94 protein-coding genes (2 of these 94 running past the window's edge) are annotated in these 115343 nt (G+C 42.2%); 56 read left to right on the top strand and 38 right to left on the bottom strand.

The features are described 5' to 3' along the window. The 6 genes from radA to A587_RS0112715 all read left to right on the top strand — a co-directional run. Window positions 1-954 carry the 3' portion of a DNA repair protein RadA gene (gene radA / locus A587_RS0112740; protein WP_010370516.1) on the top strand. 417 nt of this gene lie to the left of the window's left edge, so the window shows 954 of its 1371 coding nt (coding positions 418-1371); its start codon lies off the left edge, out of view; the stop codon is at window positions 952-954. A gap of 15 nt (window positions 955-969) precedes the next feature. Further along, window positions 970-1893 (top strand): DUF945 family protein, encoded by a 924-nt coding sequence (locus A587_RS0112735; RefSeq protein WP_017217921.1) that lies wholly within the window; start codon window positions 970-972, stop codon window positions 1891-1893. Between the two features lie 196 nt (window positions 1894-2089). Then, window positions 2090-2653, top strand: a complete 564-nt coding sequence (locus A587_RS0112730) for a UPF0149 family protein (RefSeq protein ID WP_026000986.1) — start codon at window positions 2090-2092, stop codon at window positions 2651-2653. A 2-nt stretch (window positions 2654-2655) separates the two neighbouring features. Then, window positions 2656-3966 (top strand): Xaa-Pro aminopeptidase, encoded by a 1311-nt coding sequence (gene pepP / locus A587_RS0112725; protein ID WP_017217919.1) that lies wholly within the window; start codon window positions 2656-2658, stop codon window positions 3964-3966. A gap of 12 nt (window positions 3967-3978) precedes the next feature. After that, complete coding sequence (ubiH, locus tag A587_RS0112720; protein WP_017217918.1) at window positions 3979-5151, top strand: 2-octaprenyl-6-methoxyphenyl hydroxylase; 1173 nt, start codon at window positions 3979-3981, stop codon at window positions 5149-5151. 10 nt (window positions 5152-5161) lie between these two features. Then, a complete protein-coding gene (locus A587_RS0112715; protein ID WP_017217917.1) occupies window positions 5162-6331 on the top strand; it encodes an FAD-dependent monooxygenase in 1170 nt (389 codons plus the stop codon). Between the two features lie 392 nt (window positions 6332-6723). Here A587_RS0112715 and A587_RS0112710 read toward each other — a convergent pair whose 3' ends face one another. Continuing rightward, window positions 6724-7569 (bottom strand): LysR family transcriptional regulator, encoded by an 846-nt coding sequence (locus A587_RS0112710; protein ID WP_010370532.1) that lies wholly within the window; start codon window positions 7567-7569, stop codon window positions 6724-6726. Between the two features lie 129 nt (window positions 7570-7698). On the opposite strand from A587_RS0112710, the gene A587_RS0112705 reads away from it, so the two are divergent. From A587_RS0112705 to A587_RS0112575, 26 genes are all read left to right on the top strand, one after another. Beyond that, window positions 7699-8274 (top strand): hypothetical protein, encoded by a 576-nt coding sequence (locus A587_RS0112705; protein ID WP_017217916.1) that lies wholly within the window; start codon window positions 7699-7701, stop codon window positions 8272-8274. 85 nt (window positions 8275-8359) lie between these two features. Then, window positions 8360-9442, top strand: coding sequence for a glycine cleavage system aminomethyltransferase GcvT (gene gcvT, locus A587_RS0112700; protein ID WP_010370538.1), 1083 nt, complete (start codon window positions 8360-8362; stop codon window positions 9440-9442). A gap of 76 nt (window positions 9443-9518) precedes the next feature. After that, on the top strand, window positions 9519-9908 hold the full coding sequence (gcvH, locus tag A587_RS0112695) for a glycine cleavage system protein GcvH (protein WP_010370541.1): 390 nt from the start codon (window positions 9519-9521) through the stop codon (window positions 9906-9908). A gap of 182 nt (window positions 9909-10090) precedes the next feature. Further along, complete coding sequence (gene gcvP, locus A587_RS0112690; protein WP_017217915.1) at window positions 10091-12991, top strand: aminomethyl-transferring glycine dehydrogenase; 2901 nt, start codon at window positions 10091-10093, stop codon at window positions 12989-12991. Window positions 12992-13183: 192 nt separating this feature from the next. Beyond that, the gene (locus tag A587_RS0112685) at window positions 13184-14707 is read left to right on the top strand and encodes a sigma-54 interaction domain-containing protein (protein WP_017217914.1); all 1524 of its coding nucleotides are present in this window, start codon (window positions 13184-13186) and stop codon (window positions 14705-14707) included. 117 nt (window positions 14708-14824) lie between these two features. After that, window positions 14825-15022 carry a helix-turn-helix domain-containing protein gene (locus A587_RS0112680; RefSeq protein WP_010607323.1) on the top strand — a complete coding sequence of 66 codons (198 nt, stop codon included), beginning with the start codon at window positions 14825-14827 and terminating at the stop codon, window positions 15020-15022. Then, the gene (locus tag A587_RS0112675; RefSeq protein ID WP_017217913.1) at window positions 15019-15600 is read left to right on the top strand and encodes a DUF1819 family protein; all 582 of its coding nucleotides are present in this window, start codon (window positions 15019-15021) and stop codon (window positions 15598-15600) included. The genes A587_RS0112680 and A587_RS0112675 overlap by 4 nt, the downstream gene beginning before the upstream one ends. Before the next feature lies 1 nt (window position 15601). Continuing rightward, window positions 15602-16225, top strand: a complete 624-nt coding sequence (locus A587_RS0112670) for a DUF1788 domain-containing protein (protein WP_010607321.1) — start codon at window positions 15602-15604, stop codon at window positions 16223-16225. A 15-nt stretch (window positions 16226-16240) separates the two neighbouring features. Then, a complete protein-coding gene (brxC, locus tag A587_RS0112665) occupies window positions 16241-19807 on the top strand; it encodes a BREX system P-loop protein BrxC (RefSeq protein ID WP_010607320.1) in 3567 nt (1188 codons plus the stop codon). A gap of 50 nt (window positions 19808-19857) precedes the next feature. Further along, a complete protein-coding gene (gene pglX, locus A587_RS0112660) occupies window positions 19858-23379 on the top strand; it encodes a BREX-1 system adenine-specific DNA-methyltransferase PglX (RefSeq protein WP_017217912.1) in 3522 nt (1173 codons plus the stop codon). An 8-nt stretch (window positions 23380-23387) separates the two neighbouring features. Next, complete coding sequence (locus A587_RS0112655; RefSeq protein ID WP_017217911.1) at window positions 23388-25256, top strand: DUF262 domain-containing protein; 1869 nt, start codon at window positions 23388-23390, stop codon at window positions 25254-25256. Further along, a complete protein-coding gene (gene pglZ / locus A587_RS0112650) occupies window positions 25253-27835 on the top strand; it encodes a BREX-1 system phosphatase PglZ type A (protein ID WP_010607317.1) in 2583 nt (860 codons plus the stop codon). Before A587_RS0112655 ends, pglZ begins: the two co-directional genes overlap by 4 nt. Window positions 27836-27897: 62 nt before the next feature. Continuing rightward, window positions 27898-29961: a BREX system Lon protease-like protein BrxL gene (brxL, locus tag A587_RS0112645; protein WP_010607316.1), complete on the top strand. Its 2064-nt coding sequence runs from the start codon at window positions 27898-27900 to the stop codon at window positions 29959-29961. A gap of 207 nt (window positions 29962-30168) precedes the next feature. Beyond that, window positions 30169-31434, top strand: a complete 1266-nt coding sequence (locus A587_RS0112640; protein ID WP_017217910.1) for a DUF2130 domain-containing protein — start codon at window positions 30169-30171, stop codon at window positions 31432-31434. Window positions 31435-31792: 358 nt separating this feature from the next. After that, window positions 31793-32662: a TnsA endonuclease N-terminal domain-containing protein gene (locus tag A587_RS0112635; RefSeq protein WP_010607314.1), complete on the top strand. Its 870-nt coding sequence runs from the start codon at window positions 31793-31795 to the stop codon at window positions 32660-32662. Further along, on the top strand, window positions 32652-34841 hold the full coding sequence (locus A587_RS0112630; protein ID WP_017217909.1) for a Mu transposase C-terminal domain-containing protein: 2190 nt from the start codon (window positions 32652-32654) through the stop codon (window positions 34839-34841). The genes A587_RS0112635 and A587_RS0112630 overlap by 11 nt, the downstream gene beginning before the upstream one ends. Before the next feature lie 10 nt (window positions 34842-34851). Further along, on the top strand, window positions 34852-36414 hold the full coding sequence (locus A587_RS0112625; RefSeq protein ID WP_017217908.1) for an ATP-binding protein: 1563 nt from the start codon (window positions 34852-34854) through the stop codon (window positions 36412-36414). Further along, entirely contained in the window at window positions 36414-37343 is a 930-nt protein-coding gene (locus tag A587_RS0112620) for a TniQ family protein (protein ID WP_017217907.1), read from the top strand. The genes A587_RS0112625 and A587_RS0112620 overlap by 1 nt, the downstream gene beginning before the upstream one ends. Beyond that, window positions 37312-38946: a TnsD family Tn7-like transposition protein gene (locus A587_RS0112615; RefSeq protein ID WP_017217906.1), complete on the top strand. Its 1635-nt coding sequence runs from the start codon at window positions 37312-37314 to the stop codon at window positions 38944-38946. The genes A587_RS0112620 and A587_RS0112615 overlap by 32 nt, the downstream gene beginning before the upstream one ends. A gap of 84 nt (window positions 38947-39030) precedes the next feature. Then, complete coding sequence (locus A587_RS0112610) at window positions 39031-39348, top strand: hypothetical protein (protein WP_017217905.1); 318 nt, start codon at window positions 39031-39033, stop codon at window positions 39346-39348. Window positions 39349-39516: 168 nt separating this feature from the next. Next, on the top strand, window positions 39517-39750 hold the full coding sequence (locus A587_RS0112605; RefSeq protein ID WP_017217904.1) for a hypothetical protein: 234 nt from the start codon (window positions 39517-39519) through the stop codon (window positions 39748-39750). A gap of 222 nt (window positions 39751-39972) precedes the next feature. Next, on the top strand, window positions 39973-42657 hold the full coding sequence (locus tag A587_RS0112600) for an ATP-binding domain-containing protein (RefSeq protein WP_017217903.1): 2685 nt from the start codon (window positions 39973-39975) through the stop codon (window positions 42655-42657). A 392-nt stretch (window positions 42658-43049) separates the two neighbouring features. Further along, window positions 43050-46556 carry a DEAD/DEAH box helicase family protein gene (locus A587_RS0112590; RefSeq protein WP_017217901.1) on the top strand — a complete coding sequence of 1169 codons (3507 nt, stop codon included), beginning with the start codon at window positions 43050-43052 and terminating at the stop codon, window positions 46554-46556. After that, on the top strand, window positions 46553-48514 hold the full coding sequence (locus tag A587_RS0112585; RefSeq protein WP_017217900.1) for a hypothetical protein: 1962 nt from the start codon (window positions 46553-46555) through the stop codon (window positions 48512-48514). Before A587_RS0112590 ends, A587_RS0112585 begins: the two co-directional genes overlap by 4 nt. Window positions 48515-48519: 5 nt before the next feature. Beyond that, on the top strand, window positions 48520-49176 hold the full coding sequence (locus A587_RS0112580; protein WP_010607304.1) for a hypothetical protein: 657 nt from the start codon (window positions 48520-48522) through the stop codon (window positions 49174-49176). Between the two features lie 106 nt (window positions 49177-49282). Continuing rightward, window positions 49283-50452 (top strand): hypothetical protein, encoded by a 1170-nt coding sequence (locus A587_RS0112575; RefSeq protein ID WP_017217899.1) that lies wholly within the window; start codon window positions 49283-49285, stop codon window positions 50450-50452. A gap of 629 nt (window positions 50453-51081) precedes the next feature. Here A587_RS0112575 and A587_RS0112565 read toward each other — a convergent pair. Next, the gene (locus A587_RS0112565; protein ID WP_017217897.1) at window positions 51082-51396 is read right to left on the bottom strand and encodes a hypothetical protein; all 315 of its coding nucleotides are present in this window, start codon (window positions 51394-51396) and stop codon (window positions 51082-51084) included. 536 nt (window positions 51397-51932) lie between these two features. Here A587_RS0112565 and A587_RS0112555 point away from each other — a divergent pair. Beyond that, window positions 51933-52370 (top strand): acyl-CoA thioesterase, encoded by a 438-nt coding sequence (locus A587_RS0112555; RefSeq protein ID WP_017217895.1) that lies wholly within the window; start codon window positions 51933-51935, stop codon window positions 52368-52370. A 411-nt stretch (window positions 52371-52781) separates the two neighbouring features. Then, complete coding sequence (locus A587_RS0112550; RefSeq protein WP_017217894.1) at window positions 52782-53789, top strand: fatty acid desaturase; 1008 nt, start codon at window positions 52782-52784, stop codon at window positions 53787-53789. A 21-nt stretch (window positions 53790-53810) separates the two neighbouring features. On the opposite strand, the gene A587_RS0112545 is transcribed toward A587_RS0112550, so the two are convergent. Further along, window positions 53811-54314, bottom strand: coding sequence for an RNA methyltransferase (locus A587_RS0112545; protein ID WP_017217893.1), 504 nt, complete (start codon window positions 54312-54314; stop codon window positions 53811-53813). Window positions 54315-54375: 61 nt separating this feature from the next. Here A587_RS0112545 and A587_RS0112540 point away from each other — a divergent pair, with 61 nt between their 5' ends. The 3 genes from A587_RS0112540 to A587_RS0112530 all read left to right on the top strand — a co-directional run bounded on the left by A587_RS0112540 (window position 54376) and on the right by A587_RS0112530 (window position 57622). Next, a complete protein-coding gene (locus A587_RS0112540) occupies window positions 54376-54597 on the top strand; it encodes a hypothetical protein (protein ID WP_017217892.1) in 222 nt (73 codons plus the stop codon). A 376-nt stretch (window positions 54598-54973) separates the two neighbouring features. Next, window positions 54974-56143: an AraC family transcriptional regulator gene (locus A587_RS24510; protein WP_017217891.1), complete on the top strand. Its 1170-nt coding sequence runs from the start codon at window positions 54974-54976 to the stop codon at window positions 56141-56143. A 129-nt stretch (window positions 56144-56272) separates the two neighbouring features. Further along, window positions 56273-57622 carry a serine hydrolase domain-containing protein gene (locus A587_RS0112530; RefSeq protein WP_017217890.1) on the top strand — a complete coding sequence of 450 codons (1350 nt, stop codon included), beginning with the start codon at window positions 56273-56275 and terminating at the stop codon, window positions 57620-57622. A gap of 274 nt (window positions 57623-57896) precedes the next feature. Here the strand turns inward: A587_RS0112530 and A587_RS0112525 are convergent, their stop codons facing one another. The 9 genes from A587_RS0112525 to A587_RS0112485 all read right to left on the bottom strand — a co-directional run bounded on the left by A587_RS0112525 (window position 57897) and on the right by A587_RS0112485 (window position 66834). Next, a complete protein-coding gene (locus A587_RS0112525; RefSeq protein WP_010370561.1) occupies window positions 57897-58211 on the bottom strand; it encodes a DUF6172 family protein in 315 nt (104 codons plus the stop codon). Between the two features lie 238 nt (window positions 58212-58449). Beyond that, window positions 58450-59223, bottom strand: coding sequence for a hypothetical protein (locus A587_RS0112520; RefSeq protein ID WP_017217889.1), 774 nt, complete (start codon window positions 59221-59223; stop codon window positions 58450-58452). A gap of 149 nt (window positions 59224-59372) precedes the next feature. Then, on the bottom strand, window positions 59373-59876 hold the full coding sequence (locus A587_RS0112515; RefSeq protein ID WP_017217888.1) for a hypothetical protein: 504 nt from the start codon (window positions 59874-59876) through the stop codon (window positions 59373-59375). Window positions 59877-60096: 220 nt separating this feature from the next. Further along, on the bottom strand, window positions 60097-60597 hold the full coding sequence (locus A587_RS0112510; protein ID WP_017217887.1) for a hypothetical protein: 501 nt from the start codon (window positions 60595-60597) through the stop codon (window positions 60097-60099). Between the two features lie 139 nt (window positions 60598-60736). Continuing rightward, on the bottom strand, window positions 60737-61600 hold the full coding sequence (locus A587_RS0112505; RefSeq protein WP_017217886.1) for a hypothetical protein: 864 nt from the start codon (window positions 61598-61600) through the stop codon (window positions 60737-60739). Further along, entirely contained in the window at window positions 61597-63951 is a 2355-nt protein-coding gene (locus A587_RS0112500; protein WP_232288063.1) for a fimbria/pilus outer membrane usher protein, read from the bottom strand. The genes A587_RS0112505 and A587_RS0112500 overlap by 4 nt, the downstream gene beginning before the upstream one ends. A 116-nt stretch (window positions 63952-64067) precedes the next feature. Further along, window positions 64068-64763, bottom strand: coding sequence for a fimbrial biogenesis chaperone (locus A587_RS0112495; protein WP_017217884.1), 696 nt, complete (start codon window positions 64761-64763; stop codon window positions 64068-64070). Between the two features lie 162 nt (window positions 64764-64925). Continuing rightward, window positions 64926-65234, bottom strand: coding sequence for a hypothetical protein (locus A587_RS0112490; protein WP_010370578.1), 309 nt, complete (start codon window positions 65232-65234; stop codon window positions 64926-64928). A 127-nt stretch (window positions 65235-65361) separates the two neighbouring features. Continuing rightward, window positions 65362-66834 (bottom strand): alpha/beta hydrolase, encoded by a 1473-nt coding sequence (locus A587_RS0112485; RefSeq protein ID WP_017217883.1) that lies wholly within the window; start codon window positions 66832-66834, stop codon window positions 65362-65364. 146 nt (window positions 66835-66980) lie between these two features. Here A587_RS0112485 and A587_RS0112480 point away from each other — a divergent pair, with 146 nt between their 5' ends. After that, a complete protein-coding gene (locus tag A587_RS0112480) occupies window positions 66981-68504 on the top strand; it encodes a LytR/AlgR family response regulator transcription factor (protein ID WP_017217882.1) in 1524 nt (507 codons plus the stop codon). 14 nt (window positions 68505-68518) lie between these two features. Here A587_RS0112480 and A587_RS0112475 read toward each other — a convergent pair whose 3' ends face one another. After that, window positions 68519-68950, bottom strand: a complete 432-nt coding sequence (locus A587_RS0112475) for a hypothetical protein (RefSeq protein WP_017217881.1) — start codon at window positions 68948-68950, stop codon at window positions 68519-68521. 105 nt (window positions 68951-69055) lie between these two features. Then, window positions 69056-69961 (bottom strand): LysR family transcriptional regulator, encoded by a 906-nt coding sequence (locus A587_RS0112470; protein ID WP_017217880.1) that lies wholly within the window; start codon window positions 69959-69961, stop codon window positions 69056-69058. 158 nt (window positions 69962-70119) lie between these two features. Here A587_RS0112470 and A587_RS0112465 point away from each other — a divergent pair, with 158 nt between their 5' ends. The 3 genes from A587_RS0112465 to A587_RS0112455 are packed head-to-tail and all read left to right on the top strand — an operon-like array spanning window position 70120 to window position 72530. After that, window positions 70120-70812 carry a type 1 glutamine amidotransferase domain-containing protein gene (locus A587_RS0112465; RefSeq protein ID WP_017217879.1) on the top strand — a complete coding sequence of 231 codons (693 nt, stop codon included), beginning with the start codon at window positions 70120-70122 and terminating at the stop codon, window positions 70810-70812. A gap of 24 nt (window positions 70813-70836) precedes the next feature. Then, entirely contained in the window at window positions 70837-71898 is a 1062-nt protein-coding gene (locus tag A587_RS0112460) for an NADP-dependent oxidoreductase (protein WP_017217878.1), read from the top strand. 23 nt (window positions 71899-71921) lie between these two features. Then, window positions 71922-72530, top strand: coding sequence for a glutathione S-transferase family protein (locus A587_RS0112455; RefSeq protein WP_017217877.1), 609 nt, complete (start codon window positions 71922-71924; stop codon window positions 72528-72530). 60 nt (window positions 72531-72590) lie between these two features. On the opposite strand, the gene A587_RS0112450 is transcribed toward A587_RS0112455, so the two are convergent. After that, complete coding sequence (locus tag A587_RS0112450) at window positions 72591-73769, bottom strand: acyltransferase family protein (protein ID WP_017217876.1); 1179 nt, start codon at window positions 73767-73769, stop codon at window positions 72591-72593. A gap of 201 nt (window positions 73770-73970) precedes the next feature. Between A587_RS0112450 and A587_RS0112445 the strand changes: the two genes are divergently transcribed. After that, the gene (locus tag A587_RS0112445; RefSeq protein ID WP_017217875.1) at window positions 73971-74645 is read left to right on the top strand and encodes a DUF5034 domain-containing protein; all 675 of its coding nucleotides are present in this window, start codon (window positions 73971-73973) and stop codon (window positions 74643-74645) included. Window positions 74646-74669: 24 nt separating this feature from the next. Here the strand turns inward: A587_RS0112445 and A587_RS0112440 are convergent, their stop codons facing one another. The 5 genes from A587_RS0112440 to A587_RS0112420 all read right to left on the bottom strand — a co-directional run bounded on the left by A587_RS0112440 (window position 74670) and on the right by A587_RS0112420 (window position 82011). Next, the gene (locus A587_RS0112440; protein WP_017217874.1) at window positions 74670-76325 is read right to left on the bottom strand and encodes a Na/Pi cotransporter family protein; all 1656 of its coding nucleotides are present in this window, start codon (window positions 76323-76325) and stop codon (window positions 74670-74672) included. Window positions 76326-76373: 48 nt separating this feature from the next. Beyond that, the gene (locus tag A587_RS0112435; RefSeq protein WP_017217873.1) at window positions 76374-77426 is read right to left on the bottom strand and encodes a helix-turn-helix domain-containing protein; all 1053 of its coding nucleotides are present in this window, start codon (window positions 77424-77426) and stop codon (window positions 76374-76376) included. A gap of 110 nt (window positions 77427-77536) precedes the next feature. Then, window positions 77537-78778: an esterase/lipase family protein gene (locus A587_RS0112430; RefSeq protein ID WP_017217872.1), complete on the bottom strand. Its 1242-nt coding sequence runs from the start codon at window positions 78776-78778 to the stop codon at window positions 77537-77539. A 9-nt stretch (window positions 78779-78787) separates the two neighbouring features. Then, the gene (locus A587_RS0112425) at window positions 78788-79738 is read right to left on the bottom strand and encodes an alpha/beta hydrolase (protein ID WP_017217871.1); all 951 of its coding nucleotides are present in this window, start codon (window positions 79736-79738) and stop codon (window positions 78788-78790) included. A 2-nt stretch (window positions 79739-79740) separates the two neighbouring features. Continuing rightward, window positions 79741-82011 (bottom strand): TonB-dependent receptor, encoded by a 2271-nt coding sequence (locus tag A587_RS0112420; RefSeq protein WP_017217870.1) that lies wholly within the window; start codon window positions 82009-82011, stop codon window positions 79741-79743. Between the two features lie 189 nt (window positions 82012-82200). Between A587_RS0112420 and A587_RS0112415 the strand changes: the two genes are divergently transcribed. The 3 genes from A587_RS0112415 to A587_RS0112405 all read left to right on the top strand — a co-directional run bounded on the left by A587_RS0112415 (window position 82201) and on the right by A587_RS0112405 (window position 85598). Beyond that, on the top strand, window positions 82201-83907 hold the full coding sequence (locus tag A587_RS0112415) for a hypothetical protein (protein ID WP_017217869.1): 1707 nt from the start codon (window positions 82201-82203) through the stop codon (window positions 83905-83907). 747 nt (window positions 83908-84654) lie between these two features. Then, entirely contained in the window at window positions 84655-84903 is a 249-nt protein-coding gene (locus A587_RS0112410) for a hypothetical protein (protein WP_010370628.1), read from the top strand. Between the two features lie 128 nt (window positions 84904-85031). Then, on the top strand, window positions 85032-85598 hold the full coding sequence (locus tag A587_RS0112405; RefSeq protein WP_017217868.1) for a hypothetical protein: 567 nt from the start codon (window positions 85032-85034) through the stop codon (window positions 85596-85598). A 129-nt stretch (window positions 85599-85727) separates the two neighbouring features. On the opposite strand, the gene A587_RS0112400 is transcribed toward A587_RS0112405, so the two are convergent. Continuing rightward, window positions 85728-86276, bottom strand: coding sequence for a carbohydrate binding domain-containing protein (locus A587_RS0112400; RefSeq protein WP_017217867.1), 549 nt, complete (start codon window positions 86274-86276; stop codon window positions 85728-85730). Window positions 86277-86518: 242 nt separating this feature from the next. Between A587_RS0112400 and A587_RS0112395 the strand changes: the two genes are divergently transcribed. Further along, window positions 86519-89194: a DUF2339 domain-containing protein gene (locus A587_RS0112395; protein ID WP_017217866.1), complete on the top strand. Its 2676-nt coding sequence runs from the start codon at window positions 86519-86521 to the stop codon at window positions 89192-89194. Window positions 89195-89204: 10 nt separating this feature from the next. Here A587_RS0112395 and A587_RS0112390 read toward each other — a convergent pair whose 3' ends face one another. Beyond that, a complete protein-coding gene (locus tag A587_RS0112390; protein WP_017217865.1) occupies window positions 89205-89939 on the bottom strand; it encodes an SDR family oxidoreductase in 735 nt (244 codons plus the stop codon). A 129-nt stretch (window positions 89940-90068) separates the two neighbouring features. Here A587_RS0112390 and A587_RS0112385 point away from each other — a divergent pair, with 129 nt between their 5' ends. Further along, window positions 90069-90974 carry a LysR family transcriptional regulator gene (locus A587_RS0112385; RefSeq protein WP_017217864.1) on the top strand — a complete coding sequence of 302 codons (906 nt, stop codon included), beginning with the start codon at window positions 90069-90071 and terminating at the stop codon, window positions 90972-90974. A gap of 74 nt (window positions 90975-91048) precedes the next feature. Continuing rightward, window positions 91049-91297, top strand: a complete 249-nt coding sequence (locus A587_RS0112380; protein WP_010370646.1) for a hypothetical protein — start codon at window positions 91049-91051, stop codon at window positions 91295-91297. Window positions 91298-91397: 100 nt separating this feature from the next. Here the strand turns inward: A587_RS0112380 and A587_RS0112375 are convergent, their stop codons facing one another. After that, window positions 91398-92783, bottom strand: a complete 1386-nt coding sequence (locus A587_RS0112375) for a hypothetical protein (RefSeq protein ID WP_017217863.1) — start codon at window positions 92781-92783, stop codon at window positions 91398-91400. A gap of 250 nt (window positions 92784-93033) precedes the next feature. Here A587_RS0112375 and A587_RS0112370 point away from each other — a divergent pair, with 250 nt between their 5' ends. Next, window positions 93034-94377 carry a hypothetical protein gene (locus tag A587_RS0112370; RefSeq protein ID WP_017217862.1) on the top strand — a complete coding sequence of 448 codons (1344 nt, stop codon included), beginning with the start codon at window positions 93034-93036 and terminating at the stop codon, window positions 94375-94377. Between the two features lie 104 nt (window positions 94378-94481). On the opposite strand, the gene A587_RS0112365 is transcribed toward A587_RS0112370, so the two are convergent. The 7 genes from A587_RS0112365 to A587_RS0112335 form a co-directional block, all read right to left on the bottom strand. After that, a complete protein-coding gene (locus A587_RS0112365; protein ID WP_017217861.1) occupies window positions 94482-95564 on the bottom strand; it encodes an MBL fold metallo-hydrolase in 1083 nt (360 codons plus the stop codon). 130 nt (window positions 95565-95694) lie between these two features. Beyond that, a complete protein-coding gene (locus A587_RS0112360; protein ID WP_017217860.1) occupies window positions 95695-96393 on the bottom strand; it encodes a response regulator in 699 nt (232 codons plus the stop codon). Window positions 96394-96405: 12 nt separating this feature from the next. Further along, window positions 96406-97878 carry an ATP-binding protein gene (locus A587_RS0112355; RefSeq protein ID WP_017217859.1) on the bottom strand — a complete coding sequence of 491 codons (1473 nt, stop codon included), beginning with the start codon at window positions 97876-97878 and terminating at the stop codon, window positions 96406-96408. A gap of 20 nt (window positions 97879-97898) precedes the next feature. After that, window positions 97899-99395 carry a cytochrome-c peroxidase gene (locus A587_RS0112350; protein WP_017217858.1) on the bottom strand — a complete coding sequence of 499 codons (1497 nt, stop codon included), beginning with the start codon at window positions 99393-99395 and terminating at the stop codon, window positions 97899-97901. A gap of 245 nt (window positions 99396-99640) precedes the next feature. Next, window positions 99641-100273, bottom strand: a complete 633-nt coding sequence (locus A587_RS0112345; RefSeq protein WP_017217857.1) for a hypothetical protein — start codon at window positions 100271-100273, stop codon at window positions 99641-99643. A gap of 155 nt (window positions 100274-100428) precedes the next feature. After that, a complete protein-coding gene (locus A587_RS0112340) occupies window positions 100429-101349 on the bottom strand; it encodes a hypothetical protein (RefSeq protein ID WP_017217856.1) in 921 nt (306 codons plus the stop codon). Then, complete coding sequence (locus A587_RS0112335) at window positions 101349-102491, bottom strand: hypothetical protein (protein WP_017217855.1); 1143 nt, start codon at window positions 102489-102491, stop codon at window positions 101349-101351. Before A587_RS0112335 ends, A587_RS0112340 begins: the two co-directional genes overlap by 1 nt. A 285-nt stretch (window positions 102492-102776) precedes the next feature. Between A587_RS0112335 and A587_RS0112330 the strand changes: the two genes are divergently transcribed. Both A587_RS0112330 and A587_RS0112325 read left to right on the top strand, forming a co-directional pair. Continuing rightward, window positions 102777-103889, top strand: a complete 1113-nt coding sequence (locus tag A587_RS0112330; protein ID WP_017217854.1) for a TRAP transporter substrate-binding protein — start codon at window positions 102777-102779, stop codon at window positions 103887-103889. A 149-nt stretch (window positions 103890-104038) separates the two neighbouring features. Then, window positions 104039-104452 (top strand): GNAT family N-acetyltransferase, encoded by a 414-nt coding sequence (locus A587_RS0112325; RefSeq protein WP_017217853.1) that lies wholly within the window; start codon window positions 104039-104041, stop codon window positions 104450-104452. Window positions 104453-104491: 39 nt separating this feature from the next. Here the strand turns inward: A587_RS0112325 and A587_RS0112320 are convergent, their stop codons facing one another. Then, window positions 104492-104677, bottom strand: coding sequence for a hypothetical protein (locus A587_RS0112320; protein WP_010607259.1), 186 nt, complete (start codon window positions 104675-104677; stop codon window positions 104492-104494). A gap of 204 nt (window positions 104678-104881) precedes the next feature. Here A587_RS0112320 and acuR point away from each other — a divergent pair, with 204 nt between their 5' ends. From acuR to A587_RS0112300, 3 genes are all read left to right on the top strand, one after another. Next, window positions 104882-105520 (top strand): acrylate utilization transcriptional regulator AcuR, encoded by a 639-nt coding sequence (acuR, locus tag A587_RS0112310; RefSeq protein ID WP_017217852.1) that lies wholly within the window; start codon window positions 104882-104884, stop codon window positions 105518-105520. Between the two features lie 78 nt (window positions 105521-105598). Then, window positions 105599-106585 (top strand): acrylyl-CoA reductase (NADPH), encoded by a 987-nt coding sequence (gene acuI / locus A587_RS0112305; RefSeq protein WP_017217851.1) that lies wholly within the window; start codon window positions 105599-105601, stop codon window positions 106583-106585. Window positions 106586-106676: 91 nt separating this feature from the next. Then, on the top strand, window positions 106677-106925 hold the full coding sequence (locus tag A587_RS0112300) for a DUF3297 family protein (protein ID WP_017217850.1): 249 nt from the start codon (window positions 106677-106679) through the stop codon (window positions 106923-106925). A 55-nt stretch (window positions 106926-106980) separates the two neighbouring features. On the opposite strand, the gene A587_RS0112295 is transcribed toward A587_RS0112300, so the two are convergent. Both A587_RS0112295 and A587_RS0112290 read right to left on the bottom strand, forming a co-directional pair. Then, window positions 106981-107622, bottom strand: coding sequence for a response regulator (locus A587_RS0112295; RefSeq protein ID WP_017217849.1), 642 nt, complete (start codon window positions 107620-107622; stop codon window positions 106981-106983). Between the two features lie 11 nt (window positions 107623-107633). Next, window positions 107634-108767: a sensor histidine kinase gene (locus tag A587_RS0112290; RefSeq protein WP_017217848.1), complete on the bottom strand. Its 1134-nt coding sequence runs from the start codon at window positions 108765-108767 to the stop codon at window positions 107634-107636. A 229-nt stretch (window positions 108768-108996) separates the two neighbouring features. Between A587_RS0112290 and A587_RS0112285 the strand changes: the two genes are divergently transcribed. Then, the gene (locus A587_RS0112285; RefSeq protein WP_017217847.1) at window positions 108997-109743 is read left to right on the top strand and encodes a hypothetical protein; all 747 of its coding nucleotides are present in this window, start codon (window positions 108997-108999) and stop codon (window positions 109741-109743) included. Continuing rightward, window positions 109743-110729, top strand: coding sequence for a tetratricopeptide repeat protein (locus A587_RS0112280; RefSeq protein WP_017217846.1), 987 nt, complete (start codon window positions 109743-109745; stop codon window positions 110727-110729). Before A587_RS0112285 ends, A587_RS0112280 begins: the two co-directional genes overlap by 1 nt. A 61-nt stretch (window positions 110730-110790) precedes the next feature. Here the strand turns inward: A587_RS0112280 and A587_RS25185 are convergent, their stop codons facing one another. The 5 genes from A587_RS25185 to A587_RS0112255 all read right to left on the bottom strand — a co-directional run. Then, window positions 110791-110961: a hypothetical protein gene (locus A587_RS25185; RefSeq protein ID WP_010370673.1), complete on the bottom strand. Its 171-nt coding sequence runs from the start codon at window positions 110959-110961 to the stop codon at window positions 110791-110793. A 397-nt stretch (window positions 110962-111358) separates the two neighbouring features. Continuing rightward, complete coding sequence (locus A587_RS0112270; protein ID WP_017217845.1) at window positions 111359-111988, bottom strand: SDR family oxidoreductase; 630 nt, start codon at window positions 111986-111988, stop codon at window positions 111359-111361. 169 nt (window positions 111989-112157) lie between these two features. Next, the gene (gene dbpA / locus A587_RS0112265) at window positions 112158-113546 is read right to left on the bottom strand and encodes an ATP-dependent RNA helicase DbpA (protein WP_026000983.1); all 1389 of its coding nucleotides are present in this window, start codon (window positions 113544-113546) and stop codon (window positions 112158-112160) included. Window positions 113547-113645: 99 nt separating this feature from the next. Further along, on the bottom strand, window positions 113646-114455 hold the full coding sequence (locus A587_RS0112260; RefSeq protein ID WP_017217843.1) for a fascin domain-containing protein: 810 nt from the start codon (window positions 114453-114455) through the stop codon (window positions 113646-113648). A 95-nt stretch (window positions 114456-114550) separates the two neighbouring features. Continuing rightward, on the bottom strand, window positions 114551-115343 hold the 3' portion of the coding sequence (locus A587_RS0112255) for a DEAD/DEAH box helicase (RefSeq protein WP_017217842.1). The gene runs 629 nt beyond the window's last position; 793 of the gene's 1422 nt are visible here — the last part of the coding sequence; its start codon lies off the right edge, out of view; its stop codon occupies window positions 114551-114553.

Genomic DNA, 115343 nt, shown 5'->3' with positions numbered 1-115343 from the left:
ACACGATTGGGGCTGCCTACAAATAAGCTTAAAACACTCGCAGAAACCAATGTTGAGACGATTTGCCAGCTCGCGCTTCGTGAAAAGCCAAGTATTATGGTTATCGACTCAATTCAAGTAATGCATATGAGTGATATCCAATCGGCTCCCGGGTCGGTTTCTCAAGTACGTGAAAGCGCGGCCTATTTGACGCGTTTTGCCAAAACCAATCAGGTCGCCATTATCATGGTGGGACACGTAACTAAAGATGGCACACTTGCCGGCCCTAAGGTGCTGGAGCATTGTATTGACTGCTCTATTTTACTGGAAGGCAGTGCCGACAGCCGCTTTAGAACATTGCGTGGCAATAAAAACCGTTTTGGTGCCGTAAACGAGTTAGGTGTGTTTGCTATGACAAGCCAAGGTCTAAAGGAAGTAAACAATCCTTCGGCCATTTTCTTAAATCGTGGTGAAGCGCAAACACCAGGCTCATTAGTTATGGTTATTTGGGAAGGCACGCGGCCACTCCTTGTGGAAGTTCAAGCGCTAGTCGACTATTCACAGCTCGCCAACCCGCGTCGCGTCACTGTTGGTTTGGAACAAAATCGCTTAGCCATGCTACTTGCGGTACTGCATCGTCACGGTGGTTTGCAGGTGTCGGATCAAGATGTGTTTGTAAACGTAGTAGGCGGTGTCAAAGTGACCGAAACCAGTGCTGATTTAGCCTTGATAGCCGCACTGGTTTCAAGCTTTAAAAACCAAACCTTAGACAGGCAGCTGGTGGTATTTGGTGAGGTGGGGTTAGGAGGTGAGATCCGCCCTGTGCCAAGTGGGCAAGAGCGGTTGCGTGAGGCATCTAAGCATGGATTTACAAGAGCAATTGTACCAAAAGCAAATAAACCAAAAGAAAATATTGAAGGGATGGAAATTGTTGCCGTCTCCAGCCTTAGCGAAGCGCTTGAGGCACTTTTTTAAATAATGGAGTGAAATATGAATAAGTCCACATTAGCAGTTGCCGTTGTGGTGTTAGCAGGCGCAGGGTATGTTGGCGCAAACTATTATGTCAATGAGCAAGTGAAACAAGAGATCACCAAGCAAATCTCAAGTTTTGAACAGCAAAGTGGCCTTACGGTGAGTTTTGCAAATAGCTCAGTTGATTTATTTTCTCGCGGTGTAGAAATTGCCGATTTAACGATCTCACAGCCCGATGAAAAAATAACATTATTTACCATCGATAAGCTCAATATTGTCGGTTACGAGCAAGACAAAATCAGTCCTTATACCGAACTTGACCTGGTTGGTTTAAAATTAGCAAAAGAAGCAGCGGAGTTTACCCAAGGGATGTCGCCGGAGCTGGTCAATGCAACTTATCATTTAAAAACAAGTCTTGCCTATGACGATGCATCTGGCGCCAGCGAGGTGAAATTCGCAACGTCGGCAGAAGGTATTGTAAAAACCTCTTTTAATGCTGCGTTTGGAAATAGTAAGGCCTTTATGGATGCTTCATTAGCGGCGTCAAAAATTCAAGGTGATACACCAAATCTTGAGCAAGAGCTTCAAGTACAGTCGCAAATGATGACAGCAATGCAATCGCTCGAATTAAAATCGCTGGCTGTTAATATTGACAATGCAGGCACCTTGCCTCAATTCATAGAAGCAGAACTTGCACAGCAAGGAATGACCAAAGATGACTTTGAAGCGGTGACAGCACAACAGTTAATGTATTCACCGATGCCGCAAGAATTAAAAGATGCAATCACGGGTTTTGTATCTGGAATGGAGTCGTTGTCAATTTCTGTGACCGTACCACAAAGTCAAAGTATGATGGCGCTTGGGCAACAGCTATCTTTGGCTATGGCGCAAAATCCAGAAACGCTGTCTGAACTTATCGAAATCAAGGCAAGCGGTAAATAAAGCCAATCCAGCTAGTTTAATGGGATTGTGGACTTGCTCTGCAATCCCTTCACCTCTCATAAACCCATTCATTCGTCATATTAGTTTTACCAAATTGGTGAAATCTAAAGCAGCCTTGAGGTTGATCATACAATTCGTTGGAGTTGCAAAGGCTGCGGTGGTAGCATTGGAGTATCAATTGCTTGGGAATGTATTTATGAGCGAATTCAAAGACTACCAGCAAGCTCAATTGCTATTAGAAAAACACGAACTGTTTATTGCCCCTGCCGAAGTTCACGGCACCATTTCTGGGCTATTGGCCTGTGGTCTGAATATCGAAGATTCAGAGTATTTAGGACTATTGAGCGACGTATTTAACGACGGTCAAAAGTTTTCGGCGCCAATTAGAGAATTTTGCATCGACTTATATAAGCAAGTTGCCGAGCACTTTAACGACGGTGAGTTCCAGTTTGAACTATATTTACCGCCAGAAGATGAGTCATTACATGACCAAGCTAACGCACTGATTGCTTGGGTATCAGGCTTTTTACTAGGCTTTGGTTTAAAGCAAAAAGATTACGGTAAGTTATCTGCAGATGTTAAAGAAGTGATTAACGACTTTAGCGAAATAACTAAGCTTGATACTGGTTTTGAAGACAGCAACGACGATAAAGAAGCACTGCTCGAAGTGGTAGAATATGTGCGTGTTTCTACACTGTTATGCTTTGCCGAAATGGGTAAAGAGCCCCAGTCCGTTAGCACATCAAAGACGATACATTAATTATGATAAAAAACAGCGAGTTTGTAGCACGCCGTGCGCGTCTTATTGCGGCATTAGATAACAACGCCGTAGCGATTATTCCTGCGGCCGTCGAGTTAACCCGTAGCCGCGATACTGAATTTCCGTTTCGCCAAGATAGCGACTTTTTTTACCTGACGGGATTTAAGGAGCCGGATGCGGTTTTGGTGCTCACGAAAGACAGAGACGGCAGCGCGAAGTCTACGCTGTTTTGTCGTAATAAAGATAAGGTTGCTGAGATTTGGCATGGTCGCCGTATGGGCTATGAGCAAGCTAAATCGCAACTTGAACTTGACCAAACCTTTGCGCTGAGTGACTTAGACGACGAGCTATTAAATCTCGTGAATGGTCGCAAGGTATTATTCTACGGACAAGGCACATATAGCGCCTTTGATGATAAGGTTTGGCAGTTACTAAGTACATTGCGTGGCGCACCGAAAAAGGGCTATCGCGCCCCTGAGATCATCAAAGATATTCGCCCACTCGTCCATGAAATGCGCTTATTTAAGTCGGATGCTGAAATTGCCATCATGCGTGAAGCGGGCAGAATTAGTGCTGAGGCGCACAAACGCGCCATGCAGTTTGCGAAGCCGGGCGCAACGGAATACCAGCTTGAAGCCGAAATTCATCATCATTACGCAATGAACGGTGCGCGCCACCCAGCCTATGGCACTATTGTTGGCAGCGGCATCAATGCGACGATTTTACACTATACCGACAACTGTGATGCGCTACAGGACGGCGACTTAGTACTGATTGATTCGGGTTGTGAACTTGAAGGCTATGCGGCTGATATAACTCGTACTTTCCCAGTAAACGGCCAGTTTACTGATGCGCAGCGTAAGATTTATGAGTTGGTATTGGCGGCGCAAAATGCGGCCTTTGGTGAAGTAAAACCGGGTGGTACATTAGTCAAAGCCAATCAAGTGGCGATGACCGTATTGACTCAAGGGCTAGTAGATTTAGGCATTCTTGCGGGCGACGTGAATGAGCTCGTAGAAGCGCAGGCATGCAAAGCATTTTACATGCATGGTTTAGGTCATTGGCTGGGCCTTGATGTTCACGATGTCGGTGAATACAAGTTAGATGAAGCGGATCGTCCGTTTGAAGCTGGCATGGTACTTACCATTGAGCCAGGCCTGTATTTTGACGAAGATGCGCAAGTTCCTGATGAGTATAAAGGAATTGGCATTCGTATCGAAGATGATTTGTTGGTCACCGAGTCAGGTTATGAAAACTTAACCGCACTGGTGCCAAAAACCATCGCAGAAATAGAAGCATTAATGAATAACTAGTGGACACTTTGCGTGCAACAGTTTGATGTCGTCGTGGTTGGTGGTGGTATGGCAGGAGCCAGTGCCGCCATCGCCATAAAAAAAGTCTCTCCGCAGGCAAAGATTGCGGTTATTGAAGCCTTTGCGCCAAAAGGTAAACAGCATCCAAGTTTTGACGACCGTAGTATTGCGCTTGCTGCGCAGTCGGTCGCATTTTTGGGCGAGCTAAATCTATTTAATCCCGAGTGGCAGTACGTTGAGCCAATTACACAAGTGAATGTTTCTGACAGAGGTCACTTTGGTAAAGCGTGGATCAAACCTGAAGACTACAACCAAAAAGCGTTGGGCTATGTGGTTGAAGTCAATCCCTATGGCAGCTTTTTACACGAGCAGCTGAGCAATCTTGATATTGCACTGTTTTGCCCAAACCAAGTGGCGCATATACATCAACAACCAGAGCAGGTTGAACTGACGCTCGATAATGGCGAGCAATTACAAAGTCGATTACTGGTTGTTGCGGATGGCGCGCAATCTCCCACGCGGGCTAAGCTCAATATTGGCTTTGATAGCATAGGCTACGAGCAAGGTGCATTGATTGCCAATGTGCAAATCGACACGACACATCGTGGTCAGGCATTTGAGCGTTTTACCGAACATGGCCCGATGGCACTGTTGCCAATGAGTGATAATCGCTATTCACTGGTGTGGTGTATGCCAAATGAGCAACTCAGCGAGTTTGAAGCGATGACAGCACACGAGTTTTTAGCTGCATTGCAGCAAGCCTTTGGTTATCGCGCCGGGCGCTTTGTGCAAGTGGGCATGAGAGCAAGCTATCCGCTGGTGCTTGGGCGAGTAGAGCAACTCACTCATCATCGCGTGGTGGTGATTGGCAATGCGGCGCATGCCATTCATCCCATTGCAGGGCAGGGCTTTAATTTAGGTCTACGAGATATTCAAGTACTAACCTCACAATGTCAGGCGATTGCGCCCGAAGAGTGGGGAAGCTTTCATTTTACGCGTGCTTATCAACTGGCGCGAGCGCATGATATTAATACGGTGATGACATTAACCGATGCGCTCGTTCGACTATTTTCAAACTCATCAAGAGTCTTAGCCTTAGGCCGTAGTTTAGGTCTACTCACTATGGCGCTGTCCAAAACAGCAAGAGCGCCGCTGGCCAAGCAATTGATGGGATATAAAGGATAAAGGAGTTGGCATGCAACAAGTTCAAGTTTGTATTGTTGGTGGTGGATGTGTTGGGTTAACGCTGGCGCTGGGGCTTGCGCAGCAAAATATCTCGGTATTAGTGCTAGACAGTGGTGAAAAGCCAACACCATTGGCACAAGAATACAGCGCACGCGTGAGCGCAATAAGCGCTGCAAGCCAGGCTCTATTTGAGCGCTTGGGCGTGTGGCCAGATATTAAAGCGCAGCGCGCCGCAGCATATACTCGTATGGATGTACGAGATAAAGACAGCTTTGGTAAAATCGCCTTTGATAATGTATCGCTAGACTTACCTGAGCTTGGTCATATCATTGAAAATGACGCCATTCGTTTTGCGCTGTTAACAGCACTTGAAGCACAGCAATCGGCCAAGCTGATGTGGAGCACAAAATACCAAAGCTTGCACCAAACAGACACCGATGTGCTGTTAACCTTAGCCACTGGTGAGCCGGTGATGGCAAAGCTTGTGGTGGCGGCTGATGGCGCACGTTCGGCTATTCGCCAGCAGTTTAATATGCCAATCACCTATTGGGATTATGACCACCATGCGCTGGTTGCAACGATAAAAACCGCAGCGCCACATGATGCAACGGCAAGACAAGTTTTCTTGCCTGACGGGCCTTTAGCATTTTTACCGCTTGATGACCCACATACTCATTCAATTGTATGGTCTACCGCACCGGATAAAGCAAAGCAGCTACAAGCCATGCCAATCGAGGCGTTTAATAAAGCGTTGAGTGCTGCAATTGATATGCAGTGCGGCGTGTGTGAATTGATTAGCGAAAGACATGTTTTTCCATTGACCATGCGCTATGCAAAACAATGGGTGCAAGGGCGCATCATTTTAATGGGCGACGCGGCACATACCATTCACCCGCTTGCAGGTCTTGGCATGAATTTAGGGCTAAAAGACGCTGCGTATCTGATCACGCTATTATCTGCACCGCAAGAGCAGTTTGCCAGCACACGGATACTGCGCCAATATGAGCGCAGCAGAAAAGCAGATGCCCAAAAGCATATTGCCATGATGCAAGGGCTTAAAGAACTTTTTGAAGGCAATCACCCGTTGAAAAAGCTAGTGCGCGGTGTGGGCCTGAGCTTGGTCGACAACCTCGGCCCAATCAAACATCTGTTCGCCAAAGAAGCGATAGGCGGCAAATAAAAAGATCGCCGCGTAAAGCTACTCCCACAGAAGTTTTATATTGCTGGTGGGAGCGATTTTACATCGCGATCATTGCAACAACCTCGCCGCGTAAAGCGGCTACCACAAAGGTTTTATGTTGTTGGTGGGTGCGGGTTCACCCGCGATCTTTTCAACAATCTCGCCGCGTAAAGCGGCTCCCACAAAGGTTTTATGTTGCTGGTGGGAGCGATTTTACATCGCGATCTTTTCAACAACCTCGCCGCGTAAAGCCTCTCCCACAGAGGTTTTATGTTGCTGGTAGGAGCGATTTTACATCGCGATCTTTTCCCAAATCAGTATCGCCGCATAAAGCGGCTCCCACAAAGCGGGGGGATTTGCTTCAGGTGGGAGCGGGTTCACCTCGCGATATTTTAACCTAACCTCAATGCAATAAACTCTGCGAGTTTATCAACCGCGTGGGCGGATTCTTGGGTGTTTTTGACTAGGCTGATACCGATTTGGCCGAGTTCGGGTAATATTTGAGTTTGGGTCTGATAAGGCAGCTCTGCTGGCACGGTGCTTTTGGCCAGCACGGTGATCCCGAGCCCCTCTTTTAAAGCGGCGGTAAGGCCGGTTAAGTCGGCGTTACTATATACGATACGGTATTGTAATCCAGCTTGCTGTAGCGCCTCGATAGCGCGGCGGCGATAAATACAGCCCTCTGGCGCGGTGACTAAAGTGACCACCGAATGCTGCGCAAGCGATAAATCGCCAACCCAAACTAATTGATCTTGCATAAACACCGGGTACTTAGACGAACTCAGCTCTTCATTAAGCGCTAGCACCAAATCAAACTGATCTTGCCTTACTACAGAAAGTAAGTGTTTACTTAATCTTGATTTAACTTCTAATGCAACGTCAGGATATAAAGAAACGAAATCACCAATAATAGAAGGTAAGATCCGTGCTGCAAATTCGCTGGGAATACCTAAACGTACTCGGCCCGTAACACTTTCAGAGGTAAATTGCTGAATAATTGCATCGTTTTGCTGCAGCATCTGTTTGGCTAGAGGCAAGAGTAGCTCACCATATTGATTCAACACTTGCCTTTGCCCCTGCTTTTTAAACAGCTTGCAACCTAGCATGTCTTCTAAACGTTTGATTTGCAAGCTAACAGCAGGCTGAGATAAGCCAAGCAACTCACCGGCCTTGGCAAATCCACCGACATCAACCACAGTGACTAGCGTTCTTAATCCATCAATTGATAAGTTTTTCATATAAGGAAATGCAATTTATAAAACCCAAGTACATTAATATTATTTATCAATTGATAAGTAAATACAATTTGTTGTTGAGTTTGCGCATCCTTATACTTTTGCTCATCGAAATTTCACTAAGGTAGTGCCATGAGCGTCACGCCAATTATCTTTGCAAAGCACCGTCAGGGCAGTGTTCCGGCGCAAAACCATTACATGCCAACTGATGCTGTTGTTGTACTCGATTTCAGCGGCTTTGAGACCACGCCTTTCTTAAGCCAAATTCTTGCACTTAACTTGAATAAGTTAATGGCACCAGGCTTGGGTTTTCAAGGCAAACTAGACAGTGGCGAAAATTTCGCCGTGTACTATTTTAGTGAAACAGCTTACCGTTTTGTTGTAAGTGAAAGCGCAGCCGCTGAGCTGGCAACACTGATTGATAGCCATGCCGACGAGTTTGATATTGAACTGGTACGCCGTCATGATTTAGTTGCTGCCACCATAAGCGGTGAGCTTGCGTTTGAGCGTTTAGTCAGTGACTTTACGTTAACGCCAGGCCTGAGGATTTCAGATAAAAATGCCTGCTATGGCAAGCAAAGCGGTGAAGTATTTATTACGACCTTGCTGGTGGACGAACAGCAACAGTATCAGTTGATTGCGCAAGCTGCTGTGTTAGAAAAATGGCAAACGACGCTCACTGACGCTGGTTTTAAACTCGTTTCATAAATTCCGTGCAGTTATCGTAAGCGCGATAACAATAACCCCCTCAGCGCCAACCGATGGTGGCTGAGTAAAAAAGTGAAGGATAAGTATGACTTCTAAAACAGTACTACACGCGAAGCACCTAGAAGCAGGCGCGAAAATGGTAGACTTCCACGGTTGGGAAATGCCAATCAATTATGGCTCACAAATTGAAGAGCACCACGCGGTGCGTCAAGACGCGGGCATGTTTGACGTTTCACACATGACGATTGTTGATATCGAAGGTGTAGACGCAAAGGCATTTTTACAAAAGCTAGTTGCAAACGATGTAGCTAAGCTTACTGTGGCTGGTAAGGCGCTATACACAGGCATGCTAAACGAGCAGGGCGGTGTAATTGACGACCTTATCATTTACTTCTTCACTGAAACACAATATCGCCTAGTAGTTAACTCTGCAACACGCGAAAAAGATCTCGCACATATCGGTGCGGTAGCGGCTGATTTTGAAGTGACAGTTACTGAGCGTCCTGAGTACGCGATGATTGCGGTACAAGGTCCAAACGCAAAAGCAAAAACAGCAACTATCCTAGACGAACAACAACAAGCGGCTGTTGAAGGCATGAAGCCATTCTTTGGTGTGCAAGCTGGCGACCTATTTATCGCAACGACTGGCTACACTGGTGAAGAGGGTTATGAGATCGTAGTGCACAACGATGGTGCGGCGGACTTATGGCAAAAATTATTAGACGCAGGTGTGCGTCCAGCTGGCCTAGGTGCACGTGATACGCTACGTTTAGAAGCGGGCATGAACCTTTACGGCTCAGACATGGACGAGACGGTGTCTCCACTTGCTGCGAACATGGCATGGACAATTGCATGGGAGCCAGAGGAGCGTGACTTTATCGGTCGTGCAGCTATCACTAAACAGCGTGCAGAGCAAAGCACCGATAAGCTGGTAGGTTTAGTCCTAGAAAGCAAAGGCGTATTACGTGGTGGTTCTAAAGTTATCGTAGAAGGTGGCGAAGGTGTTATCACTTCTGGTACATTCTCACCAACTTTAGGCTTCAGTGTAGCGCTTGCGCGTGTACCTCGTTCAATTGGCGAGACTGCACAAGTTGAAATGCGTAAGAAGCTAGTTGATGTTAAAGTAGTTAAGCCAAGCTTCGTTCGTAACGGCAAGTCAATTATCTAGTTTTTATAGATAATAAATAGAATAACATTGATGTCGCTCACGGGGTGACATCGCAACCGACCAAAGGAACAAAAAAATGAGCAACATTCCTAGCGAGTTAAAGTACGCTACTTCACACGAGTGGGTTCGCGCTGAAGGTGACGGCATATACACTGTTGGTATCACTGAGCACGCACAAGAGCTTCTAGGCGACATGGTATTCGTTGAATTACCAGATGTAGATGATGAAGTTGACGCGGGTGAAGACTGCGCGGTAGCTGAGTCTGTAAAAGCAGCGTCAGATATCTATGCACCAATCGGCGGCACTATCGTTGCAATCAACGAAGAGCTAGAAGATGCGCCTGAAACTGTAAACAACGATGCTTACGGTGACGGTTGGTTGTTCAAAATTAAAGCGTCTGATGAGTCTGAGCTAGATAACCTACTAGACGCTGAAGGCTACGCAAATTCAATCGACGAAGACTAATTTGTTGATAGTAATAAAAGCCCCTTTTTAGGGGCTTTTATTGTTGCTTTTTGGGCAAGGGCGCTTGCTCAAGGTATGACGAGATCATGCCAACGTTTTTAGAATACTGCCGTTACCAAGGTATCTCATTTAGATAAAAACAGTATTCACCTTTTTCATTTGGATCATAGGAACCTGGACTAATGTCAAACGCCAAATCTCTTGAACAGTTAGAGCAAAAGCAAGATTTTATCCGCCGCCATATTGGGCCAAGCCCGGCACAGGTGAGCGAGATGCTAAGCGCTCTTGGAGTATCTAGTGTTGAAGAGCTGATCGGTCAAACTGTACCTGCTTCAATTCGTTTAGAAGAGGGCTTACAGATCGGTGAAAGCCGCACAGAAGTGGAAACCCTAAGTTACCTGAAATCAGTAGCAAGCAAAAACAAGGTTTTCAAATCTTACATCGGTCAAGGCTACCACCCAACTCACGTACCTCACGTTATCCTACGTAACGTACTTGAGAATCCGGGTTGGTACACAGCTTACACCCCTTATCAGCCAGAGATTGCGCAAGGTCGCTTGGAATCACTACTTAACTTCCAAACGCTGACTATGGACATTACCGGCCTAGACTTAGCAAGTGCATCATTACTTGACGAATCCACCGCAGCGGCAGAAGCAATGGCGCTTGCGAAACGTGTATCTAAAGCGAAAAAAGCAAACATCTTCTTTATTGCCGACGACGTACACGTACAAACTATCGACGTAGTATCTACGCGTGCTGAGCAGTTTGGTTTTGAAGTAGTAGTAGGCCCTGCTAGCGACGCTGCTAACCACGAGATTTTTGGTGCGCTATTCCAGTATCCAACAACATCAGGTGAAGTGGTTGACGTTACTGACCTAATCGCACAAGTACAAGACAAAAAAGCGATTGCCTGTGTTGCCGCAGACATCATGAGCTTAATGCTACTTAAAGCACCAGGAAAACTAGGTGCAGACGTCGTGCTTGGTTCTGCACAGCGTTTTGGTGTACCTATGGGTTACGGCGGTCCACACGCGGCGTTCTTTGCTACGCGTGATGCTTACAAGCGTTCACTACCTGGCCGTATTATTGGTGTGTCTAAAGACCGTTTAGGTAACGACGCGCTACGTATGGCGATGCAAACTCGTGAACAGCACATCCGCCGTGAAAAAGCCAACTCAAACATTTGTACTGCACAGGTGCTACTTGCGAACATGGCTGCGTTTTACGCGGTTTACCATGGTCCTCAAGGTCTTAAGATCATCGCTGAGCGCATTAATCGCCTTGCAAGCATTCTTGCCACGGGTCTTAAAGCAAAAGGCGTAGCACTTAAGCACGATACGTGGTTTGACACTATTACCGTTAAAGCGGACGACGCTGACAAGCAAGCGGTTGTGGCGCGTGCAGTAGCAAAAGGCGTGAACTTTGCCCTTAACCACAACGGCGAATACTCAATTGCAGTAAACGAAACCACAACGCGTGCAGACGTAGCAGAGCTATTTGATATCATTTTAGGCGACGACCACGGCCTAAATGTAGAGGCGCTAGACGCACAAGTATCAGGCGAGAACATCACAGGTATTCCTGCAAGCCTAGTACGCGACGACGAAATTTTAACGCACGCAAACTTCAACAGCTATCACAGCGAAACCGAGATGCTGCGTTATATCAAGCGTCTTGAAAACAAAGATTTAGCACTAAACCACTCAATGATCTCATTGGGCTCGTGTACCATGAAGCTAAACGCAACCGCAGAAATGATCCCAGTGACTTGGCCTGAGTTTGCAGAGCTACACCCGTTCTGCCCAATCGACCAAGCACAAGGTTACAAGATCATGATGACTGAGCTGCACGACTGGCTTGTGAACATCACAGGTTACGACGCAGTATCACTACAGCCTAACTCAGGTGCACAAGGTGAATACGCAGGTCTTATCGCGATCCGTAAGTACCATGAGTCTCGCGGTGAAGGTCACCGTAATATCTGTTTGATCCCAAGTTCAGCGCACGGTACAAACCCAGCGTCTGCACAAATGGCAAGCATGAAAGTGGTTGTGGTTGACTGTGATAAAAACGGTAACATCGATATGGAAGACCTACGCGCGAAAGCCGCAGACGTAGCTGAAAACCTATCGTGCATCATGGTCACTTACCCGTCTACACACGGTGTGTACGAAGAATCTATCCGTGAAGTATGCGACATCGTGCACCAGCACGGCGGCCAAGTATACATGGACGGCGCAAACATGAACGCGCAGGTTGGGGTAACTAGCCCAGGTTCAATCGGTTCTGACGTATCACACTTAAACCTACACAAAACATTCTGTATTCCACACGGTGGCGGTGGTCCAGGTGTTGGTCCTATCGGTGTTAAATCGCACCTAGCGCCATTTATGCCTAACCACAGCGTGATCAACGTAGAAGGTACAAACGTAGGTAACGGCGCGGTTTCTGCGGCACCTTACGGCTCTGCTGCTATTCTACCTATCTCGTGGGCATACATCGCGATGATGGGCAGCGAAGGCCTTAAGCAAGCCACTGAAATGGCAATCGTAAACGCTAACTACCTAACGGCTAAGTTGAGCGAGCACTTCCCAATTCTATACCGTGGCCGTAACGACCGCGTTGCTCACGAATGTATTGTTGACCTTCGCCCACTGAAAGAAGCCACAGGTATTACCGAAATGGACGTTGCTAAGCGTCTACAAGACTACGGCTTCCACTCACCAACGATGTCGTTCCCAGTAGCGGGCACACTTATGGTTGAGCCAACGGAATCGGAGTCTAAGGTAGAAATCGACCGCTTTATCGAAGCCATGGTTTCTATCAAAGGTGAAATCGACAAGATTGCATCAGGCGAATGGTCTATCGAAGACAACCCATTAGTATTTGCACCACACACGCAAGCAGACGTATTAAGCAACGACTGGAACCGTGCATACGATCGTTTCTACGCTGCATTCCCAGTACCAAGCGTAGCAAAAGACAAATTCTGGCCAACAGTTACCCGTATCGACGACGTATACGGCGACCGTAACCTAATTTGTTCTTGCCCAGCGGTTGATACTTACCGCGATGCGTAAGGGTTTGTTGATCACGGCAGATCTGAATGGAAACTAGCCCAATGTACTTGGAAACCGTAAATGTACATGGAAACTAGTTAGATCACATTGTTGAATATGTAAAAGGTGAGCAAATTAGCTCACCTTTTTTATGTAAAATAATAATAGAACATGTAAGATTATTTACATAATAATCAAGTAAAAGTGTAAGCAGTGAATATTCTATACTCGTGGTTGGGTAAAACTGATATCAGCAACATGAAAAAGGATGTTAGTGGTCCTATTTCTGTTATAGCTCTCAAAATGGCACAGCCGTTTGATAAAATTGTAATCATTGCCAATTCTTGGGATGAGAGTTGGGCCGATTATGAAAACTGGCTCAAGAAGAAATTAGCAATAGCACATCGTCCATATGAAGACGTGTCTATTAATAGAGTAAGAATTGCTAGCCCAATAGACTATAAATCAATTTCTGATGTATCACAAAAGTGGATAAATAAACTTTCAGCAGAAAGTGAAAGTTTATTTATAAATTTATCATCTGGTACTCCTGCTATGTCGGCTGTAAGCGTTATCCTAGGGAAAGGAAAAAACAACACTAACTTTTGTCAATCAAAAGAAGGTGGTGAAATTTTTATAGACGACATTCCTTTTAACTTTGTTGCTGAATATGACGCTTCCGTTGCAAGGTCAATTTCATCAAGAGCATCTACTTTACCTGTCCAAAGCAAAGCATTTAAAGATATCACTTCGATATCTAGCCAAATGAAATCGGTTATTGAAAAGGCTGAAAAATTAGCTGAATTGGACTTGCCCGTATTGGTTCTTGGTGAGACAGGCACTGGTAAAGAAGTTATATCCAATGCGATTCATAAAGCTAGCAATCGAGCTTCTCAACCAATAAAAACGATTAACTGTGGCGCTCTACCTGAAAATTTAGTCGATTCTATACTTTTTGGGCATGTTAAAGGTGCGTTTACTGGCGCTGTAAAAGACCACTCAGGTTTATTTGAACAGGCAGATGGTGGCACTTTATTTTTAGATGAAGTCGGTGAGCTGACACCAGATGCTCAAGTAAAGTTGTTAAGGGCACTGCAACAAGGTGAAGTAACACGTGTCGGTGATGACAAATCGATAAACGTTGATGTTAGGGTTATAGCAGCAACTCATCGCGATCTATCTGAAATGGTTGTCAATGGAGAGTTTAGGGAAGATTTATTTTATCGCTTAGCAGTAGGGGTTTTAGAAATTCCTGCTTTAAGAAATAGAATGGAAGACATCGAACCACTTACAGAAGCCCTTGTAAATGAAATCAATTCAACAGCAAGTAAATATAAGAATTACAAAGCTAAAAGTATTTCAACTAAAGCGATGCAGTTTATTCGATCACAACCATGGCGAGGTAACGTAAGAGAACTTTGGAGTACATTAAACCGAGCACTTCTTCTGTCAAATAACGTTGAAATTACAGAGCAGGATATTATTGCCTCTTTAATTCAAAGAACAAATAAAGATAACAATTTAGATGTGCATCTTTCGCTAGGTGATGTTGTTGATCTTAACAAAATCAAAGAGGACATTGAGAGAGCGTATGTAACTGCTGCGTTAAAGGCCACAGGAAATGCAAAAGTCAAAACTGCAAAAATGTTAGGGCTTGGTGTTCATCAAAACTTAGATACATTATTAAACAAGTTAAAGATAGAAATACCCAAAAAGAGGCAAGGTAAAAAGGCTTAATAAAATCTTTTTAAATCCTATCAAATCATACCAAATCGGTTTAAACCATGTTTACAGTTAACAGGTTACGTGCGATATTAGGATTAGCAATAATCTAATTTAAATATGGCTTAAATAATGACCGAAAGATGGCTTTCAGTTGAGGAAATAGCAACTCACTTGGGTGTTAGCAAAGACACTGTTTACGCTTGGCGTGAAAAAAAAGGATTGCCAGCACACCGAATTGGACGATTTTGGAAATTCAAAGCAAATGAAGTAGACGAGTGGGTAAGAAGTGGAAGTGCCTCAGAGTCTTCTGAAGGAGATAGTAGATGAGCGATAAGCTATCTCTAACACTGCGTCCTGCAATGATCCACGAAAACTTAATTATTGCCGAAGAGTACAATAAGTTTAAAGATTGGACTCAAGTTCGTGATGAAGTGATTAGCAGCAACCTGCTTCAGTCACGAACCGACAGCACCTTAAAAACAATTTATGGTGAAGTTTCAAAGAGGTTAAAGAACCTTACTGACGAAGAATTGGCGTTGATGATTGAGTCTGATGCTGATGTTAAGCATTTAGTGTGGCTCGCCATTTGCCGACAATACCTATTTACTTATCAGTTCGCGGTTGAAGTATTGTCTGAATACTACGACAGAAGCCGTTATCAGCTTTATTCCGAAGACTATGATGCTTTTCTTAATGCGAAGGCAGAATGGCACAGTAACCTTGACAATATAACGCAAAAATCTCGTTATAAATCACAACAAATCATGTTCAAAATGCTGGTTGAGTGTGGATTGATCACAAAAGAAAAAGAAATATTAAATCAGCAGCTATCTCCAAAGTTGAGAGAGTTGATCTCAAAAAAAAATATCGATGATTTAAGACTATTTCCGGGAGAGTACGTTTAATATGGCAGGGAAGTTTAATAGTGTGCTAACCAAATTAAATTTTAACGAGGCATACACTCACTTAACTGATGTTCTCTCTAGTCAGGCATTCACAAATATGGAAGGTCTGAATGGTGATATTCCTTTTCACATTTGTCCTTTTGAACCGTCATTACAAAGCCAAGTTAATTTGCTAGTGAAGCAAGTTAGAAACTACCTAACTGATGCTCAGGTAAAGACATTGGAAGTCAATTTATACGACATTGTTGTAGAAATATTAAAAGAAGAAGGCGATTGGGAATGGTTACTTGAAAATGAGTCGACCATGACCAAACAAGAATTAAAAGAAGAGATTCAGGGGATCATTGATACCAAAACGGTATTAATTCCTGCAATTGTTAAAAAAATGTCCGAAGTTGATTTTGACATATTAATTATTACGGGTGTTGGTGAAGTCTACCCATATATCAGATCAAGCAATCTGTTAGAGAACTTACAAATAAAAGCCAAAGACAAGCCAACTCTCATGTTTTACCCCGGTCAATACAAACACTCAGTAGAAAAAGGCACGTCGCTAATATTATTTGGCACATTAGAAGACGATAAATACTACAGAGCATTTAACATTTTAGATCGCGCTATATAAGGATTTAGCTGCATTATGAAATTATCTGAATTATTCGCAAAGAAAGTCGATAGGCCAATTGAAGGTGTTATCAAAGCCGATGACGATGTTGCGCTATATCTGGAATTAGATGAGTACGTTATTACGGATGAAGTTGCAAAACGACTCGACATTTTTCTAGACGCTTACCTTAATTACAATGGCGCTAATGGTGTTTGGGTTTCGGGCTTTTTCGGTTCAGGTAAATCTCACCTTTTAAAAATGCTAGCTTTATTACTGGAAAACAATCCAATTGAAGGCATTACTCCGCTAGAAATATTTTTAGAAAAGCGCCCCTTGAATGAAGGGGGAATTTTTGCGAGTGACCTTAAACGTGCTGTTGCTATCCCTTCAGAAAGTATCCTTTTTAACATTGACCAGAAAGCGGATGTTATTAGTAAGACCGAGTTGGACGCGTTAATTGCTGTATTCGTGAAAGTTTTTGACGAACATTGCGGCTTCTATGGAAAACAAGCCTACATCGCCCAATTCGAAAGAGAACTAAAAGATGATGGCTTATTAGAAGACTTTAAAGCGATCTTTAAATCTACTAGTGGTATGGAGTGGGAAAAAGGCCGAGCTAGAGCTAAACGAATGGCTGATGCGGTAGATAAAGCATATAACCAAGTGTCAGGCCAGTCAGTAACGGGAATTTTAGATAAATACCGCGATGATTACAGACTCTCAATTGAAGACTTTGCTGAGCAGGTTCAAAGTTATATAGAAAAACAAGAAGAAGGCTTCAGATTAAACTTTTTTGTGGATGAAGTAGGTCAATATATTGCTGGCAATACCAAGTTAATGACCAATCTACAAACGGTAGCAGAAAGCTTAGCGACTAAATGTAAAGGTCAAGCGTGGGTCATTGTTACTGCACAAGAAGACATGTCAAAAGTCATCGGTGAAGTCGAACAGAATAGTGAGAACGATTTCACAAAGATCCAAGCTAGATTCAAAAACCGCATGAAGCTTACTAGCCAAGATGTCGCCGAAGTTATTCAGCGCAGATTACTTGAAAAGAAAGATGAATTTATTCCAGCGCTTTCTGATCTTTACCATGAGCAGGAAAATAATTTCAAAACGTTATTCGATTTTGCTGATGGTTCCCAATCATATAGAAACTTTCGTGATAGGGAGCATTTTTTACAAAGCTATCCTTTTATCCCATATCAATTTGGCTTATTTCAATCTGCGATTCAAAATCTATCAACGCACAGTGCTTTTGAGGGTAAACATAGCTCAGTCGGTGAGCGTTCTATGCTTGGTGTATTCCAAGAGGTAGCGATTGCGATTAAAGATCATAGCCTTGGGGAATTAGCTACATTTGACCTGATGTTTGAGGGGATCAGAACAGCTTTAAAAACGGCGAACCAGCAATCAATATTAAGAGCTGAAAACAATTTAGACAGTGATTTCGCAGTCAGACTATTAAAAGCGCTGTTTCTGGTTAAGTACGTTAAAGAGTTTAAACCAACCATTAGAAACTTATGTGTCTTAATGCATGATAGCTTCTCACGTGACATACCTTCGTTAAAACTTAAAGTAGAAGAAGCTCTAAACCTACTTGAGAAGGAAACTTACATTCAGCGTAACGGTGATTTGTTTGAGTATTTAACAGACGAAGAACAAGACATCGAAAAAGAAATAAAGAATACGGAAATCGATTCAGATGTTGTTGCCGCTGAGTTAGAAAAACTAATTTACGATGGTGTGTTAAAAACACGAAAAATTCGCTGGGAAGAGAATAAACAAGATTACCCTTTCAGTCGCAAACTAGATGACAAGTTATCTGGTCGTGAAAGTGAGTTGGCTATCAACGTGATCACGTCTTTCCACGATCATAGAGATGCATTTGAGAAGCATAAGTCAGATACCTTATTCAATGATGAGTTAAGAATTGTACTTCCAGAAAGCGCAAGACTTGTTAGTGATCTGGTTTTGTATAAACAGACTGAAAAATACGTAGCCCATGAAACTAAAGCGACACAGCAAGATACAACTAAACGCATTTTAACTGAAAAAGGCATTCAAAATGTTGAGCGTTATAACCAACTTAAAGCATTAACATCAAAATTAGTTGGTTCAGCAAAGTATTATGTTGCGGGTAAAGAAGTTGAATTGTCTGGAGAAGACGGCCAGAACAAAATGTTGAAAGCATTTGGGGAGTTAATAAAACACACATACCCAAATTTAAAAATGTTGCGAGATATACAATTTAATGAAAACGATATCGCTGACATTATTAAAAAAGCAGATCAGGGACTATTTGGTGACGACACTCAACTACCTGAAGCTCAGCAAGAAATGTTTTCGTTTATACAAAGTAATAGTCGAGGCGGTGTAAGAACAACGGTTAAGTCATTAATCGACAAGTTTGAACGCAAAACTTATGGTTGGTCATATGCTGCGATCCTATGCAATCTTGCTCACTTGTGTGCTAGAGGTAAAGTTGAAGTTCGTGAATCAACTAATTTATTAGATGATGGTGAGCTTGTTCGCGCTCTAAGAAATATGGCTTTGCATGCCAATCTTATACTCGATCCGCAAGTGGAGTTCACGCCATCGCAAATCAGAGCGGTTAGAGACTTCTCTCAAGATTACTTTGATAAACCACTCCTTGCTACCGAGGCGAAAGCGATAGCCAAAGAAGTGCAAGAGTCGTTTTTAGAGCAAGCTATAACGCTCGATAAAATGCAAGCGCAAGCAGCACAGTACCCATTTTTAAGAGCACTTACAGAAATCATAGAAAAATTAGGTGAGCTAAAGTCAAAGCCTTATACATGGTTTATGACCGAGTTGGCTCAACAAGAAGATACTTGGTTCGACTATAAAGATAAAACCATCGAACCTATGACTAAATTTATGAATGGCCCTCAGAAAGCAACTTATGATAACGCAAGAAAGTTAATCACAGAGCAGTCAGCCAATAGTGAATATGTAGAAGGCGATGAACTTCAAAAGATTAAAGATGCATTAGTCAACGCTAGCATATACAAAGGAAGCGCTATTCAGCAATTGAAAGCTGATTCTGAACTACTTGCAAGTAAGATCACTGAAAAGGTTGAAGAAGAAAGAAACCAAGCGTTAGAACAAATTGATTCGAAGAAGTCACAATTGCAAGGCTTTAATGAATTTATAAACTTGGATAGTGGTCAACAGCAGCAATTATTAGCTGAGTTTGAACGTATTATAGATAAGGTAAAACAGCAGTCTTTAATCGCCATGATCCGTGACGATGCTCGTCGCTTCGAGGAACATACTTATTCTCAGTTAGTGCAAAAAATGATGGCGTGGTCTCAGCCTATACCACCAACAAGCGAGCCTTCTAAACCAAACTGCAATAATGATGGAGCAGGAAGTGAACTCAATGGCGGATCTTCTGATGTTGTAACGGGTGTTAATGAGCCTGCGAAACCTGAGATCCAGAGCGTATCTGCAAAGCAGATACGAGTCGAATATAACAAACCTTGGTTGTCTACAGAAGATGATGTTGATGGGTATGTTGCAGAATATAAAAAAGCATTGTTGGCAGCAATAAAGTCAGGAAAGCACATACAGATATAAGAAATAAGTGCTAATAGGCAATGTTACCAAATTAAAAAAACAAGGTTTTTATGGATACTTCAAAATTAAAAAAATTTGCTCAATACGCTCGTAGAAGCCTGATTGAGCAAGTGCAAAGTAAATTAAGGTTAGTATTAGCACAAGACAGTGCTGCAAGACGTGAATATCCTCATGCGGTAAAAGAACTCGAAGCTAAACAAAAAGAGTTCGGGGATGACAAGCTTCTAATTGAACAAGTGGCATATACATGGTTTAACCGTTTTTGTGCGCTTAGATTTATGGATGCCAATCAATACAACCGTATTATGGTGGTATCGCCAATTGCAGGCCAGTTCCAACCTGAAATTTTAGCAGAAGCGAAAGCTGGACATTTGGATGAGTCTGTTTTTGATGCAAAGACTAGTGACAAGATCCGAGGCTTGCTATCGGGGGCTATTCCAAGCCGAGACGGGCAGGCGGAAGCCTATCGCTTAATTATTGTCGGTGTGTGTAATGATTACCATCGATTAATGCCCTATTTATTTGAGCGTATCGAAGATTACACTGAACTCCTTATGCCTGAAGATTTATTATCAGGCAATTCAATACTTGCTTATACACGTGAGGCAATGACGCCAGAGAATTGTGAATCCGTTGAATCTATTGGCTGGCTATATCAATTCTACATTTCAGAAAAGAAAGATCAGGTGTTCGAGGGTTTAAAGAAAAACAAAAAGATTACACCAGAGAATATCCCAGCAGCTACCCAGCTATTTACACCGCATTGGATAGTTAAGTACTTAGTTGAAAACTCGCTGGGTCGTTTATGGATGTTGAATAATCCAAGCTCAAAAGTAATTGAGCAAATGGAGTACTACATTAAGCCTGTTGAGGAAGAAGAGGACTTTCTCAAAATCTCTAGCCCAGAAGAGTTAAAAATATGCGACCCAGCTGCTGGCTCTGGGCATATGCTTACCTATGCTTATGACTTGCTTTATGCAATCTATCTTGATGCTAACTATGACCCTGTTGATATTCCAGAGTTAATTTTAACTAAGAACTTATACGGCATTGAGATTGATGAGCGAGCAGCCGAACTTGCAGCATTCGCCCTTAGTATGAAAGCGATGAAGGGCAACCCGTTTGATGACAGTAACAACAGAAGACGATTCTTCCGTAATCCAATTAAGCCTAATATTTGTCGATTGGAAAAAGTAACTATTGATGAATACGCACTTGAAGAGTACATCGAGTTTGCGGGCAAAGAGTTGTTCACGTCTGATGTTCGAGCGACTCTTAAAGAATTTGAGGAAGCAGACAACTTTGGTTCATTAATTCAGCCGACATTAAAAGAACCGACAGAGTTGATTGAGAAACTTGAATCTAAAAATTCCCTAGTTGACCTCTTTTTAAAAGATACTCATGAATCTATTCTAAAAACATTAAAACAGGCCAAGTACTTATCGTCTAATTATCATGTAGTTACAGCTAATCCACCATACTTGGGTTTTAAAGGTATGAATGGAAGGCTGAGTACATGGATAAAGAACAATTATCCAGATAGCAAAACAGATTTATTTTCGGCTTTCATAGATCGCAATATTGATTTAGCAATGAAGAATGGCTGTATTGCGATGATTACTATGCACTCATGGATGTTTTTATCCAAATATGAAGTGATAAGACGCAAGATCCTACAATCAACGAATATTCTATCTATGGCTCATCTAGGTGCGCGTGCATTTGATAGTATTGGTGGCGAGGTCGTTTCTACTACAGCCTTTGTTTTAGTTAAAGGTAGAAATGACGTCCGTTCAGGTGTTTTCTATAGACTACTTGCTGGAAAATCAGAATCTGAAAAGTCTGAAATTTACTTGAAAGCTTTAAATAGTTTAGATGAAAAGAAATCCTTCTTAGCAAAATCGACCTCTTTTGAAAGTATACCGAGTGCTCCTATAGCATATTGGGCTTCAGATTCGATAATAAAGTCTTTTCAAAAAGAGAAACTCGGTGAGGTAGCAGATGCTAAGCAAGGTATGGCAACGTCTGATAATGACAGATTTTTACGTTATTGGTTCGAAGTAGCATCTAACTCACTCTGTTTAGACTGTAAATCGTTGACAGAATCGGAACATAGAAAAGAAAAGTGGTATGCGTATAACAAAGGAGGTTCATTTAGACGATGGTATGGCAATAATGAATATGTTGTAAACTGGCAATATAACGGGAAAGAACTCAGGGAATTTGTTGAAGAGTTGAATAAACTGAGACCCGGTGGCAGGCTTAAAAATCAGGAGTATTATTTTAGAGAAAATATTACCTATTCTGCTTTAAGTTCGGGGTTATTTTCAGCTAGATACAATTCAGAAGGTTTTTTGTTTGACACCAAGGGGTCTTGTATATTCCCACACGATGTTGACCTGCTAGATTTAATTGCTTTCTTGAATAGTAATGTGGCTCAGGAGTATCTAAACATACTTTGTCCAACATTAGACTACAGCTCTATAGGCATAAATGCTTTACCAATATTGAGGGATCGGCAACCCAAAAAAATAGCAAGAGAATTAATTGAAATAGCAAAGTATGATTGGGATGAATCTGAACTATCGTGGGGATTCAAATCATCGCCTCTTCTAGTGAACAAAAATTCAGCGTTACTGGCTGCTACGATAGATAACTATCAAGCTATATGCAAAAAGTTAGTTAATCAGGCTAGGAGTCTTGAAGAAGAGAATAATCAATATTTTATAGACGTATACGACATTAATTTCCTTTCCAAAGAAGTTAACTTAAGTGATGTAGCTCTGAACTGTAATCCTTATTTCAGATATAAAGACAATCAAGACAAGGAGCAGGAAGCTTGTAAAGATTACTTAATTGATTTTATATCTTTTTCCGTAGGTTGTATGTTGGGACGTTTCTCGATTGATAAAAATGGCCTTATTCTATCTCAGCAAGGGGACGTTTTTGATACATTTTTAGGTAAAGTACCATCCCCAACTTTTATGCCTGATGACGATAATGTTATTCCAATTATTGATTTTGAAGGTGACTGGTTTGAAGACGATATCACTGAGCGTTTCAAAGAATTTTTAAAAGTGACTTTTGGTGAAGAAAACTTTGCTGAAAATTTATCATTTATCGAAGATGCGATTGGTAAAGACATTAAGAAATACTTTGTAAAAGATTTCTATGCTGATCATGTTAGACGCTATAAAAAACGACCGATTTATTGGATGTTCTCTAGTCCTAAAGGCTCGTTCAATGCCTTAATTTATATGCATCGTTATCAGCCAGATACGGTAAGCATAGTGCTTAACGACTATTTACGTGAATTCAGGACAAAATTAGAAGCGCGTAAAGAAAGCTATGAACAAGTTGAAATCAGTGCTTCTGCTAGCCAAAAAGATAAGACCAACGCGATTAAAGCTATAAGCAAAATTAACAAAGTGCTTGAAGAAATTAATGACTACGAGCACGACGTTTTGTATCCACTGGCTGGTGAGAAAATTGAAATCGACCTAGATGATGGTGTTAAACATAACTACCCATTATTTGGCAAAGCACTGAAGAAAGTCACGGGGTTATCGTAGGGAACGCAATGGCAGGTGATTATGAAAAGGCAATAAGTATTCAAGACGCGATTAATAGCATTAATCGCGAATTTTTGTTGCCAGCAATTCAACGTAAGTTTGTTTGGAGTAGCCAACAGATTTGTTTGCTGTTTGATTCGATTCTTCGCGGTTATCCCATTAATAGTTTTATGATGTGGGAAGTTAAAGATAGCCAAATCAAAAATGACTATAAGTTTTATGAGTTTATTAGTGGCTTTTGTCAGCGTTTTAACGAAGAAAACCCTTACAAACCAACAAATGCAACGTCGCCCGATTTTAAAGCTGTGATAGATGGTCAACAACGGCTTACATCTTTATATATCGGTTTGTGCAGCACTTATGCATATAAACAACCCAGAGTTTGGTGGCCAACGTCACAAGACGATGCCGTTTTACCACCGAGGAAGTTGTATTTAGATTTGTTATCAGAGGTGAAATCGGATGATAACGAGTCAATGATGTTTTATAACTTTAAGTTTTTAACTGACAAGCAAGCCGCTTCGAAAGAGCATCATTGGTATTGTTTGCACAATATACTTAGAGAAGAATCTTTTACAGAACCTACAGATGTTTTGATGAATGTTGTTTTACCCTATATTCAAAAGCATCAACTTAATGGTAATGACTTCGCTCAGAAAACACTTTTAAAACTGTATTCCGTAATTCGACATCAAAAATTGATTCATTACTTTAATGAACAAAGCCAAGAAATTGATCATGTTCTGGATGTGTTTATTCGCACAAACAGCGGCGGCACCAAGCTAGATTTTTCTGACTTGTTGATGTCAATTGCAGTAGCAAATTGGGATGGTGACTTTAGGCATGAAGTTGATAGCCTCACAAAGTCTATCAACCAAAGTGCTGATATGGGGTTTTATGTTGGCCGAGACTGGATATTGAAAACTTGCTTAATGCTAACCAATTCCGACGTAAAATTTAAAGTGAAGAACTTTAAGGCTGAGCAAGTTGAAGCAATACAAAATCAATGGCCTCAAATTAAGGCGTGCATAAAAGAAACCTTAAAGCTAATTCGTAGGTTCGGTATAAACCCACAATCCCTCACATCAAAAAATGCCGTTATACCTGTTTGTTATTACCTTTACAAAAAGCAGGCTGGCGGTGGAGCTTTGTATAAAGATATTAATAATCTATCTAGATGTGCTGAACAGAGAAACGTTATTAGTAAATGGTTTTATATGGTACTGCTCAAAGGTGTGTTTGGTGGACAAGCTGATACAATTTTATCTGGAATGAGGGATGTTTTAGACAAAAACCTTGCACAACCAATATTTCCAATAGAAGCCATTATTGAAAAGTATAAAGGGTCTAATAAAGATCTGCGCTTTGATGATGAATACATCGAAAATTTATTGGATATACAGTATGGAGAAGGTAAATGCAGAGCGTTGTTACATCTGCTTTTTCCTGAGATGAACCCAACTGAGACTTTCCATATAGACCATCTGCATCCAAAAGATTCATTTAAAAAGGGAAATTTGAATAAACATGAATTTCTTAAAAAAAGTAGTGAATTATTAAACTTTTATTCAGATACTAAACACTGGAATAGCATAGCCAATTTACATTTACTAAATGACTCTCAAAATATGTCTAAAGGGGCGCTTCCTTTAGCACAGTGGATAGATTCTGCCGAAGTGAATGTTTCAAAGAACAATATTTTGTTAGAAGAAAATGACAGCTTATGCTTTTCAGAGTTTAAAGCGTTTTTTGAAAAGCGCAGACAAGCACTAAAAATTAGATTGCAAAACCGAGTATTCATGACTGAAGTACTAGATCTAGAAATTGCTGAAGACGATCAAGATGAAGAAGTGGTAGACGAGGAAGTAATGTCATGACATCAAGAATCTCAAACGCCTTAGCGCGACTATTTACAAAACACAGAATCGTATTTTGGTACGATGACAAGCAAGAGTTGCGTAATGACTTCGAAACGCTTGAGCTTGAAGACGTTAAAAAAGTTGAAATCGATAATAATGAGTTTTCACTTAAGCACACCTTGTTGCGTGATGACTACAAATCAAGATTCTTAGTATACAAAGAAGGCGATCAGCCAGAGCCTGTTAAGAATTGGCTATACGACATAGAGCTTGCGAATACGGTATTTAAAACAGATCAAAACGCAATTTGGTTAAATGAATTGGAGCTGCCGAGTGAATTTGCTGAAATTGTTCAGCAACATGCTGCTTTTTTTGAGCCTGAAGGCAAAACAAAAGAGGCCGCTTCACAAGCTGAAGAACGAAGAGCAACATTAAAAAACGTAATTGAAAGTGACGATACTTTAAGTCGTATTAGGTTAAAAATGTTGGCGATAGCAACGGGCACAAAGCAAAAAGGGGATGTGCGCTTAGACGTTGCCCTTGAACGTTTGATTGCCGAAAAAGCTGAAGGTAAAACGTATAAGTTTATTGAGCGCTGTAACTTGCATCATTTTTTATGGGAGCAGGTGAATAATCATTATGGTTACCAGAGTGATAGCCCATCAGTAATGGACTTTGTATTTGAACTGTTTAAGTACTGTTATTGTGCTGAGCTACCAAGTGGTTTGCAAGGTGTCAGTCAGGACTCTGATGCAGCTAAATTGCAAAACATGACTAATAACGCTCTAGTATTCTTTAAACGATGGAAAGACAGTAGAACTCACCAAGAAACATTTGAGTGGTTGTCTGAGCAATGCTCAAACTCAATGAAAATTGAAGATGACCTTCAGCATCGCTCTCTAAAGGATGTACTGGATCTGGATTACTTTAGAGTCATTGACAAAAAGGTGATACATGAATTGGTTAACGGCGTTGCTAAAAGAACCTTATCACAAGGCGAAGTAGCGCTGTGGTGTCGTCAGCGACGACAAGGTCACTGGTATAAAGATTTTGAGTTATTGTACGACGCAGTTGATGTAGCAAGCCAGTTCTTTGCATTGTTAGACACGACTCAACTTGATATGTCATCGGCTTCTGAAGCGGTTCAAAGTTACACACGGCAATGGTTTAAGTTAGATCAGTTATATCGCAAATACATTTATGCGCTAAAAGCGTCTTCGCAACACTCGCTTCTTAACTCGCTTACGGAGCAAATTGAAAATTTATATATCAATAACTATGTACAGCCACTAACTAATAGTTGGCAACAACATGTTAATGATATGGATAAATGGCAGGTTAGTGGTGTTGATCCACAAAGCCGATTCTTTAAAAAATATGTTGAGACCAATTACCTAAACAAAAATAAAAAGGTTTGTGTGATCATATCAGATGCTTTCAGGTATGAAGCTGGCGAAGAAATGGTAAGTCGAATTAGGCAAGAAGATCGTTATGAAGCAAAGCTAAATCACGCCTTGTCGTCTTTACCAAGTTATACACAATTAGGGATGGCCTCGTTGTTACCTCAGTCAAAAGAGTACCCACTACGATTAGCAGATAGCAAAGGCACCGTATTTATGGGCGAATTATCAACTCAAGGTACTGATAACCGGGATAAGGTGCTAAAGGCCATTCATGGTGAACGGGCAAGTGCGATTCAGGCCAAAGAGTTGTTGGAGATGAATCAGATCAACAGCAGAGAGCTGTTGAAGGCAAATGACATCTTATACATTTACCATAATCGAATTGACCATGCTGGCGACAAAATGCAATCGGAAGGTGAAGCGTTTGAAGCGACTGAAAGAACCTTCGATGATTTAATTAAGCTAATTAAGAAATTAGCCAATGCCAATGCTAACAACTTAGTTATTACCGCCGATCACGGCTTTATTTATCAAAATAGTGCGTTGGATGATAGCGATTATTCAGCGAAGGATGTTGAAGGCGAAATTGTTTATAACGATAGACGTTTTGTTTTAGGTAAAAATCTCAGCGCGGGGAGATCATTTAAAACGTTTACTGCCGAGCAATTGGGCTTAACTGGTGATGTTCATGCTGTTATTCCAAAAGGAATTCAACGGATGAGGCTAAGCGGCTCTGGCAGTCGTTTTGTTCATGGTGGAGCCTCACTTCAAGAGACCATTATCCCTATCATCAGTATTAATAAAAAGCGCTCTAGCGATATCACTATGGTTGAGGTTGAAGTATTGCGCAGCGGCTATAGCGTCATAACTAGTGGGCAGATATCGGTTATTCTGTATCAAGTTGAAGCAGTGACTGACAAAATCCAACCTAGAAAGTTACGTTTAGGTATATATACCGAATCAGGCAAGCTGATTTCAGATAGCCATACGGTGGACGTAGATTTAACTTCTGAAAATGCGCGTGAACGTGAGATGAAGTTACGATTCTTACTCAACCAAGAAGCGGATTCGGCTAACCATCAAGAAGTTATCTTAAAGTTAGAAGAGCCTGTTGCTGGAACAAACCAATGGGAAGAATACAAACAGTTACGCTATACCATTAAGCGCTCTTTTACATCTGATTTCGATTTTTAAGATAGCAGACGATGAATAATAAAGTTGAAAGGGACTTTAACTACTAAATTTGGGACTAAAGAATGAATAAACTTAACCAAAAAATATGTGATGAATTTGCAGGTCTTGTTGTTAGAAAAGACTTGGTAAAAACCGTAAAAGGTAACGCTATTGTTCCATCTTATGTACTTGAATACTTGCTAGGTCAGTATTGTGCGACAAGTGATGAGGCAAGCATTGAATCAGGTATACAAACGGTTAAAGAAATTTTAGCTAAGCATTATGTGCATCGTAATGAAGCTGGGTTAATTCGCTCCACCATTCGTGAGAAAGGTCGCCATAAAGTTATTGATAAAGTGAGTGTATCACTCAATGACAAGAAAGACGTGTATGAGACGGAGTTCTCGAATCTTGGCATTAAAAAGGTTCTGATTGATTCTGGTACGGTAAAGAAACACCCGAAATTATTGGTTGGTGGCGTATGGGTTATTGCCGATATTGAGTACGACCATACTGAAGATAAAGACGCCAGCCCTTGGATTTTAAGTACCATTAAGCCCATCCAAATGTCTCATTTTGATTATGATGGTTATATCAGTGCTAGAAACAAGTTTGATTTAGATGAGTGGATTGATGTGCTGGTACAAAGCATTGGCTTTAATCCAGAGTTTTTTGGACGAAGAAGTAAACTTACTCAGTTGGTTCGCCTGATCCCATTTTGTGAACGTAACTACAACTTAATAGAACTTGGCCCCAAAGGTACGGGTAAATCGCATATCTACTCTGAATTCTCGCCGCATGGTATTTTGATATCTGGTGGTGAAGTAACAGTACCTAAGTTATTTGTAAACAACTCTAGCGGCAAATTAGGTTTGGTTGGTTACTGGGATACCGTCGCTTTTGATGAATTTGCAGGTAAGCAAAAACGAGTCGACAAAGCGCTCGTTGATATCATGAAAAACTACATGGCAAACAAGTCGTTCTCTCGTGGTGTCGAAACCTTGGGCGCTGATGCATCAATGGCTTTTGTGGGGAATACTGAGCATAGCTTGCCTTACATGTTGAAGCATTCCGATTTATTTGATGCCTTGCCTGAAAAGTTCTATGACTCGGCATTTTTAGACCGTCTTCATTTCTATATTCCGGGCTGGGAAGTCGACATTATCCGTGGTGAAATGTTCTCTAGCGGATATGGCTTTGTTGTAGATTATTTGGCGGAGGTTTTGCGCCATTTAAGAAACCAAGATTACTCAGATCGATACCAAGAGTATTTCAAGCTTTCTTCTCAAATTTCAACCCGTGACAGGGATGCAATACATAAAACGTTTAGCGGTTTGATGAAAATATTGTTCCCGCAAGGCGGAGCAACAGAAGCAGAAATTGAAGAAATTCTTAAGTTTGCAATGGAAGGTCGTAAACGAGTTAAAGATCAACTGTTCCGAATAGATAGTACTTATGTAGACGTTAACTTTGCATATAGTAATAAAGCTGGACAAGAATTGGCTGTTCAAACCCTAGAAGAACTGCAATATCCGAATTATTTTAATCAGACCGTTGGTGAAGTTTCGGATATTGGTATGCCAGAGCCTGATATTGAGCCTGTAGGTGTCAGTTCTGCGCAACAGCCATCACAGGCAGTGTCCGCGCCTTGTTCTGAATTGAAAGAGCATCACGTAACATATGCTGAAAATCAACGTGGTGTGAGTTATGACAAGCTTTTTGGGCCATATTTAAAAGGCGCTAAGCACATCACGATTACCGACCCTTATATTCGAATGTTCTATCAAGCTAAAAACCTAATGGAGTTGCTTGAAACGATAGTGAAATTAAAAGAGGAAGGTGAAGAAGTTGTCGTTAGCCTAGTAACCGTTGAAGATGAGTCAAAAGGTGAAGCTCAGCGAGACTTTTTCGAACAGATCCAAAGTACAATGTTTTCGGTTGGGATAAAGTTTGCGTATTCATTTGATAACTCAGGAACTCAACATGCTCGGCATATTGTTACCGATCATGGTTGGAAGATATCGCTCGATAGAGGATTAGATATATTTCAGCAATATGACTCTAATGATGCTTTTAGTTTATCTACCCGCTTGCAAACTCATCGAGCCGTAAAAGCATTCGAAGTGACTTATATTAAAGTCGACTAGAATAGTCAGAGTCACCCAATCAACAAAAGCCGAGGTTTATTTGCCTCGGCTTTTCTTTATGAATATGTAGTTTAGTTTACGTAAATGTAATTAAGTATACATAAGTAATCCCATCTGTTTTTGTAAAATCGATATAAAACAACAAGATAACTTTTGGCATCAAGATTGTAATAGTTGGCATGTGTTTAACTATTGTGAGATTTTGCCATGAACTCAAAAATCATTCTTAACGCCGACGACCAAATTGCTTGTCCGCACTGTAACAGTGAATTCCCAATCAAAGAGGCTGTTGCGAAGCACCTGATTGAAAAACACGAAGATGAATATCAGCAACTGCTCAGTAAAGAGCTGGTTAGCCTTCAAGAGCAAGCAGCTAAAGATGCTGAAAAGTCTATTGCGAAAACATTCAAGAAGCAGATTGAGACGCTTCAAGAGCAACTTGCTGAAAGCCAAGACGGTGCTAAATCATTGCAGGCAAAAATTGCTGAAGAGAAGAAAAAGGCGGAAGACAAGATCCGGGAGTCGGTCAAACTTGAGCATGATGCTTTGGAAGAGTCTTTGAAATCCAAAGAGGAGCAACTGGCAAAATTCCGCGAGCAAGAACTTGCATTGCGTAAAGCTAAAACTGAGCTTGAAGATAAGCAAAAGGATATGGAGCTTGAGTTAGCTCGTCGTGTTGAAAGTGAAAAGGAGTCGCTGCGTGTATCCATTGGTGATGAGTTCAAACTTAAAGAAGCTGAACTTCGAAAGAAAATCGATGATGCGTCAAAGGCTAATGAAGATCTAAAGCGCAAGTTGGAACAGGGATCACAACAACTTCAGGGAGAAGTGCTAGAGCTTGAACTAGAGCATGAACTTGCTCAGGCGTATCCGTTAGACGATATCGACCCTGTTGGAAAAGGCACTCGTGGTGCGGACGTCATTCAAACGGTTCGATTAAGAACTGGTACGGTTTGCGGAAAGATTGTTTGGGAGACCAAACGTGCTGAGAATTGGTCAAACAACTGGATCACTAAGCTTAAGGCCGACATGCAAGAAGTAGGTGGAGATATTGCGGTATTGGTTTCTACGGCGTTCCCGGCGGGAATTGAAGAGCCAATGGTAATGAAAGATGGCGTTTGGTTAGTTAAGCCTGCGTTAGCCAAAGGGCTATCAGAGGCCCTAAGAACGGTATTAACCGAAGCTCAGCGCCAAAAAGCGGTGAGCGTAGGCAAAAATGAGCAAATGGAAGCGCTCTATGACTACATCTGTAGTACGCAGTTTGTGCAGCGTATTAAGGCGGTAGTCGATCACCAAGAGCAAATGCGCTTGGAGCTGGAAAAGGAAAAATCAGCGATGCAGCGGATCTGGAAGAAACGCGAAGGGCAAATCGGTGGCATTACTAATCAAATGATGTCGATTTGCGGGGAATTACAAGGATTGTCGCAAGGAAGCATGCCTTTATTAGATGATATCGCCTTGTTAGGCGACTAATTAAGGATATTGGGGAGACCTCCAATGTAGCTGGAGGTCTCATTTTGTAGCTCAAAACACAGTTAATAACGAAATTTTTGCAAAAAAATTGAAATTTCTTAACGTGATGAAAATTAAGAAAATGTCAATTTTTGACGTGTTTGTTGGAAATCGTTAGTTAGTTATACATATTTGTATAATAAGTATTTTTAATTGACTGATATCTAATAAATTGTCTTTCAATCAATTCCTTTGTAAGGAGGTGGAATAATTAATAAACAATAAAATAACGTATTGAATTGTAAGAAGTATTGCAATTTGCTGTATAAAAAATGAGCTGCTATGAATTTATAGTTTAAGAAATTTATAGGAGTTAATCATGAAAACTGTAAAACAGCCTGAAATCACTCAAAAAGAGTTGAATAAAATCATTGCATATCACAATGACGTCGAAAAGTACGGGTATAAGCCTTGGAACACAATTCGACAGTCTCACACTTATGGTCAGGGTCAGGAGATCTTAAATCGTTTTAATGACCGAACCATCCACTTATACAGCCGTGGTGAAAGACAGCTATTTGTTCTACTTGAGGCTATGCCAAATGTTATCGATATCAAAGAGCAGTTTCCATTGCCGCTCAATGAAACACTAGACTTGGCATCAGAGCTTAATATTAAGCATCCCGGTGCTTACAAAGAGCGTTTTGAAAATGACGGTATTGTCCCAGCTAAAACCATGACATCTGATTTGGTGGTAACGTTCCGCTTAGTAAACAATGAAGAAAAAGTTGTTGTTTACTCGTTTAAGTATCAACAATCTCTAGATTATTTAGCTAACCCCCGAACCGCAAAACGAACTTGGGATAAGTTAAAGCTTGAACGAGAGTACTGGCATCGAGAAGAGATTGAGTGGATGTTAATGACTGAGCAGTGTTACTCACCAATTTATATCTACAACTTAGAATACCTCCGAGAATGTTTCGAGTACCCAGAGTTACTGGATGTCAGCGAGGAATTTTATCGACTATTCATTAAAACGTTTCGCCAATATGACGACAAGTACGCGGTTTATACGTTGAGAACAATTCTTGAAAAGGTGTCCGATGAGCTAAATATGGATCTGTTCCACGCTCAAGCGTTATTTCAAAAAGCAGCGTATTTTAAAGATTTGAAGATTGATCTGTTTCAGGAAATTGAATTGTTTCGACCTCTAATCGCTAACCCAGTGGAGGTGAAGTATGCAGCTTAATCAGAAATTAGTAAGCACGAATAAAAATCCAGCCGAGTTTTTGATTGTTGACGTGAGCCAAGAGCATGCTCAAGTTGCTATTGTAGATATGTTGTGCAATCCACCTAAACGTCCTAAAGCTCAATCATTTGCTTGGGTTCAGGAAAAGTTGGCCTCAAAAGAATTAAAACTGGAAGAGCATGATCACTCGGATCTATTGATGGCTGATGATTCAGAACTTAAGCCAAGTTGGATAAAAAGACGTGATGCGGCTTATTTGGCAATTTCTAGCTTAGTGGAAGACCCATATCAGTTGGATCAATATTTTTATGGTGAGCCTAGTGGCATCTTAGCTCGCTTAATTAAAGAGTCGGGACGCAGCAGAAAGTGGGTTCAAGCGTCAATTAATCGATACTTCCGATACGGTAGTGTGCCGAATGCGTTGTTACCTCACTATGAAGAATTAGGTAAAAAATACGTTGGTCCCGAAAAGCCGATTTACAACAAAGATGGCAGTACTTGCCTTAAATCTAAGCCCGGCATAGACACTATATATGGTAAACCCTTCCGATATATAACAGTTGAAGATAAACACAATATTTACGAGTTCTCTAAAAAACTTAAAGATCTACAAGAAGTTAACTTGCAGGATTTATATGAAGATTACTGTAAAGAATACTGCGTGGTCGCTGTTAGACCTGAAGGTGCTGAAGACGATGATATTGCCGAAGAGTTTTATGCTGTATTGCCGCGGGTCCGTTTAATTAGTCCGAGAGCTTTCAAGCGCTATCTTAAAAAATGCATTGGTACATTGGAGTTTATTCGTAGACGAACTGGCAGCATATTGTATGACAAAGATCACGCTGGCAAACCGGGGTTAGCAGCTCATGGCTTACGCGGTCCACTAAGTCGTTATGAAATCGATAGCACAACTGCTGATGTCTACATACGTTACGAATATTCAAATGATGAGCAATTGAGTATTGGAAGACCAACAATTTACTTTGTAATTGATGTTGTTAGCTCAATGATTGTTGGTGTTCATGTTTGTTTTCATGGGCCAGATTGGCACGCCGAGTCACAAGCGCTATTTAATGCGTTTACTGACAAAGTTGAATTTTGCAGACAATTTGGGATTGAAATCACGCATAAAGATTGGCCCTGCGCAGATATTTGTAAAGAGCTAACTTTAGATAGAGGCACAGAAAATGGTCATAGCGCTATTACTTCTTTGCTTAAAGGTAAGATCGGTATCAAAGCAGCGAATTTTAACGCTTATCATCGCGGTGATTGTAAAGGAACCGTTGAAAAAGCTTTTGATACTGTTCAAGGAAAAGCGATACCTCAGCATGAAGGTAAGGTCTACAAGGCTCCTAAAAAGGAAAATGCTCACGCTTCTAGAGGTGCTGTATACACCTATGATCAGTTTATGCGGCGTCTGATCAAAGAAATTATTCATCGTAATAACACTGCATCGAGAATTGATAATCACAATTTTGAAATGTGTCGTGATGAGGTTGGCTTAACACCTCGTGATATTTGGAATTGGGGTCTTAAACAGTCCATTTTTCCACCCATTAAAAAGTCTAAAGATACGCTCTTGTATGCGTTAATGAAAAAGGAACACGCTATGGTCACTGACAAAGGCGTTAGGTTCAGAGGAGTATTTTACAATTGCCCTGAAGTAATGGAGCTTAAATGGCTTGATAAAGCTAAGAATGACGGTCGATTTGAAATAGAGATACGATACACGGATGTTAATTCCAATCATATCTGGTGTCGTCATCCTGAGGACAAAAATAAAGTGATGCAAATGGAGATCACTGAAAGAAGCTGCAAATACAAAAATCGACTATGGGCGCAGGTTTTAGCTCACCAAGAACAAGTGAAACACCTTCTGGCTCTCCTCGATGAACAGCGTTTTAGTGAGCGTGTTCTTCTTAATATGTCTCTAGAAGAAATGGACAATGCTATTAAAGATGAGCTTCGCATGCTTAAAAAATCTCAAGCGGTTAGCCCTGATAAAACGGTAAGAGACAGAAAGAAAGCGCATGGTGATATGGAAAAACAAATTCAATATCAACATTTGTTAATAGCGATGGAAGATGCAGCCAATTTCACTGAAACACCAGATCCCCATGTGGTAGGTGGGGAGGAGCTTTTAGACCCAACATACAAACGTAAAAATGTCGCAGTATAGGAGAATTCACATGACAAATATTACATATATTTCACATCCAAACCCTAGCTGCAAAGGCAACCCTTTAATTGAAGGGTTAGGATACCCAATGTTACAGGAAGAAGTTGAAAAGGCATGCGATGACGGTGTTACGCAACTGGGAACGTTAAACGATGTTCCTGTTCAATACCACAATTATTATATCCGAAGCGCCATAGATAACTTGGCTGAATGTTATATTGCTCGTGATGAAGTTTACGCTTTGTATGAGAAGCTGCGTCGAATGATTGAGGCGGGGTACAAAAATAGAAACCCTGCTGATGCGGCATTTAAGAACCAAATGATAACGGCTGTTCATCAAGATGGAAAAAATCAGCAGGAGGCGTTTCATCTGAAAGCGATTACGGGTCAGGACATCGACTCTATGCTAAGAGCAAACGGAAGCTTTTTGCTTGCGGGCCTAAGCGGTGCCGGAAAAACTTCCTTGATGGTTCGTATATTAAAGCTAATACCGCAAGTGCTTTATCATTCAACCTACATCGACCCTGATGGTAATGAAATAGAAATTGAGGAGCATCAAATCCCTTACCTCTATGTGCAAATTCATAATCGTAAAGGGCAAAAAGCATTTCTAAAGACCGTGATAGAAGCTATCCAAGTCGCTACTAAAATTCCATATTTAACACGTGATGTGAAAAATGGCGATTCTGTTGATGATCTTATTCGTTTAGTTCGTAAATTAATGCTTAAACACAATGTTGGCATATTAGTTATTGATGAGGCACAGAATATTGCGCCAAATGTTGCTGCTGATAATGACAACAAAGTCTTAATTAGCAATGAGAAAACTTCAATTAAATTCATCGAGGAGATCTTTAACCGCATAGGCGTACCGCTCTTTTTTATTGGCACGTTATCGACGTTAAAGCTATTTGGTAAAGACGTAACTATTAGCCGCCGAACCCTAATTGATGGGAGTCTTTTACTGTTAGGGGTAGATGTCGAAGGTGACTTTTGGAACAGATTCTTCAACCAAATAAATCTAAGTCAATTGTTGGATGGAAAACATGATCCTGAAGATCACTTAAAGCGTCACCTGCATACCCTCATACGAGGTATCCCTGCTATCGCGATTAGTTTAATGCGAGCAACATTGACTCATATGTCTAAGTTTGACAAAGGTCAGCAAGGCGTGACGATAAAGGCTTTATCTCACGTATTCCGTCAGCAGTTTTCGGCGCTTCAAAAGCCTTTAAAGGCTCTTAAAAATGAAAAGTACCACTTATATGAAGACTTAGCGCCCTTAGCCGACTTAGTTGAGATTAATAAAGAGGTCTCTGAGCAGTTGGCGGAATCTGAGTCTGAGTTAAAAAATCGGGATAAGGACAAGAGGGAGCAAACGATATCAGACACGGACAAGGAAGCGGACGCAAAAGTCGAAAATGAGTTAGAAAAAGTGCGTAAGGTAAAAGTTAAATCAAAACGGTCAAAAGTACCTGTAATGGATGCAAAGCTTGCTGCAAAAATTGGAGCGAAAACGTTATTGAAATCAGGCTCAGGTCCAAAACCTAGTGTTATCCGGGGGAATTCTTAATGGAGCAGTTACAAAAACTACTTCCCGGCGAAGATTTATTTGGTTTAGTTGGTCGTTCATATGTCATGAGTAGCTTTAGGGACTTTAGTGCTATGCGTCAGGAATGGCAATTAACACATTATCGACATCTTCCGGGCGTATTCATTAGTCGGGATTTTGAAAAGCTGATAGAAGTGTTAAAACTGGCTCCTAGTGATGTTCACGCTAAGCATACATGCTTCAATATGCTCAATTCATCCATTTCTCAAGATGAGCTTGAACATCACCGCAGTCTTTCAAAGAACGTTACTTTTAACATAAAAGGTAGTGAGCTGGCACAACCTTGGCGTTGGTGCTCTGAGTGTGTAAAGGAGGATATCGAAAGTTTTGGTATCTCTTATTACCATCGTGATCACCAAGTTCCCGGCGTGAAACACTGTTCGAAGCACAAGTGTGTGTTGGTCTCAAAGTGTAATTCATGTGGAAATGAGATAGGCCAATTGAAACAGCAGCCAATCCCACCACCAGATGGGCATTGTATGAAATGCGGAAGTGAGTTTGATCGCGATATGATACTTACATCGCCGAGCATGCCTGCTGTTGAGTCACTTTGTTTAGAAATGGCTTATGGGCGGTTAAGTATATCGCAGCAGCAACTCGCTTCAAGGGTTCAATATTATTTGGGGATAAGGCAAGACGATATTGAGCTTGATGTTACTAGAGCCTCGATAAGAGCATTTTATAGAGATGTTATCGACTTTTATGGTGCAGATGAGTTACGAGTTTATTTACATACGATAAAGGAGCTAAAGCAGGGATTAAAATGCCCTGCATTCAAGGGTGCGCGTGTCTATGACCAGTATTCTACTGGTTTGCCGCTTCACCCTGTTGCAATAGCTGTCATTTGGCATTTTTTAGATGAAATGCTCGGTAACACAATGGCAGCTTGATGTTATGCCTAGCTTCAGTTATTCGCATTATATGAAAGGTGAGTCAATTTATGGATTGATCACTAATTACCATGTTGCCAGCGGTAATCGGAGCTGGAAACAGACAAATTTAGATATATTTGGCCGCACACACGTGCGGCTTCATTCCGTTTTACCCAATAATATCAAGGCGATAGCGCAATTCTTCAACGTAGAGCCTGAATACTTGCTTTCTCATGCGACAGGTTATCCTCTCTACGCGTTTTCATTGTCAAACCAAGCTTCTAAGCTAAAGAAAGTACTCTTATCACCAAAGGGACAGTTGATTACGAGTTATTCATTGCAAGCTCAATCATCGCTGCGATTAGCCAAACAACACCGATATTGCACAAAGTGTATCGAAGAGTCTTTTGACAAGTTAGGTACATTACCTTGGCGAATCGAACATCAACTATACGCTGTAAGCCACTGCCCTGAGCATGGAGAACCATTACTTTATCTAAATTCAGGGGAAGGAGGTATTAATAGACACTACTGTTTGCCAGAAGGCGGTGAACCAATCTTATTGGAACCAAATGATAAAGCAGTCCGCCTATCAATCTTTGTTACTAAATTATACCGTTTACTTCAGGATGACAAACTGCCTCGTAGCGTGATTGATTTGTATACCGAGTGGTTGACGATAAAAGGCTTTTTAACCAAATGTGGACACATAAGAATGCGTTTTTTGGTAGATGAATTGTTTAACTATTGGAAAGAGCTATTTGAAGCTACTGAAGAACTGATACCTCTTGAGTTGTGTAACTTTAATTATGTGGCGGATATCATTCATGAGCGACGCCCAGTCCATTATTTAAAACACGTTTTGCTAATGGCTTATCTCGCAAAATCACCCGAAGATTTTTTTGCTTTGAGTAAAGCACCCAAAACCGCTTATGAGCCTTTAAAGCAGCAAGACTCAGCATTGGAAAGTAATGTATTTAAGCTTCTTGATGATGGCAGCAGCCTGAGAAAGATAAGCGCTAGCTTAGGAGTGTCAGTTGGCTACGTAAAACAACTCGCACTTCGTAATAATTACGAAATTGATCGACGTCGATGGAAGTTAACCGATGATATAGAGCGAGATGTTTGGCGAAAAGCATTTGTTGGATGGCATAGAGCTGATATTGCAAAACATCATGATGTATCGGTTAGCACTGTTGAGCAACTTATTCAAAGCCACCAAGGTTTATCTCATTGGCGTCATCATTTGGTCATGGCAAAACGAAGAGCCAAAAACCGCAGTGCTCTATTGCAAGCTATTGAGACCAATCCTCAAATTACGCGAAATGAATTAAAACGCTCATTTAGTTGCTATATGTGGCTTTACAAGAATGACCGCGAGTGGCTGTATAAAAACTTACCATCGCCACAAACCCAAAAGTATTACCCATCTGTCGATTGGGCCGCAAGAGACACATTCCTCGCTATAAAAGTTAAGTGTTCACCGGGGACATTCAAATCATTATCTGAGTTGGATAGAGCAATCGGCGGACATGGCTGGTTGCTTCATGATTCTAAGAAGTTGCCTGAGACAATGAAAGAGGCAGCTAAAATTCTCGAAAATTCAATAGGTAAAAATTAGTTAAGGATTAGATCCATGCTTTCATTATATTTTTAACCGAGTCTTTTTTACTATTGTTGGACAACCTAACTAGGAGTTCAGCGCATGAATACTATCGTTTCAGATTGGCAAATTGTTTCAGTAATGGATAAAGACGAGCACATTGGTGACGTGCTCTGGGCAACATGTGTTGAGGATACGACATTTAGATTTTTTAATGGCGATTACATATGTACGTCAAGGATCATAGAGAGGCTCCCAAATAGCCAGTTGATAAGAACGCACAGTGGTAGCCTTTATCAGACACTGGGTGATGGAAAGCATTCGGTTATTCAGTTACGTGATTTTGAATTGCTTAGAAATGGGTTTAGTCCACAGGAGATTCAGCAGCTTAATGACCATACTGGGCAAATTTCACATTGAGCTACATAAATAAATTTACTATTAGGTAATTATTTTTACATTTTCGTATATTGTTTAATTTCAACTTATTGAAATTATTGAGGTTTAATTTGGTCTAATGTTTGCTCTCTAATAGTTAACATGCATAACCAATTCAAACAGGTTTAGCGAAATAATTTAGGAGAAGATATGAGTGATTTAAACCAAGAAACTTTTTGCAATTGCTTCGGCTGCGGCAGACCAATACATGTAGGTGAGCGAGTACATAGCATTAGCTATACCAGAGAGACTATTGTCTCGTCTAATTTGATTGAGCCAGACTATGGTGAGGCTCTGGGTACATGGTGCACTCCGTGCTTTGCCGAATTGCTTAAAAAAGGCAGTTGTGATGTCGCAGTTGAACATTTCATTAGTGAAGATTAATGGTTGAAGTATTCACTTTGTAACTGATTATTTTTACTAGTAAAAAGCCATTTAGAGTTGCTTCTTTCTTGTAATGTTTATAAATTAAATCGATAAGCTGATAAATAGTTACGGAAGATAAAACAAAATTTAATTGAATATCAATAATATTTTGTTCGTCCAGATATTTAACAGAACGCCTCGAAGTTAAAGAGCACCAGTTTTTCACAAGGAGTACGGTAGATGGATGTTAATCCCAATTTAAAGAAATTAGCTAATGAAACAGTGGATGTATTAAAGGAAATCGCTGATAAAGCGCAAATTTCTTCATCTCAATCTGATAGCTCCAACTCCTCATCTCATTTAGCGGTCATTAATACTTTTAATGACACTGGTGCTGTAAGTAGCATGGATAGAATTTCTAGTTCTGTTGCAGCTGCCAATCAAGCTCTGCAAGATGAACCAGCTATTGCCAGAATCATTTATGATGACGGTGAGCAACGAAGAACGTTATACGTTGCTAGGAAAGGCTCGATTAAGCTGAACGATGATAAAGAGTTAGCCAGTTATGGTTCACCTAAAGGGCATCTTGCATCACTAAATGTTGGAGATGAGTATAAAGTACCTATTGACGGCCAACTTCAGTTGGTTGAAGTAATCGAAACTTTGACTATTAAGCCTAGTAAAGTCGAAAACAATTGGGATTCCAGTTATTCAGTTTTTACGTCAGAAGATGAAGATGTGAGCACAATTGCTCCATCACTTAGAAAGCTTTTTGAAAATGAAATTGATCTATCTGATACGACATCTTTAGATTTACTTCTTTCAGACCAACCTGACGGTGGTGTGGTTTCAGGTGTTGCCCATCAAGTTAGAATGGCCATGAGCCTAAGAGATCAACCAATTCTAGATAAAATTCAATCTGAAATATTTAGATTGCCGCTAGAGAGCCAGTTAATAATCTTGGGGCCTCCGGGAACGGGTAAAACAACAACGCTTATTAAGCGTCTGGGTCAAAAGCTAGATATTGATCTGTTAGACCCCTCTGAAAAAGCGAAAATTAACAAGTTAGAATCAGGTGAGGCTCGTCATAAAACGAGCTGGGTCATGTTTACTCCAACGGATCTACTCAAACACTATTTGAAAGAAGCTTTCGCTAAAGAGCAAGTTCCAGCATCTAATGACCAGCTTAAAACGTGGGATAACTATAGTAATATTTTGGGACGGAACACGCTTTCGATTTTACAATCAGGCAATAGTAGTGGGTTTATTTTAAAACCTGATTGCTATTTAAATATTAGTGCAAGAAGTAGTTTGCCTACCGTATACGAAGATTTCATATCATTTCATCAGGTCCGTGTGGCTGATGAATTAAGTTCAAGCATAGAACAACTGTCGTCATTTGAAAACGAAAGATTAAAGCATATATGTAGTGGTTTATTAGGCATTAAGGACCGACTAACTGAAAATAACCTAATTGAGTTTTATCGTCAGCTTGAGAAATATCAAGCTGGCATTACTCAAACCATTGAAGAAATAAAAGCTGGGACAGACAAGGATCTTAGAGGCTACCTAGCTCTTCAATTTAATAAAAATAAGCAGTTTATTGAGGAGCTAACAGACGTTATCAATGATTGGAAAAGTGCGAAACTGCAAGATTCAGAAAATGAAGAATTTGATGAAGACGATGAGGATGAAGTAATTACGACCGCTCAGCAGCAAGCGTACAGTGATTACAAAAAAGCAATCCTAGCGCTTGGTAAAGCTAAATTCTTAAAGCGAAGCCTTCCTAAGGGAAGTTTATCAACCACTATTATTGATTGGTTAGGTGAGCGTCTACCTAATCAAGATGACCTTATTGAACTTGGTAGTTCAACTGTCATCATGACTGAGCTAAGAAAGTTTAAGAACGCTGAAGTCAGATATTTAAAAGGGATCTCACGCAGTTATCGCTTGTTCCGAAAATCAGAAGATGTATTTAGGAACTGGTTTGAAAGCACGCCTTCAAAACCAAACTATATTGAACAGTGTGAGTTAGACATTCTCATTCTTGCTAATTTAAAAATAGCTAGAGCACTGCTAAAAGAGCGATTTGTTCAGCAAAAAATGGAAAGCTCTGGGTTCAGTGCAATTCAATCAGTAGCAAGCAGCTTTAAAAATCAAATCTTAGTTGATGAAGCAACTGACTTTTCACCGATTCAATTAGCCTGTATGGAGTCATTATCTGAGCCATCTATCGGTTCTTTTTTCGCATGTGGTGATTTTAATCAGCGTATAACTGAGCTTGGAACACAGAGTACTGAGCAACTAAATTGGATTTCACCAAAGTTAAAAACAGAAAAAATTGATGTGGTTTATCGACAGAGTGAATTATTGAATCAATTTGCCAAAGAGCTATTAATGGGGATGAAAGGCGATATTGACTTTGTTGGACAACTACCAAAAAACGCCAATCATAAAGGTGTTTCCCCCGTTATTATTGAAAACACTCATTCAACAGGTGAATGTGTTAGCTGGTTAAAAGACCGTATCCTTGAGGTTGAGAGAAAGGTTGGGCAGCAAGTTGAAGGGTTACCAACAATAGCGATATTGGTCAATCATGAAGATGAAGTGATACCAATGGCTGATGCATTAACAAATGAGTTGGAAGATCACAATATTCGTGCGGAAGCCTGTGTTGGCGGCAAATCGTTAGGTGAAGCTAATGATGTGAGAGTATTTGATGTCCAACACATTAAAGGGCTTGAGTTCGAAGCCGTATTTTTTGTCGGTGTTGATACTCTCGCTAATAAAAAACCAGAGCTGTTTGACAAATACCTCTACGTAGGTGCGACGCGGGCTGCTACCTTCTTCGGGTTAACGTGTGAAGGGGATGCTCCTGAATTAATTGCAGATCTTAAAGCAAGTTTCTGTAGTGATTGGCGCTAGTTATAAGAGTTGAAGGAGTAACGATGTCGAATTTAAATTTTGCATTTTTAAGGGATGTTTATCAGGCTTTTGTTGATTTCGATACTGTTGCCTTGGGTTATGTATATCGAGATCCTCTGGTCACTTCAGATAAATAAAGTTGTTCATTGAAACATTAGATCTGAATTTAAACAACTACCTATCTCTAAAGTATTAGTCGGAAAAATTATAAATTTATAAATAATATTACCATAATGTAAGTATTTTTACGTTATTGGTTCTCTTTGTGTGTTTAAGATGTTGATTTTTATCGATATTTTGATTGGCTTGTAAGTTGCTCTATTGGAAGGAGCTTATATACATAAGTTCTGTGGGCGGTACTCACAAAGCTTTAAATTCGAGGATATAACTAAATGGAAAGCGAACTTTATAAAGCATATATTGACCTTGCTGGCCCTGAAATTGTAAGACAAGAAGATGGTTTCATTGCTCTAGTAGATGCCCAAACAGGCTTAGGAAAAACCTATCAAGCTACAGAGCTTCAGTTGGAGCATTTAATCAGTGACTCTAGCAAGAAAATTATCTATACCACTAATCTAAGGGTAAATGTCACTGAAGCTTATGAGGAGCTGATGCAAAGGGTCAGCTCTCATGATGAGCTTTCATCATCGCAAAAAAAACAATTGCTTAAAAATGTTATTCACATTCCTTCTCAAGAAAGCTCAGTTAAATTGCTTGATGAAGATGATTGGCAAGTATTGCTTGGAGAAGTTGAAGGAGCACATTACCGCAAGATTAGTACGCTAAGAGACAGTAATAAAATACTGACACAAGCAGCACAGTCATTAAACAATCAGCAGTTGAATGATGAATTGAGTGAGCGCTACAGTAAGCTATTTAGAACGATTCAATCAATATTCAAGGATAAATTAAATAAAAAAGAATTTTCGGCATCTTCCGCTGTAAATGGAGTGCTAGAAAAGTTGTTCCCTGCAAGTCGAATAGATGAAGATTCAACCCAAGTTATTTTTATGACGACGGCGAAGCTATTATATCCTTGGCATGCACTTAATAAGAATTACAGGGTTAGTGATGTATTAAAAGATTCGTTGATCATAATCGATGAATTTGATCGCCAACAAGGTGAGTTTCTTAATCACCTATTAAAGGGCGGGAAAGATTTTGATGTCATATCACTGGTTAGAAGACTTTATTCGAGTTTTCAAAGCTTCAAGGTCCAAGGCGATGATGAATTTAATGATGTCGAAAAGAGCTTTAGCAAGTTCAGAGAACAATTAAGAGAGTTTGATACCAAATGGAACGTAAATCTTCGACCATATATTAATGACGCGACGATTCAGGCAGGCATAGAAAACCAAAATAGAGTGTTCACCATGCTATCTGACAGAATGTCGTTGCACACGATTAATTTTAAGCATGATAAACTTAATTCTAAAATTGACGAAATTAATGGTTCACATGAAATTGGAGCTGGAGGGAATAAAAGTTCAATCACATATGTGAACAATGCAAGTCAGGTTGTTCGTTCTTTTTGTAATGCTATGCTCAGTGCCACAAATACTTTGTCGAACAATTTACGTAAAACTGAAGGTAGTAAGCCATACTCAACCGAAGATCTTATTGTTAAAGTACTAAACCATTTTGGCTTAGCGGAGCTAAGCAAAGATGTCATTTCTTTATTGAGTGCTCGATTGAGTTTTCGAGTACAAAAAGACTACAAGTCGTATAGCTATCATGATAGCGGTTTTGAAATAACAAAGATTAGTAAATTTAGTGAATTAGACAATACTGCGACAGCGGCGACTTTTGAGTTGGCATTGACGCCTACAGGGTTGCTCGCAAACTGGGTATTAGAGGGAGCAAAAATACTAGGCATAAGCGCTACAGCTACTAGCCCTACAGCAATCCATAATTTTGATTTACCTTACCTTAGAAATGTATTAGGTGATAAATTTAAGCAGTTAAGTGAACGTCAAAAACAAGGAATACAACAAGAGTATTTATCAAAGCGTCGTTATAAAGAGCAGCAGGTTAATATTGATGTGCAACCCATCTCTGAAAACGAACTACGCGGTGGCGTTGATTTTCTCTACAAAGAGTTTTTGGGGAGCAACATTGATGAATTGATGTTAGAAAATAGATTATGTCAATTGTTAGAAGCCTCTCCTAAGTCAATCTCGTTCGCCAAAAACAGGGTGAACAAGTTAATAGGTGCTATTAAAAGGTTTTCAGAACATCGTTCTAATAGATATCTTTTCTGCATGTTGAATAACAGCTACAAAGGACATGAATTTTTTAGATTTATGGAGTTTGTAGGACGTAAGTATGGCGTCAGAATTTTTGAAAACATAAACGCCGCCTCTTTTAGAAATGAGAAGTTTAACTCGGTTTTGCAATTACTAGAGGATTCAGAAGAAAAAGTTGTAGTAATAACTAATTATCAGGCTACTGGTGCTGGGTTATCACCATCATACAAAGTTAACAACATTGATGACTTTATATATATAGGTCCAGAAGGTGAGCCGCCGCTTCAAAACAAGACGGACATCGACTCAATATATATTGAGCAACCTAAAAGCCTTATTGGTAGTTTTATTTTTGAAGACCAACAAGCAGAAGATAGAAGTCTAGCAGTCAAGAAAAATATCCACGATGCATTAATGCTCCATGAAAAAGAGGTCATTGTTGCCAATGATGTGAAACCAATTTTGAATAAGTTCATTGCTACCAATGCCAAGGGAATGACAGTTAGTTCTTTAATTGGTTTTTATAAGGATACTGACGATTATAGGTATGCCGTATTTAGGTATATTGAGCAGGCGTTGGGGCGGATGTGTAGAACTGAATTAAAGCAGAAAGAGATAAGTATCATGTTTGATGCTGAGTTTGACTTCATTCAAACATTAGCATCAGATAACCGAGATCTATCTTATTTATCCGTTGAGTATTCTTGTCTAATTTCGAAAATAAAGTCTGAGTGTAGTTATCAGGCAAAACAGAAATTAACCCATTCATACTCGGCTAAAGCGAGCCGGAATCACGCACATATTCAAAGGTTAATTACGAGTGTTTACCGTCATCAAAATAGTGATGCAATTGGTCAATATAATCGATTGAGAAGATTAGTACTCCAAACTCCAACAGCACCAGAAATGCCAATTGGAGAGCCAAATAGATACTTCATTCGGTCTGAAGTTTTGGGGAGTTATAGTTATCATATTGACTATAAGGACGAAAACGGGGTAACGCAGGTATTTATAAATTCTGACGATTATGTTGGTCAGAAAATCGTATCAGGCTTATCTGCGAAGTTGGATGTTCTAATGCAGAACAAAGCTGTCAAGGTACACTTCGATAAAAGAGGATTCGCAACCTCATTTGGAAAACATGAATACCTAATCGCACCTGCTATGTTCGATATATACATGGGCGCATTGGGAGAAGAAGCTGTTTTTTCCATATTAAATGAGTTTGGTTACAAGGTAGAAGAAATGCCAGAAGGCACTGTTGAGTGGTTTGATGGCTTTTTAGAAGTTGGCAATAGAATTTTATTGATTGATGTAAAGCATTGGGATGTTGAAAAATCATGCTTACAAAGGGATGACACGTTGGAAAAGTGCAAAGTTAAGCTGGAAAACATAAAGAAAGAAATGCCAGAGCCTTTCAAGGGCAAGCAAATGCAAGCGATGTATATCAACGTGTCTTATGAAGAAGGAAGTACAATAAAAGGATCAAATTTTTCACTTAGTGACGGGGTGCTTGTTGAATCAGCTAGTTTACTTGAAGCCGATGTTCTAGATGTGCCCGGTATAATCGATATCAATACGGGTCAATCAAATATCCCGCCAATGGAACAATTATTAAATTTTCTGGAGACTTTAAAAGGACTTAGTAAATGAGTAGAAGCCTTACAACTTTAATCGATGTGGTCATTAAACATGCTGAATTAGCCCAATTATTCGATCTTTACCAAATCAGTTTCAGCGCAGAGGCTCAGCAATTAAGTTGGGGGAAACGGCTCTCTAAAATTGACAAACACACTTCACCACTTGGTTTAATCTCACATGGTGGGAAATATTGGATACTTTTAAATAAAGGTGCAGACGCACCAAAGAAACTTTCTGATATTGGATTTGTATTATCAAACTTCGTAGATTGTGATGACCTATTGATAACTCGTTTGCTAACTAGAGCCTTAGGTAAGTTATCTGGAGAGCAAGTCTTTTCAGGGTTGGGTGAGACATATTTTTATTTAGAGCCTGATACTTTCAAAAATGAAACCGTTCATAAATGTGTAAGCGTTGATATTAAAGAAAGTCTTCGTTTTGATTCAATGTTTGTTGAGCTTAAAGGGACTGTTTTTTGTCCAACTGATATAGTTTTTAAACCTCAAGCTGCAATTGAGCAAGCTCCTAAGTTTTCTTTTGACATGACAACTGGAATGTTGAAGCGGGATAATAACGGTTCACTGATGATCAATAGTCCGGGAAAAGGGAAGTTCACAAGTAATGCTGTTGATATATCGGGACAAAAGCCAATTTCCCTAAGAAAATCAAGAACAGGTGCGTTACATCATTTTGTTACTCTAATGAACAAGGTGTTCAACGGCGCATTTGAGATGAGTTTAAAGCAGATTAGCGCGGATTGGAGACAACATTACGGAAATGCAGAAATAAAAGCTGTATACAATAAAATTTATGAAGTTGTTAATAATGTTGGTGGTATTAACATTGTTAACGCTTCACTGTCTGAAGAAGGCTTTAGAAGGCTTCAAAATGAAGAATGGCCTCTAAAAGTTAACTTCATTTCTCATGATGAGCTTAATGATAAAACGCCAACACTTGTTGTATTAGATAGTAAGGCAGAATATGAAACTGCTGGATTGGAAGATAAAAAACAGTCCTTTTATAGTCAAAACAAGGTTGTGCAAAGTACTTACAACAAAACTGTCATAACTAAAGATAGCAAAGCTTTAAAGGTTCTAATAGATACTTGGATAAAAGAAATAGCGATTAAACTGGAGTGCAAACAGAACCAGTTTTTGATCCAAGAGTTCAATGATGATTATTGGTTTGTGTCGGTTGAACAGCGATATAAGAAAGACCCTGTTACTTATCATATTCTTAAGTGTAGTGGTGGGAAGTTCACGTATGAGTCAGGTGATGAATTTTATTTTGATGACTTAGGGATAGAGTTACCAGAAAGGCAGCGCTATTTCGAAAAGATGCATTATGTAATCGATATGGGGTCGGGTGAGCCTCAAGTATGCTCAATCGTTCATGAGGGTATTGCAGCAGTCCCTGATGGGGCAGTACTTTTTGATATTCTCAATCAATTAGAAAAGAGCAGTGTTGAGGGTATTACTAGGGGTTATATTGATAAATTTTTATCTGCAAACAATAAGTCTGGAGATCCATTAATATCACGCCTCAAGTTTTTATTGGAAACATTTCCGAGCAAAGTCGAATTCTACAAAGACGAACTTAAAAAAGGAGGCATTCAATATCGCTCGAATGCTGAAAAATCATTTTTCGATGGATACTTTGAGGAAACTGGAATCTTGTTAAATTATTCACTCAAGGGGCAACATAACGAGTATTTGGAATCACAAACAGGTCATTTTTACGATGCGGAACACTCTGCATATTTTGTTGGCATTCCGAAAGGTGGTTTCAAGTTCAGTCGCGGACAATTTAATCACATTCGCTTTTTAGATGGCCCAGATTATTTGAAGCAAAAGTGTGTCGAGTTGACAGCTACTTATTATGTGAGAAATAAGTCAGCAACGGTTTTACCCTTTCCTTTTAAAACGCTTTCAGAATATGTGGAACAACGAACAAAATTCGTGGAGAAATAAACTAAATGATACCAGCAGTATTGTATCGAGGAGCTGTGCCTAACATCTCTGTACAGAGGATTTTTAACTACAATAATGGAGAACCTTTGGGACCGGGGATATATGCGACGGACAGTAAAGACATCGTTAAATATTATACCAGCAGAGGAAGAAGCGCTTATAAGCTTGTTATTGACATTAACTACTTGAAAGGAGCAAATGGAGTCATAGAGCTATCCAAAAAGTTCAGTGAACAAACTGAAGAAGTTAAAGGCAAGCTGTACGAGGTACTTAAACAGCACTACAGCTTTCTTGCGATTGATGAATTAAAAGATGTTGTGGACCTTTTGTTCCAAAGAAAATCTGAAGTCAGTGATTATAATTTAAGGCAAAAAATAAAACATAAACAGTACTTTGCTGAGTCTCTATGGAAAGTTCCGCACTTGATTGCAAAAACGTTTTTTGAATTTATGAAGCCGGAAGTTTGCCAGCCTCCAGAACCTAAAATCGTCCCAAAAGATGAAGACATTGTTAAGAGTTTAGTTTCGGCAGGAATATGGATAGGAATTGGGAGTATCGAAGGCACAATTGCTCAGAGTGGAGCGATGGATTCTGGTATGCAATATTTGTTTTATGACGAGAATGCTATCTACGAAAACATAGAGCTTGGTAAAGAGGTTTGATACCTGTTAGGTAAATTTACTTCATTAATAAAAGTAATTCGAGACAAAGGCAGTTAGCTGAGCATTTGCTAAGCTCAAACTTATTGGTAATAAGGACATTGAGCTAATGTATGTCACTAAACTTACTATTGCTGAGCTATATGAAGCTGTTTGGCAAAAGCCATTAAAAACACTAGCCGAGAATTGGCATATTGATCCACATGCTCTGAGTCAATTGTGTGATAAACATGACATACCACGCCCTCATAATGGTTATTGGACACAAAAAGCGGTTGGTAAGAACATATCGATTAACCCATTACCGGACAACTTACCAGCATCCCGTTTTATTGATTTATCTTCATTGCAAGGTAACAAACGAGAGAAGTCGAAGGTACAAAGTTGTCCGTTGCCACCACCTAAAAAATCATTGGGCCGATACCCACTTCTTAAGGGAATAAAACAATCGTTAGCCAAGCCTCGTCATGAATATGATTATATTATGACCCAACAATTTGACGACACGAGTGCACTCCGTCTTGATGTCTCCTCAGAGCAACAAGACCGAGCGATTGATATCCTGCACAGTTTAATTTCGGTGTTCGATGTTAATGGGTGGATTGTTAAGGTTGATAGGCATCGCTATGAAAAACGATTGACGAATATAGTAATCGTCGATGATGTCGAAATTCGGTTTAGATTGCGTGAGCGATTAAAGCAAAAGAAGCGTGAATTGACAGATAAAGAAAAGTTGGAGAAAGAGCATAATCGGTGGGTTTGGAAAGAAAACATTCTTGTTCCTAGCGGAATCCTCCAGCTAACGATTGATGCACCATTGCCACAAGGCATGAAGTCGTTATTTGAAGACAATACAAAGATTACACTCGAAAACCAGTTAGGCACCTTTGTAGAAAATTTAACGCATAGTGCCGAGCATAGTAAAGTATTAGAAGAAGAGCGGAAGATACAAGAACAAAAATGGAACGAAGAACGTAAGCGCAAGGAGAAGCTTGAACGCGCGATTAAAAGTGAACAAGAGCGGGTTCAGTTATTTCTTGGGATGTTTTCAAAATGGCAACGAGCCAACGAATGTAGAGAGTTTATCAATCAAGTCATTTCAAGTGAACTGGTTAAAGAGTTATCGTCTGAAGAGTTAGATCATTGGAAATCTTGGAGTCGCTGCGTCATAGATAAGCTCGATCCATTGATAAACTCTGATTTAAGGCTATTGTTTAATCTAGATAAAGATTTGGATAATTCAATACTTAAAGAAGCTTTAAATAGATTGGCTGAATAAGCATAAACCCTTATGTTTCAAGGGGTACAGGCTAGTTTCCGACTACTTTTGCTTATGTTGTAATATTTTTGAGTAGAAAAAGGGGCAAAGTTTCCAACTAGGTTTGTAACAAGGGTTGTCTTAAGTTATTGAAAAATAAAGGCTCTGAGTTTCCGATTAGATCTGTCGTGATCATTTGTAAATCGCGCTTTAGCGCGACTTAGCAAATTTTGAAAAGCCGCCCTTTGTAAAAAGGGCGGCTTTTTTGTGGGTGTGGATTTGGTGAAGACACATATTTGGCTCTTTTCTTGGTTTGTGGGAGCGGCTTCACGCCGCGATCTCTATAACGACTAATAACTGTGACTTCACACTAAATCTCTACGTAGGTCGCCATTTATGACGACAAATGATGTGCCTCTTTGGTTTTTCCTCGCCGGCGAAGCGACAAAAGGTACAGTTGAAGGCTGGATTCAAAAACAAGTCGCGACATAAAGTCGCTGCTACAAATTGTTTGTAGTCTTAAATGGCAACCATCAAAAGATCACGGCGTGAAGCCGCTCCCACCCGATCATCTTCAGATCGGAATAGAGTTGCGTAGTGCTTTTGCCGCCATTGCTGACAGTCAGGCCTTGTTGCGTGCATTTACCGCCTTAATGGACGGTAATGGGGAGATCGTTTACTACTAACGATTGGCCATTTTGCTGAGCTCTAAGAAAACTGGATACCAAAACGTCGTTGGATAGGGTGCTGATGTCGTTAACAGTTTCAACCATGCAAAACGTAATGGACTCCCAACCTAAATCTTTAATAAAGGCCTCAAGTTTATTGATGTTATCTTCATAGTTTTCGTCTGTGGTTAGCAGGCCGATGGAGTGTTTGTTACCGGGTTTGTATTTTCCTTGCTGAGAGATGGCACATTTGGCGTAACCGCTCAACACATAAACTGTATTTGTGCTTTTGTTCATATTGGTGACATGCTTAAGTTTAATTCTGATTTTGATTTCAGATGCATTTTTTAAACCAAGCTTGTAAATATTGCTCTGCTGTTTGGTTATGTATTGAAAATATTGAGAAAATTCATTTTGTATTTATCTTGGTTGTTGAACCCAGAAAAGGCGTCAATTTTTTGTGAGATTGAGTGATAGGGATTTCGCTTGAATTGTGTTTCTATCTAAAGCGACGCTGAAAACAAAGGGAGCTGAAGCATTACTTGTCGCCATAAATGGCGACCTACGTAGGGCACAATGCAAGAGCAAAGCTATAAAACCCAGCTTTTTCCGTGTGCTTATATCTGCCGCTTTGTCGAGATCAAAAGGTGCTGAAGCATTATTTGTCGCCATAAATGGCGACCTACGGGGTGTTTTAAGGTTGCACTGCGAAGTGCTGGCTTTCCTTTCCTTCCTTATCCCCGCAAGTTGTCTTTAAACTATCTCGTTAATCTTGCTGCTGGTACGATGAGTTGTTACTCTCAAGTTCAATAAACAAAATTAAAGGCAACATCATGCAGGAATTTTTAGAAAAGTTTGCAATCACCACCAAAGTGAATGTGGTGTGGGGAGAAATGGATGCGTTGGGGCATGTGAATAACGTGTCGTATTTTCGCTATTTTGAAACTGCGCGAATCGATTTTTTGACTCAAACGGGCTTACTTTCGGTATTATCAGAACCCACCCATAGTCCGGTTCTACGTGATACTTACGCGCAATATAAGCGGCCAGTTACGTTTCCAGATACCTTGTATATTGGCTCATATATTACCGATATCAAAGAAGATCGCTTTACCATGCGCTATGAGGCGTTTAGTGAATCGCAGCAAGCAGTATGCACAACGGGGTATGCGAATGTGGTGATGTTTAATATGAAAACAGGGAAAAAATCGCCAATTCCAGAGAGCATGCTGGCTATATTGAAGCAATATGAGATGGACGAAAATCAATAGAAACTCGGAATTTAGGCGTTGTGTTGCTGTTTTAGAGTTGTCGCGGCGTAAAGCCGCTGCTACGACAATATGAAATGGACGATAATCAATAGAAGCTTGGAGTTTGGGTGTTTCGTTGCGTTGCTGTTTTAAAGCGGTCGCGGCATAAAGCCGCTGCTACGACAATGTGAAATGGACGATAGTCAAGAGAAGCTTGGAGTTTAGGTGTTGCGTTGCTGTTTTAAAGTTGTCGCGACATAAAGCCGCTGCTACGACAATGTGAAATGGACGATAATCAATAGAAGCGCGGAGCTTGGGGGTTTCGTTGCGTTGCTGTTTTAAAACAGTCGCGGCATAAAGCCGCTGCCACGGCAATACCGGAATGCGAGATTACGCTATGATTTTGATATCAAAAGGTGAATTAAGTTATCTATGCCAACATTAACGGCGAAACAGAACATTAAAGCGATTGTTTTGGCGATTAAAGCTGAAGAGCAGTCGCTTAGAGCGCGTTATCCTATTTTAAATCAGCAAAACAGCATTGCTATGGTGATTTTGCTGTTGTCGTTAAGTGCGCTAATTGGCGTCGCGTTGCTTTACTATTTTGCCGTTATTCCCTCGTGGCTGTGCATTCTGTTGGCCGCTTTTATTACCTCTATTTCTCATGAACTTGAGCACGATTTGATCCACAAGCAGTATTTTAGTGACCGTCCATTTGTACATCACTTTATGATGTTGACGGTGTGGCTAATGCGGCCAAATACGGTGAATCCTTGGTATCGTAGAAAGATCCACTTACATCACCATAAAGTGTCTGGTACTGAACAAGACTTAGAAGAGCGCTTGGTGGGTAATGGTATCCAATCTCCTTGGTTGCGAGCTGTGGTGGTTACAGATGGATTGCTAGGTTTATTATTTAATGCCAAGCGGTTTAGTCGAGAAATCAAGGGTTTTAAGTTTTTGCAGGTCTTTAATGCTGGTTTTCCGCTTGCCACGGCTTATTTTGCGACTTTATATGGTGTGATTGCTTACTACATGCTGCAATTTATACAACCTTTTGAATTACCTAGGTGGGGAGCTGAATTACTAGCGGTTGCTGAGTTTTTAATGGTGGTGCTGATTGTGCCTAATATGATCCGCTCAGCATCTTTAAACCTCGTCACATCTTCAATGCATTATTATGGCGGCGTGAGTAATGTGTTAGAGCAGACCCATGTGATCACCAGTCGCTGGTTTTTACCGTTTCAGTTATTTTGTTTTGATTTTGGCCGTACGCACACGATCCATCACTTTGTACCTAATCAACCGTTTTATATTCGGCAATTGATAAGTAAAAAAGTACGCCCAGTTATGGCTCAGCACGAAGTACGTTTTGATGACTTACAAAGCCTAAAAAATGCAAATCACTACCCGGTCAAAGAGCGGGTTAGTCAAAAATAAAAAGCTGCTTACAGCAAAAACTTATCCAACTGTTAGGCGGTTATTGATATCGCGGCTGGTGAGTATCTGACTAGCATCAAATCCCGTTGAGCGTTTTGCCATACGGTCGTATAACAATACATTGACCGTTGCCGCTAAGTTCATGCAGCCTGTGGTTGGTACATACACCACGGCGTCGGCGGCATCCACGATTTCTTGTGGCAGACTGCCATCTTCAGGGCCAAAAATGTATAACGCATTGTCGGGATGAACAAACTGTGGCAGTGGGGTTGCGCCCTCTACCAGCTCAACGCAGACAAGTGCACGGCCTGCTACTTTTAAACTGATGAAATCATCAACTTGTTTGATGGGAATGTTGTCGGCAACGTTTTTTGTATCCGTATGATATTTTGCAGCCCTGGCGTAACGATTGCCGCTAAAGTAGATGGCTTGCGCATCATAACAACCTGCGGCCCGTAACACGCCACCCACATTGGTTGGTGATTTAGGGTTTACTAATCCGATTGCTACAAATGACTCGCTCATACTTTTTAACTCTCACTATACCGGCAGTAGCGCCAGCAAAAATTCGACGAGCGATTGTATCATGCGCGTGATTTTGTGCCAGTTGGTATTCGTAAGCTTACCTGCATCACTTAAACACAGTGTGCCGAGTTCACTGCACATAAAACGTAGTGATATGCCAATCTTAGAAGATAAAGGGTATAGAGTACGTGTAGTGCTAGGCGAAGGTAACGGTCAACAATCATATGAATATCCAGTGTGGCAAGTTTCCATTCTTGATGGTTATTGCCTACTACCGCATTAGATTTTTTGCCACCGCTCAGCTGCCGATGTGCAAATTGGTCTTATATTGAGATGTTACTCCGACTAGAGGTGAATAATATGAGTGAACTTAATTTATCAATATGATTTAAATAGTTATTCTTATATTAGCGGCTATGTGAGTTTGCTTTATTGGAGCGAATATATCGAGCGGGAAAAGACGTAATTGCAAGATACATAATTTGTTGCAAATAAATTGATACTGTATGGCTGGATTTGGCGTAATTTAACCGGAGTTCAGCACGCAAAGGCGCTTGTAGGCGTTAATATGGTAAATGGTGTTGGCGGTGATTGGTTGCGCTACAGGTAACAGACAGAACCAGTAGTAGAAACAATTATCGCCAACGAAGAGGTGGTTAATGTATTGGATGGCGATTGTGGCCTTAATAGGCGCATGTCAAAGTGTATTACTTGCTGGGATGTTTGTCTTTCATAAACAAATTGGTGTTGCCAGATTATGGCTTGCTGGCTTGTGTTTTGCGCTTAGCTTAGTGCTGCTTGACAGCTTTAGTTATCAGATTTCATTACAGCAACAATATCCCCACTTGTTGGGTTTGGTGTTTCCACTGGGGTTGGTGTTCGGCCCTTTACTGTATGGCTATGTAACTCAGCTTCTTAAAGCTAAAGTTAAGCGAGGTTTATATTGGCACTTTGTACCTGCATTAGTGGCAGTTATATTGTTGTTACCGTTTTATTTGCAGTCGGCTGGTGATAAAGCGTTGATCTTACAGGGAGATACAGCACAGCTCACGCCTTGGTATCTACAACCCGGGATCGTATTTATCATGTTAGCGAACTTTATTCAGGGTCCACTTTATTGTTATCTATGTTGGGATAAAACAATCAAGGTAAAACGCACTTTAAGGGATCTGCACTCTCCACAGTTTCATGCGGCATTTATTTGGATTATGGTGTTACTGGCCGCTTTGTTGTGTTTTTGGCTGCTTGATTTGCTGTATCTGCTCTTTGACACATTTAATCTAGCACCGTTACCTGTTAATGCTATTAGCGATAGCATGATCGGTGGCTTGATAGTGCTGATCAGTGTATTAAGTTTTCAAAAACAAACCCTATTTTCACCCGCGCTAAGTAATAGTGCTGCACAAAGCACTTTGGCTGTAGTACAGGATGAGCGTGGTGAGTCTCACCATATGCCTGCAAAGTACCAACATTCGGCATTAAATAAAGAGATTGCAGATGCTTTGTGTCAGGAGCTCAAAACCCATATGGAAGTCGACAGAGCCTATCTCAATCCTGAGCTTTCCCTCAGCCTGTTAGCACAACGCACAGGGCACTCCACACATAATATCTCGCAAGCGATCAACCAATCTTTGGCGTTGAACTTTTTTGACTTTGTTAATCAGTATCGCGTACAGGAAAGTAAGGTAATGTTACTTAGAGATCCAAGCTTGGCAGTATTGGATATAGGTTTGGGGGCTGGCTTTAATTCCAAGTCATCTTTCTATGCTGCCTTTAAAAAGCACACCGGGGCAACTCCGAGCCAGTTCCGAAAGCAGCACGCAGATTAAAACTGCAAAGCAAATACTCAAGTAGTGTTATTTTCCCGTGTTTAAAGGTGCAATCCTATCGGTTCGACCTTATTGCACTGCTTAAAACCTTAGTATTTGCAGCTCCGAACAGTTGAGGAATGAAAAATCATGAAATGGCTAAATGTCCAAACCAAAGCATTATCAGTACGCAAGATAAGCTTTATAACGCTATTACTAAGCACGATGTTAACGTTAATGGGCTGTGGAGGCACAGACAAAATAGATACCTCGAAATTAGAGGTCGATGTATGGTTAAAAGGACGGGCTGAACAGGATTTAGCTCAATTACAGGATGAGCTGAAGCGGGTGGACAATATTGAAAATTCGATTGTTTTAGTAGATGTCCCTAAACATAAGTATCGTTGGCATAGCGTACATGGCATCGCCAATAGTCGCACCAATTTGACCTTGCAAAAAGGCGATAATTTTCGTACTGGCAGTATCACAAAATTGCTCACCGCAATCAGAGTATTGCAACTGCATGAGCAAGGCTTACTCGCACTGGATCAAACGCTCGACGAGATCTTGAACGACAGCGATATTCCGGCAGATTGGCGAGTTACTGATCTAAGTGTGTATCAAGGCCAGTCTATGGCAAGTGCCATCACAGTGCGTCAGCTATTGCAACATACCGCTGGGTTACATGACTATTTGTTTGAGCAAAGTCCTACTGGTACTTCCTTGTTTTGGGCCATTCTTGATGATGCTACTGGTGCTGTGCCTAGCGGCATGGCGAGTAAGCAGTGGTCAGCAGAAGCGCTTTTGCTATATTATTTTTCCAGTGGAATGGGGCAAGTACCTACTTCGCAACCAGGAGATGCATTCAACTATACTGATACCCACTACATGCTGTTAGCTGTGATCATTGAAAAGTTAACGGGGATGTCGTTGGCTGAAAACTATCGTCTTGGGATCTTTAGTAAAGCTAATATGACCGATGCGTATTTAGAATGGTATGAACCACCACAATCGGCGCCGCCCGTTGATCATTTTATTGATACCCGCCAGATCCGTTCGGATGGTAGTAACATTAATATTGTGGCTAAGGCCATAAATACGTCTGCAGATTGGGGTGGCGGCGGTGTTGTTAGCAACGCTGAAGGTCTGAAAAACTTATTGAGTGCGCTATTTAATGATGAACTATTCAATGATCCAAACACCCTGACACAGATGATGACGTTTGTTCCAATAATGGAAGCTGAGCATTCAACCAAAGATGTGCACATCACTGAATATAACTACGGATTAGGCTTAATTGAGCGAGTTTATACCTTGCCAAATAAGCGGAAAGTCAAGATATATGGTCACAGTGGTTTTTACGGACACTGGGCATTCTATGAGCCAAAAACCAAAACCAGCATAGTGATTGCGCTCAATCAATCAGCAACGACTAGTGACTGGTTAGATAGGATAGTCGAGATATTGGATAACGCGCAGCTATTTGGTCTATCGCTTTAGCGCGGGTTGTTGTCAATTAAAGGGGTTGAGTCGTTGAGTCAGCATAGGAAACCAATAATGATGATCCATCGAGTTTTTGTTAGATGGCATTTCCAACATTGGCATCTATATCAATAATGTAATTTATAGCCCCTTGTTGTTACGCTCTCAGTACGGCTAAAGGTTTTGATATTTAAACCAAAGCTCTTCACCGTGTTGTCGAGTTTGAGTCCAAGCTAGGGGCTGGTGCGATGTTGGAATTGTCGAGCTAAAGCCCGACCTACAGAAATTGAGCTTAGTAGTCTTCCAACTCATCGTCAGATAAATCGTTTGATTTTCTGTAGCCTGGCTTTGCTAAAATCTCAACATAAAAGGAAGTGAGGTTTTCAGTTTGCGTTTTATCAATCAACTTGTTTAGTTGTGATAGGTGCACTGGCTCGGCTTCGGCTTCTGTGTTACCAAACTTACAATCAAAATCCCAATAATCAGCGCCCGCTGGTAAAGTTTTGTTGCGCTCGCGCTTTAGGTATTTTTTAAGCTCATGCTTAACCGCGTCAACGCGTCTTTCAAGTTTGATTTTAGGGTGAATTAGTTCAAATGTCTTTTTCATAGTTGCCTTCAAGCAAGAAATACTCAATCGGCAAAACAGTATGCCTGAGTAGATAATGTGTATTGATTTAAGCGTAAAGCTTACGCTCGAATAAATACAGGAATGTAATGGGATATTTTACGTTATATTTTGTGAACTGGCGAGGGGCTTTGTGAATGCCCAAGAGAATAAAAGCTGAGTTGGTTGCGCGAGTTCGCAGCCAACTCATATTACTAACGTAACCATTGATAATGGCGGCTTAATTCGCTTTTGGTTGCGTTTGAGTTGGGGCTGTTGCAGCCAATTTACGCTCCAAGCGTTCTAATTTTTCTGCCAGTGCTGTTTGTGTCATCTCTATTTGGGTAAGGCTTGCGCCGATCTCTATCTGCTTGGAATCTCGGCTTTGCGCTTGAGATTTTAACTGATCAACATCGCCATTAATGGCAGCAATTTGATTTTTGAGTACGTTAGCAGCTTGCTGTTGTTCTTCTAGTAGCGATAGTTTTAAAGCAAGCTCTGTTTGACTCTGCGATAGCGTTTCTACTTTGGAAGTCGTACTGGTCTGGCTTTTAGCGTTATTACTTGCTTGCTCTTCAAGCTTTTTGATGTCTGATTGGTTTCTTCGCCACGCTGACGCCCATAGTTTATCCATTTGCGACCAAAGCTCGTCTGTGCGTTCGATTAGTGTGTTCAATTTTGCTTGCATTGCACCTGCGGACAAGTCCATCTCTTCATCTGTGGCGGTGAGGGTATGTTCAAGCTCGGCAATACGCTTTGTTGATTCGAGTAATTGTGCCTGGGTTGTTAAGTTTTGCTGGTAGAGCGCAAACGCCGCAGCGGCCAACGCAATAATCGAGATTGCACCCAACCAATTCATCATCCCCATACCTTTGGTGGGCTGGCTTGTTTGTTTGGTACTTTCTTTTGGTGCTGAGGTTTTACGGCTCGCTTGAGTGGTGGAGTTTTTATAGGCTTCAACCTGATCTAAATCTGGCGTAATACTGGGAAGCTCAGGTTCAATTCTCTTATCCAACGTACTTTCCTCTTTTTTGAGATTTATAAGGAGCCTTAGCAGCTTACTTGAAAATAACGCAATATGGAATCGGCTGGGTTAAGTGAATCGATGGAGAAGGGGAGAGCTTTGCCGATTAGAAAAGCTAAAGGTGCTTTCTGATCTTGTAGTTAGTTTGAACTTACCGTTACTGTGATGACATCTGAGTAAGTACCTGCGGCATTTAGCCCGTTGGAAAGCGGGGTGATATTCAACGGCGTTGCTTTGGTTTCACCACTACTACCAGTGCCTGCAGCTGTTGCATTGGTGTGCTGATATACACCATTTTGCAGATCTATCCCTTCGCTATCACCAATATTTAGGGTGTAAGCCAGTTTGCTGCCTTGACCGTTATCGGAAACTAAAAATCCGCCATTGGCAGAGCTATAAGAAGTGGTTGCATTTTCGCCGGTATTGCACCAAACCTCTAATACGCCAATCTGTTGGGTTGTTTGGGATGCGTCTAGGTTTAGTCCCGTGGTGTTGTTTTCAGTGCTAATTGTTTTGCAAGTGGGGTCTATAGTGCCTTCAAAAGAGAATTTACTTTCAGAAGCCGTTGTATCAATAACTGCAGCATGCACAAACATAGGTGCGCTTGCTAAAACTGCAAAGAGTGATTTTTGTATGGTGTTCATGGCTTCTTCCCCCCAAACAAAGTACAGCAGTTATGTCTCAATTTGCAAGTAAAATGCCACGGGCTACGGGATATTTTATCTGTAGATTTGGGGAGCGTAGAAGATTATCTCAGAGCTATAAAGTAATTGCCGGGATGTATAATTACTTGCCCGGCCATTTACTTTATTTGGGGGAGGGCAACGAGTGCTTTTGTCGAACGCTCACTGTCTCATTATTTTGTTAATTAGGGCTAACCGTTACTGTGATGGTATCAGAGTATGTACCCGCATCGTTTAAGCCATTTGACTGTGGTGTGATCTTTAACGTAGTTGCTTGCGTGTCACCTGCGCTACCAGTGCCTGCAAGCGTAGTTAGGTGCTTATAAGTACCGCTTTGTAAGTCAACACCTGACGTACTGCCGATATCTAGTGTGTAAGCAATTTTGCTGCTTTTGCCGTTATCAGCAACTAAGAAGCCGCCGTTAGCTGAGCTATATTCAGTTGTTGCATTTTCACCTGTGTTACACCACACGTCTAGCGTACCAATTTCTTGAGTTTCTTGAGTAGAATCTAGATTTAAGTTAGTTACGCTGTTTGAGCCACTATCAGTTTTACACATGGCTTCAATAGTACCTTCAAAGGTGAAACTTGCTTCATTTCCTGTTGTTTCTACTACAGCAGCTGCCGCAGTCATTGACGTGATTGCTGAGGCAACAAATAGTGATTTAAGTAATGTGTTCATGGCGCATCCCCTTGAATAAAGTACTGCTTTATAATTTGTGTTAGGTTGAATACCTAGTTATCCCAAATTAAAAGCAATTGGTGTGCCAATGTTTTTAAGTTTTATTTTTTTATTGTTTTTTTTCTTATAATTCAAGTTATTATCTTGGGTATACGGTGAGTGATAAATTGTCGCGATAGTAGCCTGCAGGCATAAGCTCGGTATTGCCTAGTTGAAATTCAAAGCCAAACCACGAATCTCTGACGCCGGGATAGAAATTATAGCTTCGCGTTAAACGTTCTGATGACGATATTTTGACGTTATCGAAACTAATCGCGTAATCAATAAGGGCTCGTTTGTTGGTTTCATGACGCAGGCCGTTATATTCAGAGTCTAGGACGATATCGTATGAGCTATTACTCAATATTTTTATACCCCAGTAAAAGCGCATATTCGTTTTTAGTTCGCCTAAGTCTATGAGGTAGTGACCATCATCGCCCGACACTTTACCTTTGCTTGAGTTATCGAGCGAGATGGCGATTTGTGGCTCGGCATAATAGGTCATCTCCAGATATTGCTCTGCGATTACCTTGTTGCGCCTTACAATAGACACTTTTACCGCACCATAGTAATAACCCGCAGGAAACAAACTGTAGTGCCTTAAGCGCATCCACATTTGTGTAGAGCGGCTAGTTAAGGTTGCTTTGGCGATACCGTTTTTAACGTTAATACGTTTGTATTGAGAGTCCAGCAGTCTAGCGTATTTATCTTCAGTCGGGCCCGAGAAGACAAACGAATAATAATATGTATCTTCAACCCAGATTTCATCGGCACAATCTAGTAGCGAATCTGAAACTTGTATTTTTAGCGGTAAATATACGGTTACTTGATTGCCATACTCTTCTTTTATCTCGGCTGAGTTAGATGTCGCCAAAAAATTGCCATCACATTTGTTGCGCTTGGCTAATGCAACAGGCGAGATCAAATAGCTGAGTGCAAGCAGCAAAAATAGTGCGAACTTCATTTGTTTGGATCTCCCTGTAATTGTGCTTGCTCAAGCGTGATGGTGCCAATTTTGATAAATCGTTTTTCGCCATCATTCACGGTAAATTGTCCGACGATGTCATTAATTTCGATTAGGTAGCTACCTGTACTGATACCTTCTACAACAAATCGACCCACTCGGTTGGTAAAAAAGGTGCGATTGATTGGAGCGTTGTCACTGTCGCCGGCATTAGATTGCCTTATTACTTGTCCTCTTCCCAGTGCAATAGGTGTGCCTTGTTCGTCGACTATTGTACCTATCACGGTATAAGATAGGTCCGAACCTACTTGAATATGGTGCCCTGTATTGGCGCCACCTACTAATTTATAAGTGCCGGGACCCCAATCATAACCCAGAGGGGCGTTGGGTACATCAATATTAAATTGATAGTTGGTGTAGCCAGTGCCCAAGTCAATTAATGCGCCAATGTGTTGCGTTGGTTGGTTTTGTGCACGGCCAAAGCGGTCGACGTTAACTAATACGTCGTTATTTTTTAATGTTTTATGCTTAGTAACTACAGCAAAAGGAGTGGTAGTGGTGGCACCCATACCAAAGTGACCATCAGCAAAACCTATACTTGACGATAAGTTAACACTGGCGGAGCTGTCACTCGTAAATTGCGAGCGAGTGTAATTACTTGCGGTCATATCAGCTCTAAAAAATGCGTTAGTATGGCTGGCTTTTAGCTGTTCTTGCCTATACCCACTGCCTTTTTCCGCCCGTAATTCATAGCCATAGTCATTGACGTAGTTATTGTTAGTTTTGGCATAGCTTACGCTGGCGACTTTACTACGGTTGTTATATTGAGCTCTCGTGCGGACGTTGTCTTGGCGGTTGTAATGGTTCCACGTGAAGTTAAGCACGAATTGATTTTCAGAGACGACACGAGGATCGTCACTGACATTATGGTTATACCCAACTCTTACCCTAGCCCCTTCGTAGCGAAAGTTAAGCTCAGCAGAGAGGTTTTTAGTGACTAAATCTTCATTATTTACTTGCCGCGTTGCGTTGAGCGTAAAGTCTATGTGGTCGTTGATAATATAGCTGTAGTCAGCAAAAGCCCTTTTGTTATTGCTGAGCGTGCCCTCTTCAAGCCAAGGCGAGTTGCTAAAGTCTTCCATGATTTCATAGCCCAAACGTAAGTTGGGCGAGCCATAATTACCATGACCAAAAATACTATGCTCGGTTTCTATCGAGAAAGCATTGCCGGAAATATCAGACGTTTTACTTTGCGAGTAACGCAGCGATACATTGCCCAAAGGGCTACTGAATGTGGTGATTGAGCCAAATACTTGCCCTTGTGGATGGGCCGCGCCATTAACTCCAAGTGAGAGTTTATCGGTAACGCCATATTCGTAACTGCCAGAAAGCAGCGCGTCGTCGTCATAATGATAACGACCATCATCTACTACCGATAAAAAACCAACTGTTAGCGAGTAGTCACTCACTCCTCGAGCTAATAGCCGAGAGTTATAGTGGCTAGTAAAATGGAAGTGCTGGGTTTCACCGTTGGCATATGTCGCAACAACGTGAATATTATTTATGCCTGAAGTCAACGGTAAGTCATTGAGGTCATAGCGTCCCGCTTTGAGGCGTACTCTAGAAATCAAAAACTCATTAATAAATATCTCAAGTGTTGCAGGGCGGGGTAACATAAACTGTTGGCTGTTACCTGGGGTGATCTTACGTTGGGGTTGTAGCTTTGAATAGGCGCTTGCGACTTTGAAGCCTGCAAGTGGAGCACCCGATAAATGGCCATTGTTACTGCTTTGGGTATCGCCTAAAGTGAATCGTCTCGGTTTTTCGGGCTGGTCGTAAAACACCGCCGTATCACCACGGTAGACGTGACTTTGCTCGGTGCTGCCGCTTTCCCAAAAAACCGAACTGTGCATATTTATGCCGTTGCTACCGCCAACATTGGCATTTATAAGCCATTCGAATTGTGAGTGGTAGCTTTGATTATTGTCACTACGCTCATGGTTTAGGTTGAGATTATTCAGTAAAGCCCAACGCGCTTCTTGTGTTGGTTGTTCAAAGTATTTCTTTCTGCCATAAGAAAGCGTGTCTGTAGCCATGGCCGCTTCTGCTAGTGACATGTCTATAGTGAGATCTTGTGCCTTGAGATCAAGCGTAATTCCCTTTGCTTGTAACATATCTAGGGTGACCTCGTGCTCCTCAAGACTTGAGAGCCAATCGAGTACGTCTTTACTTAATACGGATTGTAGGTTTTCCTTTAGCTGCATGGCTGAAACCGATTTTAAATCGTATCCATCTACAGAGGCAGAAACTTGCCCTACCTCGGCATTATTCAGCCGAACGGGAAAATCCATTGAATAAACTGCCGCCCATGCGGGGGCTGTCCACATCAGATAAAGTGGAGTAAACCAAAATTGTTTTAAACGAGGCAAGCCCAGGCTTGAGCGCACTGTTAACATCTAGCTATTTTTTACTTAGAAGCCAGTAGATTGATAAGCTCTACTGTTTTACTCGGCTTGTCATTAAGCAATGGCTGTAAATTTATCACCATAGTGTGATTTGGCATTATAAAACGGCCTGAAGTAACTGACTGAAACTTCACCCAATCTATGACAGTTGCGCCATCGTGGAAACGGTATTCAAACTGCGATAGGTCTAGTACTCGGTCGCCTTGGTTACTTAGGGTGAGTGTACAGTCGGTTAGCTCTTCACATTGCAGCGCGCTGTTTATTTGCGATTGAACACCATCCGGACTTACAAACACTAAAGTGGCAAAGTTAAATACCATTTTAACGCCAGATGCTTCATCTTCTCCGGGAAGTGGCAGCTGTTTGAAGACAATGCGATAAGACTGTGTTTGTTTGAGTTCGGGCGAGCCTAGGTATTTTGCTCTGAATACTTGATAGCTTTTTGCCGGTACTTCCACTTGCGGAGGCAGCACAATAAAGTCTTCTTCGGCGCTGATCAGCACTTCTTTTTGGTGCTCGTCAAAACTACGTTTAAGTACCTCTATCTCTATGGGTAAAGGATTGTCACTGGGGTTTTGGAGGCGGTAGGTCACGAGTGACTTTTTACCATGTGACGAGAGGTCGACAATCATAGGTTGTACTTGGTAAGCCAAAGCCGGAGCTGCTAAACAAAACAGCAATAACAACAATATATGCATTCAAACTCCAACACTGAGAAGACCAAAATTTCCGCTACACGATACCCAGACTATTTGGTATTACAAGGGTAACATATACACTTTTTTTAATAATAACCAAATAGTATGGTTGAAATTAGAAGAGTGACAGTTTTTCACAAACCCGAATAAATCTACATTGCTTCAGTCTTCAGGACCAAGCAAAGTAAAGGTTAAATGTTTACGCATATCTTTTAAAATCACTCCTTTTTTCAGCATGGCGGCGCTTAAGCGCTTTTGCCATTTAAGGAGTTCTGGCTTTGCGGCTTCCAGTGCCTGTTCGTTCTCAAATTGGAAAAAGAGTATTAATGAGCCGGGGAACAAGTGATATTCCACATCAAACCAACATTGCACCATGCCGGGAATTTCTGCACGAGCTTGTTCTTCGAGTTTATCTGCAATGGTCAGTACCAAAGCTTGTTGTTTTTCTTGTACTTTTGAGAGCTTTTTCATAATGCTATGGATGTAAGAGGCCAAAAGCCTAATTATACTCAAGCTTATGGGCTATCAACAACTTTGTTGTTGATAGCCCGCTCAGAGTGAATTGCTTTTTCAATTCACTCTGAGCCGCTTTTATGGGTTAAGGTGCTGACAGCGCAAGTTTTGGTAGCGGTAGTTGGATTGCTTCTGCGCTGACGGGTTTTCCGCTTAAGAAAGTTTGCATTCTGGCGAGCACCAAGGGTGAGCTTGTATAAAGGTTGTGGCCCGCATTGTTCACCATAATCAGGGTCAAATTTGTGAGCCCTCTCACAGCTTCAAGTTGTTCTTCTGGATAAGTTCTACCGTCTAGACTCCCTGTAAACAATAAAGTTGGGATGTTGGATAGGGGAGCGGTTCTAAAATCATCGCCTAAATCTAGTTTTTTATCTATCAAGTGAAGTGTTGGCATTGGAAAGTTAAGCTTGTCGCCAAGCAAGGCCGTTGGCGATTGGTTTGTCACTTTTGCAAGGCGTTTAGCGGTGATCCCTGAAGCCACATCCATCGCCAGCGGCATCAATTTGAACGTAATGGGCTCATCGGTAAACATTCCACGCTGTAAAACATGCTTTAACAGCTCGGTATTGCCATTATCTAAACCTAAATAAATATGAATTAGCATGGCAAGATATTGGTTAGGATCGGCAATCATCATGCTAGCTAACGACTGAATATGATGCTTTTGAAATAACATGGGTGTTTTTGAGCCGTCTTTTTGTGTAATTTGAAGTGCAATAGGTTGTTGTTCAAGTTTACTGTGCACTCGGCGCATCAAAGCGGGTAGATCCGAAACTTGTTGTTTAAGAGCTTGCTGATTGATAATTCCTTGAATTCTTTCAAAGTATTGATCGGTTAGATAAGGTAGTTTAACGGTCTGATTGAGCCCTTCAGCACTGGCGATAATTACTTTGTCAAGATGCGCTGGCATCGCTTTTATGGCACTGAGTGCCAGATGGCTGCCGTAAGAGATCCCCCAAAGTGATACTTTGTCAGCTTTTAGGTGTTTTCGTAAGTCGTTTATATCTAGCGCATTCTGCTCGGTATTATAACCATATATATCAATATCTTGAGACTTCCATTGAGTAAAGCATTCTAATGCGGCTTTGCGGTAACGGTCTGCAATTTGCGCTTCAGTGGTAACAGAATTAAGCGCAATATGTTCATTAGACACGCAAGGAGCAGCTTGCTCTGACTGGCCCGTACCTCTTTGATCTAGCGCAATAACATCACCAAACTCTCTTAGTGCTTGAAATAAAGGAAATCTTCGCCACTTGGCAGTCGCGATCCCTGAACCGCCGGGGCCACCAGATAAATATACGATAGGGGAACCTTTATTGTTGCCGGTTGCAGGAAAGCGCACATAGTTAATTCTAATTCTTTTGCTGCTGGGGTTATTCCTGTTTTCAGGCACCCAGAGGTGCCCAGCGATGGCATCCGTTGTTTCTCTGCTGTTGGCTTGAAACTCGATTTGTTGCTCATTGCTGTACAGCACTTGCTTATCGCTGCCTTTCGCTGCGCTTACGCATAAGCAAGTGAATAAGCTTAACGCGGCTATTAATGTGTGTGTTGATCGCATAGTATTACTCCTTAATAGTTTGTTCTTATTGAATACCATGGCAACTTTATGGGGTAGTGAACTTCTATGAGAGGCCTATATTTATTGGTTTGTAGGCTCAGCGGTAGTAAAAGGCCGACGAACGGTTAAAGGAAAAGCGGTAGAGTGTGAATATTAATCTTGTACTTTATTTAGTGATGGCTGTGTGTTGCTCGGGCGCTCTAGGTAAGGCTTATGCCAGCCAACCTTTGTTGCCATTTTCTTATGATCAAGCCGTGATGGTTTGCCCATGGTCAGTCTCACCAAAAGAAATTCCACAGTTTACTGAGCCGCAATGTTACCGAGCGAAATTATCTGAGATAGACCCGCAAAATCAGGCTGTTTGGGTGTTAATCGAATTTGAGCGAGCGAAATTAGCCTCAATACCAAGGCCCGTAGGGTTGTATTTATTTGCTAAAACATCAAGCGAAGTCTTTTTAAATGGTAGTAAGGTAGGGAACAGCGGTTTTCCTGCCGTAGATAAAGCTGAGCAAATAGGCAAAATGGACAGCGTATTTTATTTGCCAGACTCACTTATAAAGAAAAGCAATCAACTGGTGTTTGGTCTGTCTGCGCAGCATAGCCTTATTTCATTAGGATACCCAATTCATTTTGTTGGGATAGGGCAATTTGGCGATCCTAAGCAATATATTCAATCATTTAGTGGTTTGGGTCTGATTCTGGTTGGTGCTTTTTTATTGGGCGCATTGTACTTTATGAGTCTGAGCTTTGGTCGTTATGGCAATACAAGTGTTCGGATATTTGCCGCACTGTGCCTGCTTGCGGCAATGCAGCTCAGTGCTGAAATATCGCGAGGATTAGTTGACTATGGCTATGTATGGCATGATATTCGACTGTTGACTGTGACGGCGTTGTCGTTTTTATTTGGCACTTTGTTGCTTGTATATAGCTCCTTAAAAATCGCAGAAAAGCACGCTCTTCACTGGGTTTATATTGGTACTATTGTCACGCTTATTGTTATTATTTTTGCTCCAGGCTTTGATGCTAAAACCACTGCAGGAGTCTTTGTGCCATTACTCGTTAGCTTAGTTCAGCTAGGCTATTGTTGGCGATGCGCGAAACACAATAATTTAGCGACTTGGTTTGTGGTGCAGTTATTGGTGGCAGCAACCGTGCTCTTTGTTGCATCAAGCTTTCACGAAATTATTCACTTTGTGATCATTGCCGTCTTGCTAGTCTACCTTTTCATTCGTCAAGCTAAAGAGTTTCGTGCTCAGCAAGTGCAGCTGAGTAGTGATCAAGCTCATATTGCCAAGCTTGAGTTTAAACTCGCGCAGAATAAACAACTTCAGTCTCCTTCTAAGCTGGAAGTCAGTATTGCAGGTAAAACTGACTATGTTGTGCTCACGGATATTGCGTTTTGTAAAGCCGCAGGGGACTACGTTGAGCTGCATATGAAAGACACTACGCAGAAGCTGTTTACAGGCTCACTAAAGCAACTCGAACTTACTTTGCCCTCTATTTTTGTAAAAACACATCGTTCTTATTTAATTAATCTAAACGAAGTGGTGTCATTAGAAAGTGATAATAATCAGAGCAACTTGAAATTAACCAATGGAGCAAGTGTTCCCGTCAGTCGTCGGCTTGTCCCATCGGTTAGGGCGACGCTTAAAGCGTCAAATAAGCCCTAAGCGCTGCAGACCTTTTAAATTGGGTCTTGCAGAGCTGAAATTAAATACATCGCTCCGTTTGGCTCTATATGGCCGTCGCAGTTGCCGCTTTCTATTTGAGTGTTGCTCAATGCGGCCTGACCATCGGTTGGTAAATAAAGTGCTTTTGATACACGTCTGCAGCTCTTTTGTTGGATAGTTTGCTGTTCGACGATAAGAATATGTCCACCTCCTATCATATAAGCGTTGGGAATGTTGGTTTGGGCTAGATAGGCGACTTTACAGGCTTTATTGTTATTGAAACCGTTTGCTATTATCTCTTTTGAAGCAGGGGTTGAAACGGTAATGACACATTTTTCACCAATGGATACAGCGTATTGTCCCAGTTGCCACTTTGCTGCTACACCGTCTTGTGCAGCCGCTAAATTACTTATGCCGATCGTTGCTATAAGTGCTAAATATTTCATGAAAGCCTCCTTGCATATCCCTATTAATCATTTTGTGGTCACTTTACACTAGTATCTCACTCAGCAGCTGAAAGTTACTAGGTTAAATATGCAATGGGTTGAGGCTTACGCTTCAACCAATTGGCGCTGAAAATACCCTTTTAGAAAATCGAGCAGTAGTCGCACTTTTTTAGAGTTGGTATTGCCTTCTGGGAAAACGCCATAAACATGTATGTCTGGCAGGGTGTAATCTTCTAATACAGGAACCAAGGTGCCGGCCTGTATTTTTGGTAACGCATCGTAAGTTGGAATTCGTCCAAGACCATGACCACCCTCCACAAAAGCGGTGCGTGCCGCTGCATTGTTGGTGCTTATATCGCCTTTCATCGTGATACTATAGGCCCTAGCTCCTTTACTCAATGTGAGCGCCCCCGATGTCAGCTTGTAAATCACCCATTGATGCTGGTAGAGATCGGTGGGGTGTTTGGGGACGCCATACTTTTGCAAATAATCTGGCGATGCGCACAGGCAGGTTTTTAGCACTGAAAGTTTACTGGCTTGCAAACCTGAATCGGGAAGTGGGGCGCCTCGAATGGCCAGATCAATGCCTTCTTTGATGATATTGACGACTTCATCTGTGAGCATCATATCGAGCTGAATTTTTGGATACATAGCTCTAAATTCATTGAGTGCAGGCACTATGGTTTGCAAGCCAACATTCACTGGGCAGGTAAGCTTTATTAGACCGATTGGTTCTTTCTTTAAATTCTCAATTTGCTGGTTTGCAGCAAAGGCTTGCTCTGCAATCACACGGCAGCGCTGATAATATTCGCGGCCTGCCTCTGTAAGTGATATTGTGCGGGTAGAGCGATTGAGCAATTTTATGCCTAACTGTGACTCCAGTTTTTTAACATGGTAGCTCACCACTGCGCGAGACAAGTTTAAATGCTTAGCGGCGCCACTTAAAGTGCCTTGCTCGATAACTTGGGCAAAGACAACCATGCTTTTGAGCTGCTCAAACGAAATATCCACGCACTACTCCATCGACTTTGATAAATTGATTGTATCAATTGTTTGAACAAAGAGTTAGCTTTTGTCTTCATTGTTTAACTAGTCTTAAGCTCATACTTTTATATTTATCCGCAGGCTAAATAGCCTGAAGTTTGAAGAAAGAATGAGAGGTAATTTTGATGACAGCAAAGAAAATTTTAATGGTGCTAACGTCACATGCAGAACTAGGCGACACAGGTGAGAAGACAGGGTTTTGGATTGAAGAGTTTGCCGCACCTTACTATGCCTTTGTGGATGCAGGGGTAGAAGTCACGCTTGCTTCACCAAAAGGTGGTCAGCCGCCTATTGACCCAAAAAGCGAACAGCCTGATTTCCAAACCGACAGTACTACACGCTATTTTGATGATCAAAAAACGCAGGAACTGGTGGCAAATACGCTGCCACTAGCAGAGGTGAACGCGGCATATTTTGACGCCGTATTTTACCCTGGCGGTCACGGACCTCTATGGGATTTAGCAACAGATGCCAATTCAATCCAATTGATCAGTTCCTTTTTAGCTGCAGATAAACCAGTTGGTGCGGTATGCCATGCAACCGCTGTGCTGATGGATGTAAAAGCCACATCGGGTGAGTATCTGGTAAAAGGCAAAGTGGTGTCTGGCTTTACGAATAGTGAAGAGGCGGCAGTTGGGCTGACTGATGTTGTGCCATTTTTATTAGAAGATGAGCTGCTTAAACGAGGTGCTGATTTCCAGAAAGTCGATGATTGGAATGTGTTTGCTGTTAGAGATGGCTTAATTTTTACAGGGCAGAATCCAGCAAGCTCTGAACTTGTCGCTGAGAAAATGCTGACGTACCTAAACCAGCTGTAACCTGCTTATTAAAAGGAATAAATCATGAGTAACGCAATAAACCAAGCTCAAAACGCACAAACGAATCGTCGCATTACCTTGGCGTCACGCCCACATGGTGCACCAACGCAAGAAAATTTCAATTATGAAGAAGCACAGATCCCAACGCCAAAAGAGGGCGAGGTGCTCCTTCGTACCGTCTTTTTGTCGTTAGATCCATACATGCGTGGCCGTATGAGCGATGCAAAATCTTATGCTGAGCCGGTTGCTATTGGTGAAGCGATGGTGGGTGGCACAGTATGCCGAGTTGAAGCGTCAAATAACCCTAAATTTACCAAAGGTGACTGGGTACTCGCGATGAGCGGCTGGCAAGACTATAGCGTCTCGGATGGCACAGGCTTACTTAAGTTAGACAACAATTTACCCAACCCATCATATAGCTTGGGCGTGTTAGGGATGCCAGGCCTTACCGCTTACATGGGACTGATGGATATCGGCCAGCCAAAAGCTGGAGAAACTGTAGTCGTTGCCGCAGCAACCGGTGCTGTAGGTAGCCTTGTTGGACAAATAGCAAAACTGCAAGGCTGTAGAGTAATAGGCATTGCTGGTGGCGCCGAAAAATGCAGTTACGCTACCGAAACACTTGGCTTTGATGCCTGTCTTGATCACCGCAAGGATGATCTCGCTGAGCAGTTAGCGCAGGTATGTCCATCAGGAATTGACGTCTATTTTGAAAATGTGGGTGGCAAGGTGTTCGATGCGGTTATGCCATTGCTTAACTCAAGTGCCCGGGTTCCACTTTGTGGGTTGATCTCTCAATATAATGCCACCGAGTTGCCATCGGGACCCGATCGTATGTCGATGCTGATGGCGACGCTGCTGATTAAGCGAGTGAAAATGCAAGGCTTTATTGTATTCGACGACTATGGGCATAGATACAACGAGTTCAGCGAAGCGATGCTGCCGTGGTTAAACGCGGGCAAGATTAAGTACAAAGAGCACTTGGTCGAGGGGATGGATAATACTGTCGAGGCATTTATTGGCTTATTGGAAGGTAAAAACTTCGGCAAACTTGTTGTGCGCTTAGGTCCAGACGAACTCGTATAATTAAATTTATCAGGAAAAATTAGATGTTAACTGTTCACCACTTAAACGAATCACGCTCGACAAGAGTACTTTGGCTTTTACATGAACTCGACTTACCTCACGACCTTGTTAAGCATCAGCGCAATCCTGAAACGCGTCTTGCACCCGAAAGCCTAAAACAGGTGCATCCGCTCGGAAAAGCCCCCGTGTTGGTCGATGACAGCCTAGTCTTATGCGAGTCAGGAGCGATTATGGAGTATTTGCTCGATAAGGCCGAAGACAGTCGTTTGCGACCAGATGCGGGGACACCTGAATACTATCAATATCAAGAATGGTTGCACTTTGCTGAGGGGTCATTGGCACTGCCGGTGATCGCATCTTTGATGATGAAGATGGAGCAGCGTACAGGCGATAAACCAATGGATGGTTACATTGCTAAAGAAGTCAATGTCGACTTTTCTTATATAGATGCCACACTCGCCAAGCAAAGCTATTTTGCAGGCAACGACTTTACCGCCGCCGATATTATGATGACGGTGATGCTAGAAATCGCAGACAAAGTCGGCTTGCTCACAGCGCATGGCAATATCAAGGCCTATCTTGAAAAAGTGCAAGCTCGCGCCGCATATCAAGCCGCACGAAGCCACGGTTAGCCTGTTTAAAAGCCAGAGCTTTGCTCTGGCTTTTGCGAAAGTAACTTCCTCTACTAAAGTTCACTCCGTCAACATGTCTGCTTTTACATTTTTTTGCTTGGCTTTTTTGCCGTTTAATAAGATGCCAATCACCGTATTTCTAACCAAATAATGGTAGCTAATAATGCCTATCGTCACCGTCAGAGATAGAGCAATAATAAACTTGATGAAGACAGGTACTTCAAGGTTCGTAAGAGGAAGTTGAATATACACAAGGAGCGGAATATGGGTGAGATAAATCCAATAGGATGCGTCTGAAATATAGCGACTTTGTTTGTTAAATTGATTTAACCACTTGAACCCAGCTAAATAAGCGACAGCAGTCCAACTGAGAATGGCGATGGTTTGAACTACAACGCTGATCAAATTGATTTTTTCAGGCGTTGCGTCGCCTGTTTTGACCGCGATGATGACTTTTTCAAGCGATGGTGGTGGCGGCAAAAAGTAAAAGTATGCAACCAATAAAGTGCAGGCAGTAATTAATAACCAATTGAATTGTTTTGAGTAGCGAGTTACCACTTCATGATGATGAAATAGTCCTGCTCCCAACAAAAACAAAGAGCCATAAAACCCGTAAGCCCACCAATGAGGTTGCAGTTTATCAGGAGCTGGAAATGGCACCATCAAATTGGACATAGATGCCGTGATGATAACCGGCAATATAACGCATAAAAAGACTGGTTTAACAACGATAGCGAGAGTGTGTTGATAAAACTTTGGAAACTTGTGTAACAGCCAAAATAACGCACAAAACTGGCTTAAATACCATAAGAACCATAAATGCATGCTTGTCACCTGTGGCTCTTTTATCTGCTGCATAACACCAAACAATGGTGGCGAGGTGCTGGCAACGCTGCTGCCCCAATGCATCGCATGTAATAACACCAGTAAGGTAAGCGGTAGGAAAATAATAAAGGGGATGAGTAGTCGTTTTAACCTGTTTTGAATATAAGCTTTACCACCACGTTTTTGAATAAGCAGGGCGGCACAAAAGCCGGCGATGATAAAAAATAGTGGCATTCTGAATAGGTGCGTCCACATGGCGAGGTAGTTAAAAAAGACATTTTTGTCTGGATCGACACTGATCCAAAGGTTATGAAAATAAGGGCCGTAAGCTAAGGCCGCATGAAAAACAACGCCAAGCAATAGTGCTAAGCCTCGCATATTATCAATATAATGAAAGCGCGCGTTGCTGTGCATTTTGCTGTCCCTGTGTTAGATACTTATCAGTTGGTTATACTATATTTTCTTGCCCAATAAAATATTGAAGAAAAGCGAACTCTTTAGACTGAATCGTTGTTACGAAAACATTTAATAACAAATAAAGAGGGTGACCGACTTTATTTTTATCCTGATTTGGACTCAAAATAGAGACTTTATCTCGCTGGAAAAGGAACCAGAATGAAAGCAAAATTGATATTTGCAAGCGCAGCATTAGCGGTAGGGTTAATGGGGTGTAATAGTGACAGTAGTGGTCCACATGGCGGGGATAAATGTGGTGACATTGCCAAATCCATGTTTGATATTACAGATTTTAGTTTAGGTGAATTCAAAATAGAACATGGTAATGTGGATGAGTTTGTCAACTCACCATACGACAGCACCCTTCCCATAAATTATCAGGAGCTAGTTTTACAGCTTAAAGCAGACACACAATATGTCGCAGGGGTAAGCGGACCAAGCTTTCAATTCTCTTTGATTAGTACCGCGTACGCATGTTCTCCCATATTACCCTTTACGACTGAAAGTATCACCGATATAAAAATTACCTCAAGCGCTGCGTTTAGCGACGAGTTATCTGCCGGTTCAAGTTTAAATGACGTGTTTGACGTGGTCTTTATTGGCCTTGAATACAGCAATCAGGTTGCTTACCGCCAGTTAGAAAGTAGCGAAAAAGACTACTTTTCAATATCCGAGTTTTTAAATATAGAAGAAAAAAGAGCCAGCAAATTTATCCAGTTTGCCCTGAACAGTGAACCTACTTATAAACAGAACCATGTATTTTATATTGAGATTTCACTGGATACCGGCGAGCAATTCTCGCTTGAATCTCAAGAACTCAGTTTTACCGAGTAATACTAAAAGTATCACACCACAGCGCTAAGCTGTGGTGCTGTGTTCACTGCTTTGAATGCTTGATTGAGGTAGCTCTAGCTGCGCTTCAATGGCGTGGATCAGCAACATTGCTTTATGCCACTGCTGTGAAAGTTGCCACATTTCCGCTAGTGTATTGATATTGCTTACCATCTTATCTATCGCCAGTGACGCGTGAGTACCTGCCAGAATTAAGTCGTCTTTCACATCGTCATGTAAACGTTGCAATGTCTCTTGCGCCAACGACAGCTCTGCAGGTGTTACGCTTTGCCCATGTAAACTGGTTTTCATAAAGTGGCTAAGCTGGGCTTGGTATTCATTCAATTGTGCATGCAAGTCATGATGCTCTGCGAGTTGCTTATATGGAGCGTGTTCCGTTAATTGTTCTACACAGTGACTACAAGTAAACAAATACTGCTCAATACGCATGAGTTTAGCGAGTAGTGAGGTGGTCTGTGATGATAATGCTGATTGCTCTACCGACACAATAAAAAGGCTAATTTGCTGACACAGAGATTGGATTGCATGGAGTGCCTGTTCAACTGCGAGTTTATCGGTTGGGAGTAGGCATTTATCAAACTGGGCTAACACCTTATCTGCAACGAGTTTGGACTCAAGCAATAACGCATTGATTGCAAGCTCTGGCGTTTGGGCGATGGTATTATCTAAAAAGCGTGGCCTCGAAGCCGTCTCCTCGGCACTACAAAATCGTTTCATTAAGAAGCCAGCGAGCCTGTCATTGAGTGGAAAGATGAGTAGCACGCCCAAAATATTAAACAAAGTATGAAAAAGTGCCAATGACAACGCAGGATCAGCAGTGACGCCGAAAAGCGCGGTAAAATGGTTGATGAGATAAAACAGCACTGGCAACACCGCGAAAGCGACCATCGCAGTGAACACATTAAATATGACCTGAGCCGCTGCGACGCGTTTGGCATTAGAAGTTGCGCCAATGGATGCCAAGATAGATGTTGACGTGGTGCCGACGTTTGCGCCGATGACCATCGCGCCTGCGGCATATAATCCAATCATACCACTAGCAGCGGCGGTAATGGTCAAGGCGATGGAAGCACTGGAAGATTGAGTGAGAGTTGTCATCACCATACCCACCAGCAAAAAGGTCAACATGCCGTTTATTCCCTCTGCGGTAAATTGGCTTAAATCAAAAGCAGCGACAATATGCTCAAATGCGCCTTTGAGAATATCAATACCGATAAAAAATAGCCCAAAACCAACTAAGGCCATGCCTGCCGACGCTAGTCGCGAGCGAGGAAGTAGCAACTTCATCAGGGCACCAATGCCTATCAAGGGGAGTGCGATGGCTTGGATATTAAATTTAAATCCAACCGCGGCCACTAACCAGCCAGTGATGGTGGTGCCAACATTGGCGCCATAGACAATACCAAGCGCCTGATGCATGGTTATAAGACCTGCATTTACAAAGCCCAAAGAGGCCACAGTAACCGCGCTGGACGACTGCACTAAGGCTGTCATGCAAAAGCCAGATGCAATACCGCGCTGAGGGGTTTTGGTCCACACACCAAGCACTCGACGCAGCGACGACCCGGCTGCTAGTTTCAGGCCGTCTGTCATCATGCTTATCGCAACTAAAAATATCCCCAAACCGCCAAGTAGCGTTCCTGCAAGTTGAAGTGTTTCCATATCCCTTCCACGTATTACATTTTTACTCTGTTTGCTTGTTGCACAATATCACTTTTGTTGTGCTTTGCTTTGTTTAACGTCAACTTTTACCGTAGAACTCAAACTCTGCAGAAATTGCATAGGCGTTACGCCGTTCCACGACTTAAACGCACGGATAAAGCTACGCTCATCTGAAAACTGCAGCGTGTGCGCCACTTCATACAAACTACTGCCTTGAGTCAGTCGCAGTTTGGCCTGCTTGTTCTGTACGTTATTTTTGAGTTGCCTAAAACTGGTTTGATACTCAGCGAGCCTTCGTCTTAATGTTGCCGGACTGATATTGAGCTTGTCAGCCATTTGTTCTTGGCACAGTGTTCCCGCGTTAAGCTCACTATAGACTTTATCGAGCAAGTTGGCATGGTCGTTAATCGACTGCTGATGATGGAGCGTATTTGCCAGTGAATGGTAAATGGTACTGAGCGTTAGGTACTCTAACTTCGCCAAGTCTAATGATTGATTCGTTTCTTGGTATTGATAGGTGAGTAAGTAGCGATTGCTTAAGGGTTTAATGGGAATGTGGGTGATAACCGAATTTAGCAGCGAGTTTGAGTCACTTTTGGTCTGCACTTGTGTGAGTTGAACTTGGGTGGTTTCGGCGCACACATATTTTACGAGGCCATGGATCAATATCAGCATGCTATCTAACATACAGCGAGAAAATTGCGCGTCAGCGGCCGTGGCATAGTCAAAGGCCGCATCATCAATTATGTAACTCACTTGAGAGTGTGATACCTCGCAGAAATTGTATGTTCCCGCGTGGATAAAGTTATAGCCTCGGGCAAGCTCTTGTAATAGCTGAGTAATGGTACGGCAATGACGCAGGCTATTGAATACAAATTCGTTGGTGCCCGGCAGAAGTTTTTTGCGGTTGAGATTTAGACTTTCGTCATTGAGTTCGACAGCACAGTGTTCCATCACGCGCATAAACTCAATGGCATCTAGGGCGTCAATAGCTTTATTGATAGCCAAAGACCGAGCGACCGCAGCAAATTCCAGTTTTGCTGCGGTGAGTGTGTGCTGCATTAATTGCACGTAGCAAGGTGCAATGGCGGTGTTTGACATAAATACGTAAGCTCATCCTGTCACTCTCAACAATTCAGTTAATCAACATCAACTCTAGATAGCAATAGTTTTGCGTTGCAACTTTAGTGCAGTATTTTGTCACCACTCATCTAGGGTGTACTTAACCAATTTTTGATTTGGTTGATTGCACTGGGCTCCCAGCCAAGCTCTAGATGGTTGGTGGCCACAACCGCTGAGCCAGCCAAGTTACTTATTCCTGTGCTGTCGATGCAGCTACTGATAAATACAACGCCATCGGAAGGGCCGGTATGTTCATTGTGAATAAATGCCATGTCGGCCTGATCGCCGCAAAGATTATAAACTTGAACGCTGCTGTCGGTGCCAGCGCTACGAACTTGGTCTACCAGTGAGTTGACCGTAAACGTTGCAATACCTCGGCCTTTGCTCACAAACCCTAAGCCACCGTAGTAAGTGGTGTACCAATCTTGCTCTGTGGTGGGGAGTGCATATTTATCATCTAGTGCTTTTAGCATCTGCGCGGAGCCGGGAAAATAAGGTGAGTCGTAAACCCACTCGGAACTTGAATACCATAAGCCAAAACATAATATCTGATCATGCGCAGTAGGCCCATTTATGCTGCCGCCACATTGCGAATAAGCACCATAGGTATGATTAACGCCGTGACGAAATGACCAATCAATGCCGTTGTTGGGGGCGCCGAGCATCACTAGTTTGCGTACATCACTGTTGAATTTAGTGCTCCAAGCATTGGTCAAAGAAGAAATATACATGCGGGCATTAAACGCGCTTTTTGACCAAGTGACTAAATCGACTTGCGTTGCCCCCGTCTTATTTTTAACCTGAGCGATGGCATTGGCGATCTGCTCCGCCCAGATAAAGCCATCGCCATTTTTATGCGCCAGATTTAAGGCAAAGACTTTGTAATCATCATTGGCAAGCGTTTGCATTAAGCCTTGCGAAGGGCAGTTTTGTCGACCACAGCCGTAACTACCGGCCTCGTTTGGATTTGCCCAAGCCAAATCAGCATCTTGATTGGCACCGTGGATCAGCAACACCGGTGTTTGGCGGCTGTTACTATCCCAACCCGGCGCATGATAAAGCAGAAACTGCGCAGAGCTTGGTTGGTTAGATGCAAAGAAAGTAGCACGCTGACCTGATTGATTGCCACGGCCGTCAGCAGGAAAGCTTTCATTGCCAATATGCCCTGAGTTATCTCGCCACCTTTCAACTTTTTGCCAGCCATTATTAATACCTGAGGTATAGGTGGCTTCAAGTGTCGCTGAAGCGTGCGCTAAGCCACTTGCTGCGAGTGAGATAAAAACGAGCAAACCATAAGTGTGAGTGCGCAACGCCGTATTTGTGTTTTTCATATTCTTATCCTAGGTCAAGTCATGCTTTAACTGATTGGCGATATTGCTGCGCGCGAGCTTGCAGACGTCGAGCACGGCAAAGGAGAAAAACGCATGTATGGTATTTTCAAAGCAAGTCAGGGTATTAAGCACACCCGCTTGCTTTAGTTTTTTGGCGAGCAGTATTCCCTCATCGTAAAGTGGGTCGCAGCCGGCAAGCAACACACTGGTGGCAGGAAGATGCGTCATGTCTTCAATAAATAATGGCGAGACATTGACGTCCGCCGCGCTTTGCTCGGGTGCTAGATACCAGTCGCAGGTGTCTTTAATTGCCTCCCTGGTTAGCAACAAGTTTCCATCGCCATACTGCATGCGTGACGGATAGGTTTCATGGGGAGAAAAGGAATCAACCACAGGGTAAACTAGGTATAAGTTACTTAGGGTGTTTGGTTGTTGTTGATGTAAGTTATGCGCTCCAACAAGCGCTAAGTTACCACCTGCACTGTCGCCCATCAGGGAAATCTTAGTGGGGTCTAGCTCCAACTGCTGGTGGTTTTCTTGCAGCCAATCTACTACGGCGAGCACTTGCTGCAGGGCGCATGGAAACTTATGCTCGGGCGCGAGGCTGTATTCGACACTGAAAAAAACGACACCGGATTGCTGGCATAAGTCTTTTACCAGTCCGTCATAGCAGTCGACATCTCCTAAAGACCAGCCGCCGCCGTGGATAAACACCACCGCGGGACTGGGGCTTGCCAAAGACTGCGCTGGGCGGTAACAGCGAACGCCCACGTGAATACCATTGTGTTCAATGTGTAGGTCTTGGCGACTTACTTGTGCTTCAATCTCTCCCGCGAGCCCCAAAAACATCGCTCTTGCGCCTTGTCGTGAGGTCTCAATGGAGATTTCGATGTCATGAATGTCGCCAGCTTGAGCCGCGAGGTCGTCTAACAATGCTTGTGTTTGTTTGTCTAATTTCATAATTAAAACTTATATTTAAGGTTGATACCGTACGTTCTAGGCGCGCCGTAATAACCAAGTTGAACCCCAGGTGCTGCGCTAAGATCGAAGCCGTGTTGGCGATAGCGTTTATCGCCTAAGTTTTTGCCGTATAAACTTGCTTCCCAACTGTCGTCCGCGGAGCGGTAGTGTAGTGACATATCAAAGAGGGTGTAGCCTGACTGTGCGAGCACCTCAGAGCTGCTCACGGTGAGATAGGTTTTACTGCGATAGGCGGCACTAGCACGTATTGAAAATTCGCCTTGTGTAAAGGCGCTAAAGAAGTATTCAAAGCCTGCACGGCCATTCCATTTGGGTGAATTAACCAGCTCTCTTTCATCACTGACTTCTTTACCAAAGTCGCCGATAAGCTCATCATAACCGCCCCCTAAATAGCCCAGATTGAGGTTCAGAGTGAGGTTATCGGAAGCCACGGCTTCGAGCTCCATTTCTGCGCCGTAAATAGTGGCTTTACCTGCATTTTCAAACAGTGATAAAAACGCACCGGTGTCGGGGTCGATAGAAAAGCGGCTGAGCTGAAAGTTTTTGTAGTCATTGAAAAAAGCCGCGGTATTTAAGCGAATATTCTGATTATTCAATAAAGACTTAGAGCCAATTTCATAGCTCCACAAGGTTTCAGGCTCAAAAGGTTGTGCAAATGAGGTGATCCGGCCGTTAAAACCGCCACTTTTAAACCCTTTTCCAGCGCTCAGGTAAACCATGCTGTCGTCAGAGATGGTGTAATCGAACACCACTTTTGGGGTAAATTCTTTCCACTCCTTGGATGCGCTGTAGCCTGTAGGGCTATAGCCAATCCCCGTGCCGAATACCGCCTCCATTTCCTCAGCTGTTGTTACACCGGTGCCAAAAAATTCCTCACCTTTGGATGTGACTTCTTTTTTCTCTATGGTGTAGCGTGCGCCAAGCGTGACGTCGAGCTTTTCAGTCAAAGACCAAGAGAGGTTAGCGTAGAGGGCTGAGCTGGTATTTTCTTGATCGCGTTCTCCTGCGTTAATAACAGGCCAAGGTAGGTAAACCTCTGGCGCCACCATAACGAAAAAGTCCGGTGCTACGGAGCCGCCAAAACTCAGATCGTCCTCATTAAAGTAATAGAGCCCAGACACCAAGGAGAACTCGTCGTCTTTGTATAACCATTGAAATTCTTGGCTTATCTGCTGTTGATCTTCGAAGTTAAAAATACCAAATGATGCATCGGGAGTGGCATCTAAGTCTAAGTGCGTGCGGTATTCCATTTCGCGTCGAGCAGTGATGGATTTAAATACCGAGTGCCCCGTGAGATATTCAAGTGTTAAGCTCGCTCCCGAGGTATCGAGCTCTTCTAAATCGTTGTAGTTAACGTCAACGAGAAAAGGGTCTTCCTCAGGCGCATAATAGCCTTCTTTTATCACCGAATAGATAGGCGTTTCTCGATGTGGAGTGCGTGAGCTTGAGGGAGATGCGTTCGAGCCATCGACGACTAAATAGGCCGAAAAATTCTCACTTGGTTGATAAAGTAAGCTGCCGCGCCATGCTAGGGTATCTTTGTCGTGGTCGTCACTATTGTTATAGCGATTCTCACTAAAACCATCTCGGCTACTTTTGGCAATCGCAAAACGTCCAGAGAGCGTGTCTTCAATCAATGCACCGTTGACGCTAGCTTTTACCGTTCGAGCATTATAATTTCCAAGCGCCACGCTGACATACCCTTCGTTGTCTTGCGAAGGTTTGGCACTACTGAAACGCACCGCGCCACCTATGGTATTGCGACCGTAAAGGGTGCCTTGTGGACCACGTAATACCTCGATTTGCTCAGGGTCGACAACATCTAAAAAGGCACCTTGAACGCGCCCAAGATATACGTCATCGAGATACACACCAACGCCGGGATCGTTAAACGAGATAGAGTCAATTTGGCCAATTCCGCGAATATAAATGACCGCGTTGGAAGCATCACCTAAGTGCAGGTTGAGGTTCGGAACGTGAGACGCCAAGTCACCGAGATCTTGTACGTTCATCTTCTCAAGCTCTGAGGCGGAGAGGGCGGTCACCGCAAGCGCGACATCTTGTAGATTTTCGGTTTGCCGCGTTGCGGTAACGCTGATCCGCTCAATTTTTTTGCTTTGCTCAGAGCTAAGCGTGGATTCCGCTTCGGCATAACTATGGTTTGATAATACTGTCGCTATCAGAAGTGACCAGGTGTGCCGTGGTATTCCTTTGGTTGAACTGACTCTGTGCGATTGAGTTGCTGCAATCATGCTGAGTAACCTTTCGTCGTTATTATTATGTTCTTCAGTATAGGAATGAAGAAAATTCAATAGCTAGGACAAAAACAGTCAACTTGATGAGCAAATTAGCTCAGGGTAGAGCAAAGCCGTACTCGACTAGTATTTAGTCAATAAATAGGTTAATTTTATTGCACCTAAAAAAGATACAATCCGAGTTGCATGAAAAATACAATAACATTAACAATTACTTTGCTATTCTCGTTGCTACTAATGCTATCAACGCCGACTTTGGCATCTGAGAGTGAAAATAAGCTGCAGATCCATGTCCATTATCAGCAAGCCTCGGATTCATGGTTGATACAGTACAAATTGCCTAAAGCAGTTGAGCGGGTAAGCTTTGCAAGACAAAGCAACTTCGACCGCACGCAGCACTACCAAATAACTCAACCGGACTTAAAGTGGCAGCAAGAAGATGGAGTACTATCAATCACCGCAGCGAATGGTAAAAAGTTTACGTCTTTCTCGCTTGCATTTGATTCGTTTTATGGTTTTATCCTAAAAGACTACAGCCAAAATGTGCAATACAGTGATGGCAGCGTTTTGTTTTACACCAATCATCTTAGCCTTAGTGAAAAGTTAACTGCGCAATCTGAGCCTATATTTGATGGGACCCGGTTTTATTTTTATAGCCCTAAGACCGATATTGTTTTCTCGGGCAAGCGATATAAGCATAAGGCAAGCTGGGATTTAGCCGGAGATGGAACTTATATTTACTTTGGCACGATCACTCCCATTGAGAATGACAACATGATAGCGGTAGTAGATCCAGCGCTACCTAAGTGGGTGTGGCAAAACACACAAACGTATTTCCCCAAACTATTTGACTATTACGCCAAAAAACTTGATCAACCACTTAACTTCAAGCCAGTGGTATTTTTTAATTATGCACACTTAGCTGACGATTTTGCCAATTATGAAGGGGGAACGTTAGCTGGACTGGTGCAGTTAAGTGTGAATGGTAAACGTTGGCAAAACAAAGACAGTGAGCGTTTTAATCAGCTCTTCCACTTTCTTGCCCATGAATCCGCTCATTTTTGGAATGGTCAAATGTATGCGGTTGAAGACCATGGACATGCTTGGCTTCACGAAGGGGGAGCCGATGCTTTTGCTAACTTTGCGATGCTTGAGTTTGGTTTTATTGACGCTAAACAGTGGTTACAAAAATTTGAAGAGTCAGCCAATCAATGTTTATTGAACAAAGAGCAAACGGCGCTTAACGAATCAGCGAAGTTGCAACGATACAAAAACTATTATTCTTGTGGCGCGGTAATGGCGCTTGCTAGTCATTATCAGGTTCAAGCTACAAACCCCTCGCTGTCACTTTTTGATATCTGGCGACATCTATTCGCACAAAGTAAGGCCTACTCATACAATCAAAGCGATTACTTTAATGTACTAAATGGCTTAATCGGTAATGATAGGCTTGCTAAGGTGCTGGGACGTTTTAGCGATCAAAGAGTGGAAGATAACCTCAGCGAAATAGAGACTTGGTTTGAAGGCACTGTGCTAAAGGGGGCTGTGTCAACGGACTACCCTAGTTTTTACCATCAACATTGGGGTAAAGAGATTATAATAGAACTAATGCGTACTCATTGCAGCAGGATTAGCCTCAGCTATTACGATGACTATATCAAGACCTACCCGATAGAGAACTGCAAAGTATTTGACCATGACATGGAGATACAGTTTGTAGATGGAGTGGATCTGCTTAAAAATGGGGGATCGGCTTATCAAGCTTTCAAAGCAAAATGTCAGCGCGGTGGCGTTGTTAATTTTGCAGATAGAGCAAAGCAACCTGTTGCCCAAATCCGCTGTTTGGATCAAGTCGGTGCACTTACGCCTTACATAAAATTAACGATCGAATAGTCATACCCGAGGATGTATGGAGGCGATGTCTCTATCAAAAAAGTTGGACGAGCAGCAATGGTGCGATGTGATACGAATTTGAGCTTGTATCATATTTCAACATTATTTATTTAACCGCAGCTCAGGTTATTTATGATTAATATCCATACTCCCCCCCCTTTTCATAGTCGCTGTATCTACTTATTAGCAGTGATGTGTCTAACTTACAGGCTCGACAGTAATTCTTTGCTAAAAGATTTCTTTTATGTGCTGATTGGTGAGCCTGCGTATTACTCACGCTTTGGGTTTAACCACTCCCCAAGGCTTACGGCTTCAGGGATACCTGCAGAATATTTTATGATTAACAGCTGGTGTGAAAGTATCCCTAGTGGAGACGTTGGTTTCGATCCAGCATTTGGGTGAAGCCATGCAGAATCTTGGATAAGTGTTGACCTAAATCTGGAAGGCACTATCGAGATTTACTCAAATAAAACAGTATTGTTTTGGGTACTAACAATTGGCTAGTTTCAATTGTTGATAAAAAAGGTATTAAAATTTCAAAGTGCAACATTTTTTTAAGTGATAACTTTTTGTAAGTAATGGTTTTAATTTTCATTTCTGCTGTAAATTACACTTAATAACTGGTTTGTAGGTTGGGATTGTTCAGTTTGATAATTAACCTATAATTAATTTGGCAGGTAGAAATAAAGCTGATAACCTATCGCCCGTCTTAAAATAATCTCACTTAAACACAAGGATTATAGTGTTATGAATGCTCAAAGATTGGAGCGCATATTAAGTGCGTTTTTGCCTTCTTTTATTGCCAAGCAACTGGCTAAATCACCAAAGCTTTTGTTGTTTGTTGTTCTATTTATCACCTTGCTCGTCATTTTTATTATTAAAGTTGCCTCTTTTGCTATTTACTCTTTGGTCGTGGGAGCTGTGTTATTCGGCTGTTGGATGGCGTGGAGTGGCACTAAACGCATCATGTCGAAGCGCAAGAAACGAGTCTCTTAAAGTTAAGTCAAGATACTCTGGGCTTAATAATTATTACTTAATTAATCTGAAATATATTTTGTCGGTTTGTCTGCCGTATTAGATATTACATAAATTGAAAATCTCAATCTATTTAAGGAAAAATAACCATGAGTCTATTAAATAAATTCAAAACTCAAGCGCAATCTATTGGTAGTAGTATTGGCGAATCTACCAGTAAACTAAGCGGTGATATTGTGTCTTCAACAAAAGACAATGCAAAGCTTGCTGGTTTGAAATCAGATATCGCGTCAATCGATGGTCAACTTAATATTGCATACCAAGATATTGGCCGCAAATACATTGAAAACCTAATCAAAAACGATGGTGCAAACCTTGAAGCTGTATTGCAAGACACTATCGAGCGTATCGACCCGTTAATTAAGCGTAAAGATGATTTAGAAGCGGAAGTTATCGCTATTGAGAAGCAACTAAAAGATCAGATTGTTATTCAGGAAAAAGCGGTTTTCCAAAAAGAGTTCGATGGTGAAAAGGAGAAGCTAGAAAAAGCACTAAAGCTTGATGTTATCTCACAAGACGAGTTTGATACTAAGCTGGCTAAAGCGCGTTTGAAACTAGACAATTTCGATGAAATTCGTAAAACCAAAAAGCAGCACGAAATGGGTCTAATCAATAAAGAAGAATTAAAAGAAAAGCTAACGGCATTAGGTGCGTAATTTTAACGCTTAATTACTCCCTGATTAGCCAGCGCTATTAATTTAACCGTTATCTGTGCTGGCTATATTTTGCCTTTGCGAAAAGCCGCAATATCTCACATCTCGTGTACATCATTTTTAATCAGTAAATTACTCAATTTGAAGACTCTTTATTGCAAGGCTTGCTTCACCACCTTCCACATCCGTTAAATCTGGTACGAAGTAAAGTGCTGAAACATGCTTGAGTATGACCCCTTTGTCTTTTGACCAAGCTGGTGTCCAATTGGGTCTGGCAAAATCATTCAGAGCTACGTTGATTGTTTGCCAAGTGTTTGATGCTGGTAATTTAGTTTGGTAGTGCGCATAGCTTTTATCACCTGAGCCGCCATACTCCTGTTGCGATAACTTAACGATTAAAGCGTTATCACTTTTATACGTCAGTGCGATGTTGAATTGAGAGGGGAGCTGTTTTGTGGGCAAGTCGTAAATAAGTTCTACCCAAGAGTTGTTTTGTTTGTCGACTCGAGGTACGCGTTTAAACTGAATTGCAACTTGCTCTTCATTAACAAGCGGGCCGTTCAGAATTGCTTGGCTGCCATGCGGATCGGTCGCAAAACGCCATTGTTTTGGGTTTAAGTTTGGCTGAGTATAGCTACAGCCAGAAACCGCAACAACGAGTAAAAGTGATAAAAAACGCATAGAAAAAGCCTTAGAACAACGTCCCTAAAATATAATTTTTTAGTGTATTTACAAGGAGGTAATATGGCAACGGGGCTCATGTGCATTTTTGGCCAATGTTAGAAAATTTCAAGTCATCATACTTCTATGCGGCTTGCTAAAGTTATGGCTCCCATGATGAGAGATTGATTTATTGGTGTGGTTGATCTCATACTGTTTCTAATACAGGTTAGCTAGGGCCTAGCAAACAAATAAGGAATCGTATGGAAACGGAGTTTATCTCTTTTATTTTTTATCTTTTTGTATTTATTGGCGCTGTTTTCGCTCTACAAGATAGACAAAGGCTCAAGCAACTTGTCAAAAAAGTACATCAGTTACAAAATACGATAGAGCAGCAAAGTCGCCGGATCTCGACACTTGAAGGTCGTGAATGCTCAGATCAAACACATTCAGAGAATATGCTTTCTGAGTGTGGACAAAAGAATGGCGAAACAGCTGATAGCACATCATTAACAGCACAGACTGCATTGGGCGAGTCCACGGCAACAGCCAATCATACACAACCTCAGCAGCCTGAAAGTACGGTCACTATCGCAAGAGCTAAGCCTAGTAAGAATAAACCTGCCTTTGAATTTGACTTTACTTTAGATTCCTTATTAAAAGGGAATGGACTTTTTTGGATAGGTGCCGTAGTACTAGCTCTTGGCGGCGTTTTTCTAGCTAAGTACTCTATTGAAGCCGGGCTTCTTCCCCCAAGTGTGCGAGTGATACTGGGGGCCCTTTTTGGAATCAGTTTGGTTACTGCCGCTGAAGTCGTAAGTCGCTACAAAGAAAAGCTAAAAATTAATACTCCATACATTTCTGCAGCGCTTGCCAGTGGTGGCGTGATCACATGCTTTGCCATGACATTGGTTGCTTTTGATTTCTATCATTTTATACCGGCTAATATGGCCTTTGTTTTACTCGCCATTATTTCATTGGCTGCGACCTCTTTGGCACTGAGATTTGGCCCAGTGCTCGCAGGTATTGGCATTGTTGGTGCGTATGTCGTGCCTGCCTTGGTATCGACGGGTTCTAATAATATCGGTGCGTTACTGCTGTATATCAGCTTTGTTTCACTCTCTGCGATATGGGTTGCGGATTATGTGAAGCGCAAATGGTTGTGGTGGCAAAGTTTTGTTGGTCATTTCTTATGGTTTTGCACCGCGGTTGCGGTTGGTGGAAGCGGCGACTTTTGGGTGCTGCTGATTTTTGCGCTTATCTCTATGTACTTATATGTGTTGGTAGACGTACTGGGTTGGCGACTGACGAATTCAATGATAAGTCCTTTGCCTATCAAAGATCTATTAATGCCAAGAAAAGAGCAATTGGGGATTATACTCCCACTGTTATTTATCGCATGTGCGCTAATAATAAAAACCCAAATCGATACGCTTATTTGGGCTAATGTCTTATTTGCTGGCGTTGTTTTGTGTGCGGCTTATAGACATAGTGCATTGGATAGTTGGCCATTTTATTTGCTATTGTTTGTACTTCTCTCATTCTACTTGATGCCCAAAGTGGGCACTTACGACGACGTACTTTTTCCTTTCATCGGTAAGTATTTGTTTATTCAAGTGGCAGTGGTCATCACGATGTTATTTAGCATGATGATGATTAAGCGATATCCATCAAGACTCGCTTATTTGATGCTGTTGAACGTGGCTCCACTTGCGCTTTACGGTGTAAGCTACGCTATTTCTCCTAAAGTCACAGAAGCAATTTTGTATCCTGTATGGGCGATTGAAATGTTGGTCATCGGGCTTTTCGCCTCGTATTGTGCGATGAAAACGGATACAAATATTCAACAGGTCACTTACCTTATTTTGGCGAACGCTATGCTGAGTTTGTGTTTTACGATGTTACTCTCGGCAAGCTCGTTGACTTTAGCGATTGCGGCACAAGTAGCGTCTATGAGTTATTTGAGCTGGAAGTACAAAGTGCGTTTACCTGATTGGTTGTATAAAGCTGCACTTATTGCTGTTGTTACCCGTCTTACTTTTGCGCCTTGGCTTGCAGATTACAAGCACGAAACGATTTTAACTATACATTGGACACTTGTTGTCTATCCGCTGGTGCTGGGCATTATTTGGTTTGCTACCAAATACAACCCTTCAAAGAGCCTGAACACTTGGTTTATGGGTGTCGCAATGCATATTGTGGCGCTTCTGGTCACCACCGAAACAAGTTATCTCTTGATTGGTGACTACCCTGATTTTACTAACCTCAGTTTCCAAGAATCCGTGTTGCTAGCTTTGAATTGGCTAGTGCTTGGCGCTGTATATCTGTGGCGAGGGCAGCTCAGCGACAAGGGCAACAGACTTTATCCGCTTGCCGCGAGCTTGCTATTACTTGGAAGCGCGTCGCTCCACTTTGATATTTCGTTTGCCAATAATCCGTTTTTGGATAGGCAATATATTGGAGGCGGTGTGATTAATTGGCTACTTTTGCAGTGGTTGATACCAGCATGCGTATTTGCTGTCATGCTCCAGTTTAAGTTAATGCCACCGCAATTTAAGCGTTTGGTATACGGCCTGATAGCCTTGCTAGGGATCTTATTTATCAACGGTGAAATTCGGGCGTTATTTCATGAGGGTTTCCTTGTGCTGTCGATGCCGATGGAACAACCCGAGTTATATACCTATTCAATTGTTTGGCTATTGATTTCAACCGTATTGATTTTTGTTGCCAAGCGGATAGAGCATAAAGTGCTGATTAACGCCGGTTTTGCAGGGCTAGCCATTGTTATTTTAAAAGCCTTTGTGGTCGACATGGCAAATCTTGAAGGCTTGCTGCGCGCGTTGTCTTTTATCGGTTTAGGCTTATGCCTAGTGGGAATTGGTTGGCTGTTTCAAAAAATGCAGGATCAGCCCAGAGAGGTAAAACCAACGGCGGACTGACCCCACATTTTTACAAGCAGTAACCACCGTCAACAGTGATGTGCGTACCGCGCATTGCTGTTGACCCTTCGCCAGTTAAAAAGTCTAAGCTTGCTAGCATTTCTGTTGCTTGTAACATGCGCCCTAATGGAATCGACGACAACCCTGCATTTAGCTCGGCTATTTGTTGCTCGCTCATTCCTGCTTTATTTTGGATTTCAGTATGAGTCACCCCAGGACGCAGGTGGTTAATACGTACTCCACGATCACTCCATTCTAAATTGAGCGTCGCTGCAAGCGCCTCAAATGCGGCTTTGCTAGCGGCATAACTTGCCGCTCCTGCAAAAGCACGCTGTACCGCAATACTTGATACATAAACAACACTACATGGATTATTCATTACAGGTAACAAGCGTTGTAGTAGCATTGCAGGGCCTGTGAAGTTAATAAGCATGGTCGTATTTAAATCGCTTAGCTCATTGTCAGCAAAAGGTTTTGGATAGAATACACCTGCATTTAAAATCACCGCGTCAAGCTTAATATCTTGTGCTTTTAGCTCCTCTGGTAAGCTTTCAAAGTGGGCTGGAATGCTGCTGTCACAGAGCAGCCCTAGCACTTGTGAGGGATGGCTTGCGCATGCTAGCAGTTGGTTTTCGACCGTTGCAATTTTGTCTTTGTTTCTTCCCGTAAAAATGACTTTCCAGCCTTGGGTGAGGTAATGCTTGGCAGCTGCAAATCCAATTCCAGCGGTTGCGCCAGTGATCAAGATGGTTGGTAATGATATGGTAAATCCTTATGCGTTATACGATGGTATAAATGACATTGTAGTGATTGCAATTCGTGCTGATAAGATGATAAAAAACGAATTGATAAGTTCTCTTAGAGAAACAATGAAATGGAATTACACAAGCAATTAGAAAATTTGTATTTATTTAGGCTAGTGGCCTCTATAGGTAGTTTTCAGGGCGCTGCCGATAAAGTGCAGTTACCACGCTCGTCAGTCAGTAAGCGCATATCGCAGCTAGAGCAGCAGCTCAATGTGCGTTTATTAGAGCGCAGTACGCGTAAATTGGCACTGACCCAAAGCGGCAGCCAATTACTCAAAAGTACCGAAAAGTTACAGGAAGTATTAAGCCAGACTGAGCAGTTAAGTGAGCAGCAACGTTTAACACCAAGCGGTAAGGTAAAGATCAGCTGTTCTACATTAATGGCTGAGCGCTATTTGCTGGCTAAACTACATGATATTTCTAAACAGTTTCCTGATATACGCTTCGAGCTGAACCTGACGGACGATATTGTTGATTTAATCGATAATCAGATAGATATTGCTATCCGAATAGGGCATTTACCTGATTCTTCATTACTTGCTAAGAAAATCGGTGAAAAATCTTTTGCATGGTTTGCCAGTCCGGAGTATTTGGCTGTAGCCGGCACGCCTGACTCTCCCGATGCTTTATTGAGTCATCGTTGCCTGGTATTTAAAAATAAAAGCACCACCATGGACAAATGGCCATTTGTCCATCAAAACGGTCAGGTGTTCAACATCAAGCCTCATGCCGTAGCGTATTGTGATGATGCGCGTGCAATGGTGCAACTTGCGGTGCTGGGGCAGGGGGTTGTGATGGGAGACCCTTACTACGTTCAACAGGAATTAAACCAAGGTCAGTTGGTGCCTATTTTAACTCAATACGCACATCCTGACCGCCAACCAATTCATTTAGTGTGTTTAGGTAAACAAGGCCGCAGTAAAGCCGTACAGTGTGTGTGGGAAGCATTAAGCCATAGTTTGAATAGGATGTAATTGGGGCGTCAGGTTCAATCATTTCAACAGAACTGGTATTCTACGCGGCATACTGAGTAAGTGAGAGTAAAGAGATGATCAACGATAAAGATATCATTGAAACTTTGGACGAGCTGGAAGCTTTTTTATTGCTAATTGATAACGGTGGCTTAGGGTTGCAAAACGTGGCCGGTGTGGCGTTGGCAACGAACAACAGCGATGGCAGACCATTTATTGCGATTTTGGATGATAAACACCAATTGTTGTTGGGTCGTTGGGTATCTCAAGACGTGTATGAAAACGGCAAAGACATGGTTCGTTACGGGCCAAAGAAAGCGCATTAATATCTTTTGAGTAGCCGCATCACAGGATTTAGGATTGGGGTGCAGGATAAACCTGCTTCCAATCCATTTTGTCGGCGGTTATGCAAAACCATATCAGTGTTTAAACGTCGTTTTCAATATACACGGAGTCGCTCGCCATAAGCTCTATGGCGACGATTTCAGAACGATTCATGGTGAGTTTATATCTTTCTAACTGTATTCCCTGAGAAGATTTAAACCGCATTACCAAGTTAATTTGATAGCGACGTTCAACTGACTTTTTAGAGACCTTTTTCCCTTCAAGGCTATAAAGCTTTCCTGCGCCTTTTTTTAGATAGCGTACAAACGAACTCATGTTAAAGGTGATACGTTGTTGTACTTCTTCGTAACCGGGTAAAAACTCGTCGATATGCACTTGGTTTTTACAGCAAAAATGCAGTAGATGCGCAGCTTGTTTATTTTGCTGTCGACGCTTCTTTAGCAGCTTATCAACGTCTTCTGGTAGGTCTTTTTTACGAATGTGTTCCAGCCATATCGTTTGTGTACAAACGATGGCGTCCGTCACTGAGTTTTTAAACTTGTTGCGCCACTTTGGCCGGCCGCGTTGAATATGACGCCATGCCCACTGGGTTAAATCTTCTTTGAATGTTTCTCTAAGGCCATAAATTACCCCAAGCAAAGCGATGAGGGCGACGGTGACTTCTTGAAAGTTAGAGCGGGCGTTGAGCACAATAAACATCACGAAGGCCATGATAATACCAGTAACCACACCGCGAACTAAACGCTTTAGATTGGTACTTAAGTCAATGGTTTGTTTGTTAAAAACAACGCCATATTCAATGAGCCTTTCAAGCAATTTCATTTTATTGGTAATGCGATTTGGGTCATCCAACGTGACTTGTGAGTTGTAGCTCTGCTCCTCGCGGTATTGGCTTTCTCGTTGACAGAAACCAACAATACAGCTTCGCTCATGACTAAAGTCGCTTGACTTAGGCCCGCTGGAGAGGAGTTTCAAAAACGCTTGCTCAGTATGCCAGCTGAGATAGTTATCTGCGTTTTGATAGTAAGGCTTAAGCTTATTATCTGGCGGCGTGTAACGCCTGAGCTTCTTCAATAGGCGTTCGGTTTCTTCCACCAATAATTGTGCCGCTGGATAAAACTCATCGGCCTCTTTTAGCTTCAATGTCTGCTTTACATCGGCATCTAGTGCAATGCGGATCTGGTAGCAAAATAGGTTTAGATTAACACGGTAATCCGTTTTTTGACCTTTGCTTTGGCTGATAAAGCGGCTACGTACCAAGGGGAGATGAAGCTGCTCCGAGTAGTATGCACTGTGGCTTTTTATATTGGCATTAAAGTAGTCTACTTCGTTCAACGTGTTGGTATTAATCCCCATATCGGTTGGGATTGAAAAATACAGGTCGAGTTGGTTTGTCTCTTTGGGAAGGAGTTGATAGTTGATTTTAAAAGATAAGCTTTCGTCTTGACTTAGTTTGGCTCTGCTCACTCGGGTATGGTGCCTCCTTGAATTAACACTTTGTAATTATAACATAGATAAGTGTATAAAAGCTGAAATGGGTTTATAGGTTATTGATCTCAATGTTTAATAGGTTCTGCTAATCAATTCTCATCTTTAGAAAATCACTAAAAATAAAACCTTTAATGATTGATGTTTTTATTTTGTTAATTATGTTGATAATTGGTGTTATCAATACTAGTGTTGGTGGGGAAATTTCATACGTTAAAAGGAGGATTAGATGAAAATTTCACACTTATCAGTTGTATTAGTAGCAGTATCAACAACCTGCTCTAGCCACGCACTAGAACATAAATTGACCCCATCAGGAGTAGTGAGTCACTTTGGTGCAGTCAAGGCTATGAAAGACCGAAACTTAATAGAAAAGTCAAGCAAGGGAGTTTCACACATATCATTTAATAGTGCTGAATCAGCTCTAGATATTACTCCTGTTTGCCCAACTTTATCTACGGGAAATCTGTATACGATTAATAACTCGCAATCAGGTGATGCGAATTGTTATCACTTTGAAATTACTGAACGTAGCAAAACAACCGCTTTGTTGGTTGATCAAAATGCACTGACCGATGTCAATTTATCTATTTTGCGTCACAATAGTGATGATACTTACACCACAATTGGCAGCTCTGCTAATGCAGGGAATCAAGATGAAGTAGTTGTTGCGCTTACCGAGCCCGGACATTATTACTGGTATATGGAGGTGATTGAGTCCGATGGGTCGCCTTTCAGTTTTGGTGCAGCAGTAGCGACTAATCTAGACGAGTATGAGTTCAATGATACGGTTGCATCGGCAACTGTTTTGCCAGATCAGCAAACAAGCTTGGTCGCTAATATGGATGCTGTCAATGACATTGATTATTTTCAGTATTCTGCAGTACGGGGGCAAGATCTTTTTCTGTCACTACAAAGTACCGCAAGTAATGAATATATTTTTGAGGTATACAACAACGGGTGGGTTTTGTTAGATAATAACCAGTACATTTCTTTAACTGGACTACAGGTAAATCAAGTCGTTAATTTTAGAGTTAGGGCTAACCCAAATGTCGCAACAAATCCAAGCAATACCTATAATTTGCAGGCTGGATCAGTGGCTTCTATCCGAAAGCGTACCGTTTCAGGAGAAGATAACGTGATTCGTATTCCCGGCTCCGCATACGACAATCCATATCTTACTGTACAGGCCTATAATAAAATTACTTGGTCAGCAGAGTTAGAAGATTCGACAGGAGCGCCTGTAGCCGGGGCAACAGTTCGGCTTAGGTTAGTTAAAAATTGGCGCCAAGGAAGGGGAGCTGCTGTTAATTATGACATTACAACGGGCCCTGATGGTAAAGCTTCTCGCGTGATTGATCTTGGGAATTGTGATCCTAATGAGTACCCGGTTCGCCATACTGATTATGATCGCGGCTATAGAAACCTTTGGGAATCTGATTTTGAGCGTGGTGAATGGCAAGTAGTCTCGCCACTCGGGGTAAATTCAAGTAATGAAGAAACTACGAATGCACTTTGGGGCGCGATTGGTCATATTTGTTATCAAAGGCTGATTTCTAGTACGCCATCTTAGTACACATATAGGAAGCCTTAATGGACTTAGGGCTTCCTTTTTAATGCGGCATTGGTCGCGGAGAGCTATCTATCAATGTTTCTTTTACATGAGCCTCGATAAACTCACCAAGTTACTTTTTCACCTTCATTTAAAATATACAATGGCGTTTGGGTTTTCAGCACTTGTTGCATATGCAGTAGGCGGAACAGTGCTGAATGTGAGGTTTTATCTCCCATTTTCCAACTAGCATTGCCATAGCCCCACGGCACCATGACCTTACAGCCGAGCTCTTTTGCGGCAGTTAGTGCATCTTCTGGTGTGGTGTGTACTTTACGATACCAATCAGGATGTTCTTCGCTATAGTAAGAGGCAATTGGAAGTAGGCAAACATCAATATCACCGTATTTTTCTTGAATGTCTTTAAAGTGCGGTGAATATCCCGTATCTCCTGCAAAAAACAGGGTGTTACCTTGGTGTTCTAATATCCAGCCACCCCATAGTGCAGCGCCATGATCTTCGTATAAAAACGGCACCCAAATACGGCTGCTAAAGTGATTTGCAGGCACAAAGTGTGCGGTTACTTCACCAAGTTGTTTACTTGAATACCACTCCATTTCAGAAACTTTGTATCCATCTTCAGGAAAGTGCTCAGCAAATCCAAGTGGGGTGAGGTAATTTGGTCCAGTACCAATCGCTTCGATATCGCTCTTGTTAAAATGATCGTAATGAATGTGGGAGTACATTACAGCATTGGTTTGCTGTAACTCGGTTTGACTGAGCTGTGCAGGTTGCTTGCGATTAAACCCTTCTGAGAGGCGAAATGCCCAGTTTACAGGCCAGTCAAATTGAGCCGTGACCGGGTCAAACAAAAACTGTTGCCCATCTTTGGTGTTGACTTTAAAACTCGCATGTCCGAGCCATTGGATAGCAAAACCAGTATTGAGCGAGAGAGTGGGGTTGTTGCCAACGTAAGTGCAATCTTGCATTTCGGACTGACATTGAATTTGTTGGGTGACTGGATAGCAGTTTTCTTCGCAAGTCACGGGATAATCTTTAAACTTATTGTAGATGTTGGAATATCTATCTTCATACCCTTCTACAGAGCTATGTTTTACCACGGAAGACTCAGATTTTATTCGCTCTACAACATTACTATTACTGCAGCCTGTTAATGTGATTATGACTGCCAAAGCAAGCCTTTTCATGCCCATTCCTTTTTATAATTATTAGCTATTTTTTGAGTTTACCAATAAAAGGGGGCGGGGTGTAGCGGTGAGATATGCCTTAAGGGAAGTTGGATTAACGCATAACCCAACTTCCCTTATGGGCTAAGGACTAGGCATTACGTTCCTGGGCTTCAAACTTATATCCCGCTCCGTAAATGGAGTGGATAAAGTCGTATTTAGGCGCGATGCTTTGCAGCTTTTTACGAATATTTTTGATATGGCTATCTATGGTTCTGTCACTAACAATGTGGCTATCATCATAGATGTGATCCATCAATAAGTCGCGGCTATAAATTCGGCATGGGTGACCGTACATCGCTTTTAATAGCATAAACTCGACATAAGTGAGCGTCGCTCTCGCGTCGAGGAAAGAGACAAACAAGCTCTCTTCGTCCAGTTTAAGTTTGCTCTCTGTTTCTGACACTGTGCCACGCTCGTTTAGCGTCACGCGTCTTAAAATCGCCTTCACCCTTGCGACGACTTCTTTTGGACTATAGGGTTTACACACATAATCATCAGCACCCACTTCAAGACCAAGGAGACGGTCGATTTCTTCTACTTTGGCGGTGATCATGACAATTGGCACGTTTGAATAAGCTCTGATCCGCTTGCAAATTTCGATACCGTCAAGATTAGGCAGCATGAGGTCGAGTAGGATAAGGGCGGGTTGCTGTTGTTTAAAAGCCTCTTCAGCCAAAGCGCCATCATGAACACAATGGCTGGTATACTCGGCTTGAGCCAAATACTTACTTAAAATATCGGCAAGTTTTGGTTCATCTTCGACGATTAAAATATGTTTGTTTGGCACGGGGGAAACTCATTATCTTTTCAGTTCAATAATAATAGCGAGACCACCCAGTTCGCTCAAGTTTGCAGTGATTTTTCCGTTGTGGGCAGCAACTATACTTTGGCATATGGCTAAACCAAGGCCTGAACCACCCGTTTTTCTACTCCGCGCTTCCTCTACTCGATAGAGCCTATCAAATAGCTTGTTTAGCTGTTCTTGTGGTACTGAAGGTGCGCTGTCCTGCCAGTAAATTATCGTTTTATCTTGTCGTTGTATGACTTTTACATCGAGATTTCCCGGTTGTTCAGCTGAGGAGTCTGTGTAACGCAAGGTGTTTTGCAACAAGTTGTCGAATAACTGCCCAAGGCGCTGTTCGTCACATTCTAAGGTAATATGCTCGTCGCATTGCAAGGAATAAGCAAGATGGTGCTTTTCAATTTGGTGACTACTTTTCGCAAAAGTGCGTGAGAGCAGATCGTAAAGGTTTTCTTTATCCATGTTGTAAGTAAGTGCACCGCGGTCTGACAGCGATAGTTGATGTAAATCGTCCACCAGCCGAGTCAATCGTTGGATCTCTTCATTAAGGGACATAAGTTGTTCAGGATCGCTTGCGATAATGCCATCAATCATTCCCTCAAGTTCCGCGCGGATCACGGCAATCGGCGTGCGTAGCTCGTGCGAAATATCCGCTATCCATTGCTGCCTAGCTATTTGGTTCTGCGCTAATGTGTCTGCCAAACGGTTCATATCTCTGGCAAGCAAACCGAGTTCGTCTTTACTCGCGATATCGACGCGAGCATCGTAATTTCCTTGTGTCAGTGTTTTTGCATTGCGGCGCAACAACACGATTGGGTTGATCATATATTTACTAAAAGGCACGGCAATCACTATAGTAACCAACAGGGCGACAAGCGCAATGATCATGAACTGTTTACGTTGTTGCTCTGCAAACAATTGGTCGAAGTCATTGCGTATCAAGCCACTTTGCTCGACACCTAAGTAGGCGATAATCTGTTCGCGTTTAGGCTGCGCCAAATGGTCGCTTTGATAGACTGGGAACCACAGCGAAGTCTGCTTACTTTTCGGTGTGCCCATAATAATATTGCCTTGTGCGTCTTTGATCAGCAGGCGTTTTTTATTGTCAAAACGCGGTGGGGGGCCGTCACGTCTTCGTGGCCCTCCGTCGCCTCTTTCACGATGCCTTGGTGGTGGACGAGAATGTTGCCTGTCTCGTGGGCGCTCATCCTCAGAAAGACCATAGAAGCTACGTACTATGCTGTCCCAATCCTCTGAGCCTCGATACACCCAGTCCAAAGAACCATGACGTGCGTAAGTCTCAGCAACTTGCGTTACCACATTTTTGAGCTGTGCCCGAGAGGTATTTTCAAGATAGGCCGTAAAGCTCTTTTCAAACGCTAATTTATTGGCGATATAGATAGCCAGCACCAATGTGGTGTTGGCTATCAAAATTATCAGCAATAGTTTGACGCGAATGGTCATTTTCATGGTTGTTGTGATTCCACCGGTTAACGTTGTGCATGCAAGCGTAAATGATCAGGGTCTGGTGTGCGACGGTTTGGCACCCATCTTCTTACGCACTGTTGGTCTTTTGCACACTTGTCTGTCAAGGCATGTAAAAACGCAACGAGATCCTGCTTTTGTTGTGGCGCTAAATTGGCGGCAACAAAGGGTGATTGGCGCAGTAACGTTAACGCCGCTTCACTATTTTCTCTCGCTTGTAGGTTTAGTGTGTCACACTGAGCGGTTAAGGAAAACTGCTTTAATCCACAAGCACCACCACGTTGAAAAAATTGCTCGACGGTTTGCTCAGGGTTTGAGTAATGATTGACCACTTGTTCTAACGACTCGTAGGCTCCTGCGTGACCGTATGGCGCAGTCAGGGCAACATTTATTAAGCTCGGGACTCTAAACGCAAATTGATTGCGAGGCGAGGGGTCAATTGCTGCGCGTCCGATATCGGTCTGATTATCTTGTGTACCAATACCATATTGTGGAAAGGCGAGGTTAAAGAAACCATCGTTAGTGAAACGTTCACCACTGTGGCACCCAACACATCCTGCACCGCCTTCAGCTACTGGAGTAAAAAAGAGTTTAGCACCACGTTTTTGTTGATCGTTAAGTGCGCCACGGTCACCACGGGCATAGCGATGCCAATCGGTATCCACCATCACAAATGACGCTTGATACTGGCCGAGCGCAAAGGCGATACTATCAAAGGTAATTAAGGTTTGCGCGTCAGCTTGCGAGTTGAATGCTTCTCTAAAGGCTTGAAGCCAATCATTAGTGGCCAAGCCTCCTGCCTCTTCACCGTAATCGCCAATACGCTGGGCTAAGTGTGAGCGAACTTGTTCATTGGTTTCGGCACTTTCGAAAGCCTCTCCACGCATTTCTTCACGAGAGGTGACAGGAAAGCGAGACAGGGTTGCAACTAGTGAATCTGCCGCGTTTACATCTGGTTGGTTAAAGCCTGAATCAGGCGTACTGATAAAACTGCTTTCATTGCCTTGGTCGTCAGTGATAGTCACACGTTGAACACGGCCGTCCCAAAATAAAGCGTTGTTGGCAAATCCGGTATTAAAAATGGTGGGAGAGTTACGTGGAATATTGATGTCATCGTTGACTGCTTGACGACCTGGGCCTACCACATCACTTTCTACTGCGTTTGTACCTATTGGCAACGAAAGGCCATCGGCACCACCGAGCCTTGGATCGTGACAGCTCGCACAGGCGACTGATTTTTCTCCTCCAAGGGCTTTGCTAAAAAATAACTGCATTCCGAGCTGAGCAATGGGATCAGAGATCCTCGGTAGTTGCTGCGCACCTGCGACTCTGCCAGTAATACCGCGAGCACGCATTATTTGTGTGAGTTCATCATCCAGTGCCGAGTTTGGTTGTGGCTGGCCTGGAGGCGGAGGTGGTAGAGGCTTATTTTGTGCTGCTATTGGTAAACTTGCCACCGCGGTAACAAGTGCCATTGCACGTAGAAAGTTCGCGTTGTTCATCGTTATTCCAAACCTTATTGTGATTCGAGTTTTAAAATTGGCAGGCAAAAGTGCAGAGAATGTGAAAATGGAATTTTTTGTTTTGGATGAAGGGTTATCGAACGTAAAATATTTAGAATTGATGTGTATTTTAGTTGTTTTAATTTTAGTTCAAACATTGTGTTAGCATAAGCCACGAACGCTTTATGATGATTAATTTGCTCGTGGCGTAAAGTTCTTATTCAATCAGAAAAGAATACACTTTATTATCTGTTTACATAGTTTCCGCGATATAGCCACATTGAATCCATGTTTTCATTGTGATTAACAAGACCAACACCTGTAACAACTGAACTATTACCTGATGCTGGTGGGAAATATGAAACTTCAATACCGCCACTTCCAGGGTCATAGCAAGTTTTTGATTGGTTCGTTGATTTAACTCCCGTACCGTAGAATATCTCAGAGCCTAGATTTCCTTGACTATCAAATTTTCGGTAACTCACCCGCAGCGCTGCAATATCATCTGAACCATTGATACGCCACTCCATACCTGTAATTGCGATATTGTCGGATGTATTTACGTACTGACATTCAAGCTCGTGACTTGGTTTGCTGCCGTAGTTTTTGCTGTAAATCTGACTAAATTCACCATTGCCTAATATTTGACGATACCACAAGGTGACGGTAGTTACCGTTGTGTTTCCAGCTCGAGCACCAATACCAACTAAAACGTGATCAGGAATTAACATTGGGATTGGGTTTTGCTCAGGAACCATAGTTGCACGTTCACCATACTTATATACATCGACATCAGTAATATAGTAACCCGAGTTATTTGCTTGTACTAACGGTGAGAGTAATAAAGCCGCGACCGGCAAGATATGTTTATTTTTCATAGTATAAGTCCTTTAATTAAAATATGAACAAAGAAGTTTGGCATCATTTCACATTGATTTACATGTGTAAATTAAATGAATATAATTTGTTTAATTTGGGCTTGTTCATATTTCCTAATTAAAGCTAAAGAAGTCTCACCACGTATTTTATTGAGTCATTCACTTAATTGATATTTAGCTCGTGTAAGTGGGATTTGTATGCGACGTATTGAGCTTGGGAAGGCTGATAGAAACATAGGCTCAACAGCGCTAATATCAAATGCGTATGCTGGCGCATTGTCATATTCGCCGAATAAGGCGGTAACCTGAGAAAAAGACGTAGGTACAAGCTTGTATGGCGCTAGCGATTGCGGTATATCAAGTTGATATTGATATGCTCTCACCAGTTGTAATGCGTGATCAAAGTGGCAAATATTCCAGCTTTGATTTTCATTGTTTAGCTGCAAAGCCCACACCCCATTTTTATCGGTAGCGACAGAGTATGGGTTTTCGCAAGGCGCAGGTAGTGACTGTGTGTTACTGCGTTGCCAAGTACCCTGGTGATTCAAACAGAGATTCTCTTTGCTATTAAGCGTCACGACTCGTGTGCTGAGTCTTGCTTTACAAGCATCTTCCACAGGTAACCAATAGGCGGGTTTGGTGGTGGAAAGTACCATAAATCCGGCAGGTCTTTCTGGGTCGTGCGAGGTCCATCCAATAAAATAGTGGTTGTCTACGCGCCACTGATCATAGGTTAACCGACCTCGTTGATATTTAGTAGCTAAAGGCAAAGCGCCTTGTCGGTCAGCAAACTGGCAATGGATGGTGTCACTCTTAAGTTTACAGGCTGACTGAACCCTATCGAAATTGAGAGGTATTGCAGCATCTGGATAGTTTGGTGGAATAAAACGCGTGTGCGGCAACGATGTTGGCTTTAACTCATTATTGTCTGATTGTTCAAAGCGGCACTCTGGCCGCTCAGTAGAGGGTGCTAAGGCTACTTTATCGCTAGACATAGCGAGCTCGCAGCTTAATAAATCAAAGCTTGCCGAAATGCTAAAGATAGCGAGATAAATTAGCCAAGCGATATTCGTCATTATTTTCCTAATTCAAAATGAAAGTCGGTAACCTGTAACGATTTAACTTGAGGCACGAAATAGCTAGTATCGTAGATATTGCTGTAGTCATGCCAAGCTTCACCTTCGCTATCAAGCTCGTTATCATTAGGAGCAAGCCAAGGTTCTAAAGGTTCAGTTAAGAAGCTGACATGTAGGTGATTCTTATGATTTGATTTAACATCTGTAACGCCTTTCAAATTATCGGCAAAGATAATTTTAGTTGCGCCTAATTGTACCAAAGCGTCAACTATAGTCTGTGTGGCTTGGCGATGGTAGTGTGCGTCACCAACGCTAACCGGGCCTGATGATGTTCCTATCGGACGAATATCTACTGTACCACCAAACTTGTGCGTAAAATGAGGAGGATTTATTCCACCCCAGCGCATGGTTGCTCCCGTTATTGTGAGATAATTTGGCATCCCGACAGGTTTGTTTTGTACGTTTTTCCAAGCTTGTCCTAAATTTTGTAAAGCACTTAGCAAGTCTGGGTGTAAGTGGCGGCCAACTAAACCTGCTGTAGTAAGCCCCTCACTTGCGCGGTCTGGAATGTTGACTAAGCCTGTTACTGCGCATTTTACGATTAGCTGAGCCTGCAAGTTACCAGTTGAGGCTGTTAACTTATCAGAGCCTGGCTGTTGTTCATTACCGCAGCTATGGAAGTTATTTACGGTAACTTTCACTTGGCCATTAGCATCGGTCACTAGACTTGAAGCTTCGTAAGGAGCACGTAATCGGAACAGCCCTTGGTCTATTCTTTGAATTACCGTTGCTCTTGAACCACTCGGAAAACGGTTTGCCATGGTATTTTTATCTCGCCAACTTGATGTGGTGAGCGTGTTATAAGTTGAATTTATAGTAATGGTTTTACCAACGGCCGGTCTGCCATCAGAATAGGTTAATGTTAATGTCCAAAGCGCGCTGTTGCCATTTTTTGGGTATAAAGTGACTTCACTGGCATTTTCAAACCATTGCTGACCAAAATAAGCCTTTCCATTCGGTGTTGTAATGAGGCCGTCATAATCAAGGTTAGTGTTGATCGAAAGGGTTGGTTGAGGTGTCTTGGCGGATAAGTGGGCACAAAATCCCAAGGCAACACAGATTAGTGCATTTCTTCTGTTCATCGTTAATCTCCTTTTATTAATCGATATGAACGTGATTACTGCGTTAAATTTGCTTTGTTTTAAGAAAACACCTAGCGAGACAAAAGTAATGATAGTAAAGCTATCGCTTTTGATGAATAAACTAGCACTACACTCCTTGTGGTGAATCCAAGATAGACTAGTATAAATTTTGTTAAATACAAGTGAGCTTTTTGTGTTTTTGATTTGGGTGTACATCCAAGCTTATTGAAATAGTGATCGACTCAGCTATCTTTAATTGAGGTATGGAATTTAGGTTGTACTCTCATGTCCAAGAGTAGACGTCAATTTCTTGAAGCTTCACTAGCGGCATGTTTGAGTGCTTCATTTCCGGTTAGCCAAGTACTTGCACTAAATTTATTCTCAGAAGATGAACGAGAACAAGAAATGGCTAAGCGCAGTGCTGCCCTCCATATTTTAAGATTAGCTTCCCCTTACCCTGCGGATCAAAGTGACTTTATCCCGCACATGCATCAAGTGCTTAAGGAGAATGTTGAGTCTATGACTCGCGGTAAAATCTATGTTGATGTTCACTATAGCGGCGCGCTTGGAAGTGGCCGCGAGTTAATGGCAGCAGTGACTCGTGGACATGTGGAGGCCGCACTTATCTCTGTGGCAAATCTGTCTCGGGCGTTACCTGTACTCGATATCCTTAATATCCCATTTTGGGCGAGCTCAAATCGCGCGTTTCTCAATCTAATTTGTTCGCCACAGTGGCAGTCACTTGTTATTAAGCCTATTAGTGAACAAGGGAAACTTAATATCTTAATGCATCATCTCGTTGGAGGTCGCACCCTAACAAGCACAAAACAGTTCAACCGCTTGATTAATTTGCCTGAAAAACTTAAAGGAGTGGTGCTAAGAGTACCAGCTTCTAGGGTTTTGAGTTATTTTTACAGTATGACGTCGGCAAATGTTATTGATGTGCCTTGGGCACAAGTGGCCAAAATGGCAAGAACAAAACATATAGAGGTTATTGACCCTAGCGTTGTTGGCTTGTTTGCAGGTCCTGATCTGCTAAAAAACGAGGTAGGGCAGATAGCTTTACTTGAAAGTGTCCCCGATGCTTGGGTGACCGTCGCAAATCAGCATTGGTTAGATGGTTTGCCGCTGCGCTTAAAAGGGGAAATCGAGGAAGCGGGTAAGCAAACATTTTATACTCATATTGCGCAGATAGAGCAACTGCAAAAGCACTGTGAGCGCGAGCTCATGGCCTTGGGCGCAAAGCTACATCCTTTAAGTGTGGATGAAAAGCGCGAATGGCAATTAAGGTTTGGTCATCACAATGCACAGTGGAATAAGGTAAAGCGAGAGCTCCTTGGCAGTACTCGCGCATTTCAACAGCTGGTAAATGCAACAGAAAAAGAGTTTACTCAATAACCCGGGTTGAAAGTAACAACTGGCCTTCTCGCTATTGTTATCGTGCGTTATGTTTGATTCTTGTTTGATACTTTTTTTATTATGAAATGGCAAAATACCATAGTTAAAAACAATTACCGTAGTTCAACTAAGCCAACCGGAGCGTAGCTGTGAAAATATCCGTAGTAGAAAATCCTGAGCAACAATTTGTCGATTTTTTAAGTAGTAAAATTAGCGAGTTTAACTGGGCGAATTGGGAGGTCACAGAGCGCCTTCCATTGGCGGTTGAAGTAAAGGATGAGTCTGGAGAGGTTGTTGCAGGTGCAGCCGCGCGTACTTTTGGTAACTGGTTGTTGCTCGATACTTTGTGGGTTTCTGAGACACTTAGAGGTCAAAATATCGGCTCACAGATACTAGAAAGCCTAGAAGCGGCAGCCAAACAAAGAGGGTGCGTGAAATGCTTACTTGATACCTTACATTTTCAAGCAATGCCGTTTTATGAAAAGCATGGCTACGAGACTCAATGGATCCAAGAGCATTACCCTAAAGATGGCTGTAAGTATTTTATGGTAAAGGTGTTATAACAAGTTTAGTGGGTAAGAATACTTACCCACAATGGCGCATTAATACGGATTTGGACAAGTTCGCACCTGAAAGTGTGTAAACCAAGGACAGCCTTGATCGAACTTGCTTTCTGGGTATAAAGGTGGATTGCCAGCACCTGCAATATTTGGGGTTTGCGCCATTGGTAGGTCTTGTAAATCTTTTGAAAGGGACTTAATTGCCTTTTTGTTTAATTTAAGTTTCATACTTGTTTCCTTGTGTTAAATTCATTGTTTATCTTATCGAGAAAAGTGGAGAGTGCAAGGGGGGATGGGTATTTTATTTATAGGAAGCATATATTGATGAAAAATGTAGAAAACACAGAGCAGTTGGCTGCAGTAAATCAAAAGGTAGTAAGAGAAGGTGAGCGCTATTTACATTTGTAGACGACCGGTCTAATATTTATCACTATGAGTGAGCATACTGTAAAGCGGCGTAGAGGCCGACCAAAAAAAGAGCAAACAGGTTTTAGTGAAACCAAGGCTGCATTGATCCGAACTGGAATGGAAATTCTCACAGAAAAAGGGTTTGCTGCGACCGGTATTGATGCCATTTTACGCTCGGTGAATGTACCAAAAGGGTCGTTTTACCACTACTTTTCAAGTAAAGAAGCGTATGGTTTAGTGCTGATTGAAAACTATTCCTCTTTTTTAAAAGCAAAGTTAGTGAAAGCATTATCGGTCGAATATCTTGATCCGTTAGCGCGACTTGCGTTGTTTATGGATCAAGCTGAGGTGTCGATGAGAAAGTGCAGCTATTCGCGAGGTTGCTTAGTTGGTAATCTAAGCCAAGAAGTTGCGCAGTTACCAGAGTCGTTCAGAGATAAATTAGACGATGTGCTTAATGAGTGGCAAGCGCTGGTCGCTGAGTGTTTTGAACAAGCAAAGCTGCTTGGACATATTGCCAGAGAAACAAACTGCGACGAGCTAGCCTACACGTTTTGGAATGGTTGGGAAGGCGCGGTAATGAGAGCTAAACTTGAACAAAGTGCAGTGCCACTAAAGCTATTCTCTGAGTTTTTTATTCGTTCAATACAAGTGTCTGGTTAACCATTTTGCAGTTAAGTGGGTTAAACCACACTCTTTTTATAATTTAATAGACGGTCGGTCTAATTAATGGGGGGAGATATGTTTAAAGCAATAATAATCGATAAGAAAGATGGCAATTATACTGCGACACTCGATGAGGTTAGCGAACAGGAGTTAATGCCGGGAGATGTTGATATTGAGGTATTATACTCGACACTCAATTACAAAGACGCGCTAGCGATCACAGGAAAGTCACCTGTGGTGAGAAGCTTTCCCATGATCCCTGGTATTGATTTTGTCGGTAAAGTATCGGCTTCGAATCACTCTGACTATGAGCGAGGGCAATTGGTAATACTCAATGGTTGGGGAGTTGGAGAAAAACACTGGGGCGGTCTGGCACAAAAAGCACGAGTTAACGGCGAATGGCTCGTCCCTGTGCCAGCCAACTTCGAGCCAAAAGACGCAATGGCTATCGGCACCGCAGGCTATACCGCGATGTTGTGTATTATGGCACTTGAACGGCATGGCGTAACGCCCGAGCAAGGTGAAATATTGGTGACCGGTGCAGCGGGTGGTGTGGGTAGCGTGGCGATTGCTATTCTGTCAAAGCTTGGATTTAGCGTTACAGCGCTAAGTGGCAGAGTTGAGCAAGAATCTCAATTTCTCAAGCAGCTTGGCGCACAAAATGTGATTCATCGCAGCGAGTTAAAAGGAGTGGGTAAGCCGCTTGCAAAAGAGCGTTGGGCTGGAGTCGTTGACGTGGTTGGTTCACATGTTTTAGCAAATGCATGTGCTGGCACTAAATATGGTGGTGTCGTTACTGCGTGTGGCTTAGCAGGTGGTATGGATTTCCCTGCCACTGTAGCACCTTTTATTTTACGAGGGGTGACGTTGGCCGGAATTGATAGTGTGATGAGCCCCAAAGCGTTAAGGCTTGAAGCATGGCGACGGTTAGCGAGTGATCTTGATTTAAATAAACTTGGCGTCATCGCTCATGAAATCCCCTTAGCCGAAGCTATATCTACAGCTGCGGATTTGCTTAATGGCAAGGTGAGAGGTCGTATAATTGTGGACATTAACGCCTAGCATAGATTTCTCAAAATTTAGGCATGTGACTATTGAGCAGATTGGTGTGATTACCTACAATACAGCATGCTTAAATAATTGAAGACAAACGATGACAGATTCAACTGAAAAACCAGCACTACCAGATAGACTTTCAATCAACCCTCGCAGCCCACATTATGCTAAAGAAATACTAGAGCACCACATTGGCATTCGTTTTAATGGAAAAGAACGTACCGATGTTGAAGAGTATTGCATTAGTGAAGGCTGGATCAAAGTCGCTGCGCCAAAAGCGCTAGATCGCCGAGGTCAGCCTTTGCTAATTAAATCAAAAGGAACGGTTGAAGCTTACTATTGCTAAGCGCCGTGATGATGCACCAATCTGCTCAGGAGTAAATTGGTGCACTTTGTTTAAGCTACTGTAATATTCCCATCTCGATTGCTAATAGCACCGCACGGGTTCTATCCCTCACACCCAGTTTAGAAAGTAAATTGGAGACATGATTTTTGATTGTGCCTTCTGACTTGTGTAAGGCTTCGGCTATTTCCTTGTTGGAATAACCATTTGCAACCAGTCTCAATACCTCTATTTCTCGTGCGCTAAGCGTCTCTGTGGCTTTGAACTCAGAAAAATCATTGTCGAGTTTTGGTGCATACTTTAATAGGGTTTCTGTAATCGCCGGTTGAAAGTAGGTTTCACCATTGATGATGGTTTTCATTGCATTCACCAACGAATCTAGAGCGATATCTTTGAGTACAAAGCCTTTGGCTCCATTACTTAAGCTGTCCAGAACGAGTTTGGGGTCATCAAAGGTTGTTAGCACTAATACTGGGATCGTTATACCTCGACTATTTAGCTGTTTCAAGGTAGCGATACCGTTCATAACTGGCATGGATAGATCCAGTAGAATAATATCAGGTGCAACCTCTGATAGCCCATCAAGCAACGTCTGGCCATTGTCGTACTGGGCAATCACTTCAACTTCTTCGTTAAATTGTAATAAAGTGACAATGCCTTCTCTTACGAGTTTCTGGTCGTCAACCACGACTACTTTCATCAATATCGTCCTTACTGTGGAGTTAACGAGAGTTCAATTTTATAGTGTAGGGCACGATTGTGCTCATAGAGATGCAAGTGGCCACCACACTCAAATACGCGTTCAGACATCCCCGTTAAACCATTCCCTTTTTGCCATTGTTCACTGATATAGCCATCATCATGCATATCGACGAAAAGCTTTTCTTCATCTTGCGTCATGACAATCCAAAATTGCTTCGCATGACTATGCCTTAGGCTGTTGGTTATTGCTTCTTGAACACAGCGCAGCAGCACTTGTGCTATATGGCTATCGTCAACAGCAATATGTTGTGGAATGGTTGCATGCACTTTTAGCTCAGGAGTATGTTGGAGTAGTAAGGTAAGCGATTGATGAAAATCAATATCTCTGTGCTGTCTGAGCATATCCACGGCATCTCGCACATCATTCAGAAGTAACTTAGCTACGCTTTGACATTCTTGGATTTGCTGTTGGGCTGGTGTCTCGGCAGTCATTCTTTGCGCTATTTGCAATTTAATACTGAGTGCCGTGAGGTGATGGCCTAGCAGGTCGTGTAAGTCCCGCGCGATACGGGTGCGCTCAGAATGCTTCGATAGCTCAGAAAGTAAGTGTTGCGTGGATTGCAACTGAGCATGTTGATTTTGGATCTCGACCCTGGCTTGCTGTTCTCGTTGATGGGTGGTGGCTAATAGCAAGGCGAATAGGTGAAACAGGCCATACAGTAATCCCTCAATCCAAAGCAGGTGTTGTTGTTTTACACTCTGCATTGTAAACCAGGCCAATACGATGATGAGGGTGGAGCAAGCAGATACGCGAATGGGGAGCAGATAAGCAACAACGGCAACCCAGATAATGGTAAGAATGGATAGGTATCCAAATTGCAGGATCCAGCCACAGGCAAAAGCTGAAAATAGCATAAGGACTAGCGCAAGCCATCGTAATTTGTGTTCACATTGCTCACAGGTGCCAATGAGATAGCCAAGCGCATAAAAACAGAAGAAGCTGCTAAAGAGAGATATTTCTGGCGCTTCAGGCTGTTGATTCGTTATGTAAACTGAAATAGCGAAAAGGGCAACCCAAGTCATCAGCGCCAGTAGGTCTCTCATATCTCGATTTGCGATTAATTTTCCGAATATCAACGCCAATGTCCTCCTGGCCTATTGCAAGCAAATTTAATGCAGTAGTAAGGGGTAACAGCTGCTAGAGAACAAGTAGTTATCCCGCGTTCAGGTTATTTATCTCATTGAGTATGACAAAGTAATGAAGCTGTGCCCATAGGCCAAAAGTCATGGTTTTACATCATGACGTTTGGGACAGGTACTCCTGATGTGGTAGCGCTAGGCTAAAGGTCGAAATCATAAAAGAGAGATTGTTATGCTTCTTGTTCATCAGTTTGCTTTGTATTTGCACATAATTATTGGTGCTATTGCGCTAATTGTATTTTGGGTTCCAGTTGTGACCGTAAAAGGCAGCCCACAGCATAGACTATGGGGAAAAATATTTACTTGGTGTATGTGGTTGGTTTCCGTCAGTGGCATTGTCATGTGTCTAATTGTGATCTACGACCCATTGGCAATCCGTTATCCCTCTCAACACATTGATCAGGCGCTAGGGCAACAGCTGGAATTAAAGCAACGTCAATTAAGTGAATTTTTACTGATGCTTTCAGTATTAGTGTTGGCAAATATTCGTCATTCGAGCTTGGTTTTAGCGGCTAAACAGCACCGTGAGCGATTAAAATGCGGGTCTCATTTATTGCTAATTGGGCTCTTAGCGGCAACAGGTGGGCGAGTGTTGTACACTGCGCTTACATTTGGCAGTACGCTCTATCTAATATTTTCACTTATTGTGCTCTCTACTGTCGCTACTATGTTGTTCTACATATTTAAGCCAACACTCAAACCACGAGAGTGGGTGCTGGAGCATATGAGTACCATTTTAGGCGCTGGAATTGCGGTATATACGGCATTTTTTGCGGTGGGTGGACGTCATTGGTTAGCGCAGCTATTGCCTGGGGCTTGGCAGCTAGTGCCATGGTTGTTACCCGCTGTGGTTGGCACCTTGGGCATCCTGTTTTACAAAAAACAGCTTAATCACCGCCAAGCAAGGGGGCGCAAATAATGTCTCGGATGAATAAAGTACTTTGCTTAATGATGATACTAGTGGTAGCGCCAAAAGTGTTTGCGATGCCGAACATTACCGATGCATTGGAGCATGCCAAAATACTATTTGAGCAACAGGCGATAGTGGATGCTGAGCAAGCTTTTCTGGCACTGCAAGAAACGCATCCAAATGAGTCGTTCTATTATCTTGGCAGAGTTAAGTTGGCGTCGAATCAATTTGATGAAGCTGAAGAGTACCTTGAAAAAGCACTGCGTCTCGAGCCCAACAGTGCGGATGAGTATTATTGGTACGCCAAGATCAATGCAAAGCAGATAAAGCATGCTTCTATATTTTCAAAACTGAGTTATGCCAACAACACTGAAGATGCGTTTTTAGCGGCAATAGACAAAGACGCAACGCATATCAAAGCGCAGCAAGGGTTGTTCTATTTCTACCTTTCAGCACCAAGCATTGCTGGTGGCTCTGAGGCCAAAGCGGTGCGACAGGTAAGGGCGATAGAAGCCTTATCTTCCCATGCCGCAATAAAACTATGGATCGACTTTTATTTGCAGACTGGCAATGATGAAGCGTTGATAACCTATACTAACACCTTGCTTGAACGCAAAACTATTGATGAAGCAGTGTTGTTTAAAGCTGGAATTGCGCTGCAGAATATCAAACATTACGATGGTGCATTTGCGTTTTTTAGAACTTTAATAGTAATAAAGGAAACAAAGCATTATGCTGCGGGGCTTTACCAAATTGGTCGAACGGCGGTGTTTTCAGAGGTTAATGTAGACGAGGGGATCGCAGCATTACAAACGTATTTAACACTTGAGATCAGTACCGATGGTCCAGATAAAAACTGGGCACGGTTACGTTTGAGCCAGCTCTATATGCTCCAAGGAAATACCCTAGGTGCTAAAAAGTTAATCGGCGAATTAAAATCAGCTCGAATCAGCGATAAAGATCTAATCAAAGCGATTAGACAGCTGCGAATCTGAGTATTTAGTTCATTTGTTTTATTAGGATGGCAAACGTCGAGCAAGCTCGACGTTTTAGCGATTAATGTGCTGAAGTTAACCAGCTCAGAAATTGACGTGCTTCGCCGCCATTGGCGAATTGTGTGATCTTACGGCCTGTGCCGTCAGCAAAGATCACTTTAGATTTGTTCACCGAAATTGAGCGAATTGGTTGCTCAACACGGATCTCTGTTCCGTTATATGTATATGACATAATAAAACTCACTTTTATAATGCACAGCAAATTAGCTGATGCTTTTGATAGTAGATGAGCTTCATTACAGTTTAGCGAACAGAAGACACTGTCCTCGCAACGACCCGATATGGGTATGACAGTTTATACCAATTTTCTTAATTGGCTTGATTTCGCCTGACTATATTAAGCTCTACTTGTATTTTTTATGCGGACTTACTGGATCAAGGCAAGGAGGCATTACTTGAGGTTTGCTTTATTTTGAGAGGAAGTTAAAGCAAGAGAGAGATAATATAGAATTGCATTTTTTAAAGCAAGCTTTTTATGTCGGCGTAGCGGAAAATATTTTTAACACTTAGCCGACTTAAAGCACCTCAGTTTGCCCCGAGGCGTTAAACCCCGAGACATAGTTACTTTGTTAGTACAGCGTTTGTTCGACTGACTGCTTGCCGTTAAATAGCTCAAATGTTAGGTTCTGAGGATGTTGAGTGGCAAGGTAAGCTAGCGCGTCTGCGACATTCTCTCGACTTATTACGGCATCTTCTCTATTTGCAGGGCGTGCGGTCGAGAATCCCCCAGTTGCAGGCTCATTTTGTAACGCACCCGGTCGGACGATGGTGTAGTTTACAATACTTTTCTGTAGGTGTTGATCGGCCATGTGTTTGGCTACCAAGTACGGTTTAATTTCACTTTCAATGTTATCAGGATCATCGGCGCCAATAGAGCTGACCATAATAAAATGCTTAACGTTTGCTTTCACAGCATAGTTAATGGCTTTAATGGCGGCCCACAAATCAATAAGTAGGGTTTTATCCGCACCAGTATCTCCACCAGAACCTGCACTAAATATTACCTGCTCGACGTTGTTAAAGGCTGAGCTAAAATCGCCTTCAAGGTCTTGCTCAATGATAGTAAGTTGCTCAGACTGAAGATCTACTAGTTTGCTTTTATTGCGCACTAACGCCACGACATCATGGCCTTGTTTCAGCATTTTCTTTGTCGTCATTTTTCCAATTTGACCACTGGCACCAATAATTAAGGTCTTCATAGATAAACTCCTTTAAAGTGTTTGCTTAATTAAGACCTTGGGGTCATGGTGTAGATTTAAACCCCTGTGGTGTGAAATAAGTTATAAATAGGCGAGTAATTGCTGGGATAATCTAAAGTCATGGTGGTCAGGGAAAAGTCGACCACCATAGAGAGAGGGGAGTGACCTGTTACTTTGTTACTTTGCGGGCTCTAAAGTTACGGCCTTTCATTTTCCCTTCTGAGATTGTTTTAAGCGCCACGTTGGCAATACTGCGCTCAACCGCAACGTATGATGACATCGCGGTGACCTTTATTTTGCCGATTTGGTCACCTTTTAACGCTTGATTTGAGGTCAGTGCTCCTAAGATATCACCCGGTCTTAATTTCGCTTTCTTACCGCCGTCGATTTGAATGGTTACCATCGGCGCTCGGTTAATTTTGTTATTTAATACTTGGTCGCTTGGCAGAGTTTTGGGCTCAATTGTCTTGCCTAAATAGTCTTCGAGGGCATTTACTTTATGCGATTCTTTATAACTCATTAAAGAGCATGCCACGCCTTTATTGCCTGCACGTCCGGTTCTGCCAACGCGGTGAACATGCACTTCTGGGTCATGGGCGATATGATAGTTGATCACCATATCTACGTGATCGACGTCGATACCCCGGGCGGCGACATCCGTTGCCAATAAAATGGTTACGCTCTTATTCGCAAAACGAACCAATGTGCGGTCACGGTCTTTTTGTTCTAAGTCACCGTGAAGTGCAGCCGCATCAAAACCTAGGCTATATAGGCTGTCGCATACGTTCTGGCATTCTGCCTTGGTGTTGCAGAAGATAACCGCTGAGTTTGGTTGAAATTGCATTAACAGCTTTTGTACCGCAGGCAATCTCGCGTCGTTATTGTCGACTTCGTAAAAGTACTGTTCAATTGAGCTATCGTCATGTGTTGCTTCAACCGTGACTTTGGCTGCATCTTTCATGATGTGCTGCGCGAGCTGCTCTATTTTTGGTGGGTAAGTTGCACTAAATAACAGATTTTGGCGTGCTGTAGGGCAGTGATCTATGATGCACTGTAGTGACTCTTCAAAACCCATCTCCAACATGCGATCCGCTTCATCCAGTACAAAGGTATTCACTTCATCTAGCGACAAACGACCTTTGCGCAAGTGTTCTTCAATACGCCCTGGTGTACCCACAATGATGTGCGCACCGTGTTCAAGAGAGCCAATTTGCGGACCCATAGGTGCGCCACCGCACAGCGCTAACACTTTGATGTTATGAACAGCACGGGCAAGCTTGCGAATTTCAACCGCCACCTGATCGGCAAGCTCTCTAGTTGGGCATACCACAAGCGCCTGCACACGAAAGCGTTTCACGTTTAAATTATGCAATAGTCCTAAAGAGAAAGCGGCGGTTTTACCTGAGCCTGTTTTACCTTGGCCAATGACATCTTTACCCGCCAAGATAAGCGGTAAGGTTTGTGCTTGAATGTCAGTCATGGTGTGATACCCCAATGACGCGAGGTTATCGAGTAAGGCGCTGGAAAGTGAAGTACTTGAAAAAAGTGGCTGAGTCAAAGTCGCTGTCTCTGTAGTTCTAAAACAGCAATTATAACATGGCTCCAACGGATAGCGCGTGTAAGGCTGTGATAAAATTTTTTATCACAGCCAAGTGCGTTAAAAAATAATCTTAAACATTTCCCATGAACAGGGGTAAGTGGCATTACAGCCTATGACGGTAGGATGCACATTGGCTCCTGCGCCACCATTACCTGCGGCTTGGATATAGTGACCATTGATTGACCTAAGCGCCACTTTATCGCCATTTTGGATCAAAGCGCCGGGGTTATTCGGCAGCTCAATCGTGAAGGTTTCCCAAATAGAAGCCACCGTTCGATTAGCATTTAACTCAGCGCCCCCACCTTGCTCTGCAACAAAGTAATAGCCAGTGGCTGTTTGAATGTGGATGGTGTCGCCATCAAACAGGTTACCGCCGTTGACATCGATAAGATTAAACCGCTCCCAAGGGCCAATCGCAATACGATTGGCGTTTACTGTATTACCGCCATTGTTTTCTGCAACGAAGTAATATTGTCCGCCCGTTTCAAACGACACATTAGTAAAAATCGTCGGGCCACATGGGGCTGTAGTGAAGGTTAAGTCTTCCCCTTGAATGGTGGTGCGAGGTGGCTTTGGATCTCCTCGAAAACGGAAATGATACTCGGTGCCGCACTCTAGGTTCGCTATTTGTGCGCTAACCGGGCCATTCACACCACCCGGTGTTGCGAGTACGCTGAAGCCGTAGTTAGTAGTTGGGCCATAATCAAACGTTTCTCCACTTAAACCAATAGTAGAGGCGGAATAGCCGTTTAATTGAGCGGAGGTTTCTGTGATATTGCTCGCAGCTTGGGTCACATATTGCGTACCAGCGTGCGCTAAAAATGTACTACCAAACAATGTGAACAGTATCAATTTCAAGATATTCATTGTCTAGCTCCTTTGACGAAAAAAGGCTGTTACGATTAACAGCCTTTTTAGCTTAGGAGAAGGTGTTGTAAATGCTATTACACCTGCTTACACCATTAATTGCCAGAAGTGGGCTTCTGACGTGGTGTACGTTTTTCTCCAGCGTGTTGGCTCTTTGGCTTGTTTGCAGACGATGATGGGCGACGTCTACGGTTGCCATTGTTGTTACCAGCAGGTTTTCCGTTGCCACTTGGCTTATTGTTGCGAGGACCTGAATTTTGCTTAGGTTTATTTTTCTGCTGAGCAGAAGGTGCTTGCTCAGCGTCTGCCGCCTTTGGCTTTTTCGGTTTCTTTGGTTTTTTCGGCTTGATTGGGCGCGTATCTAATTTTGACTCAGGTACTGCAAGTTGCGGTTCAAACCCTGGTTCCACTTTACGCGGCACCAACTGTTGAATTAATCGCTCAATGCCAAATAAGTCGCTTGCGGTCTCTTGGGTAACAAACGAGATAGCTTCACCTGTCGCACCAGCGCGGCCAGTTCTGCCGATACGGTGAACATAATCTTCGTAAACATTTGGCAGGTCAAAGTTCACGACATGAGGCAACTCTTGAATATCCAAGCCCCTTGCCACAATATCAGTGGCAACAAGTACACGTACTTCACCATTTTTAAAGCCAGCAAGGGCTTTCATGCGAGCGCTTTGGCTTTTATTACCATGGATTGCTGCGGCATTGATCTTGTCTTTTTCTAGATCCTTAACCAAGCGGTTGGCACCGTGTTTTGTGCGTGTGAATACCAACACTTGTTGCCAATCATGCGTTTGCACTAAATGCTTGAGTAAGCTCGTACGTTTACTTTTGTCTACCGGGTATACCCATTGAGTCACGCTTTTTGCTGTGCTGTTTGCT

Origin of the sequence: Pseudoalteromonas sp. NJ631, assembly GCF_000276645.1 — a bacterium.
Classification (GTDB): Bacteria; Pseudomonadota; Gammaproteobacteria; order Enterobacterales; family Alteromonadaceae; genus Pseudoalteromonas; species Pseudoalteromonas piscicida.
Note: the sequence above shows the minus strand (reverse complement) of the source record. Positions and strands in the feature narration are given on the sequence as shown.

Coding starts and splice junctions, on each gene's coding strand:
- A587_RS0112735 (WP_017217921.1), top strand. CDS start 970: ATGAATAAGTCCACATTAGCAGTTGCCGTTGTGGTGTTAGCAGGCGCA.
- A587_RS0112730 (WP_026000986.1), top strand. CDS start 2,090: ATGAGCGAATTCAAAGACTACCAGCAAGCTCAATTGCTATTAGAAAAA.
- pepP (WP_017217919.1), top strand. CDS start 2,656: ATGATAAAAAACAGCGAGTTTGTAGCACGCCGTGCGCGTCTTATTGCG.
- A587_RS0112715 (WP_017217917.1), top strand. CDS start 5,162: ATGCAACAAGTTCAAGTTTGTATTGTTGGTGGTGGATGTGTTGGGTTA.
- A587_RS0112710 (WP_010370532.1), bottom strand. CDS start 7,569: ATGAAAAACTTATCAATTGATGGATTAAGAACGCTAGTCACTGTGGTT.
- A587_RS0112705 (WP_017217916.1), top strand. CDS start 7,699: ATGAGCGTCACGCCAATTATCTTTGCAAAGCACCGTCAGGGCAGTGTT.
- gcvT (WP_010370538.1), top strand. CDS start 8,360: ATGACTTCTAAAACAGTACTACACGCGAAGCACCTAGAAGCAGGCGCG.
- gcvH (WP_010370541.1), top strand. CDS start 9,519: ATGAGCAACATTCCTAGCGAGTTAAAGTACGCTACTTCACACGAGTGG.
- gcvP (WP_017217915.1), top strand. CDS start 10,091: ATGTCAAACGCCAAATCTCTTGAACAGTTAGAGCAAAAGCAAGATTTT.
- A587_RS0112680 (WP_010607323.1), top strand. CDS start 14,825: ATGACCGAAAGATGGCTTTCAGTTGAGGAAATAGCAACTCACTTGGGT.
- A587_RS0112675 (WP_017217913.1), top strand. CDS start 15,019: ATGAGCGATAAGCTATCTCTAACACTGCGTCCTGCAATGATCCACGAA.
- A587_RS0112670 (WP_010607321.1), top strand. CDS start 15,602: ATGGCAGGGAAGTTTAATAGTGTGCTAACCAAATTAAATTTTAACGAG.
- brxC (WP_010607320.1), top strand. CDS start 16,241: ATGAAATTATCTGAATTATTCGCAAAGAAAGTCGATAGGCCAATTGAA.
- pglX (WP_017217912.1), top strand. CDS start 19,858: ATGGATACTTCAAAATTAAAAAAATTTGCTCAATACGCTCGTAGAAGC.
- A587_RS0112655 (WP_017217911.1), top strand. CDS start 23,388: ATGGCAGGTGATTATGAAAAGGCAATAAGTATTCAAGACGCGATTAAT.
- pglZ (WP_010607317.1), top strand. CDS start 25,253: ATGACATCAAGAATCTCAAACGCCTTAGCGCGACTATTTACAAAACAC.
- brxL (WP_010607316.1), top strand. CDS start 27,898: ATGAATAAACTTAACCAAAAAATATGTGATGAATTTGCAGGTCTTGTT.
- A587_RS0112640 (WP_017217910.1), top strand. CDS start 30,169: ATGAACTCAAAAATCATTCTTAACGCCGACGACCAAATTGCTTGTCCG.
- A587_RS0112635 (WP_010607314.1), top strand. CDS start 31,793: ATGAAAACTGTAAAACAGCCTGAAATCACTCAAAAAGAGTTGAATAAA.
- A587_RS0112630 (WP_017217909.1), top strand. CDS start 32,652: ATGCAGCTTAATCAGAAATTAGTAAGCACGAATAAAAATCCAGCCGAG.
- A587_RS0112625 (WP_017217908.1), top strand. CDS start 34,852: ATGACAAATATTACATATATTTCACATCCAAACCCTAGCTGCAAAGGC.
- A587_RS0112620 (WP_017217907.1), top strand. CDS start 36,414: ATGGAGCAGTTACAAAAACTACTTCCCGGCGAAGATTTATTTGGTTTA.
- A587_RS0112615 (WP_017217906.1), top strand. CDS start 37,312: ATGAAATGCTCGGTAACACAATGGCAGCTTGATGTTATGCCTAGCTTC.
- A587_RS0112610 (WP_017217905.1), top strand. CDS start 39,031: ATGAATACTATCGTTTCAGATTGGCAAATTGTTTCAGTAATGGATAAA.
- A587_RS0112605 (WP_017217904.1), top strand. CDS start 39,517: ATGAGTGATTTAAACCAAGAAACTTTTTGCAATTGCTTCGGCTGCGGC.
- A587_RS0112600 (WP_017217903.1), top strand. CDS start 39,973: ATGGATGTTAATCCCAATTTAAAGAAATTAGCTAATGAAACAGTGGAT.
- A587_RS0112590 (WP_017217901.1), top strand. CDS start 43,050: ATGGAAAGCGAACTTTATAAAGCATATATTGACCTTGCTGGCCCTGAA.
- A587_RS0112585 (WP_017217900.1), top strand. CDS start 46,553: ATGAGTAGAAGCCTTACAACTTTAATCGATGTGGTCATTAAACATGCT.
- A587_RS0112580 (WP_010607304.1), top strand. CDS start 48,520: ATGATACCAGCAGTATTGTATCGAGGAGCTGTGCCTAACATCTCTGTA.
- A587_RS0112575 (WP_017217899.1), top strand. CDS start 49,283: ATGTATGTCACTAAACTTACTATTGCTGAGCTATATGAAGCTGTTTGG.
- A587_RS0112565 (WP_017217897.1), bottom strand. CDS start 51,396: ATGAACAAAAGCACAAATACAGTTTATGTGTTGAGCGGTTACGCCAAA.
- A587_RS0112555 (WP_017217895.1), top strand. CDS start 51,933: ATGCAGGAATTTTTAGAAAAGTTTGCAATCACCACCAAAGTGAATGTG.
- A587_RS0112550 (WP_017217894.1), top strand. CDS start 52,782: ATGCCAACATTAACGGCGAAACAGAACATTAAAGCGATTGTTTTGGCG.
- A587_RS0112545 (WP_017217893.1), bottom strand. CDS start 54,314: ATGAGCGAGTCATTTGTAGCAATCGGATTAGTAAACCCTAAATCACCA.
- A587_RS0112540 (WP_017217892.1), top strand. CDS start 54,376: ATGCGCGTGATTTTGTGCCAGTTGGTATTCGTAAGCTTACCTGCATCA.
- A587_RS24510 (WP_017217891.1), top strand. CDS start 54,974: ATGTATTGGATGGCGATTGTGGCCTTAATAGGCGCATGTCAAAGTGTA.
- A587_RS0112530 (WP_017217890.1), top strand. CDS start 56,273: ATGAAATGGCTAAATGTCCAAACCAAAGCATTATCAGTACGCAAGATA.
- A587_RS0112525 (WP_010370561.1), bottom strand. CDS start 58,211: ATGAAAAAGACATTTGAACTAATTCACCCTAAAATCAAACTTGAAAGA.
- A587_RS0112515 (WP_017217888.1), bottom strand. CDS start 59,876: ATGAACACCATACAAAAATCACTCTTTGCAGTTTTAGCAAGCGCACCT.
- A587_RS0112510 (WP_017217887.1), bottom strand. CDS start 60,597: ATGAACACATTACTTAAATCACTATTTGTTGCCTCAGCAATCACGTCA.
- A587_RS0112505 (WP_017217886.1), bottom strand. CDS start 61,600: ATGAAGTTCGCACTATTTTTGCTGCTTGCACTCAGCTATTTGATCTCG.
- A587_RS0112500 (WP_232288063.1), bottom strand. CDS start 63,951: ATGGATTTTCCCGTTCGGCTGAATAATGCCGAGGTAGGGCAAGTTTCT.
- A587_RS0112495 (WP_017217884.1), bottom strand. CDS start 64,763: ATGCATATATTGTTGTTATTGCTGTTTTGTTTAGCAGCTCCGGCTTTG.
- A587_RS0112490 (WP_010370578.1), bottom strand. CDS start 65,234: ATGAAAAAGCTCTCAAAAGTACAAGAAAAACAACAAGCTTTGGTACTG.
- A587_RS0112485 (WP_017217883.1), bottom strand. CDS start 66,834: ATGCGATCAACACACACATTAATAGCCGCGTTAAGCTTATTCACTTGC.
- A587_RS0112475 (WP_017217881.1), bottom strand. CDS start 68,950: ATGAAATATTTAGCACTTATAGCAACGATCGGCATAAGTAATTTAGCG.
- A587_RS0112465 (WP_017217879.1), top strand. CDS start 70,120: ATGACAGCAAAGAAAATTTTAATGGTGCTAACGTCACATGCAGAACTA.
- A587_RS0112460 (WP_017217878.1), top strand. CDS start 70,837: ATGAGTAACGCAATAAACCAAGCTCAAAACGCACAAACGAATCGTCGC.
- A587_RS0112455 (WP_017217877.1), top strand. CDS start 71,922: ATGTTAACTGTTCACCACTTAAACGAATCACGCTCGACAAGAGTACTT.
- A587_RS0112450 (WP_017217876.1), bottom strand. CDS start 73,769: ATGCACAGCAACGCGCGCTTTCATTATATTGATAATATGCGAGGCTTA.
- A587_RS0112445 (WP_017217875.1), top strand. CDS start 73,971: ATGAAAGCAAAATTGATATTTGCAAGCGCAGCATTAGCGGTAGGGTTA.
- A587_RS0112440 (WP_017217874.1), bottom strand. CDS start 76,325: ATGGAAACACTTCAACTTGCAGGAACGCTACTTGGCGGTTTGGGGATA.
- A587_RS0112435 (WP_017217873.1), bottom strand. CDS start 77,426: ATGTCAAACACCGCCATTGCACCTTGCTACGTGCAATTAATGCAGCAC.
- A587_RS0112430 (WP_017217872.1), bottom strand. CDS start 78,778: ATGAAAAACACAAATACGGCGTTGCGCACTCACACTTATGGTTTGCTC.
- A587_RS0112425 (WP_017217871.1), bottom strand. CDS start 79,738: ATGAAATTAGACAAACAAACACAAGCATTGTTAGACGACCTCGCGGCT.
- A587_RS0112420 (WP_017217870.1), bottom strand. CDS start 82,011: ATGATTGCAGCAACTCAATCGCACAGAGTCAGTTCAACCAAAGGAATA.
- A587_RS0112415 (WP_017217869.1), top strand. CDS start 82,201: ATGAAAAATACAATAACATTAACAATTACTTTGCTATTCTCGTTGCTA.
- A587_RS0112410 (WP_010370628.1), top strand. CDS start 84,655: ATGAATGCTCAAAGATTGGAGCGCATATTAAGTGCGTTTTTGCCTTCT.
- A587_RS0112405 (WP_017217868.1), top strand. CDS start 85,032: ATGAGTCTATTAAATAAATTCAAAACTCAAGCGCAATCTATTGGTAGT.
- A587_RS0112400 (WP_017217867.1), bottom strand. CDS start 86,276: ATGCGTTTTTTATCACTTTTACTCGTTGTTGCGGTTTCTGGCTGTAGC.
- A587_RS0112395 (WP_017217866.1), top strand. CDS start 86,519: ATGGAAACGGAGTTTATCTCTTTTATTTTTTATCTTTTTGTATTTATT.
- A587_RS0112385 (WP_017217864.1), top strand. CDS start 90,069: ATGGAATTACACAAGCAATTAGAAAATTTGTATTTATTTAGGCTAGTG.
- A587_RS0112380 (WP_010370646.1), top strand. CDS start 91,049: ATGATCAACGATAAAGATATCATTGAAACTTTGGACGAGCTGGAAGCT.
- A587_RS0112370 (WP_017217862.1), top strand. CDS start 93,034: ATGAAAATTTCACACTTATCAGTTGTATTAGTAGCAGTATCAACAACC.
- A587_RS0112365 (WP_017217861.1), bottom strand. CDS start 95,564: ATGAAAAGGCTTGCTTTGGCAGTCATAATCACATTAACAGGCTGCAGT.
- A587_RS0112355 (WP_017217859.1), bottom strand. CDS start 97,878: ATGAAAATGACCATTCGCGTCAAACTATTGCTGATAATTTTGATAGCC.
- A587_RS0112350 (WP_017217858.1), bottom strand. CDS start 99,395: ATGAACAACGCGAACTTTCTACGTGCAATGGCACTTGTTACCGCGGTG.
- A587_RS0112345 (WP_017217857.1), bottom strand. CDS start 100,273: ATGAAAAATAAACATATCTTGCCGGTCGCGGCTTTATTACTCTCACCG.
- A587_RS0112340 (WP_017217856.1), bottom strand. CDS start 101,349: ATGACGAATATCGCTTGGCTAATTTATCTCGCTATCTTTAGCATTTCG.
- A587_RS0112335 (WP_017217855.1), bottom strand. CDS start 102,491: ATGAACAGAAGAAATGCACTAATCTGTGTTGCCTTGGGATTTTGTGCC.
- A587_RS0112330 (WP_017217854.1), top strand. CDS start 102,777: ATGTCCAAGAGTAGACGTCAATTTCTTGAAGCTTCACTAGCGGCATGT.
- A587_RS0112320 (WP_010607259.1), bottom strand. CDS start 104,677: ATGAAACTTAAATTAAACAAAAAGGCAATTAAGTCCCTTTCAAAAGAT.
- acuR (WP_017217852.1), top strand. CDS start 104,882: ATGAGTGAGCATACTGTAAAGCGGCGTAGAGGCCGACCAAAAAAAGAG.
- acuI (WP_017217851.1), top strand. CDS start 105,599: ATGTTTAAAGCAATAATAATCGATAAGAAAGATGGCAATTATACTGCG.
- A587_RS0112300 (WP_017217850.1), top strand. CDS start 106,677: ATGACAGATTCAACTGAAAAACCAGCACTACCAGATAGACTTTCAATC.
- A587_RS0112295 (WP_017217849.1), bottom strand. CDS start 107,622: ATGAAAGTAGTCGTGGTTGACGACCAGAAACTCGTAAGAGAAGGCATT.
- A587_RS0112285 (WP_017217847.1), top strand. CDS start 108,997: ATGCTTCTTGTTCATCAGTTTGCTTTGTATTTGCACATAATTATTGGT.
- A587_RS0112280 (WP_017217846.1), top strand. CDS start 109,743: ATGTCTCGGATGAATAAAGTACTTTGCTTAATGATGATACTAGTGGTA.
- A587_RS25185 (WP_010370673.1), bottom strand. CDS start 110,961: ATGTCATATACATATAACGGAACAGAGATCCGTGTTGAGCAACCAATT.
- A587_RS0112270 (WP_017217845.1), bottom strand. CDS start 111,988: ATGAAGACCTTAATTATTGGTGCCAGTGGTCAAATTGGAAAAATGACG.
- A587_RS0112260 (WP_017217843.1), bottom strand. CDS start 114,455: ATGAATATCTTGAAATTGATACTGTTCACATTGTTTGGTAGTACATTT.